The organism is Rhodobacter sp. NSM (assembly GCF_052244495.1).
Lineage (GTDB): Bacteria > Pseudomonadota > Alphaproteobacteria > Rhodobacterales > Rhodobacteraceae > Cereibacter_A.
The window spans coordinates 111,582-212,459 of record NZ_JBQPXH010000006.1 but is presented as its reverse complement, the minus strand read 5'-3'; the positions used below and the strand labels follow the sequence as shown (position 1 = coordinate 212,459).

Genomic DNA, 100,878 nt, shown 5'->3' with positions numbered 1-100,878 from the left:
CAAGCACATGTTCGGGCATATCCCTGAGCCTCCGTGGCTATGCGCAAGTGTCCGGTCGAAATGGTGGCCAGTTCAGCGTAACTGCAGAACCGACTTGTCAGAGGGATAGCACGGCCAAAATCGCTGATGTCAGTGCTACGCCAGTCAGGAGTCCGACGAGCGACGAGAACGAAGGGTGGCGAGGAGCAGGATCGCTTACGCTCGGGTACATGCTGTCCAGCCGAGCCTGCAGCAATTCGAGATGGTAAAGCGCGGACTTGATGAGATCCGAGTTTTCCGCTTGCGTTTGAAGGGCGTCATGACAGCCTGCTGTCTCTTCGAGGATGCGAGCAAGGGCCCGTTGCTCGCTGCTTGTAGGCCCCAAACGACGAATCGGGCGCAGGACCGAATACGCTCCGTCAGAGCCAACCGCCCGTGCAGAGACCGTAAACTCCATTCCCTCTTCAATTGGCGGATCGAGAGGCGCCGAGAAGCCATAGCACCCTGTACCTAAGCCCGAGGCCTGCAAGTCTCGGCGCTTTCGATCTGCACTGACTTTGGCATAGAGCCTGCCTTCAATGCGTATCTCGACAGATGCTTGGGCTTCTGGATCCCGGCGATCAATGACCCATCCCGCTATCCGGTCCGACCGCAGCACATCGACCACGCCATATAGCGGCGGTCCCGATGCTTGCTCTTGCGTCCCGAGACCGATCGACGGCGCCTCGACCAAATGATTCTCGTGTCGAGCCATCACTCAGCTTGCCTTCGCAAGTGGACGCGAAAAGTTCGCCGCAAGACGCGCGGCAAGCAGTTGCGGTTCGGTCAGGTCTGAAGCCGTGATGACCGGAGCGGCATAGGGTTTGATTGCGCCCTCGGCAATACGATCCTCGATCACATCGAGTGCGCGCGCGATGTCGTCGAATGGCGCGGCGAAGAGATCGTAGATCGAATAACGCCACCATTCGGAGGCAAGAAGCCTGTCAATGAGAGCTTCCGGTACCCGTGTGCGAACCACCCGGCCCGGTGCCCCCAGAACCACGGCGTAGGGAGGCACATCCTTCGTCACCAATGCTCGGGCGCCGATGATTGCGCCATGCCCGATTTTCACGCCTGACTTGATGAAGCAGCCCTGACCGATCCAGACATCGTTGCCGATCTCGGTGATCGGACAGCTCTTCGTGAACGCTCTTTTGCCTGCACGGATTTCCGCTGCCCGGTCCGGTGCCACCAGTTCGTCCCAGCCATAAACCTGGGGCCAGTAGGACGTCCGCGAAGTCGTGAGCCAATCGGTAGGATGTTCATGCACACCGATGACGGTGCCTGCCGCAATTGAGGTGTACCGGCCGATCCGAACGTTGTTGAGCGTTCCGCCGGAGAGGCTGCAGAAGGCGCCGACGTGAATCTCCGCCCCTGTCGTGACGGTCGCAATGATCGTCGTGGGTGCTTCAATTCGCGAACTTTGCGTCAGGCTCTTGACCTCGCGCAGCCCGGGCAGGCGAAGGCCTGCCTCGGCAAGTCTCGAAAAGTCCTGGTTCTTCAGGTCGAGTTGGATCTGTCCCATCGATACTCCTCTCACTCGGCCGCGACACGCTTAGTCTAGGGGGCAACTCTGAATGGATGGTGAAGCTCTCACTGGTCGTGCATGGCACCGCGCAGGTGGCGCAGGATGGGCTCCAGCAGATAGTCGCCGGCCCGCCGCTCACCTGTGCTGATGGACACCTCCACGGGCATGCCGGCGCCCAGCCGCACCCACGACGGCTGTTCCTCCAGTGACTCCGGATCGAGCGCTACCTGCGCCTCGAAATAGGTCGTGGCATCTCGTGGATCCTCGATGAGATCGGGGGAGACGAAGATGACTGTGCCAAGGACCACAGGCGCGATGGCGCGGCGGTATGCCGTCAGTCGGACGCGTGCCGGTCCGCCCTGTCGAACGCTGTCAATCGCGTCTGGCGGCAGGCGCATCTGGATCACCAGATGGTCCATGTCCGGGACGATCTCCATCACCGGTGTGCCCGATCCGATCACGGCGCCGGGCGTGACGGTCGGAATCTCGACGACCAGCCCATCTTGCGGTGCGCGCAGCGTTCGGCGTTCCAGGATGTCCTGCGTTGCGCGAATCTGCGCCTCGAGACCGGGCAGGACACGTCCAGCCGCGGCCAGCTTCTCTGCCGCTTCGGCCAAACGGAGCTGGTCGGCCATGGAAATTTCCACACGCGCGCGGTTGGCATCCGCGCGAGCAGCGGTCGCCAGTGCGAGCTGCTGTTCCCGCGTCCCGGTCAGCACGGTGATGTTGCGGTAGAGTTCGACGAGCTTCTGGCGCGGGCTCGCGCCTCGGTCGACAAGTGTCGCGAGATCGGCGCGCTCTTGTCGCCAGCTCTCGATCTGGAGCGCCGCGGCCCGCGCCTGTGCTTGGCTGGCGGCCGCCTGAGCCGTCAGCAGAGTGATCTCCTGCTCGAGCGATCGCAGTCGATCGCGGTGAGCATTAAGGCGACTGTCGAAGAGGCGGATCTGCGCCTCGATCCTGGATGGGTCGGCGGCGGGTGCCTTGGCGGGATCCAGGCGATCGGCGCCGAGCGATTCGGCTTCAAGACGCCAGATGTCGAAGCGCAGTGCCACGCGTTCGGCCTCGAGCTGTGCGAGTCGCTCGCGATCCTGAAGGGTGGCGAGTTGTGCCACAGGTTGACCGGCAACCACGCGATCGCCCGGCAGGACGAGAAGACGTTCCAGAATTCCGCCCTCCAGATTCTCCACGGTCTTCTTCCGGCTCTCTGCCAGTATGGTTCCCTGTGTGATGACGGCGCCATCGAGGCGCGCGTAGATGCCCCAACTGCCGAGCGTGATGGTCAGGGCGAGGATGAGGAGCACCGCCGCCCTGAAGACCGGCCGGTAACTGGCCGCTGCGCTGTCGTTCCATGCCGCATCAGCGCTCATGGCCGCACCTCGCCCGCGAGGGCGTAGACCGGGCCCGGCGGTTGCGACTTGCGTTGCGGTCCGATGGCAGCCAGCACTTCGGAGCGGGGGCCGTAGTGCGCGACCGCGCCGTCGCGAAGAACGAGAAGCCGATCGGCCTTCGACAGGATCGACATCCGCTGTGCGACCATGAGGACCGCTGCGCCTCGCTGGCGCGCCTGCTGGACGGCCGAAACCAGAGCCGCTTCGCCCTCTGCGTCGAGGTTCGAGTTCGGCTCGTCCAGGACCAGAAGCAGAGGATCGCCAAATATGGCGCGAGCGAGGGCGATGCGCTGTCGCTGCCCTCCGCTCAGCCGGGAACCGGCGTCGGAGAGCCTCGTGCCATAGCCCTGCGGGAGCCGGCCGATCAGCTCGTGAACCCCCGCCTGGCGCGCCGCCGCAATCACCTGTTCCATCGGCGCATCCCGGAACCTGGCGATGTTGTCGCAGATGGTGCCGTCGAGCAGCAGCGGTTCCTGCGGAACGTAGCCGACCGCGGCGCCGAAGCTCGTCCTCTCGTGAAGAAAGGTACTCTGGCCGTCGATGTAGAGGCCTCCTGCGGTCGGAGCCCAAAGCCCGACGGCCAGCCGGGCGAGAGTCGACTTTCCCGCGCCGGAGGGACCGACGACTCCCAGCAACTCGCCCGCTTCGATCCGGAACGAGACGTTTCGCAGCAGCGGAACATCCTGGCCGGGTGGCACGTAGGTGATCCTGTCGGCCACCAGGACTGCGTTCGCTATTGGTGCGGGCTGGGTGGCGCGGGCGCTGCCGCCGTCCTGGAGCAGCATCCGCAGCCGCGCATGGGCGGCAATTGCATCCATCCATTGCCGCCAGCCTTCGATCAGATGCTCGAAGGGCAGGAGAAGACGGGACATGATCGCCATGGCGGCGATGATGGTGCCGGCCGTCGCCGCCTGATCGACGACAAGGGTCGTGCCGCCGCAGATCACTGCGATCTGGATGATGGTGCGCAGGAACCGGGCCACGGCGGAAAGGATCTTCGCGCGCCCTTGTCCACGGTCGACGGCGTCGAGAGACCGTGCCTGCAAGCGCCGCCAGCGGTGGGCGATATCCGGAAGCATGCCCATGGCGGCGATGACTTCGGCGCCGCGGAACGCCGTGGCGGTTTCGGCCTGCATGCGTCCGTTGACGGCACCTGCGGTTGCAACCGGACGCCGGGCAAGATGCTCCGTCGCGACGCTGGTCGCGGCCAGAATGGCGGCACCGGAGAGGCCGATCAGGCCGTAGAGCGGGTTCATCAGGAACAGGATCACGATCAGGACGGGCGTGAAGGTGAGGTCCATGGGCAGGCCGATCGCGCCCCCGGACACGAAGCCCCGCAGCTCCGATACATCGCGCATGGCTTCGGCCGCCGATGCAGGACCGCCACGAAGCGAGGATTCGACCGCTGCCTCGAACACCGGATGCCCGAGCCGGCCCGCAAGTCGCGCCGCAAGAATTGCGAAGATCCGCGATCGCATCACGTCGAGGATCGCGCCGAAGACGAGCAGGATCACGACGAGCACGGTGAGTGCGGCCAGCGTGTCGAGGTTGCCGCTGCCGATCACGCGGTCATAGACCTGCGCGTTATAGAGTGGCAGGGCCAGATGCAGCAGGTTCACGAAGAAGCCGACGAATGCCGCTGCGCCTGCACCGAGTGCCATCTCGCGCAGGACAACGCGGTAGATGCCGGGGTCCCGGCCCGTCTCAGCCATGGTTCAGCCGCAAGGCGTCGCGTCGCGCGATGAGCTGCCCGAACAGGTCCGCGTGCTGGCGGGCGGCCGACGCCTGATCCGTGGGCTTCTCGATCCCGCGCCGCAGGCGTTCCCAGAGCAGGGGGTCCGAGAGGGCACGAACCATCGTTTCGGCAAGGCTTTCCGGATTGGAGACGCGGAAGTGAAGCCCGTCGATTCCGTCGCGCACTTTCTCGGCCATGCCGCCGATGTCCGACGCGATGATCGGCCGCCCATGATGGAAGGCCTCCTGAATTACGACGGGCGCATTCTCCCACCAGGTGGAGGGTACGATCGTCCAGTCGACCTCGCGCATCAGATGGGGCAGGTCCGCGCTCTTGTAGGAGCCCATGAAGCGCAGCCTGCGTCCCGCGAGGCGGAAGAGTTCCCTGACCTGTGCCTGGAACTCCTCGGGCTGATGCTCGAGGTTGCCTCCGAAGATGTAGAGGATCGAGTCGCCCCAGACCTTGTCGGGAATCCGCGTCACGGCATCGACGAGAACCCTGATGCCCTTGAACGGGTTCAGCTGACCAAAGTAGGCGAAACGGTTGCGTCGTCCGCCCGCCGCCACAGTTCGCGGCGGGGCAACGGCGCCACCGTCGAGGCCGTTCTCGATCATCACGAGCTTCTGTCGCGGAAGGCCCCAGGCCTCGAACCGCTCGAGGAGGAAGCGGCTTGGGCTCACGAAGGCGTCGACGTCGCGGAAGAAGCTCTTGATGAAGAGCTCGCGGCGCTTCATGGCCGCGGCACCGATTTCAGGGAAGCAGAGGCCGCAATCCGAGGCCGTAGCCCTGAGGCAAAGGCCGTGGCTGCGCGCCTTGATCATCTGCCCGTGGTGGGCGCAGATCGGCAAATATTCGTGCAGCGTGAAGACAATGGGCACGTCGCCAAGCGCGCGGCGCGTGGACCGGATCGCTTGGATGCCGAAGCCCATCATGTGGTGGAAGTTCACGACATCCGGGCGCAGGTCCGACAGGAATCGCTCGAAGTGGCGCATCAACCCGTCGAGGTCGGTCGATCCGAGGTGGAACCAGTCGTAGTCGTCCGTCCAGAACAGCGTCTCGTCCGGCGCCTGCCCCAGAGACATGAGGGGCGTCGCCGCGTGCCGGGCAACGGGCGGACCCACGCCTGCCATGTAATGGGCGTCCCAGCCTGCCATGTTCTTCAACCCGGTGAAGAGGTTGTACGAGGCGACCTGCGCTCCGCCGATCGAAAAGGCGGGGTGGGCGTGGCTGAGGACGAGGGCTTTCAAGGGCTGTGCCTTTCCTTGCTGCGCGCGGCCATCAGCGCGCGGTCCACCTTTGCCATCAGGGAGGTGAAGAAATCGTTCGTGCCCCTCGGCTCCTGCAGCGCCCAGAAGGTGACGGACCCCGAGCACCAGGTGCCCGCGCCTGCCGCATGGAGCCGGTCGGCAAGGTCGCGATGTGCCATACGGTCGTCGAACAGCCGCCCGGAAAACCCGCCTGCCGCCTCGAGGTCGGCCCGACCGATGAAGGCGATCTCCGGAGCGCCCGATGCCGCGCGCGAGGGGCGACCCTGCGACAGCCACTCTGCCGGATAGCCGAGTTGCGGACACATGGCCTCGGCCCCGCTGCCCCGCTCTTCCCCGCCGCTGAAGCAGACGGACCCGTCCTCGTAGACCAGCCGGGGCGAGATCAGGCCCGGGGGCCGCATCCATTGAGCTTCCCGCGCGAGGCGGGCCAGCCAGTTGGACGTCGCCGGAAGCACCGACGGGTCCCACAGCAGGAGGCGCGAGCCGTCGCTTGCGGCGATCCCGCCCTCGATCTGAGCGAGTGAGCCCTCACCGTCCGGGACCAGAAGCAGCCGGCCCGACAGACCGTAGAAGCGGAAGGCCTCGTCCAGCTTGTCGACGAGGCCGCATGCGGCGCTTCGGGTGCTGACCAGCGTGAGGCTGAGGGTCTCGGCCTCAGGCGTGCCGCTGAGGAGCGCGAAGACCGGCTGCAACTGTGCGAGGCTGCGGAAGGGCATGACAGCGGCTATGTCCCGTGACGGTGCCCCGGATCCGAGATCGATGGTGGCCGTGCGCCGGGCAAGCACTGGCGGCGGAGCGGCCGGGAGCCCGGCGAGGAACGGGGCGAGCACCCGTTCCACCAGCGGGCCGAGGGCGGGGTCTTGCGGCGAGACCGGCGAGAGAATGCCGGGCAACCTGTCGCGCGACGCCAGAGGCGTGATGGTCACGGGCCGGAAGAGGCAGGAATTGTCGTCGAGCACCAGTTCCAGATAGACCTCGGCATCTTCCACCTTGGCGCGCGACGCGGGTGCGTAGGCGATGAAGCCATGCATCGTGTCGCGCGGATCCAGCAGCCGCGAAAAGCGCGGATCCTTCGCGAAACCCTCGTGGAGGTCCGGGCGGGGAACGGCGTGCCACCGATCCTGCAGCGGAGCATATAGTCCCGCATCGCTCTTGAGGATGATCCGTTCGACCCGCGCCAGCGGATCGAGCAGCCAGCCGATGGCGAGCAGGCCCCCGTCCGGTGCCTGAAAAACCGCTTCAAAGGCGGTGGCGACCGGAAGGGAGGTTCCGCCGATGGTGTCGTGACCCGGGTAACGCGGCCGGCAGATCCGACGCATCGCGCGTCTTGCCGTCTCCGGCCCCGTCAGGCGCGGAAGCATCTGCGCGACATGGGCAGAGCCCGCCTCGCCGGTCAGGTGCTGGATGGCTCCGCGCACCACTTCGAGCCGCCGCAGCTGGCCGTCCGTATCAAAGACAAGGGCCTGAACGGCGGCCAGATCCTGCCCGCGCCAGTCACGACTGAATATCGCGACCCCCTGCGCCGGTGACAGGATGTCATCACGCGCGAAGCACGTCACTTCAGCCTCGCAGAAGGCGAGGTTTCCGTCGAGCTTGGCAATCCGACACCGGCCGGCAGGCAGGCTCATCGACCACCCCTGCGCGAAGAGCCCGTCGGTCTCGGGCTGAGCGAGGATCTCCAGAAAACCGTCCGGTGTGGCGACGCTGTCGAGGAAACCTGCCGTGAAGGCACGGAGGTCGCAGGCTTCCTGAGCCGGGAGATCGGGCCGGTCGACAAGCATGCGGAGCAGGAAATCCAGGACGGCCCGCGGCGGCAGACCGCTCTCTCGCGCGAAGTTGGCAAGCGCGACGGGTGAGATCTCGATCCTGCCCGGAGCGCCAATCCGGAGGGCAGACCCTTCCGCATCCCGCACCGTCGCCCGCTCGCACAGGGCCGTCTCCACAAGCGCGATGCCCGCCAGGCCCGCGTCGCGCCGCCAGAAATCCGCCTGCCAGCGGGCATGGCCGGCGGACCAGTGCACCGTGCCTTCCCGGGGGAAATCGGTCTGCGCCTTGAGCCCGAACAGGCTTCTGCCGCCCGGCAGGACGATGCAGACCAGGATCTCGATATGTGCCGGAGGCGGTGGCGCGAGGCCGGTCGCCGGGAAGGTCGAACCATCAGCCGGGGTCATGCGGCGCACCTCTTCTCCAACAGCGATCCGTAGGTCTCCAGATGTGCATCGACGAAGCCCTCGTGGCTGGCCTTCGGCTGCGCGACCGCAAGGCGTGACCAGAGCCCGGGGTCGCTTGCCGCCGCCGCCATCGTCTCGGCGAGGGCTGCGGCATCGCCCGGCGGGGCGAGAAGGCCCGTCTGGCCGTCCTTCACCAGTTCCGCCATGCCGCCGATGCCCGAGGCGATGACGGGCCGGCCGGCGGCCTGCGCCTCCAGGATGACGAGCGGTGCATTCTCCCACCAGAGCGATGGCACCACGACCCAGTCCGTATCCGCCATCCGGCTTGCCAGCGCGGTGCGGTCATAGGCGCCGGGATGCTGAACAAGCGGTCGCGCTGCCGCGAGGTGCGCCTCGAAGGCGGCCCGGAAGGCGGGTTCGGGTTGGCGGAGTCCGCCATGCAACGCGATGCGGAGGTCGGCCCCGCCGGATTTCAGCTGCGCCGCCGCCTCGAGCAGGGTCAGCACCCCCTTGTGCGGAGCGATCGACCCGAAGAACGCGAACCGATTGCGCTGCGCTCTTGGCCTTTCCTGGATCAGCGCGAGCGGGGCCACCGCGTTCGGTATGAAGTGCAGCCTCTCGGCGGGCAGGCCCCAGTCGATGAAGCGGTCGCGCAGGAAGCGGCTGGGCACGAGGAAGCGGTCCACTCCGCGCAGGATCGTTGCCAGATAGGTCTTCCTGAGCGCATGGCGATCCGCTCCAAGTTGGGGGAAGCAGGCTCGGCAGGCGTCCGGACGCGCGGCCCGGCAGCGTGTTCCATCCGGCCGGGTCTGAAGAAGGCCCTCGTTCGGACAGATGATCTGGTAGTCGTGCAGCGTGAGGACGATACGCGTCGCAGGCGCAAGGCGGCGGATCGCCGGCACGATCTCCGCTCCGATCCGGTCCAGGCCGTGGAGATGAACGACCTCGGGCCGCACATCGGCGATGAGGCGGCGCAGCGAGTCGAGCCATCCCAGCCCGTCGAGCCGGTTCATCATGAAGCGGTCGTATCTGCCGGTCCGAAGCACCATGTCCCCGCCCTGTCGGCCGAGGCTGCCTGCGGCCGCGTCCGGTCGCTGGAGCGACGTCGCCGCGGCGAGAAAGTGCGAGGCGATCCCGCGCCGGACGAGTGCGCGATGAAGATCATGCGCGACGATCTCGGTCCCGCCGAGCGTCCAGTCCGGGTGATCGTGGACGATCTGGAGGATGCGAAGCGCCGCCATCATGCTGCCTCCGGCTGCGCAAGGTCGGCATCGAGAAGACGTAGACCGTGAACGAGGGCCGCCTCGGCAACGCCTTCCGCCGGCGCTGGTCCACCGAACCGCTGGAAAGGATGCGTGGCGAGGAACGGGCTCGCCCGGCCCGCCGTGCGGTCCACACGCGCGAGCTCTCCCAGTGCAAGCGCGGGTTCGGAGTGCCCAACCGGCGAGGCGAGCATCCGCTCGACGCCGGCGCGGCTGAGGACCGCGCAATCGGCCGAGACGACTTGCGTGCCGGATACAGGCGCCAGGCGCGCGGCCGGCAGACCCTCCATCGGACGAACGATCCGCCCTTCCGCGAGGAAAGCAGGGCCGCCGACGATCGCCCCTTCCCGGTCGAGCAGTGCCAAAGCCGTGACGAGGGCGCCGCTGGTCGACAAATGGCGGAGCATCTCCTCAAGCCACCCTTCCGTCGTCGGCAACACGGACGGTCCGAGCATCAACACCGGTCCCGCTGCCAGCGCTGCTGCGGCGCGCAGCACCTCGACCGTATTGGCCGAGGCGGGGTGGGTCACGATCCGGTGCGGGATGGCATATATCTCGGAAGCGGCAGCCGCGCGTTCGCGCGCCAGGGCGGCCTGCGGCCCCTCTGGAGCGGTCAGGATCACGTCGATGCTCTGCGCCTGTTCTTCCCCTGCGATGACCGCAGCGCGCACGGTGATGAGGTCCGGGCAGGGGCCGACCGGCGATATCAGGCTGATCCGCCCGAGGCGGTCTGGTCCGTAGGAGCGGACCCGGACCGGGATGCGTTGCGGCGGAATTGAACGCCGGGCGAGGGCAATTGCGAGCGCCGGATCCGGCAAGGCCGGATTCTGGGTCAGCCTCCAGTCGTTCCATGCCTCGGCGAAGCCGACAGGCACGTCGCCGCTCCAGCAGGCGGGCGTCAGCGTGGCAACCGTCCGGAGCCGGCCTGATCCCAGGACGATCTGGATGCGGCAGGGCCCCTCATCGTCATCAGCCGGGGGCAGGGCGACATGTCCGGCCATCAGGCTGGTGCCGTCCGGGTCGGGAGAGGGCAGAATGTCGGCGAACCGCCCGCCCCGGTCGATGCGGATTGCGCGAACCAGCCGCTCAGGATCCTCCAGCCGGCAGGCGTGGAGCAGCCCCTCCGACGTGGCGGCAAGGGTCAAGGTGCGCAGGTGAACCGGCAGGTCCGCGGTCCGCATTTCCTGCAGCAGCGCCTGTGCCATCTCGTCCCGGGGCGCGGCAGCCCGCACCCGCCCGAGCGCCCATTGGCGCAAGTCTTCCGAGCGGCCGTCGAGCCAGGTGGCCAGGGGCTGGGCGGCCTCCTCATGCAGGGCCAGCCGGATCGGTTCAGGGCCGAGGATTACCAGCTCGCTGTCGGCAGGGAGACGCCGGGAGAGGTGAAGGTGGAGCTGCTTGCCGTCGCTGAAGGCGGCGGAATCGGTCAGGCGGTGAAGCAGGCCGCCGGCCAGGGCCACCACCGGCGCATCGGGGGCGGAAGGCGCGGGCAGATCGTAGCTCAGGAGCGCATGGCCCGTGCCGAAGGCGGCAGCTCCGATGGGGCTGGCAGGCATCACCGAGCAGAGTTCGAGAATCTGTCGGGCGAGCAGTGTCATGCCGTCGCCAGCCGAGGCAGCGAAGAGCGAGGCACCCGTGGTCAGAAGCGTCTTCAGGACCTGGGCCCTGCCGGCAGGACCGAGGCCGGCCAAGAGGGCGGGCAGCGAGCGAAGCGGTGGCTGCAGCCAGTCCGGCGACGCCTCGGCCTCTGGCCGTCCGTCGAGTGTCATGACGATCCGCGACGCCAGAAGCTGTGGGGTGCCGATCTGCAGCAGCAGCATGTGGCGAAGTCCACCCTGCTCCAGCGGCACCGAAGTCGACATCGACGGCAAGGGCGCCGGCCCTCCGTCGATCGTCGTTGCGAGCCTCGGGCGCTTCGTGACGGGGCGGGGGCGGTCGAAGAACAACGCAGCAAGCGATCCGGTGAGAGGTACGATCCGCACCTCGTCAAGCGTGCTCGGCCGGCTGTCGCAGGCGAGCGCGCCGATATCGCCGAAGGCATCGGGTCTCATGTTCATGGCGGGCGTCCGTTGCGGCAGGGCATGAGCCGGGCGCGGGAAGCGCCCGGCCCGTCAACGTCAGACGATGGAGAAGTAGCGCGACGGATCGGCTGCGATGTCGTCGTAGGAAACGCCTTGGAGCATCACGCTGTCGCCTTGTCCGAAGTCGATCAGCGTTCCCGCATCCCCCATGGACATCGCATATCCGGCCACATCTTCCGCAGAGGAGAGATCCACTCCCTCAAGGCTGCCCGAGATCTGCAGCATGTCGCCCTCGGAGAAGTCCATGATCACGTCGCCGCCCCCGGAAAAGGTGACGAGGTCGCTCCCTTCGCCGGTGTAGATCACGTCGTCGCCCGCGCCGCCGTCGATCTGGTCGTCGCCCGCGCCGCCCATGATGAGGTCGTCGCCGTCGCCGCCCAGCAGCGTGTCGTTCCCCTTGCCGCCGTCGACCCGGTCGTCGCCCGCGCCACCCATGACGAAGTCGTCGCCGTCGTCGCCCGCGATCGTGTCGTCGCCGGTGCCGCCGTCGAGAATGTCGTTTCCGGTGCCGCCGAGGAGGGCGTCGTCGCCTGCCCCCCCTTCGACCGTGTCGTCACCCGAGCCGCCAGCCAGAAGGTCCGACCCCTCTGCGCCGAACAGGCGGTCGTTGCCGGCGCCGCCCGAGACCGTGTCGTCGCCGGTGCCGCCGTCGAGGATGTCGTTTCCGGTGCCGCCGAGAAGCTGGTCGTCGCCCTCTTCGCCGAAGAGCCGATCGTCACCCGTTCCGCCGTTGAGCAGGTCGTCCCCGAGACCCCCGAGGATCAGGTCGTCGCCGCTCGCGCCCGAGACGGTATCGTCCCCGTTGCCCGACTGGATGTAGTCGGCGCCGGACGTGCCGAAGATGAAGTCGCTGAAAGCGCCTCCCGGTATCGTGGCCATTTGGAACCCCTCGCGTTGAACATGCAATTTCTGCGTGTGCAACATGTGCCCGCGGGCCTTTAACGAAGAGTTAAAGCCTCATTTCGGTTGATTAGGATTTGTGAAAAGTCGGCACAGGTCGAACTTGCGACTTAACCGGCTGGAAAGGATTGGACCGCTTGCTGTCGCTGCTGCGCTTCGGCACCGGGCCGAGGCGGCGCTTCCACTTCGGGGAGATTTCATGCAACGCCCGCACCTGACATACGCCGACGATCTCGCCGACCTTGCAGCTCGAACAGGTTTTTCCCTTGCTGACGCGATGCGCTTCACTGGGGCAATCGTCGCCAGTAGCGAAAACTACCTTGTGCAGGGCACCGGCAATCGTGATCTTCTCATCAGCTCGACCGGAGGCAACCACCTGATCGGGAACGCCGGCCGAGACCTGCTTGTCGGCCGGAACGGCAACGACTACCTCGACGGCGGGAACGACGCCGACATCCTGATCGGTGCCGGCGGCAGCGACACGTTGTTCTCCGGATACGATGACGATCTGCTGCTTGGCGGCGACGGCAACGATACGCTGCACGGGGGCTCCGGGGCCAACCTGCTGGTGGGCGGCGCGGGTGATGACCTGCTCGACGTTCGTTATTCCACCGACTTGACGAGTGACGGCCTGTCCTTCGAGGCTTGGCGAGCCTCGAAGCTCGCCCATGGCGATGTCATGTATGGCGGCGACGGCAATGACACGCTCGAGGGCTCGTTCGGCAACGACACGCTGCTGGGCGAAACCGGCGATGATTCGATCCGCGGACAGGATGGCAACGATGTCCTTTCCGGCGGCGAGGGGAACGACAGCCTCTGCGGCGACGCGGGCGCGGACACGCTCGATGGAGGCGCGGGGGACGACACCCTCGACGGCGGCCTCGGTGACGACAGGCTCGTCGGCGGGGAGGGGAGCGACCGTATCCTCGCTGGCAATGGGAATGACGCGATAGATGCCGGTGCCGCCCGCGACATCGTCTACGCGGGGTTCGGTGACGATGTCATCCTCACAGGCGACGGGAATGACTGGGTGGACGGCGGAGGCGGCGACGACCTCATCGATCTCGGGATCGGCAACGACTACGTCGTGGCGGTCGAGGATTTCGGCCGCGGCGATGACGTGATCAGGGGACAGGCCGGCGACGACACCATGCACGGTGGCCGCGGATGCGATCAGATCGACGGCGGCGACGGGTGCGACGTGCTGAACGGCGGTGCGGGTGATGATTTCCTGATTGGCGGATATGGAGCGGACATCTTCCAGATGCGCAGCGCGCACGGGATCGACATGATCTCGGATTTCACCGCCGAGGACACGCTGATGATCACGCGTAACATCAACGGGATCGGCGGATCCGACGGATTTGCTTCCGTCGAAGAGCTTCTCGGGCGCATCGAGGACTGCGGTGATGATTCATTCCTCGACCTCGGCAATGGCCACGGCGCCATGTTCCTCGGCATCTCGTCGGATCAGCTTGGCGAGTTGCTCCAGTCCAACGTCACCTACTTCTGAATGCAGAAGGCCCCGGCAACAGCCGGGGCCTTCCGTTCGTCTGCCGAAGGATCAGGCCTCGCCGGCCTCTTCCTTCTCTTTCTTCTCCGGGGCGATCTCGGCGCCGGTCTCCTGATCGACCATCTTCATGCCGAGGCGGACCTTGCCGCGCTCGTCGAAGCCGAGCAGCTTGACCTTCACTTCCTGGCCTTCCTTCAGCACCTCGTTGGGATGCGTCAGGCGCTTGTTGGCGATCTGCGAGACATGCACCAGACCGTCGCGCTTGCCGAAGAAGTTCACGAAGGCACCGAAATCGACCAGCTTCACCACCTTGCCGGTGTAGATCTGGCCCTCTTCCGGCTCCGCCACGATCGACCAGATCATGTCGTAGGCCTTCTTGATCGCCGCCTGATCGTTCGAGGCAATCTTGATCACGCCGTCGTCGTTGATGTCGACCTTGGCACCCGAGGTTTCCACGATCTCGCGGATCACCTTGCCGCCCGAGCCGATCACTTCGCGGATCTTGTCGGTCGGAATGGTCAGGGTCTCGATCTTCGGCGCATATTCCGAGAAGGAATTGGCCTGCGTCAGAGACTTGGCCATCTCGCCGAGGATGTGCATCCGGCCGTCCTTCGCCTGGGCGAGGGCCTGCTCCATGATCTCGGGCGTGATGCCCGCGACCTTGATGTCCATCTGCAGCGAGGTGATCCCGTTCTCGGTGCCTGCGACCTTGAAGTCCATGTCGCCGAGGTGGTCCTCGTCGCCGAGGATGTCGGTCAGCACCGCCCACTTGCCGTCATCCTCGAGGATAAGGCCCATGGCCACGCCCGCGACCGGCGCCTTCAGCGGCACGCCCGCGTCCATCATCGACAGCGACCCGCCGCAGACCGAGGCCATCGAGGAGGAACCGTTCGATTCGGTGATCTCGGACACCACGCGGATGGTGTAGGGGAAGTCGGTCGCCGCCGGCAGAACCGCCTGCAGCGCGCGCCACGCCAGCTTGCCGTGGCCGATCTCGCGGCGGCCGGGCGGGCCGAAACGGCCCACTTCGCCGACCGAATAGGGCGGGAAGTTGTAGTGCAGCAGGAAGTTCGACCGCGAGTTGCCGTGCAGCGCGTCGATGATCTGTTCGTCCTCGCCGGTGCCGAGCGTGGTCACCACCAGGCCCTGCGTCTCGCCGCGGGTGAACAGCGCCGAGCCGTGGGTGCGCGGCAGGATGCCGGTCTCGCAGACGATCGGGCGCACCGTCTTGGTGTCGCGGCCGTCGATGCGGGCGCCACCGTTGATGATGTCGCCGCGCAGGATCGAGCTTTCCAGCTTCTTGAACGCGGTGCCGAGGTTCTCGTCAGCCAGTTCCTCTTCGGAAAGCTGGGCCTTGATCGCGGCGCGGGCGGCGTCGATCGCGTTCACCCGCTCCTGCTTCTCGCGGATCGCGAAGGCGGCGCGCATCTGCGTCTCGCCGAGCGACTTCACCTTCGCATAGATCGCGGCATAGTCCGGAGGCGCGAAGTCGAAAGGCTCCTTCGCGGCTTCCTCGGCGAAGTCGATGATCATGTCGATCACCGGCTGCATCGCCTCGTGGCCGAACTTCACGGCGCCCAGCATCTCGGCCTCGGACAGTTCGTAGGCTTCCGATTCGACCATCATGACAGCGTTCTTGGTGCCGGCGATGACGAGGTCGAGCCGCTGCTCGGGGTTCTCGCGCAGCTTCTGCATGTCGTCGACCGACGGGTTCAGCACGTAGTCGCCGTTCGAGAAGCCGACGCGCGCCGCGCCGATCGGGCCCATGAAGGGCACGCCCGAGATCGTCAGGGCCGCCGAGGCCGCGATCATCGCGACGATGTCGGGTTCGTTCACGAGGTCATGGCTGAGGACGGTGGCGATCACCAGCACCTCGTTCTTGAACCCGTCCACGAAGAGCGGGCGGATCGGACGGTCGATCAGGCGCGAGGTCAGCGTCTCCTTCTCGGAGGGGCGCGCCTCGCGCTTGAAGAAGCCACCGGGCACCTTGCCCGCGGCATAGTAGCGTTCCTGGTAGTGAACCGTGAGCGGGAAGAAGTCCTGGCCCGGCTTCGCGGTTTTCGCGAAGGTCACGTTGGCCATGACAGAGGTCTCGCCCAGGGTGGCGATGACCGATCCGTCGGCCTGACGGGCAACCTTGCCCGTTTCGAGGGTCAGCGTCTCGCCGCCCCATTCGATCGATTTCTTGGTGATGTTGAACATCTTCTATCCTGTCCTGACCGGGGGACCCTCCGCCCGGCCTGTTGCGTACGGGCCGTATGCCCGTGGCCCCTTTCCTTGCCGAAGCCTGTCCCGCGGAGCCCGTCGGGGAGGCCGTCATTCGCGGAGGGGATCTCCGCGCCGGGAATAGGAAAACGCGCCCCGCAGGGCGCGCTTCAAGGTCAGCGGCGGAGGCCCAGGCGCGCGATCAGCGCGGTGTAGCGGCCTTCGTCCTTCTTCTTGAGATAGTCGAGCAGCTTGCGGCGCTGCGCCACCATCATCAGCAGGCCCCGACGCGAGTGGTTGTCTTTCTTGTGGGCCTTGAAGTGCTCGGTCAGCGTCGCGATGCGCGAGCTGAGGACGGCCACCTGGACTTCCGGCGAGCCGGTGTCGCCTTCCTTGGTGGCATATTCCTTGATGAGGCGGGCTTTTTCTTCGACGGTGATCGACATCGGTTACTCCATGTCTGCAGGTGACGGCGCAAGCCGGGATGTCGTCCAGCAAGGCCCTTGTTCCTCCGCCCGGCTGGGGCGGATGCGCGCCTATACGGGAAAAACGTCTGAAAGGAAAGCGCCTTTTCCTCCCGGCGCCTGCCTCGGGCGGCAACCGGCCCGGTGCCTCGGGCTCCTCTCGTTTCCCTTGGGATCGGTCTCCGGCCTCTGCTCCGCGAGGCGGAGCCCGATACCAAGCCTCGCACCTCGGGCTGGCCTCGGGGGCTATCCCTCCCAGAGGATCGGCTGCTGCTGGTAGCCAATGTAGAGCGGGTGTTTCGGCTGCCCGTCCCGATTCAGGCCGAGGTGATAGAGCGGCAGCCCTGTGGCTCGCAGCAGGTGCTCGACCTGCCGCCCGCGGTCGAGGAAGGCGCCATGCGATCCCCAGGCGCAGACGATCCGGTCCGCCCAGGGCGCGGAATGGGCGATCGCCTCGTCGTTCTCGGGATTTCCCACCGGGTCGGGGGCTGCCCGCATCTTCCTGGGGTCGGTGTCGCGCCAGGCGAAGATGTTGCAGACCCGGAAGGCGCCGAAGCCCAACGTGCGCGCCCGCCGCTCGCACCGTTCCACGGTGGGATCGTTCTGGTATTCGGTGGCGGTCGAGGGATTCAGCATGACGAACAAGGCCTTGGTGCCGTCGGGATCCCAGATGCGGGTGAGCAGGTAGCGGTAGCGTTCGCAGTCCGAATAGACCGCCGTCGAGGGCGCATCGCCCTTCACGAAGCTGCGGGTGATCATCTGGCCTCCGGTTCAAGGTCCTCACCTAAGGCAGCGCCGGCCACAGAGGCAAGATCGCCCGTGCCCCTACACGGTTCAGCATCCGGAGCCTGCCCCGCGGACCGCCCTATTCGTCGCGAGGGTGACGCGGGAACTGGGCGGTGACCCTGCCGGCGCCGTCCGGTCGCCGCCCTCTCCGTCGTCCCCGGCAGGGCCGCGCGAGGGGGGTCGATGCCCCCTCGCGCGGCACCTCCGTCCAGATCATGCGGCCGGACGGGCGCTTTCTGCGGCTAAACCCGGCGGAACCGGATGCCTCTCGGCGTGAAGCGCCCTTGGCCGTCACGCTTGCTTCCCGGTAAAAGCCTCCGCCGCTCGGCTCAGAGCTGGAAGCTCGGCGTCGAGGCGGAGAGCGCCTTCTCTTCCTCGTTCATGTCCTCGCCGATCGCCTGAAAGAGCGGGGTCGACATGTAGCGCTCGCCCGTGTCGGGCAGCATGGCGAGGATCACCGACCCCTTCGGCGCCCGTTCGGCCACCTGCCGCGCCACCGCGAAGGTCGATCCTCCCGAGACACCGGTGAGGATGCCCTCCTTCGCCGCCAGTTCACGCGCCCATTTCATGCCGTCCTCGCCCGAGACGGGGATCAGCTCGTCATAGGCGCCCGCGTCGAGGCCTTCCTGCAGCACCTTCGGAATGAAGTCCGGCGTCCAGCCCTGGATCGGATGCGCCTCGAAGGCGGGATGGCCCGAGGCTGCCGTCCCGTCGGCATTCCGCTCCTGCGGCACGCCCGAGGCCACCAGCTGCGCGTTCGCGGGCTCGGAGAGCACGATCTTCACCTCCGGCCGCTCGCGGCGTAGCACGCGCGCGACACCCGTCACCGTGCCGCCGGTGCCGTAGCCCGTCACGAACCAGTCGAGCTTCTCGCCCGCAAAATCGGCAACGATCTCGCGCGCGGTCGTGGCCTCGTGGATGTCGGCGTTGGCGTCGGTCTCGAACTGGCTCGCGAGGAACCAGCCATTCGCCTCGGCCAGCTCCTGTGCCTTGCGATACATGCCGAAGCCCTTGCCGCCGCGCGGGGTCAGCACGACCTTCGCGCCGAGAAGCCGCATCAGCCGCCGCCTCTCGACCGAGAAGGCCTCTGACATGGTGATGACCAGCGGATAGCCTTTCTGCGCGCAGACCATGGCAAGCCCGATCCCGGTGTTTCCCGAGGTCGCCTCGACCACCGTCATGCCGGGCTTCAGCTTGCCCGACCGTTCTGCCGCCTCGATGATGTTCAGCGCGAGCCGGTCCTTTACCGAGGCGGCCGGGTTGAAGAACTCGGCCTTGACGTAGATCGTGACGCCCTCGGGCGAGAGATTGTTGATGCGGATGACGGGCGTATTGCCCACCGTGTCGAGCACGCTGTCGTAGAGCCTGCCGCGGCCCTCGGTCGTCCGGATCTTCTGGGCATCCATGATGCTTCTCCTGTCGTTCCCTTTGCCGGAGCTTAACCCGTTCCCGCGCGGCGTGTTTCCCCTTTTTCACGCGAGCCGTGGAGTACTGTCCCCCACGATGCGCGGCCCGTGGAACGCTGTCACCCCGCAGCACGGGTCGGGATGCGGCCGGAGCCGTGGCGCGAGGCGGGTCTTCTTGCTGTTCCAGAGGCTTGCGCGGGAAAGGGCCGGGAGGGTGACTGGCACTCTGCGACCCATACGCAGAAGGGGCGTCGCGCTCCGCTCAGCCGCACCCGCGGACGCTCGGCGGACCGGCACCCCCCCTCAGCGACGGGCGGGGGCCGCGGAATGCGGCGATACCGCAGCCTCAGCCGGGTCGGACGCACCTGCGACGCTGGGGATGGCGAATGGCGGGAGGGGTCCAGCGCTGGTGCGAACCTGGGCCGCAGAGCCTCAGAGGTTAAAGACCCGCGTCGGATGCAGTTCGCCCGCCTTGTAGATGCCGACCGCGACCGGCTGGCCCTGAAAGCTCGCCCAGGCCTCCTCGCCGAATTCGACGTTCGAGGCGATCACCATGCCCGGGTTGCCGCATTTCAGCCGTGCCGCCCCCTCGGGCGTGGCGGGGAGTTCGGGCAGATCCGCGAGGCCCTTCGCCAGTGGCAGGACATGGGCGAGGAGCGCATCGCTCTTCGCCAGTTCGTCGATCCTGGCGACCGAGATCCCGTCCTCGGCCTCGAAGGGGCCCGACCAGGTGCGGCGCAGCCAATCGACATGGCCGTGACAGCCGAGCGCCTGCCCCAGGTCGCGTGCGATAGAGCGGACGTAGCCGCCCTTGCCGCAGACCATCTCGAGCTCGACATGGTCCGCGTCCGGCCGGGCGATGATCTCGAGGCTCTCGACCCAGAGCGGCCGCGCAGCCAGCTCCATCACCTCGCCGTCGCGCGCGAGGTCGTAGGCGCGTTCGCCCTCGACCTTCACCGCCGAGAACTGCGGCGGCACCTGCATGATCTCGCCGCGGAAGGCAGTCAGCGCCGCCTCGATCTCCGCATCCGACGGGCGGGCCTCGGAGGTCGCGATCACTTCGCCGCTCGCATCGTCCGTCCGGGTGGCGATGCCGAGCCGCACCATGAAGCGGTAGCACTTCAGCGCGTCGGTGATGTAGGGCACGGTCTTCGTGGCCTCGCCCAGAGCGACCGCGAGGACGCCCGTCGCATCGGGATCGAGAGTGCCGGCATGGCCCGCCTTCTGCGCCTCGAGCGCCCAGCGGACCTTGTTCACGACTGCGGTCGATGTCATGCCCGCCGGCTTGTCCACCACCAGCCAGCCCGAAATCGCCCGGCCTTTGCGCGTCCGCCCCATGGTCGTCCCTCCAGAAAGAAGGCCGCCTGCTAGCCGCTCGCGACCGGCGCGTCAACGGCACCCGTCGTCAGGGCCTCGGCTCCACCAGTCCGACGATGGGACCCATCGGCGTGCCCCAGTCGGACCGGCGCGCGCCGCGGTCATAGAGCCGCGAGATCGATCCGTCGAAGTAGAGCGCCTCGGGCAGGTCCAGCGCATCGCGGAACAGGCGGCCGAACTCGTGGAAGGTGACCGGACGGTTCGAGATCGCGAAGACCGCGCGGCTGCCATCCGCGCTGACTCCCACGCCGTTCCGGATGTAGCGCGAGTCGCTGTCGACGAGGAACCGCGGGTGCAGCTTGCCGCCGATGACCAGCATCGGGCCGGACTGGCTTGCGTGGCGGCACGAGGGTCGCTCGGCCGCGAACGCGCGCGATTCGATCACGCGGAAGCGGTCGCCGACGCAGAAGACGCCGTTGGGGAGCATGCCGAAGTTTCCGGGACCGGCCGAGGTGACGATCGGCGCGCGCTCGATGCCGTCCTCGATCATCAGGCCGACCGGCCGGCGGTCGCCGTGATACATGCCGGCGTTCATCGCGAAGGCAAGCTGCCGTCCCTCTGCCTCGAGCGCGCTGTTGATCCGCTCGAAGCTGCCAAAGGGTTTGCCGTCAGGTGCCGTCTGGAACAGCCGGATGTCGTCGCCGGCCTGCGCTTCGCAGATGCTGTAGCGCGTGCCTTCGAAGGTGAGGTCGCGGCAGGCAGGCTCGGCCGTCGCGCAGGCCGCAGGCCAGAGCGCGAGCAGCAGGGCGGCGAGCCTAGTCCTCATCCCCGTCCTCGCTGCCCCGGATGTCGCGCTGCACCGTCTCGTCCGAGAACAGCCTGCGCGTCTCGTCCAGCCGGTCGAAGGTCTCGTCGGGCCGGAAGCGCAGGTCGGGCGCGTATTTCAGCGTCATCTGCCGGGTGATATGGTGACGGAGTTCGCCCCGGTGCTTCGACAGGAGCGCGATGGCCTCCTCGACGTCCTTGCCGCCCAGCGGCATGACATGGACCGTCGCGACCTTGAGGTCCGGCGAGCAGCGTACCTCGCCGACCGTGATCGACATCCGGTTGAGCTCGGGGTCGTGGATCTCGCCCCGGTTCAGGACGTCCGACAGCGTGCGCCGGATCAGTTCGCCGACGCGAAGCTGGCGTTGCGAGGGGCCGGTGCCGGAGTTGGATCTGTGTGCCATGCGGCCCATGTAGGCCGTTTCGCCCCGGCCCGCAACGTCCGGCATCCGGTGGTCTGGCGCCTCGGTTCGCTGTCCGCCCGGCCCGCGTGTCCGCTCGCCGCCGGCTCGGTGTATCTTCTCCGGTGTGTCCATGGATCGCTATGGGCCGGCAGCCCTTTGCGCCGCGACGTGGAAGCCGCTAGGAAGTTCCAAAAGCGAAGGAGCATGTCATGTCGGATCTGCCGGGTATCGTCGTCACCGGAGCCTCGGGCCGGATGGGGCAGATGCTGATGAAGATCGTCCTCGCCTCCGACAAGGCCCGGCTGGTGGGTGCGGTCGAGCGTCCGGGCAGCGATTGGATCGGGCGCGACGCGGGTGCGGCCATGGGTGGGGCCGCGGTGGGGATCACCGTGACCGACGACCCGCTGGAAGCCTTCGCCCAGGCACAGGCCGTGATCGACTTCACCGCCCCCGAGGCGACCATCCATTTTGCCGAACTCGCCGCCCAGGCCCGCGCTGTGCACGTCATCGGTACGACGGGGCTGGAGCCCGCCCATCTCGAGAAGCTCGAATGGGCGGCGCATCATGCCGTGATCGTGCGCGCGGGCAACATGAGCCTTGGCGTGAACCTGCTCACGCGGCTCACCCAGAAGGTGGCGGAGGCGCTCGACGCGGACTGGGACATCGAGGTGGTCGAGGCCCATCACCGCATGAAGGTCGACGCACCCTCGGGCACGGCGCTGATGCTGGGCGAGGCCGCCGCGCGCGGTCGCGGCATCGACCTCGACCACGAACGCGTGTCGGGCCGTGACGGCATCACCGGACCGCGGGCTCGGGGAAGCATCGGCTTCTCGGCCATCCGTGGCGGCGACATCGTCGGCGAACATGACGTGATCTTCGCAGGCGAGGGCGAGCGCATTGTGCTCCGCCACGTCGCGACGGATCGCGCGATCTTCGCGCGGGGTGCCCTCAAGGCCGCGCTCTGGGGGCAGGACAAGCAGCCCGGACAGTATGACATGGCGGACGTGCTGGGGATCTGACGGTCAACGAGGCGCCACGGCTCCGGCGAGCCGCCCGTGCCAGCCGGACGCGGCACCGACCCGCCTGCTGCGCAGGACCGCAACGCCGCTTCATTCTCGCAAAAATATCCCGGGGTCCGGGGCAGAGCCCCGGCGCGTGGCACCGCGCGCGACCGATGGCCGTTGACGGCCCACAGCCCTGCCCGGCTCAGAAGTCGATCGCGATGCCCTTCTTCTCCCAGTCGCCGAAGCGCACCGGCTCGGGCCCGTTCCGGCCGCCGATCTCCTTCGGCAGGTCCAGCGCCTTCGCCTGACGCCGACGCTCCTCGGCCTCGGCCAGTGCGCGCAATGCCTCGGGCGGAAGGTCCCTGCGGGTCTCGTCGGTCATGTCGCTTTCCTTGTAAGGCCTTTCCGCATGATATACCGCCGGGGAAGCACGGAACAAGGAGGCGGCATGGCGGATGGGGCGCGGGCTTTGGCGGTGGCACTCCTCGATGCCGTGCTGGGCGACCGGAAGCTGTTCGCGCAGGCGCTGGCCGATCTGCCCGCAGCGGCGGCGCCGGCCGAGCGCGCTCGCGCGCAGCGACTGGCGCTCTCGGTGCTGCGCCACCTCGACCCGGCGGACCGGCTCCTCGCGCCGCATCTGCGCAAGGCGCCGCCGCTGACCGTCCGCAACATCCTCCGCCTCGCGGTGGTCGAGATGGCAACAGAGGGCGCAGCCCCGCATGGGGTCGTGAGCTCCGCCGTGGATCTCGCGCGGCGGGGGCGGCGGACGCAACATCTGGCGGGGCTCGTGAACGCCGTGCTGCGCAAGCTCGCCCCGGCCACCTTCGAGGGGCTGCCCGCGCAACTCATGCCGATGTGGCTGCGTCAGCCGCTGGTCCGTCGCTGGGGGCGGGGCGTGGTCGCGGCCATCGAGGCCGTGCACTCCCGGCCGCCACCGCTGGACCTGACGGCCAAACCGGGCCTTGTCGCGCCGGGCGAGCCGCTGCCGACGGGCAGTTTCCGCCTGAAGGATGCGGGGCAGGTCTCGGCCCTGCCGGGCTACGAGGCGGGGGACTGGTGGGTGCAGGATGCGGCGGCGGCGCTTGCCGTGCGGCTGCTCGATCCGCAGCCCGGCGAGGATGTGGCCGATCTCTGTGCCGCCCCGGGCGGCAAGACGCTGCAACTCGCCGCCGCCGGGACGAGGGTGACGGCGCTCGACCTCTCCGAAGCCCGCCTCGGGCGGCTGCGCGAGAATCTCGCGCGAACGGGACTTCAGGCCGATGTGGTGGCGGCCGACCTCCTTGGCTGGGAGGGCGGGCCCTTCGATGCCATCCTGCTCGATGCGCCCTGCTCGGCGACCGGCACGATACGACGCCATCCGGATCTGCCCTTCGTGAAGGACGGCAGCGAGATCCCGGAGCTTGCGGCCCTGCAGGCCACGATGCTCGACCGGGCGCTGGGCATGCTGAAACCCGGCGGGCGACTCGTCTTCTGCACCTGCTCCCTTCTCGAGGAAGAGGGCGAGGCGCAGCTCGCCGCGCTGCTCGACCGCCACCCGGGCCTCTCGGTCGAGACGCCGGAGGTGGCCGGGGTCGAGCACGGGTGGTGGACCGACCGGGGCGGGCTGCGACTGCGCCCGGATTTCTGGGCCGATACGGGCGGCATGGACGGCTTCTTCATCGCCCGGGTGCGCAAGCCATGACCGGAGTTGCCGCAGGTGAAAACCGGTGCCGGCATGACTGAGACGAAGGTCACGCTGCTCGACCGGTTCGCGGCCCGTCGCGCCCTGCTGCGCCGAGGCGCCCGGCGCTTTGCATCCCTGCCCGAACCCGCGTGCCTCGGGCTGCCAGAGCGCGGGCGGTGGCTCGTCGCCGGAAGCCATCTCGTCGAGGGCCAGCTGGTGCAGGCGCCGGGAGTGCCTCCGTGGGACCTTCCCGGAGCGGATCCCGTGCGGCAGGCCGAAGCGCAGGCGTTCGACTGGCTGGACGACCTTGCCGGCCTCGGGAACGGGCCTGCCCGCCGGCTGGCCCGCGACTGGACCTTCCGCTGGATCGCCCTTTTCGGGCGCGGCCGGGGCCCCGGCTGGACACCTGCGCTGGCGGCTCACCGGCTGGGGCGCTGGATGAGCCACGCGGCCCTGCTGACCGAGGGTGGCGAGCGCGAGCAGGCGGTGCTGGCGCGGGCAGCCTCGCAGACCCTCCACTTCCTCGAACGGCGCTGGAGTGGCGCTCGTGGCCCGGCCCGGATCGAGGCGCTTTCGGCGATCCTCCGATCCGCCCTCGCGCTCGAGGGGATGGAACGTCATGTGACGCCTGCCGCCGTGGCGCTGGGCCGCGAAGCCGAGGCGCAGGTCGACGCCCATGGCGCCATCGCCTCGCGCAGTCCCGAGGGCTTGGCGGAGCTCTTCGCCATCCTCGCCGAGAGCGAGGCGGCGCTGACCGCCGCGGGACGGCCGGTGGCCGAGCCACACCGCGCGGCGATCCGCCGGATCGCGCCCGTCCTGCGGGCCCTGCGCCATTGCGACGGCGGTCTCGCCCGCTTTCACGGTGGCGGGCGCACCGTCGCCGAGCGTGTCGAACGCGCCCTCGCCACGGCCGCGGTAAAGGCCGTGCCCGCCGATGGCGCCGCGATGGGCTTCCTGCGCCTCTCGGCCGGGCGGACGAGCGTCATCGCCGACGCGGCGGATCCGCCACTCGGGGCGGAGGCCCATGCCTCGACCCTCGCCTTCGAGATGAGCTCGGGCCGGCGGGCCATTGTCGTCTCCTGCGGATCGGGTCGCGCCTGGGGCGCCGAGTGGCATCGCGCGGGGCGCGCCACCGCCTCGCATTCCACGCTGGCCGTCGAGGGCTTCTCGTCCTCGAGGCTCGGCCGGGCGGGCGAGGAGATGGCCGAACGCGCCCGCGTCGTTTCGGCGCACCGCCAGCGTGGGGCGGCGGGCGTGCAGTTGAGCCTGGTGCACACGGGCTGGGCCGAGACCCACGGGTTGACCCACCGGCGCGACCTGCTGCTCGCCCCGGACGGACGGAGCCTCTCGGGTGCCGAGACGCTCGCCGCGCTGACGCCGGCCGAGAAGAAGCGGCTCGATTCGGTCCTCAGGGCCGCCGGAGGGCAGGGCGTGGCCCATGCATTGCGCTTTCACCTCCATCCGGACGTGCGCGCGAGGATCGGCGCGGGCGGGCTCGGCGTGGACCTTACCCTGCCGAGCGGCGAGGGATGGAGCTTCCGCTTCGAGGGGGCGGCACGGCTGACGCTCGATCCTTCGGTCTATCTTGACCGTGCACATCTGCTGCCGCGGGCCACGCGGCAGATCGTGCTGCATGGCGTGCTTCGCGATGTCGAGTCCCGGATCGGCTGGACCTTGGCGAAGACAGAGGATACTCCGCTGGCCATTCGAGATCTGGACCCGCCCGATCCGCCGGATCGGCCGTGACCGGCCCTGACCTGGCTTTGACCTGGAGGCACTGTGATGACGAACCTTGTTCCCGTTGGCCGCGCCCTTCTGTCGGTTTCCGACAAGTCGGGGCTCCTCGACCTCGCACGCGCCCTGGCAGAGCTGGAGGTGGAGCTGATCTCGACGGGCGGAACCGCCGCCGCGCTGCGGGCGGCGGGGCTGAAGGTGCGGGACGTGGCCGAGGTCACGGGCTTCCCCGAGATGATGGACGGACGGGTCAAGACTCTGCATCCGATGGTGCATGGCGGGCTGCTCGCGCTGCGCGATGATGACGAGCATCTGGTCGCGATGGCCGCGCACGGGATCGAGCCGATCGACCTGCTGGTCGTGAACCTCTATCCGTTCGAGGCGGCGGTCGCGCGCGGGGCCTCCTACGACGACTGCATCGAGAACATCGACATCGGCGGCCCGGCGATGATCCGCGCGGCGGCCAAGAACCATCGCTTCGTGAACGTCGTGACCGACACCGCCGACTACCGGGCACTCCTGGACGAGCTGCGCGCCCATGACGGGGCCACGACGCTCGCCTTCCGGCAGAAGCTGGCGCTGACGGCCTATTCCCGCACGGCGGCCTATGACGCCGCTGTCTCGGCCTGGATGGCGGGCGCGCTGAAAGCCGAGGCGCCGCGCCGCCGCGCCTTTGCGGGCACGCTGGCCCAGACCATGCGCTACGGCGAGAACCCGCACCAGAAGGCCGCCTTCTATACCGATGGATCGGCGCGGCCCGGCGTGGCCACGGCGAAGCAGTGGCAGGGCAAGGAACTCTCCTACAACAACATCAACGACACGGATGCGGCCTTCGAGCTGGTGGCAGAGTTCGACCCCGCCGAGGGCCCGGCCTGCGTGATCGTCAAGCACGCGAACCCCTGCGGCGTGGCCCGCGGCGCGACTCTCGCCGAAGCCTATGCCCGCGCCTTCGACTGCGACCGCGTCTCGGCCTTCGGCGGCATCATCGCCCTGAACCAGCCGCTCGATGCGGCGACGGCCGAGAAGATCACCGAGATCTTCACCGAGGTGGTGATCGCCCCCGGCGCCGACGAGGAGGCCCGCGCGATCTTCGCGGCCAAGAAGAACCTGCGCCTGCTGACCACCGAGGGCCTGCCCGATCCGCTCGCACCGGGCCTCGCGTTCAAGCAGGTGGCGGGCGGCTTCCTCGTGCAGGATCGCGACTCGGGCCATGTCGATGCGCTCGACCTGAAGGTGGTGACGAAGCGCGCGCCGTCCGACACCGAGCTCGCCGACCTGCTCTTCGCCTGGACCGTCGCCAAGCACGTCAAGTCGAACGCCATCGTCTACGTGAAGGACGGCGCGACCGTCGGCGTCGGTGCCGGGCAGATGAGCCGGGTCGACTCGACCCGCATTGCCGCCCGCAAGTCGCAGGACATGGCGCAGGCGCTGGGCCTCGCCCAGCCGCTGACGCAAGGGTCAGTCGTGGCCTCCGATGCGTTCTTCCCCTTCGCGGACGGGCTGCTCGCGGCGGCCGAGGCGGGGGCCACGGCGATCATCCAGCCCGGCGGCTCGATGCGCGACGACGAGGTGATCGCGGCGGCGGACGAGGCCGGCCTCGCGATGGTCTTCACCGGTCAGCGGCATTTCCGGCACTGAGATGCGGCTGACGGCGCTCACCGCCCTGCTGACCTTCGTGATCGATCAGGCGACGAAATGGCTCGTCGTCTGGTGGCTCGGGCTGGCCGAAAGGGGCGCGATCGACCTCGTGGCGCCCTGGTTGACCTTCCGCATGGCCTGGAACCGCGGCATCAACTTCGGCGTCGGTTCGTCCGACGAGGCCATCGTGCGCTGGGGGCTCGTGGTGGTGGCGCTGGCGATCTCGGCCTGGGTCTGGCGCTGGGTGGGACGCAGCGCGCCATCGCGGCTCGCGCGGGTCTCGGGCGGGCTGCTGATCGGTGGTGCGCTGGGCAATGTCGTGGACCGTGTCCTCTACGGCGCCGTGGCGGACTTCCTGAACATGTCCTGCTGCGGCATCGAGAACCCCTACGCCTTCAACGTGGCCGACATCGCGATCTTTGCCGGCGCCATCGGCCTCGTCCTCTTCACGCGCGAGACGAAGCCGGCGCCCGACGCGTCCGGCAACGGGTCCGCGAAGACGGGTCGGCGCGCCGCGCCGAGGCGGAAGGCCGCATCGGGCAAGGACGACGCCGGCGGCAGGCCGGGCGGTGGAAAGACCCCGTGACGGCTCTGAACCTTTGCGCTAAAGACGGGCTCGAGGCAGCAAGGAGACGAGGCATGCGGGCAGCTCGAGGCGCAGGGGCGGGTGCGGCACTGGCGATGCTCCTGCTGGCCGGCTGTGGCGGAGGCGAGCCGGAGCTGATGAACCTGCGCTCCAGCGGACCGGGACCGGACGAATTCGGCATCCTGCCGGTCAAGCCACTCGAGATCCCGGAAACGATGGCGGCCCTTCCCGCGCCCACCCCCGGAGGCGCGAATCTCGCCGACCCGAACCCCCTGGGCGATGCGGTGGCGGCACTGGGCGGCAATCCTGCCCGCTCGGGCGTGATTCCGGCCGCCGATGCGGCCGTGGTGGCCCATGCCGGCCGCTTCGGCCGCGAGGCGGACATCCGTCCGACGCTCGCCGCCGAGGATTACGCCTGGCGTCGCGATCATGACGGCCGGTTGCTGGAGCGCGTGTTCAACGTCAACGTCTATTTCAAGGCCTACGAGCCGATGGCTCTCAACCAGCATGCGGAACTCGCCCGCTGGCGGGCCGCCGGCGCACGCAATCCCTCTGCGCCGCCCGTAGAAGCCGGCGAGTGATCACAAGCCCGTAGGGGGACTTGCGGCGGAGCGGTCCGACAGTAGCTTTCGCGCAGACCCATCTTCTGGAAGGACAAGATGATGCTGCGCCGTCTGGCTGTCTCGGCCGTCACCGGGCTGATGATCTCGCTTCCTGCCCTGGCCGAGACCGTGAGCGACTTCCGCCTGCAGAACGGTCTTGAGGTGGTGGTGATCGAGGATCATCGCGCGCCGGTCGTCACCCACATGGTCTGGTATCGCGTGGGCGCCGCCGATGAACCGCCCGGCCATTCCGGGATCGCGCACTTCCTCGAGCATCTGATGTTCAAGGGCACCGACGAGCTTGCCGCGGGCGAGTTCTCCGCGACGGTCGAGGCACAGGGCGGCGATGACAACGCCTTCACCTCCTGGGACTACACGGCCTATTTCCAGCGGGTTGCCGCCGACCGGCTCGACCTGATGATGAAGATGGAGGCCGACCGGATGCGCGACCTCCAGATGACCGAGGACGACGTGCGCACCGAGCGGCAGGTGGTGCTGGAAGAGCGCAGCCAGCGCATCGACAGCGATCCCGGCTCGGTCTTCGCCGAACAGAGCCGCGCCGCGGCCTATCTCAACCACCCCTACGGCATCCCGATCATCGGCTGGCGGCACGAGGTCGAGCAACTCGACCGCGAGGATGCGTTCAGCTTCTACCGGACCTACTACGCGCCGAACAACGCGATTCTGGTCGTTGCGGGCGACGTGGACCCGGCCGAAGTCCGGCGCATGGCCGAGGCGCACTACGGCGCGCTCGAGCCGACGAAGAACCTGCCCGAACGGATCCGCCCGCAAGAGCCGCCGCAGCTTGCCGAGCGCCGGCTGACCTACGACGACCCGCGGGTGGCGCAGCCTTATGTTTCGCGCAGCTATCTCGCTCCGGCCCGCGAGAGCGGTGCGCAGGAGAAGGCCGCGGCGCTGACCATCCTCGCCGAGCTTCTGGGCGGCAGCCCCACCACCTCGCTCCTCTCGCGGGAATTGCAGTTCGGGCCGTCGCCGAAGGCCGTCTGGGCTCAGGCCTGGTATGACGGCAACGCCATCGATTCGGGCAGCTTCGGTCTCGCCGTCGTGCCGGCCACCGGAGTGAGCCTGCAGGACGCCGAGGATGCGATGGACGCTGTCGTCGCGCGCTTCCTGAAGGAGGGGCCGGATCCTGAGGACTTCGAGCGGATCAAGACCCAGCTCGGCGCGCAGGACATCTACTCGCGCGACAACGTGGATGGTCTTGCCCGCCGCTACGGGGCGGCGCTGACGACGGGCCTGACCGTCGAGGACGTTGCGGCCTGGCCGGACGTGCTGCAGGCGGTGACGCCCGAGGACGTGATGACGGCCGCGCGCGAGGTCTTCGAGCGGCGCCACGCCGTCACCGGCTGGCTGATGCAGGAAGAAGAGGAGACGAGCCAATGATGCTGCGCCTGGCCTTCGCGCTGATCCTCTTCGCCCTCCCTGTCCGGGCCGATGTCGAGATCCAGGACGTGACCTCGCCCGGCGGGATCCACGCCTGGCTGGTCGAGTCGCACGAGCTGCCCTTCACCGCGCTCGAGATCCGCTTCCGCGGCGGCACCTCGCTCGACGCCGAGGGCGCACGCGGCGCGGTCAACCTGATGACGGGGCTGCTCGAGGAAGGCGCCGGCGATCTCGACGCGCAGGAGTTTGCGAAAGCCCGCGACGCGCTTGCGGCAAGCTTCTCCTTCCGCCCCTCGACGGATGCGATTGCCATCTCGGCCAGGTTCCTGACCGAAAATCGGGGCGAAGCGGTGGATCTGCTGCGCCTGGCGCTGGTCGACCCGCGCTTCGATCCCGAGGCGGTCGAGCGCGTGCGCGGGCAGGTGCTGTCGGGTCTTGCCTCGGATGCGAAGGATCCCGGTCACATTGCGGGCCAGACCTTCGACTCGCAGGCCTTCGGCGGCCATCCCTACGGCAGCGACGGATCGGGCACGCCCGAGAGTGTGCGCGGCCTTGCCCGCGATCAGATCGTTGCCGCTCATGACGGCGCGCTCGCCCGCGACCGGGTCTATGTCGCCGCGGCCGGCGACATCACGGCAGAGGACCTCGGCGCACTGCTCGACCGGCTGCTCGGCGATCTGCCGGCCGAAGGGGCGCCGATGCCCCAGCGAGCGGACTGGATGCTGGACGGCGGCGTCACGGTGGTCGAATTCCCGACGCCGCAGGCCTCGGTCCGGTTCGGCCAGCAGGGCATCAAGCGCGACGACCCGGATTTCTTCCCGGCCTATGTCCTCAACGAGGTCCTTGGCGGCGGCGGCTTCGGCTCGCGGCTGATGACCGAGGTGCGCGAGAAGCGCGGCCTCACCTACGGTATCGGCACCTATCTCGCGCCGATGGACCATGCCGAGATGATGATGGGCTACTTCGCCAGTTCCAACGCCACGGTGGGCCAGGCCATCGAGATCGTGCGGGGCGAATGGAGGCAGGCGGCGACGGAAGGGGTCACCGCCGAGGAGCTGGAGGCCACCAAGACCTACCTGACAGGCTCCTATCCGCTGCGCTTCGACGGCAACGGCCCCATCGCCAGCATCCTCGTGGGGATGCAGATGGAGGGCCTGCCCATCGACTATCCGGTGACGCGCAACGCCAGGATCGAGGCTGTGACGCTCGAGGACGTGAAGCGGGTGGCCGAGCGGCTGCTCAGGCCGGAAGCGCTCCATTTCGTCGTGGTGGGCCAGCCCGAGGGCGTGTCCTCGGACGGCTGAGACGGCTGCTGCCCCGGCGGACCGCGCTGGCCTGCCTGAAGGAACGCGGTGGCGAAGCTGCCACGATTCTGCTAAGGCTGGTGGCATGACGCTCCACAGCCCCAAGATAGGCGCTCTGCGCCCGGTGATCCGGCAACTCGATGAGGCTGCCATCAACCGCATCGCGGCGGGCGAGGTGGTGGAGCGACCGGCCTCCGCGGTCAAGGAACTGGTCGAGAATGCGCTTGATGCGGGTGCGCGGCGCATCGCGGTGGACATTGCCGACGGCGGCAAGACGCTCATCCGCGTGACCGATGACGGCTGCGGCATGACCGCCGCGGACCTGCCGCTCGCGCTGTCGCGCCACGCCACCTCGAAGATCGACGGGTCGGACCTGCTCGACATCCGCAGCTTCGGCTTCCGGGGCGAGGCCTTGCCCTCGCTCGCAGCCGTGGGGCGGCTCTCGATCACCTCGCGGGTGGAAGGCGACGAGGGCGCGCAGATCGCCGTCAGCGCGGGGAGGGTCGAGCCTGTGCGTCCGGCAGCGCTCGGGGCGGGCACCGTGGTCGAACTGCGCGACCTTTTCTTCGCCACACCTGCGCGGCTCAAGTTCCTGCGCACCGATCGGGCCGAGACACAGGCCATCGCCGAAGTCGTCCGCCGCCTCGCCCTGGCCGAGCCCGAGGTCGGCTTCACCCTCTCGGACCTCTCGTCGGGCGAGCCGCGCATCCTCTTTCGTGCCGAACCCGAGGGGGGCGATCTCTTCGACGCGCTTCACCGCCGGGTGGCCCGCGTTCTGGGGGCCGACTTCGCCGAGAACGCGCTCAGGATCGACGTCGCGCGCGAGGGGCTTCGCCTGCAGGGCTACGCCGCGCTGCCGACCTATTCGCGCGGCTCGTCGGTGGCGCAGTTCCTGTTCGTGAATGGCCGCCCGGTGCTCGACCGGATGCTGCTGGGTGCATTGCGGGCAGGCTACATGGACGTGCTGAGCCGTGACCGCTACCCGGCGGCGGTTCTGAACCTGATCTGCGATCCCCAGCGCGTCGATGTGAACGTCCATCCTGCCAAGGCAGAGGTGCGCTTTCGCGAAGCGGGCGAAGTGCGCGGGCTGATCGTCTCGTCGCTGCGCCATGCGCTGGCAGGGGCGGGGCACCGCGCCTCGACCACGGTTGCGGGCGAGACGCTCGAGGCCTTCCGGGCGGAGCCCGCCGCATATCCCGGCGCGCGGATCTACCAGATGGACCGCCCCTCGGCCGCCGCGGTGGCGCGCAGCTTCGCCTTCCAGGCTCCGCAGCCCGCGATGCCCGGCCTGGCCGAAGCGCCCGCGGCGCGGGTCGAGGAGCCGCCGGCCGAGACCGCCGAGGACCGTCCGCTTGGCGCTGCCCGTGCGCAGATCCACGGCAACTGGATCGTGGCCCAGACCGCGACGGGCATGGTGATCGTCGATCAGCACGCCGCGCATGAGCGGCTGGTCTACGAGAAGCTGAAGCGTCAGCGCGACGGAGCGGGCATCGCCCGACAGGCGCTGCTGATCCCCGAGATCGTCGAGCTTTCGCCTTCGGATGCCGCGCGGCTGCTGGAGGCGGCCGAGGAACTTTCAGGTCTCGGGCTCGTCATCGAGGCCTTCGGCGGCGGCGCGGTGGCGGTGCGCGAGGTGCCCGCGATCCTCGGACAGGTGCAGGCGGCGCCCCTCCTGCGCGACATCCTGGACGACCTGGCCGATCTCGGCAGTTCCGACCGGCTTCAGGCGCGGATGGATGCGGTGCTCTCGCGGATGGCCTGCCACGGCTCGGTCCGTTCGGGCCGCGCGCTCAGGGCCGAGGAGATGAACGCGCTCCTGCGCGAAATGGAGGCGACGCCGCTTTCGGGCCAGTGCAACCACGGCCGGCCCACCCATGTCGAGCTGAAGCTGGCCGACATCGAGCGGCTGTTCGGCCGGCGATGACGCCCGCGCGATGATCCGGATCGGCGACCAGACCTTCGGCTGGGACGACCCGATGGTGCTGGGCGCGGGCGGGGCGGCCCTCCTGTTCCTCATGCTGGTCCTGATCCTCAGGGCCGCGGGCCGCTCGGCGCGGATGGTCCGGCCGATGCTGCAGGAGCTCGGCTGGCTCGGCCAGCAGGTGCAGATGCTCTCCGACGGACAGGAGCGGCTGGCGGGCGGGCTGCATCACGTCTCCGAGGCGCAGGCCTCGACGCAGGGGGCGATGCTTCAACTGATGGAGCGACGTCTGGCCGAGGTGCAGCGTGGCATGGCCGAAAGCCTGCACGGCACCGCGCTCCGCACGGCGCGCTCGCTGGGCGACCTGCATCAGCGGCTCGAGACCATCGACCGGGCACAGGCCAACATCGAGAAGCTCTCGGGCGACGTGCTGGGGCTGCAGGACATCCTGTCCAACAAGCAGACCCGCGGCGCCTTCGGCGAGATCCAGTTGCACGACATCGTGCAGAAGGCCCTGCCCCCGGACAGCTACACGATGCAGGCCACGCTCTCGAACGGGAAGCGGGCCGACTGCCTGATCCACCTGCCCGAGCCTCCGGGGCCGATCGTCATCGACTCGAAGTTCCCGCTCGAGGCCTATGAGGCGCTGCGCGCGGCGCAGAACCCGGCGGTGCAGATGGAGGCGCAGCGGATGATGCGGGTGGCGCTGCGCGCCCATATCCGCGCCATCTCCGAGAAATACATCCTGGAGGGCGAGACGGCGGACGGGGCGATGATGTTCCTGCCTTCCGAGGCGGTCTATGCGGAACTGCACGCCAACTTCGGCGACCTCGTGCGCGAGGGGTTCGAGGCGCGGGTCTGGATCGTCTCGCCCACCACCTGCATGGCGGTGCTGAACACGATGCGGGCGGTGCTGAAGGATGCCCGGATGCGCGCGCAGGCGGGCGCGATCCGACGCGAGCTGGCCGAACTCGGCCGAGAGATCGATCGGCTGACGGATCGGGTGGGCAATCTCGACCGCCACTTCACCCAGGCGGCAAGGGACGTGGATGAAATCCGCATCTCGGCCGGCAAGGCCGGCAAGAAGGCGCGGCGGCTCGACAACTTCGACTTCGAGGATCTGACGGCGCGCGCCGATGCGGCCGAATGAACCTTGGTCATTCGCGCTTCGTGAAATGCAGGCAGGCGGCCTCGCCGACTTCCCCATCTGCCGTCAAGGTATGGCAACGACCGCGGACAACTTCCCGCGCTGCATGGCCCCGCACCGCGGTGGACCATGTGGCCGAAGTCGGAGGCGTCAGATCCGGAAGAAGGGCTGCACCAGCTTCGGCAGCAGGCTGTTGAAGCGCAGCGGCGCATCCGTCGCCGCGAGGCAGATGCAGTCGACCCCGGTCTCCGCCACCGGCGTATGCTCGAGTTCCTCGTCGGCGATCTCGAGATCGCCGGGGCCAAATCGGTCCGTCTCATCCCGGAAGGCGCCCTGCAGGACGAGTGTCAACTCCATCCCGCGGTGCCCGTGGTCGGGAACCGACTGCCCACCCGGTATCCAGAGCAGCCGTGCAAGCGCCTCTCCTCCGGTCGGCAGAATCGCCTGCCGCACCCCGCCGCCCAGAGACCGCCAGCGCACATCCTCCAGTCGGGCGCCGACATAGCCGGCAAGGGGCGCCGGTGCCCGCGGATCGGCCCGACGCGCGGGGCGTGGCACCTCGATCCGATTGTCGAGCCGGGACAGGACGGAGGCGAGGCTGCCCTCAGACATCGCGACGGGCATCGTGTCCGCCAGCAGATGGCCCCCTATGGCATCGAGCGCACCCGAACGGGCACGACATTCATCGCAGAGCGACAGATGCGTCGCCACCACCAGCGAGAAGGCCTCGGGCAGCGACCCCGCCGAATAGGCGGTGAGAAGGGCGTCGGAGAGGTGGTGCCTGATCGTCATGGTCTCACTCAACTCATGTGTTGGCGCAGCCGGTCCAGCGCGAGCCGGATGCGCGACTTGATGGTGCCCAGCGGAAGTCCCGTCTCGGCCGCAAGTTCCCGATGCGTGAGGTCGCCGAAATAGGCACGCTCGATCAGGGTGCGCTGCGCCTCGGGAAGGCGGGCGATCGCACGGCCGAGGCGTTCGCTCTCCTGCTGCATCTCGTAGACGTCAGCCTGGTCGGGCTCGGCATCGGGTCCCCAGAAGAGATCCTCGGGCTCGGGCTGCCGCGCCTTGCGGAGCCCGTCGATCCGACGGTTCCGGGCGATCGTGAAGATCCATGTCGCGACCGACGCCCGCGAGGGATCGAAGAGATGGGCCTTCTGCCAAATCGTAGCCATCACGTCCTGCACACATTCCTCGGCCTGGACCTCCGCGCTGCCGGATTTCATCAGGAAGCCCTTCAGCCTTGGAGCGAAGTGCTGGAAAATCACCGCGAAGGCGGCTTCGTCCCGATGATCCCGGATCGCACGCATCAGCGCCATCCAGTCCGTTCCTTCACCCTTGTCCGTCACAACAGGCCTTTCCGCTCGTCGCCCACGGGAGAAGATAGGCAACCGATCTCCCGCTTGCATCCGCAATCTTCGGACGAACTCCGGTCAGGACCTTGTGCTCTTTCTACGCCGTGCGCGGCGACACGGATCAGCGTCGGATGAAGAAAATGCGCATCCGCACTGATCCGGCCCGGTTTACCCTGCGTATCCATGCCATTCGAGAACGGGGAAGGTCGATCGCATGCCATTCGAGACGTCTGAGTTCGCGCGCCGGCGCGTTGCGGTAATCGGTGGAGGGGTCTCGGGCATGGCGGCGGCACATCTGCTCGCCCGGGATCACGCGGTGGTGCTGTTCGAGGCCGAGAAACGCCTCGGAGGACATGCGAGGACGGTGATTGCAGGCAAGCGCGGCGATCAGCCCGTGGACACCGGCTTCATCGTCTTCAACAAGGTGAACTATCCGCATCTGACGCGCCTCTTCGACGAACTCGAGGTGCCCGTGGCCAGGAGCGACATGAGCTTTGGCGCCTCTGTGAGGGGCGGGCGGCTGGAATATGGCCTGAAGGACCTGAAGGCGGTCTTTGCCCAGAAGCGGAACATGGTCGATCCGCGGTTCCTGAACATGATGATGGACGTGCTGCGCTTCAACGCCCATGCGATGGACCATGCGGACGATCCGACGATGACGATCCGCGATCTGCTCGAGCGGCTGGATCTCGGCGACTGGTTCCGCGATTACTACCTGCTGCCGATCTCGGGTGCGATCTGGTCCACCCCGTCGCGCGGCATCCTCGATTTTCCGGCGCAGGCGATGATCCGCTTCTTCGAGAACCATGCGCTGCTGTCCCATGCCGGGCAGCACCAATGGTACACGGTCGCCGGCGGCTCGGTCGAATATGTGCGGCGGCTGCAGCTGTCGATGGCCGGGCGCGGGGTGGATCTGCGACTGGGGGCGCAGGTGGCAGCCGTCCGCCGCGAGGGGGGCGGAGTGCGCATCCGGGCAGAAGGCGGCGAGTGGGAGGCCTTCGACGAGGTCATCTTCGCAACCCATTCCGACGACACGCTGCGGCTCCTGTCGGACGCGACGGAGGAGGAGCGGGCGGCGCTCGATGCCATTCGCTACCAGCCGAACCGGGCGGTGCTTCACGCCGATACCTCGGTCATGCCGAAGCGGCGGGCGGCCTGGGCGTCGTGGGTGTATGTCGAGCCGGAGGATCCCCACGCACCGATCGACATCACCTACTGGATGAACTCCCTGCAGCCGATCCCCGAGGATGACCCGCTGTTCGTGACGCTGAACGGCAATCGCGAGATCCGCGAGGAACTGGTGCACGACGTGGTGACCTTCCGGCACCCGGTCTACGATCTGGGCGCGCAGCTCGGGGTGGCCGCTCTGAGGATGATGAACGGCCGGAACCAGACATGGTTCGCCGGCGCCTGGATGCGCAATGGCTTCCACGAGGACGGCTTCGCGAGCGCCGTGGATGTGGTCGAGGCGATGCGCGGCCGTGTTGCCTCGCCGGTCGCGGCCTGAGGACGGACCATGCGTGTCGAGCATGTGCAGGGCGAAACCTTCCACGGCCGCAAGGGCGCTCTGGAAAACACCTTCCGCTACGGGGTGGACTACCTGATCGTCGATCCTGAAGCGGTCGAGGGACCGGCCCTCTTCTCGTGGAACCGGAGTAATCTGGTCGCTCTGCATGACCGCGACTACGGCGGCGCGCCGGGCGAGGGGCGCGGCGTGACCTGGGTGCGCGAGGTTCTGGACGCACAGGGTCTCGATGCCCCCGGCCGGATCCTGCTCCTCACACAGCCGCGGGTGCTGGGCCACGTCTTCAACCCGGTGAGCTTCTGGCTGTGCCATGACGCCGGGGATGCGCTGCGCGTCGTCATTGCCGAGGTCAGCAACACCTTCGGAGACCGGCACTGGTATCTCTGCGCGAAGGAAGACGGCTCTGCCATCGACCGGACGGACACGCTTGCGGCCACGAAGATCATGCATGTGTCACCGTTCCAGCCGATCGAAGGCGGCTACCGGTTCCGGTTCGACATCCGCGACGACCGCGTGGGCGTCTGGATCGACTACAGTTCCGCCGAGGGAGGCCTCTACGCGACACTCACCGGCCGGAGGGTGCCGCTGACCAACGGCGGCATCCTGCGGACCTGTCTGCGACGGCCGTTCGGATCGCGCCGGGTGCTGGCGCTGATCCACTGGCAGGCGCTGAAACTCGCCGTGAAGGGCGCCCGCTACCGCAGCCGTCCCGCGCCGCCGCTGCAAGACGTCACGCGGTGACGGCTGCCCTCCTGCCGTGGTCGCTCTTCGCGGGGCTGATCGCGGCCGCGGGCCTGCCGATCTACATCCACGCGCCGAAGGTCTACGTGGATGAGCATGGCGTGAGCCTTGCCGCGCTCGGAGCGGTTCTCGCGGGGCTGCGGCTTCTCGACGTGGTGCAGGATCCGGCGCTCGGCTGGCTGGCCGAGGTGACGCGCAGATGGCGCAGGGGAATGGTGGCAGGCGCGGTTGCTATCCTCGCAACTGCCATGCTCGGGCTTTTCGCGGTGGCACCGCCCGTGGCGCCGCTGCTGTGGTTCGCGCTGACACTGGCCCTGCTTTTCTCGGCCTTCTCCTTCCTCACCATCGCCTTCTATTCCGAAGGCGTCCGAAAGGCCGCGCGGCTGGGGCCGGGGGGGCACCTCAGGCTGGCCGGCTGGCGCGAGGCCGGGGCCTTGGCGGGCGTCTCGGTCGCGGCCGTCGCGCCCGTAGCGCTCGGCAGCTTCGCCCTCTTCGCCTGGGGATTCGCGGGCTTGGCGCTGCTGGCATGGCTGGGCATGCGCAGGGAATGGACCGGGTCGGCCGAAGCCCCGCAGCCGGACCTTCGGGCAGTGCTGCGCGACCCGATGATCCGAAGGCTCCTCCTGCTCGCCGTGGTCAATGCCGCGCCGGTGGCGGTGACCTCCACGCTCTTCCTGTTCTTCGTTGAAAGTCGCCTGGCTGGGGCAGGATGGGAAGGGCCACTGCTGCTGCTCTTCTTCCTCGCCGCCGCAGCCAGCGCCCCCGGCTGGAGCCGCGCCGCCCGCGCCCGGGGTGCGAAGCCCGTCCTCCTCGCGGGGATGGGGCTCGCCGTGGCTTCCTTCGTCTTCGCCTTCACGCTCGGACCCGGCGATCTCTGGCCTTTCGCCGTCATCTGCGCGGCCTCTGGCGCGGCCCTCGGCGCGGACATGGTCCTTCTGCCGGCGATCTTCGCCCGGCACCTCTCCGGTTCAGGATCGGGCGAGGCCACGGCCTTCGGCCTCTGGTCCTTCGCCTCGAAGCTGGCCCTTGCGCTCGCGGCCGCCACGCTGCTTCCGCTGCTCCAATTCGCGGGCTTCGAGGCCGGCAGCGGCGGATCCGAAGAGGCCATGACCATTCTGTCCGTCCTCTATGCGCTGCTGCCCTGCGGGCTCAAGGGCCTCGCGATACTGCTCCTGCTCGCCACACCCATTCCGGAGACCTGATCCGTGACCGCGTTCCTGTTCCTCGTCCTCGGTGCCCTCGTCCCTCTTGCGCTCGCAAGCCTGCGGAGCCGCAGGCTGTCCTTCGCGGCACAACGACCGTCGGATTATGCCGGCGGGGGGCCGTCCCTCGATCCACGGCGCGACCTTGCCGGGCCGATGCTCTGCGAGGGCGTGATCTACGGACCCACCGGCCGGGTCACCTCGCGCTTCGTGGCCGACATGGAGGGGCGATGGGACGGAACCTCGGGCGTGCTGACCGAGCACTTCCGCTACGAAGGCGGCGCGACCGACCGGCGCGAATGGCGCTTCACGCTGGGCAATGACGGCACACTCAGGGCCGAGGCAGACGACGTGGTGGGCGAGGGGATCGGCCGGGCCGAGGGATCCGCGCTCTGCCTGCGCTACCGGCTGCGGCTTCAAGATGACGCAGGGGGCCATGTCCTGGACGTCATTGACTGGATGTACCGTCTGGAGAATGGCACGATCATCAATCGGAGCCAGTTCCGCAAGTTCGGGATCAAGGTGGCCGAGCTTGTGGCGACACTGAGACGGATCGAGAGATGAGAGACTTTGTAGGTAAGCGGTATTGGCTCATCGGCGGAAGCGAGGGCCTCGGTCTCGCGCTGGCGAAGAAACTGAGCGGCGCGGGGGCGAAGGTGATCCTGTCGGGTCGTGACGAGGCACGGCTGGCCGAGGCCGTCGAGGCGATGCCGGGACCGGCCGAGGCGGTGGCGGTCGACGTGACGTCGGAGGAGTCGATCAAGGCGGCGCTCGGGAAGGTCGGCGCCTTTGACGGTATCGTCTACCTCGCCGGGGCCTACTGGCCGATGAAGGCGCAGGACTGGGAGACGGAGAAGGTCGAGGCGATGATCGACACGAACCTCTCGGGTCTCGTGCGGCTGGTCTCGGCGGTGCTGCCGGGCATGATCGCGGCAAACCGCGGGCATCTCGTGGTGACGGGCAGCATCGGCGGCTATCGCGGCCTGCCGGGCGCCATCGGCTATTCCGCCAGCAAGGCGGGCGTGATGGCGCTGACCGAGTCGCTCTATGCCGACCTGCGCGACACGGGTGTCGAGATCCAGCTGGTGAACCCGGGCTTCATCCGCACCCGGCTGACCGACAAGAACAGCTTCCGCATGCCTGCGATCATGGAGCCGGACAAGGCGGCGCAGCAGATGTTCGAGCACATGTGCTCGGACAACTTCCGCCTCAACTTCCCGGTGCTCTTCGCCTCGTTCTTCCGCTTCTCGCAGCTGCTGCCGGACGGGCTGTTCTATCGGCTGCTCGGGAAGGGCTGAGGGCGATCCGGAGGCCCATGTCGCACGGGGGGCTGTCTGCCCCCCGGCCCGTCCGGAGGACGGGCTCCCCCCGAGGATATTTGCGCGAGAATGAAGGGTCTAGACCGCCGCAACGTGGCGGTCGAACTCCGCCCTTGCGCGACCCCAGACACCCTTCTCCAGCGCGTCGAGGGCGAGGAGCGAGGGCAGGAGCTGCGCCGCATAATCCTCGCTGCTCTCGACCGGCAGGAGCGAGGGCAGGTTGTCGATGGCCATGACGTCGAGCACGGGATCGGCATGCACGCGCAGCGCGGGGGCGGTCCAGCTCGTCGCGCGGTCGTAGACCTTCACGGGCGAGAAGTCCGAGGTCGGATCGCAGGCGATGTCGCCGATCACGCGAAGCGCGCGCGGCGCGTCAAGCGCATCGGTCGGGACGAAGACCGGGCAGCCGGGACGGGCGAGGATGCAGTTGAGGAAGATCTCGTGCTCGAGCACCTCGGGGAAGGGGCCGCCATGCGCGGTCTCCTCCATGTCCCAGCGGGTGACGGCGAGGCCCATGGATTCGCAGAGGTCCGCCGCGCCGGTGCCGACGCGGCCCTTGGCGCCGATGACGAGGGCGCGGGGCTGACGGGCGCCTGCGGCGGCCAGTTCGGCGCCAAGATCGGCCAGAAGCCCCTCGCGCCCGGGCCAGGTCGAGACCGGCTCGCAGATCCCGCCGCGGGCCTGGGCCGCCCAGCAGCGGAGCGAGACGGCCGCGCCCGCATAGCCGGCCCAGTAACCGAAGGCCGCGACGCGACGGCCCGTTTCGTCGACAAGCGACTCGAGATCGTAGAGTGTTCCGCCGCCCGCCTTGAACCGCTGCAGCAGGATGCGGCCGGCGGGTTGGCCCTTGTAGGCGTGACCGAAGAGGATGTGGCGGTGCGGCAGCGGCGTGCCGTCCTCGGGCAGTTCCTTCAGGCCGAAGACGATCGCATCGGCGGGCGCCGCGGGCCAGGAGTTCTCGGGGGCGATGGCGCAGCCGGCAGCGGCATAGCCCTCGATCGAAAGGGCACGCACGCCGCTCGCCTCGACGGTGACGCGGATGCCCTTCGCGATGAGCGCAGCCGCGCCTGCGGGCGTCAGACCGACGCGTTCCTCGTTTGGCCGCTGCTCGGCCCTCACCCACAGATGCGTCATGCGCTGCCTTCGATGGTGGAGCGGTAGCCCCGTCGCCGGGCGCGCTGGTGCCAGCGCTCGGCCGCCAGACAGGCGTCCCGCAGGTTGGAAAACCAGGTGACGAGACTCCGACCCGCCTGCCCCGGGCCGCGTCGGCCCCATTCGCGCAGGACGGTATATTCGCCAAAGAGGTTGTAGGCGAGTTCCACCCGGTAGAAGCGGGCGGGGCCTTCGGTGTCACTCAGACAGATATATGTCAGCATCTGGGGGCTCCGGTGGCAGTCTCACTGCCAGAGATACCAGATCTGCCACGACAGGACAGGGGGAGAATGGCAGATCGGCCCCGATACGGAGGTCAGGCCGGGAAGCTTCGGCCCTGGCGCATGCCCAGCGGGCGCTGGCGGCGCTCGGCGCCGGATTGCGAGAGTTCGGAAGAGAAGAGTTCCTTCAGTTCCTCGCGCGTGAGGATCTTGGGGGTCTTGACGCTCGACGTCGGGCGGCGCGGGCTTCTGAGAAAGAAGGGCCACGCCAAACGGAGGCCCGCACCCATTCCGCCATCGAAATTCATTCTCATCATTATCGTCTCCCCAAACGAAAGCGTCCCGCGCGAACCTGCCGATCTACCCGGAGCGCGTGGCAGCCGCTCCCTCGCCGGTTAATGATTCGTGTCTCACTCAACCCTCATACACGTAGTAGGCGGATTTGTGCCGATTATGCGAAAGAAGGTCAAGCATGCATACATCCGAGAAATTGCCGATAGTCTGGTAAAAAAGTCACAGTTGAAGAAAGCGTTATACTCCAACAGGTTGCGAAAAATATGCCGGCTCAACTAAAAGGTGTGAGGTTCCGGCCGTTTCCCTCCTTGAGCACAAATCCGATTGTTCGAAAGGAGGTAGACCATGTCGCTGACCCTGATCCCTCTGGCGCGCAAGCGCAGGTTGCGCGCGCTGCGGCACCTTCATCGCGAGGGCCTGGAGACCCGCAACGTCTTCGCCATGGACGACGCTTCTGAATCCGATCGAGAACCTGTGACCCGCGACGCTTGGCTCTCGGAGATTGCCATGGATGCAAAACACGCTAAGGTTGTCCGCATGGTCAGGTGACGAACTGCGGAGATGTGGATGGTGCCGTGCGTCCTTGCTCTTGATGACGAGGCGTCGGTTCTGACGATCGTGCAGAGAGCCCTCGAGCAGAGGGGTTTCCGCGTGGTTACCGCAAAGAGCATGGCCCAGTTCCGCAAGATCGATGCGAATGAGCAGGTAGACCTCTACCTCATCGACACGTCGCTTCCCGACGGAAACGGCGTGTCGCTGGTGCGTGAGCTGCGGCAGTTCACCGACCGGGGCATCATCATGCTCGCGCCCCGCCGGGACGAGGGAGAGGGTGTGCTGGGGCTGGAGGTCGGCGCGGACGATTCCCTGCTCAAGCCCTTCCAGGAGCGCGAATTGGCCGCGCGGGTCACCGCCGTCTTCCGCCGGACCGGGCGTGCCCCGACGGCGCCGTCATCCGCGCTCCCCGCGATAGATCACGAGTTCGAGGGCTATGGCGTGAGCCTGCAGGCTCGCAAGGTCTGGGCACCCGGTGGCGGCGAGATCGAGCTGACGACCTCCGAGTTCGAGCTTCTTTCGGCGCTTCTGGCCCGGCGCGGCCAGGTTCTGAGCCGCGACCAGATCATGAATGCGATCAAGGGGCGGCATTGGGAGAGCTACGATCGCGTGGTTGACGGGATCGTGAGCCGCCTGCGCCGGAAGATCCCGTCGACGAAGAACGGAAGTCACTTCATCCGGACGGTGCACGGCGTGGGCTACGCCTTCACGGCCTGAGCCTCAGGCCGCTTCCCCTCGCTGGCACGAACTGAAGTGACGGCCAGCGGCCTCAGCCGGCAGCGATGAGCTGGGCAAGCCGCGCGGCCTCGCGATTGACGTCGTGCCGCTCGAGAACCCGATGCCGGGCGAGGCGGCCCATCTCGGTCAGGCTTTCGATCGGGGTCCCGGCCAGCCTCTCGATTGCTTCCGCCAGGGACCGCGCACAGCCCGCAGGGACGAGATGGCCGGTTTCCTCGGGCAGCACGAGCTCGGGTATGCCCGCGACCATGGTGCCGATCACCGGCCGTCCCGCCGCCATCGCCTCCATCACCACCATCGGCAGCCCCTCGGCGAAGGAGGGAAGGATGAGGGCCTGGGCTGCGGCCAGTTCCTGTCGCACGCGGCTCTCGTCGGTCCAGCCGGTGAGGGTGACGTGCCGCGCCAGCGACCGGCGAAGGATCATCTCCTCGATCTGCCCACGCAACGGACCATCGCCGACCAGCGTCAGGTGGAGGTCGGGCAGGCGTTCCGCCGCAAGCGCGATCGCCTCAATCAGCAGCGCATAGCCTTTCTGCTCGGAGAGACGCCCGACGGCCACGAGGCGAGGGCCACACTCGGGCAGGGGCAGGCATTCGGGAAAGGCTTCGGGTTCGATCCCGCAGTGCACGACATGGATGCGCCGCCAGTCGGCCGGATCGGCCCAGCGGTAGAGCTGGCTCCGCCCGTAGGAACTCACGGCCACGGTGAAGGCGGCACGGCTCATCTTGAGCGGCAGGTTAAGCGCGACCGGCGCGTCGAATTCGTCGGGTCCGTGGACGGTAAAACTGAAACGTGGCCCTCCAAGCACTTCGGACAGCATCGCGACGGTTGCGGCGGCGCCCCCGAAATGCGCGTGGACATGGGTGATGCCGAGCGCCCGTGTCCTGCGCGCGAGATGGGCGGCGAAGAAGAGAAACACGAGGTGACGGAGCCGCCCTCCCTGCGTGCCGCAGCTTGCGGCGAGCTTCATCCCGCGCCACGCCCGGCGGGGCCTGCGGGCCATCCAGCGGAGCGCCGAGATGCCCAGGCGGAGAGGCGATTCCTGCAGAAAATGCTCGGTGGCATCGTCCTCGTCGAAATCCGCGCCGTCCGCCAGCGCCGCCCGCTCGCTGCGGATCGCGAAACGGTGGATGAGGTGGCCCGACCGCTCCAGCGCCCGGATCTCGCGGCGGATGAAGCTGTAGGAGGCGCGCGGGTAGGTATTGATCAAATAGCCGAGGCGCATGCAGGGGAAACCAGCGGTGTCAATGCTTCCTGCATAGGCCGCGATGCGGGCCATTGATAGCCCCGCGCCCCGTTGACGCAGGGGCAACCCCGGCCGCCAAATGCCTTCAGGCGTTCCATTATTTCTGCAGGCCTGCGAGCGCCGGTCTCAAATGCCATGATTGCGCCGCAAACTGTCCGCCATTTTGCGCTTTTCCACCTGCAGCCTCAGGTTCAACGCAGTCAGTGCGCCCCAACAGAGGATCTGCCGATGGCCTTCGGAATTGTCTTCTCCAGCATCATCTCGGGACTGAGCCTGGCGATCTGGGCGCTGGCGCAGGGTTACTCGATCCCCTTCGCGGTCTTCATGCACATGCTCGGCGGGACACTGGGCGCCATGCTGTTCATGGCCTTCGCGCTGCTGCGCCCGAGCCTGCTCGGATCCGACTTCAAGCCGCGTCAGGGCCAATCCGCAAACTGACGCAGGCTCGCGAAGCCTGCCGGCGCATTCGGTTCACCGCGCGCCCCTCGGCCAGCTCCCCGCGAGCAATCAAACCGCTGCGGGCCGCCTGATTTCATTCGCGGCATCCAGCACGAGAGGACGCAGCCCCGGCCGGCCCTCGTCGATCAGTGCCAGAAGCTGCCGGCGCATGCGTGGTTCCCAGAAATCGTTGATATGCGCGGCCGTACCCAAGACGCCCTCGGCATGGGGCTTCGATTCGAAAAAGGTGGCGATCTGGTTCGCCATGTAGATCAGCTTCTCAGGCGACATGCGCGGCCTCGTCGGGAATAATGCGGTGGGGATGGGTGAAGACCTCGCAGCGATTGCCACGGGCGAGGCCGACGAGAGTAAGGCCCGCTGCCTCCGCCATGCGCACCGCATGGGCCGTAGGCGCGGACACGGCAACGAGAAGCGGCGCACCAAGCCGGGCACACTTCTGCACCATGTCGATGGACACGCGCGACGTCAGGATGATCGCTCCAAGGCTGGCGCCTGAGTCGCCCCGCGCGAGCGCACCCCCGAGCTTGTCGAGAGCGTTGTGGCGTCCCACATCCTCTCGCGCAGCGACGAGGCCACGTCCGGGACACCAGAACCCGGCCGCATGGACGGCGCGCGTCGCGTCGTGAAGCGGCTGATGGTCGGTAAGGGCGGCAATGGCCGCGGCGCAATCGCCAGCACTCATGCGGATCGGCCCCGTAACCACCGGCGGTTCGCGCAACGCCTCTTCAAGGCTGTCGATGCCGCAAAGCCCGCAGCCGACCGGCCCCGCCATCCGGCGACGTCGTGCTGCAAGACGCTCCTGGGCGGCCGATACGAGCCAGATCTGCAGGTCGATGCCGTGCGGCGTCTCGACCGGCGTGACGCTTTCGATCTCCTCCGGACGGGCGAACCCCTCGGTCAGGGCGAATCCGAAGGCGAAATCCTCGAGATCCGAGGGGCTCGCCATCATGACCGCCTGCGTCGTGCCGTTGAAGCTGAGCGCCACGGCCACTTCCTCGGGCAGGCACCGCGCGCCGGCCTCGGCCCGCCCCGGTGAAAGGGCAAGCCGCGGAAGAAGGTGGCGCGTCTCCCTCATTCCGCCGCCGGCAGGATGCGTCGGGCGAGCTCGGTCTGCGTGCGGTAGTCCTCCTGCCAGTCGGAAGGGCCGTTCGAGGGCGCGACCTGAACCGCCGTCACCTTGTATTCCGGGCAGTTCGTCGCCCAGTCCGAGTAATCGGTGGTGATGACGTTGGCCTGTGTCGTCGGGTGGTGGAAGGTCGTGTAGACCACGCCGGGCGACACCCGCTTCGTCAGCCTCGCGCGCAGCGTCGTCTCGCCGGATCGCGAGGCAAGGCGCACCCAGTCTCCCTCGGTCACGCCCCGCACTTCCGCGTCGTGCGGATGGATCTCGAGCACGTCCTCGGCATGCCAGACGCTGTTCGCCGTGCGCCGCGTCTGCGCGCCCACGTTATACTGCGACAGGATGCGGCCCGTCGTCAGCAGCAGCGGGAAGCGCGGCCCCGTCTTCTCGTCGGTCGCCACATATTCGGTGCGGATGAACTTGCCGCGTCCGCGCATGAAGCCATCGACATGCATGAGCGGCGTCCCGAGCGGGTGTTCCTCGTTGCAGGGCCACTGGATCGAACCCACGGCCTCCAACTTCTCATAGGAGACACCGGCGAAGGAGGGCGTGGTCGCCGCGATCTCGTCCATGATCTGGGAGGGGTGGGTGTAACTCCAGCCCGCACCGAGGGCATTGGCCAGCAGTTGCGTGACCTCCCAGTCTTCAAAACCGTTTTTCGGAGCCATGACCTTCCGCACGCGGTTGATGCGGCGTTCGGCATTGGTGAAGGTTCCGTCCTTCTCGAGGAAGGACGAGCCCGGCAGGAAGACATGGGCGTAGTTGGCGGTCTCGTTGAGGAAGAGGTCGTGGACGATCACGCAGTCCATCGCCGCGAGGCCCGCCGCGACATGGCGGGTGTCGGGGTCCGACTGCAGGATGTCCTCACCCTGGCAATAGAGGCCCTTGAAGGTGCCCTCGACCGCCGCGTCCAGCATGTTGGGGATGCGGAGGCCCGGTTCGGGGTCGATTTCGACACCCCATAGCGTCTCGAACACCTGCCGCGCATCATCGTTCTTCACATGGCGATATCCCGGCAGTTCATGCGGGAAGGATCCCATGTCGCAGGAGCCCTGCACGTTGTTCTGGCCGCGCAACGGGTTCACGCCGACACCCGGCCGGCCGATGTTGCCGGTCAGCATGGCAAGGTTCGCGATGCCGATGACGGTGGTCGAGCCCTGGCTGTGCTCGGTCACGCCGAGGCCATAGTAGATCGCGCCGTTTCCGCCCGTCGCGAAGAGCCGGGCCGCCGCGCGCAGATCAGCCGCGGGCACGCCGGTCAGCGTCTCGATCGCTTCGGGCGCATGCCGGGGATCCGAGGCGAACTCGGCGAAGTCCTGGAACTCATCCCAGTCGCACCGCTCCCGGATGAATTTTTCATCGACCAGTCCCTCGGTCACGATCACATGCGCCATCGCCGTGACCACGGCCACGTTGGTGCCCGGCTTCAGGGCGAGATGATGGGCTGCCTCAATGTGCGGGCTCTTCACGAGGTCGATGCGCCGCGGGTCCACGACGATCAGCCTCGCGCCCTTGCGCAGCCGCTTCTTCAGCCGGCTGGCGAAGACCGGATGGCCATCGGTCGGGTTCGCGCCGATCACCATGACGACATCCGACTCCTCGACCGAGTCGAAATCCTGCGTGCCGGCCGAGGTGCCGAAGGTCTGGCCGAGCCCGTAGCCGGTGGGCGAGTGGCAGACGCGGGCGCAGGTGTCGGTATTGTTGTTGCGGAAGACGGCGCGGGTCAGCTTCTGGACGAGGTAGGTCTCCTCGTTGGTGCAGCGCGACGAGGTGATGACGCCCACGGACTGGCGGCCGTGCTTCTCCTGGATCGCCTTCAGGCGGCGCGCAGCGAAGCCCAGGGCCTCGTCCCAGGACACTTCCTGCCACGGATCGTGGATCGACTCGCGCACCATCGGCTTCAGGATCCGGTCCTTGTGCGCGGCATAACCGTAGGCGAAGCGACCCTTGACGCAGGAATGGCCGCGGTTCGCCTTGCCCTCCTTGTAGGGCACCATGCGCACCAGCTCGTCGCCGCGCATCTCCGCCTTGAACGAGCAGCCGACCCCGCAATAGGCGCAGGTGGTGACGACCGACCGCTCGGGCGTGCCGATCTCGATCACGGACTTCTCCTGCAGCGTGGCGGTCGGGCAGGCCTGCACGCAGGCGCCGCAGCTCACGCAGTCGGAGGTCAGGAAACTGTCGCTCGCCATGCCGGCGGAAACGCGGCTGTCGAAGCCGCGGCCCTCGATGGTCAGCGCGAAGGTGCCCTGCACTTCCTCGCAGGCCCGCACGCAGCGCGAGCAGACGATGCACTTGGAGGGGTCATAGGTGAAGTAGGGGTTCGACTCGTCCTTGGCCATCCACTGCGGGTTGAGGTCGCCGCCCGCATGGCGCGCCTGGAAATGGTTCTCCACCGCCTCGTAGCGCACGTCGCGCAGGCCCACGGCCCCAGCCATGTCCTGCAGCTCGCAGTCGCCATTCGCGGCACAGGTCAGGCAGTCGAGCGGGTGGTCCGAGATATAGAGCTCCATCACCCCGCGGCGCAGCTGCTTCAGCTTCGGCGTCTGGGTGCGCACCTTCATGCCGGGCGTCACCGGCGTGGTGCAGGAGGCGGGCGTGCCCGCGCGCCCCTCGATCTCGACGAGGCAGAGCCGGCAGGAGCCGAAGGCGTCGAGGTTGTCGCTCGCGCAGAGCTTCGGCACCGAGATCCCCGCCTCGGCCGCCGCGCGCATGACCGACGTCCCGGCCGGAACCGTCACCGGGAAACCATCGACCTCCAGAGACACCATCTCCTTCGCGCGGGAGGCGGGCGTGCCATAGTCGCGATCGTCGGGAATGATGAAGTCTTTCATTCGGCTGCCTCCTTCATCGGGGCGAAGTCGTCCGGGAAGTGGGTGAGGGCGCTCATCACCGGGTAGGGAGTGAAACCGCCAAGGGCGCAAAGCGATCCCGATTTCATCGTGGCGCACAGATCCGTGAGCAGCGGGATCGCTGCCGCGTCTCCGCGCGCGATGCGATCCACCGTCTCCATGCCGCGGACCGCGCCGATGCGGCAGGGCGTGCACTTGCCGCAGCTCTCGATGGCGCAGAACTCCATCGCAAAGCGCGCCTGCTTCAGCATGTCCGCGGTGTCGTCGAAGACGACGATGCCCGCGTGTCCCACGAGGCCTTCGGCGCCGGCGAATTCCTCGTAGCAGAAGGGCGTATCGAACAGGGCGCGCGGGAAGTAGGCGCCGAGCGGCCCGCCCACCTGCACCGCCTTGACCGGCCGCCCCGAGGCCGTGCCGCCCGCGATGTCATCGACGATCTGGCCGAGGCTCATGCCGAAGGCGATCTCGAACAGCCCGCCGCGCTTCACGTTGCCCGCGATCTGCAGGGGGATCGTGCCGCGCGACCGGCCGAGGCCGAAGTCGCGGTAGTAGGCCGCGCCCTTCTGGAAGATCACCGGGATCGACGCCAGCGAGATCACGTTGTTGACGACCGTGGGCTTGCCGAGGAAGCCTTCCAGCGCCGGCAGGGGCGGCTTGGCGCGCACGACGCCGCGCTTGCCCTCGAGCGAGTTCAGAAGCGAGGTCTCCTCGCCGCAGACATAGGCTCCGGCGCCGACGCGGATCTCCATGTCGAAGGCTCGGTCCGAGCCCATGACCGAGGGTCCGAGCAGCCCGTGCCCGCGCGCGGTGCGGACGGCTTCGTTCATCACCGCGACCGCGTCGGGATATTCCGAGCGCATGTAGACGTAGCCTCGCGTGGCCCCCGTCGCGATACCGGCAATGGTCATGCCCTCGATCAGGGTGAAGGGGTCGCCTTCCATGATCATCCGGTCGGCGAAGGTGCCGCTGTCGCCCTCGTCCGCATTGCAGACGATGTATTTCTGGTCGGCCACCGCCTCGGCGACCGTCTTCCACTTGATGCCGGTGGGAAAACCCGCGCCGCCCCGCCCGCGGAGGCCCGAGTCGATCACCTCCTTCAGGATCTCCTCGCGGCTCATGGAAATGGCACGATGGAGGCCCTCGAAGCCGCCATGCGCCTCGTAGTCCTCGAGGCAGAGCGGGTCGGTGATGCCGCAGCGCGCGAAGGTCAGGCGCGTCTGCATCATGAGCCAGGGCAACTCCTCGGTCAGGCCGAGCGCCAGCGGATGGCGCTTCCAGCCCGCCTCGAAGAGGCCGGGCACATCGGCGGCGGTTACCGGACCGAAGGCGAGACGGCCCGCCTCGGTCTGGAGTTCGACCAGCGGTTCGAGCCAGACCATGCCGCGAGAGCCATTGCGGATGATCGTGACCTCGAGACCGCGACGCGCGGCTTCGGCCTCGACGGCTGCGGCCACGTCATCGGAGCCGAGCGCCTTTGCCGCCGCGTCGCGGGGAACGTAGATCTTCATGCCCGCACCTCATCGATCAGACTGTCGAGCCGTGCCTCGTCCACGCGGCCCACCACCCGGCCATCGACCAGCGCGGCCGGTGCACAGGCGCAGAGGCCGAGACAGAACACGGGCTCGAGGGTCACGCCGCCGTCGGCGGTCGTCTGGTGCCAGCCGATGCCGAGCCGGGCCTGTGCATGGTCGGCCATCCGGTCCCCGCCCATGGACTGGCAGGCCTCGGCGCGGCACAGCTTGATGACGTGCCGCCCGTGCGGCCGCGTGCGGAAGTCATGGTAGAAGCTCATCACTCCGTGAACCTCTGCGCGCGAGAGGTTCAACCGCTCGGCGATCTGCGGCAGCGATTCGAGCGGCACATGCCCGAACGCCTCCTGCACGCCGTGCAGGATCGGCAGCAACGGGCCTTCGAAACCCTCGTGTTCATCGAGAATTTCTTGAACGCGCGCGCGAACCTCCGCTTCGTCCAGACGCATGCGGCTCCTCCCCTCCCTGGATGAGCGACATAAATACGCACCCTGATAGGTATATCAATATTAACGATCCGTCGCTCGATAGATGTTTTCTATCGATCCATTCAGCCCGCTGGCTCTTCCAGCCGTCGCGCGGCCTCGATCAGGGCGGTGAGGATGGGCGTGTGCGGCTCTCGATAGGCAGCGATCAGGCCCACCTGATGCGACACCTCCGGCCCCACGATGGGCACGACGCGCAGCCTGCCCTCGCCCGCGAAAAGATCGGCGAGCTTCTTCGGCAGCACACTGGCCCAGCGGCCGGTCATGACATGGGCGAAGAGCGTGAGCGTGGAGTTCGATTCCACGGATGGACTTGTCGGGGCGCCCGTGCCGGCGAGGTGCTGGTTCACGATCCTGCGGTTCTGCATGTCCGCGGTCAGCAGGCAGAGCGGCAGGCGCGCGACGGCATCCCAGCTTGCGCACTCGTCCGTGAAAGGAAACGAGGGCGCAAACACCAACCGGTAGCTCTCGGCATAAAGCGGGATCTGGGTGACGCGCCCGAGCGGCTCGTTGTCGAGGTAGGTGATTCCCGCGTCGAATTCGAGGCTCTCGATCCCGGCGAGGATCTCGGCCGAAGTGCGCGACAGCACGCGGACGCGCACGCCCGGGTGCCGTTCGAGGAACGGGCCGGTCAGATCGGCCACCATCGGAACGGCGGTCGGAATGACCCCGATCCGCAGGTTCCCCGACAGGCCCGACCGCGCCGAGCGCATCTCGTCGCGCAACGCCCTCACGTCGCCCACGATCCGACGCGCCCAATCCAGCACCCGCGCGCCCTCGGGCGTCAGTCCCTGGAAGCGCGAGCCGCGGAAGACGAGCTGCACCCCCAGCTGATCCTCCAGCTGCCGGATGGCGGAAGACAGCGTGGGCTGCGTGACGCTGCAGGCCTCGGCCGCCCGCCCGAAGTGCCGCTCGCGCGCAAGCGCTATGAACATCTCGAGCTTGTCGATCACCCGTATCCCTCCCTGCGCCGCCCGATCCGCCTCGTCATTCCGTCCCGTGTCATCGCCAAGATTTGCCCCGCCTGCGCCCGCTCTCTTCTTGTTCCCCGCCCGGCCTCGGCCTACATCGGGCGCATGAAACAATATATCCCGTTCATCAGGAAGGACCCGGTGGTCCCGGTGATCCGGCTGCAGGGCGTGATCGCCAGCGGCCCGCGTGGTGGCCTGTCCGATCACGGCCTCGCAAACGTTGTCGAGAAGGCCTTCCGGCGCGGGAAACCGGCCGGCGTCGCGCTGGTCATCAACTCGCCCGGCGGCTCGCCCGTGCAGTCGAGCCTGATCGCCGCCCGCATCCGCCGCCTCGCCGAGGAGAAGGAGATCCGCGTCCACGCCTTTGTCGAGGATGTGGCGGCCTCGGGCGGCTACTGGCTCGCCTGTGCCGGAGACGAGATCTGGGTGGACGAGAGCTCGATCGTGGGATCCATCGGCGTCATCTTCTCGGGCTTCGGCTTCAACGAGTTGATGGCCCGCAACGGGATCGAGCGTCGCGTGCACACGGCCGGGCGCTCGAAATCGCTGGCAGACCCGTTCCTGCCCGAGAAGCCCGAGGACGTCGAGCGGCTGAAGGCCCTGCAGGAGCCGATCCACAAGGCCTTCATCGAGCATGTGACGCGCCACCGCGGCGCGCGGTTGGACACCTCGGCGGATCTGTTCAACGCGGACGTCTGGACCGGACAGGAGGCGGTCCGGCTGGGTCTCGCCGATGGTGTCGCGCATCTGGTGCCGAAGCTGCAGGAGATCTACGGCGAAAAGGTGCGGCTCGTGCCCTATGGCCAGCGCCGTCCGCTGCTGCAGAGGCTCGGGATGAGCCTCGTGAGCCATGCGCTGTCCGAAGTCGAGGATCGCGCGCTCTGGGCCAGATACGGTCTCTGATGCTGGTCAAGATCGTCACGCTGTTCCTGCTCGGCATGGCGGCGCTCGCGATGATCGGGCGACTCCGCCTGCCGTCGGTGCGACGGAAGTCGACCAAGGTGCCGCCGCCCACGATCTGCGGCCACTGCGGCCGCTTCCTGCTCGGACAGCAGGAATGTCCCTGCCGGAAGGGCAAGGGCTGATGCGTGCACTGGTGACCGGCGCCGGGCGCAGGCTCGGGCGCGAGATCGCGCTCTGGCTTGCACGGCGCGGATACGACGTGGCGGTTCACTACGCCAGCTCGGAGGAGGCCGCGCAGGACGTCGTGCGCGAGATCCGCGCCCTGGGGCGGCAGGCCGAGGCCCTCAGGGCGGATCTTCTGGTGGAGGCGGAGACCGAAGCTCTGGTGCCGCGCGCGGTGGAGGCCCTGGGCGGGCCGCTCGATCTTCTCGTCAACAACGCCTCGATCTTCGAGCACGATACCATTGCCGGAGCGACCCGCGAGAGCTGGGACCGGCACATGGGGTCGAACCTGCGCGCCCCTTTCGTGCTGATCCAGCGCTTCGCGGCGCAGGCACCGGGGCCGGAAGTGGATGAGCGGGGCGAGCCGCGGGCACGGGCGCTCGCCGTGAACATCATCGACCAGCGCGTGCTGCATCCCGCGCCCGATTTTGCAACCTACACGCTATCGAAGGCGGGTCTCTGGACCCTCACCCGTCTGGCGGCGCAGGAATACGGGCCGCGCCTGCGGGTGAACGGAATTGGTCCGGGCCCGACCCTTCAGGGGGCGCACCAGTCGGTCGAGGACTTTGCGGAGGAGCGCGCGGGAACGGTCCTCGGCCGGGGCGCGAGCCCTGCGGATATCACCGCCGCGCTTGGATTTCTCCTCGACGCCCCTGCCGTGACGGGCCAGATGATCTGCGTCGACGGCGGTCAGCACCTCGGTCAGCCGAGGACGTTCAGCCCCGGGTGCTAGGTGCTCCCCTTGGAGTTGTCCACTTTCCGCAAGGTGAGGCTTGAGCCCCGTGAAAATCCTTGCGCTTTCATGACTTTGCGATGACAGGATAAAAATTATCGCTATTATTCAGCGCCTTGCGAAGTAGCTTAATTTTTGCGCAAAAGGGTGAAGGTGCCAAGGAACAAGGGAAAATCCATGCTGTCGAAGGCTTCTCCTCAGACTTGTCCACAGAAACGGTGGACAGCTTTGCTCTTGTGGCGAGACCTCTATCGTTGCAGCGCACCGGCGGAATCATGAGCTTGTGAGAAGGATGGGCGCGGAAGTGCAGGATGACGATACGGAAGGCCGGACAGTGCCGACCGGACATGCGGTGATCCAGGGCTACCTGAAGACGCTGGACGGCTCGCCGGGCGTCTACAGGATGCTCGATGCCCAGAGCCAGGTTCTCTACGTAGGCAAGGCGCGCAACCTGAGGGCGAGGGTTTCCAACTACGCACGGCCCTCGGGACATTCGGGACGCATCGCGCGGATGATCCGCGAAACGGCCTCGATGATGTTCCTCACGACGCGCACCGAGACCGAGGCGCTCCTGCTCGAGCAGAATCTGATCAAGCAGCTCAAGCCGCGCTACAACGTGCTCCTGCGCGACGACAAGAGCTTTCCCAACATCCTGATCGCCAAGGACCATGCCTTCCCCATGCTGAAGAAGCACCGGGGCAAGAAGTCCGAGAAGGGCAGTTACTTCGGACCCTTCGCCAGCGCGGGTGCCGTGAACCGGACGCTGAACCAGCTGCAGCGTGTGTTCCTGCTGCGTACCTGTTCGGACGCGACCTTCGAGAGCCGGACACGGCCCTGCCTCCTGTTCCAGATCAAGCGCTGTTCGGCGCCCTGCGTGGGCCGGATCGCGCCCGAGGACTACGGCGGGCTCATCGGCGATGCCGAGCGCTTCCTGCAGGGGCGGACGACGAAGGTGCAGGCAAACCTCGCCGAGCAGATGCAGGCCGCCTCGGAGGCAATGGAATTCGAGCGCGCCGCCGCGCTGCGCGACCGCATCAAGGCCCTGACGCAGGTGCAATCCTCGCAGGGAATCAACCCCAAGGGCGTGGCCGAGGCCGACGTGATTGCCGTCCATCTGGAAGGGGGCCAAGCCTGTGTGCAGGTCTTCTTCATCCGCGCGAATCAGAGCTGGGGCAACCGCGACTTCTATCCGCGCACAGGCGCGGGCGCGGAGGAGCCAGAGATCCTCGAGGCTTTCCTTGCGCAGTTCTACGACGACAAGGAACCGCCCCGGATGATCCTGCTCTCGCATCCGGTGGATAACCCCGACCTCGTGGCGCAGCTCCTGTCCGGGCGGGCAGGCCGCAAGGTGACGCTGGGCGTGCCGCAGCGGGGCGAGAAGGCCGAACTCGTCGAAAACGCGCTCCGCAATGCCCGTGAGAGCCTTGCCCGGCGCATGGCCGAGAGCGCGACGCAGAACAAGCTGCTCGCAGGGCTCGCCGAGGCCTTCGAACTCGATGCGGCTCCGAAGCGGATCGAGGTCTACGACAACTCGCACATCCAGGGCACGAATGCGGTTGGCGGGATGATCGTCGCCGGGCCGGAAGGCTTCCTCAAGAGCCAGTATCGCAAGTTCAACATCCGCACGGCGGCCGGCGCGCAGGGCGACGACTTCGGCATGATGAAGGAGGTGCTGACGCGCCGCTTCGAGCGCCTTCTGAAGGAGGATCCCGAGCGAAAGTCCGATGCCTGGCCGGACCTCCTGCTGATCGACGGCGGGGCCGGGCAGGTCTCGGCCGTGCAGGAGATCCTGCAGGAGCTGGGCGTGGACGATGTGCCCTTCATCGGCGTGGCCAAGGGCATCGACCGCGACGCGGGCAAGGAGGAGTTCCACCGCCCCGGCGAGCCGCCCTTTGCCCTGCGCATGAACGACCCGGTGCTCTACTTCGTCCAGCGCCTCCGCGACGAGGCCCATCGCTGGGCCATCGGCGCCCACAGGGCGAAGCGGGCCAAGGCCGTGAGCGCCACGCCGCTGGACGAGATCCCGGGCGTGGGGGCTGCGCGAAAGCGGGCGCTGCTGGCGCATTTCGGCTCGGCCAAGGCGGTGTCGCGGGCGGGAGTGCCGGACCTCTGCGCGGTGGATGGAATTTCCGAGACGCTGGCCCAGGCCATACACGATCATTTCCATGGCTCCTGAGGGGGCGGCCGCACCTGAGGCGGGGCGCCGCTGCCCAAGCCTCTTCCCCCCGCGGCGGCGAATGGCTAGACCTTCGGCATGAACTGGTCGATCCCCAATATTCTCACCGTTCTGCGCCTGCTGGCCGCGCCCGGCGTGGCGGTGATGTTCCTGTATTTCCATCGGCCCTGGGCCGACTGGTTCGCGCTCACGCTCTTCATCCTCGCCGCGGTGACCGACTTCTTCGACGGCTATCTCGCGCGGCTCTGGAAGCAGGAATCGAAGTTCGGCGCCATGCTCGATCCCATCGCCGACAAGGCGATGGTGGTGATCGCTCTGGTCATCATCACCGGCTATTCCGGCATGAACCCCTGGCTTATCCTGCCGGTGACGCTGATCCTCTTCCGCGAGGTCTTCGTCTCTGGCCTGCGCGAGTTCCTCGGTGCGAAGGCGAGCCTCCTCAAGGTCACGAAGCTCGCCAAGTGGAAGACCACGGCGCAGATGATCGCCATCGCGATCCTGTTCCTCGGTACCGGGCTCGAGCATCTCGAGGGGATCGCGCGGCAGGGCATGACCTGGGAGCAGTATGCCCAGGCCGTCAGCGCCGGCGAGGCCGACCCGATCCGCAGTTGCGGGATGCGCGGCTGTTCGTCCTATGCAACCTGGCTCGGGCTGGCGCTGATCTGGATCGCGGCGGCCCTTACCTTCATCACTGGCTGGGACTATTTCAGGAAGGCGCTGCCCTACCTGAAGGACGAGAAATGATCGACCTGCTCTATTTCGCCTGGGTCCGCGAGCGGATCGGCCTGCCGCGCGAGCGGCTGGCGACCGAGGCCCGCACGGTGGCGGACCTCGTCGAGGAGCTGCGTGCGCGTGAAGAGCGCTATGCGCTGGCCTTCGCGGATCTCTCGAGCCTGCGGGTTGCACTCGACCAGGAGCTTGCCGAGTTCGATGCCCCGCTGGAGGGCGTGCGCGAGGTCGCCTTCTTCCCGCCGATGACGGGGGGCTGACATGCACATCCGCGTGCAGGCCGAAGCCTTCGACCTCGGCGCCGAGGCGCAGGCGTTCTCCGCCGCGGCCGAGGGGGCCGGGGCGATCGTGACCTTCACCGGCCTCGTGCGCGACCTCTCGGGCGCGCTGACGGCGATGGAGATCGAGCACTACCCGGGCATGACCGAGCGGGCCATTGCGGCCATCACGGACGAGGCAGTGGCGCGCTGGCAGCTCGTCGATGCGCTGGTGATCCACCGGCATGGCCGCCTGGGACCGGGTGAGCAGATCATGATGGTGGCGACCGCGGCCGCGCACCGGGCCGAAGCCTTCGCCGCGGCGGAATTCCTGATGGACTACCTGAAGTCGCGCGCGCCCTTCTGGAAGAAGGAAGTCACCGCCGAGGGCGCCGACTGGGTGGCGGCCAAGGATGCGGACGAGGCGGCGCTCAGGCGCTGGTAGAGCCCCGGCCGCCAAGAAGGGCGGCTCCCCCGATGGACTTTACCGGAGTGAACAAGCGCTGGCCGGTCAGGCGTCAGGCCACCAGTTCGCGTGGCACGATGAAATCGGCGGGTTCCGCCATGCCATATCCCGCGTCTGCCCAGGCGATGTCACCGAAATCTGCCACGAGCGTGGCACCCGTCGGGTATTTCTGGAAGTCCGCGCTGAGCGGCGGGTGCTTCACCAGCCGGTGCGCGAATTCGGCGATGCCGGGATTGTGGCCGAGGATGCAGACCGTATCGGCACTCGCATGACGCAGAACGGCGAGCATGACGTCCGCGCCCGCGTGGTAGAGCGCGGGCTTGAGCACCGGTGCGGGTGCATCGGGCAGGAAGGAGGCGATGCCCTCCCAGGTCGCGCGGGTGCGCACCGCATCCGAGCAGAGGACCTCGCCCGGCACATGGCCGCGAGAGGCGAGCCACTGGCCGAGGTCGCGGGCCGCTCCCTCGCCGCGGGGATTGAGCGGACGGTCGTGGTCCGGGATCAGCGGATCGTCCCAGGCCGATTTCGCGTGGCGGATCAGGATCAGGCGCTTGGTCATCGGTGGAACTGCCTCATGTGATAGGCGGATTGTGCCTCCATCCTTGCATGGCCCTGCGAGCGGGGGCAAGCGCGGCGAACCGCGCAGCCGCGGTCGAGGCAGGCGGTGCCCTCGGGGCGGTCGAGGAAGGCATGACAGGCCGGCACGTCGTAGCCCTCGGCGCCAAGTGCGCTTGTGGGACAGGCCGTGAGGCAGGGCTGGCTTGGGCATTCCGCGCAGGGCGAGACCCCTGCGGGAGGCTCCAGCCGTTCGCGAAGCGCGAGCGCCCCGCGGCAGGAGAAGAAGAGCCCGGCCGTGTCATGGACGATCAGCCGCACCGGCGATGCGAAGGCGCGGCCGGTGCGCAGCGCCCAGCTGTAGAAAGGCCACCAGGGCGGGCCGCCGAAGGGAAAGACGGGAACGGCGTCGAACTCTTCCGCAAGGGCGGCGATCACCCGCCCGGACCAGCGATCCACCGGGTCAGGCCGCTCGTCCTGCCATTCGGGCTGCGCCGTCAGGTGCGGCCAGAAACCCGGCTCGCGCGGGCCGAGAAGGAGGAGGCTCCGCGTGCCTTCGGGAAGTCCGTCGCCGGGTTCGGCCGCGAAGCCGCCGAGGATCGTGAGCGCCTCGGCCGCGGCCCGCGCCTCGATCCGCTCGAGCATCAGCGGCGGACGCGCGGCTTAACCCGCGGCTCGGTCGAGCGGATGATCGTGCCTGCACCCTCGTCGGTGAAGATCTCGATCAGGCAGGCATTGGGGATGCGGCCGTCGAGGATCACCACCGCCCGCACGCCTGCATCGAGGGCGGCGAGCGCGGTTTCGGTCTTGGGAATCATGCCGCCCGAGATCGTGCCGGCGGCCACCATCTCGCGCACCTGGCTGGGGGTGAGCTGACTCAGCACCTCGCCACTGGCATCCTTCACGCCCGCCACATCCGTCAGCAGAAGCAGGCGGTCCGCCTGAAGCGCGCCCGCGATGGCGCCCGCGGCGGTGTCTCCGTTCACGTTGAAGGTCTCGTTGTCGGCCATGCCGGTCGCGACCGGGGCCACCACCGGAATGATCCCGGCGTTGTAGAGGTCGCGCAGCACCTGCACGTTCATCTCGACAGGCTTGCCCACGAAGCCCAGCTCCGGATCATCGGCCACGCAGACCATGAGGTCGTCGTCCTTCCCCGAAACGCCGACGGCTCGTCCGCCCTGGTCGTTGATCGCCTGCACGATGCGCTTGTTGACGAGGCCGGAGAGCACCATCTCGACCACCTCGACCGTTGCCTTGTCGGTCACACGCTTGCCGCGCACGAACTCCGACTTGATGCCGAGCTTGCCCAGAAGCTCGTTGATCATCGGCCCGCCGCCGTGGACGACGACGGGGTTCACCCCCACCTGCCGCATGAGCACGATGTCACGCGCGAATTCGGCCATTGCGGCCTCGTCGCCCATGGCGTTGCCGCCGAACTTCACCACCACCACGGCGCCGGCGTAGCGCTGGAGATAGGGCAGGGCCTCGGACAGGGTGCGGGCGGTAGCGATCGGATCTCGCGTCATGGCGGCTGCCTCATCCTCGGGCGGTTCGCGGGGGTCGGGCCTCTGGTAGCGCCTTTGCGCGGGGCTGCCAAGCGGTGCGCCTTGCAAATGCGCCCCGCTCGCGTAGCTTCGCCGAAAAGGGGAAATGGCGATCATGGGCGAACAGAAGACGATGGTGCTGACCGGCGCCAGCCGGGGGATCGGCCACGCGACGGTCAAGAGGTTCTCGCGCGAGGGCTGGAGGGTGCTGACCTGCTCGCGCCAGCCCTTCGACCCGCGCTGCCCCTGGCCCGGCGGCGAGGAGAACCACATCCAGGTCGATCTGGCCAACCCCGAGAGGACGATCGCGGCCATCGAGGCGATCAAGGGCAAGATCGACGGACGGCTCCACGCGCTCGTCAACAACGCAGGCGTCTCGCCGAAGGGACCGGCGGGCGAACGGCTGAGCACGATCACCACCGACCTGCGCACCTGGGGGCAGGTCTTTCACGTCAACTTCTTCTCCTGCGTCGTGCTTGCGCGCGGCCTTCAGGCGGAGCTGACGGCCGGGCAGGGCTCGATCGTCAATGTGACCTCGATCGCGGGCAGCCGGGTGCACCCCTTCGCGGGTGCGGCCTACGCAACCTCCAAGGCCGCTCTCGCCGCGCTGACGCGCGAGATGGCACATGACTTCGGCCCCCTCGGCGTGCGTGTGAATGCGATCGCACCGGGTGAGGTCGAGACTTCGATCCTCTCCCCTGGCACCGACAAGATCGTCGAGAAGCTGCCGCTTCAGCGGCTCGGCCAGCCGAGCGAGGTTGCGGACGTGATCTGGTTCCTCTGCTCGGAGCAGTCGAGCTACATCTCGGGCGCCGAGATCGAGGTCAACGGCGCCCAGCACGTCTGAGGAGGGTATCAGGCCAGCGTGGCGATGATGGTCCGCAGGGTCTCGATCCCGAGGCCCTTTTCGGAACTGGTCATCACCAGCTCGGGGAAGGCGGCTGGGTGCTTCTTCAATGCCCCCCGCACCTGCTCCAGCACCGCCTCGCGCTCGGCCTGGCTCACCTTGTCGGCCTTGGTCATCACGACCTGGAAGGTCACGGCCGAGCGGTCGAGGAGGGTCAGGATGTCCTCGTCGACGGATTTCACGCCATGGCGCGTGTCGATCAGCACGAAGGCGCGCCGGAGCGTCTGCCGGCCTGCCAGATAGCCCTTGAGCAGCCGCTGCCAGCGCTCGACGATGGGCTTCGGAGCCTCGGCATAGCCGTAGCCGGGCAGGTCCACGAGATAGCGGCTGGGGCCGAGCGCGAAATAGTTGATCTCCTGCGTCCGACCCGGCGTGTTCGAGGCGCGCGCCAGCGCCTTGCGGCCGGTCAGCGCGTTGATGAGGCTCGACTTGCCGACGTTCGAGCGGCCGGCGAAACAGACCTCCACCCGATCGGCAGGTGGCAGGGCCTCCATCGCGGTGACGCCCTTCACGAAGTCGCAGGGGCCCGCGAAGAGGAGCCGCCCGGCCTCGCGCGAGGCGTCGTCGGGTTCGGCGCTGAGTGGAAAGGGAAGGGTCGTCACGGTCTCACCTCGTCGCCGATTGTCAGCAAGCCACCTTCGACGACGGTCGCATAGACCCCGAAGTCCCGGTGGCCGTAATGGGTTTCGAGGGCGCCGAGCGTGTCGGCGTCGATGGTGCCGGTCTCGGGATCGGCCATCGTCGCGCGGCAGCGGGTGATCCGCTCCTCGATGCGGAGCAGCGCCGATCCCATGCGGATCTCCTGCCCGAGCAGGTCGAATTCCGCCCAGGGCTCCCAGCCCTCGACCCAGAGATTTCCGCGCCAGCGATGGATCGAGAGGGGATGCCCCATCCGGTCCGACAGGTCGCGCAGGCTTGAGAGCGAGAGCACCGCGACCGAGGGGAAGGCGCTGTCGGTCATGCCACGGTCAGCCGAGACGATACGGACGGGCCGCGCGCGGCCCTCGGGCATCAGCGGAGCGACCCAGTCGAGGAAAGGCTGCGTGTCTTCTTCCGCTCCAGGTCGGAAGGTGAAGGGGCCGAGGTCGGGATGCGAAAGGCGGACCTCGGCCGTGGTCTCGTCCAGTTCGGCCGTGATCGCCATCAGCCCGGGCGCCTTGGCGCCGCGGGTGAAGTTCTGGCAGGGGACCCAGCCGCCCGTGAGCCGCGCCGCCTCATGCGCGACGGCCCAGTGGCGGTCCCATGGCAGGCAGGCTCCCGGCGAAAGCAGAACGGACGCGAGTTCCTCGCGTCCGTGGGCCTTGATCGGGTGACGGCAGATGTGGCGGAGCCGCGCCGTCATGGCTTCCGCTTCTTGGCCGGCGGATGGCTCTCGTTTGCGGCCTTCCCGGCGGCGTGGGCCGCAGGCTTGCGGGCGAAGCTGGCCCTGATGTTGCCGAAGATGTCCGGGTGATGGCCGTGGCTGCGCATGATCACATACTGCTGGGTGAAGGTGATCAGGTTGTTCACGATCCAGTAGAGCACCAGGCCCGAAGCGAAGTGGCCGAGCATGAACATGAACACCCAGGGCATCCAGGCGAAGATCATCGCCTGCGCCTTGTCGGCGGGTGCCGGGTTCAGCTTCTGCTGCAGCCACATCGAGACGCCGAGCAGGATCGGCAGTGCGCCGATGAAGATCAGCGCCATGGTCGTGCCGGGCGTCGGTGCGGCCCAGGGGGCGAGGCCGAAGAAGTTGAAGATCGAGGACGGATCGGGCGCCGAGAGGTCCGTCAGCCAGCCAAAGAACGGCGCGTGGCGCAGCTCGATCGTGACGAAGATCACCTTGTAGAGCGAGAAGAAGATCGGGATCTGGATCAGGATCGGCAGGCAGCCCGCGGCCGGGTTCACCTGTTTCTCCTTGTAGAGCCGCATCATCTCGCGCTGCATGAGCATCTTGTCCTCGCCCGCGCGCTCGCGCAGCGCCTCGAGCTCGGGTTGAAGCTCCTTCATGCGGGCCATCGAGACATAGGACTTGTAGGCCAGCGGCAGGACGAGCGCCTTCAGAAGGAAGGTGAGGGCGATGATGGCGAGGCCCATGTTGCCGATCAGCTGGTTGAGCCAGTGGAGAACGGCGAAGATCGGCTTGGTCAGGAAGAAGAACCAGCCCCAGTCGATCGAATCGATGAAGCCGGGGATCGGCTCGGCACCCTCGGTGGGCTGAAGCGCGCCTTCATTCTGATAGGCGCGGATCGTCTCCCACTCCTTGGCACCGGCGAAGAGGCGCGAGCTGACCTCGGCCGTGGCGCCCGGCGCGACAGTGAGCACCTCGTCGCGGGTCTCGGCCTGATAGATGTCGGCGCCCGGAACGTATTTCGTAACGCTGGTGAAGGGCTGGCCCTGCTGCGGGATCAGCGTCGTCATCCAGTACTTGTCGGTGAAGCCGATCCAGCCGTCTGCCTGGGCCTCGATCACCTCGGCCTGCGCCCCTTCGCGCGCGACCTGCGGAAGCTCGGCGACATCGTCGTATTTCGTCTCGGTCAGTTCGCCATCCGCACGGCCGACGACCCCCTCGTGCAGGACGAAGAAGTTCTGCAGGTTGAGCGGCTTGCCATGGCGCGCCACGATCCCGTAGGGCGCGAGGCGCACGGCCTCGGCCGTGCCGTTCTCGACCGTCTGCTCGACCGTGAACATGTAATGGTCATCGACCGAGATCGTCCGCGTGAAGACGAGGCCCTGCCCGTTGTCCCATTCAAGGGTGACCGGCTGGCCAACGCCCAGCGTCGAGCCGCCGACCTGCCTCCAGGTCGTGTTCGCACCGGGAACGTCCTCGTAGTCGAGAGAGCCGGCGGGCGTCCAGCCATAGAGCGCATAATAGGCGTTCGGCTGACCGACCGGCGAGAGCAGGCGGACGATCTCGGAGGCCGGATCAAGCGTCTCGTGATACGACTTGAGGGACAGGTCGTCGAGCCGGCCACCAAGCATTGAGATCGACCCCTGCAGGCGCGGCGTCTCGATGGCGACGCGCTGCGTCTCGGGCAGGTCCGCATCCGGCGGCACGGCCGTCATCGGCGCGTCCGGCGTGGCCGAAGGCGCAACGGCCGTCTCCTGCGTCGCGACCGCGGGCTCTTCTTCCGTCACCGCCTCCGGGGGCGGGAAGAGGAAGAACCAGACCATGATCACGAGGAAGCTGAGTCCGGTCGCCAGGATGAGGTTCTTGTTCTGATCGTCCATGAAAGACACGCGGTTCCTGTTCAGGGGTGCGGTCGTTCAACAGAAGGGGGCTGCAAAGGTCAAGCGGTTTTACCCGCGGGGCGGCGGTGGGTCGCTTTCGCCCCGGATCGGTGGAGAAGCGGCATCCCGATCACGCGCCAGCCGATCCGCGCCGGGCGGAGGGTACGCTTGCAGCGCGGCGATCCTGCAGCCAGGCGGTCGCGTCGGCAAGGGGCATGGGGCGGGCGATCTCGTAGCCCTGGAGGTATCCGCAGCCGAGCTTCGTCAGCATGGTCAGTTCTCCGGGCGTTTCCACGCCTTCGGCCACCGTTTCGAGGCCCAGCTGCCTGGCCATCGAGATGATCGCGGCGAGCATCGTCTGCTGGTCGCTGTCCGAATCCGCCCTTGTCACGAAGCTTCGGTCGATCTTCAGCCGGCGCAGGGCGAAGCGGCGGATCGTGGTGATCGAGGTATGGCCGGTTCCGAAGTCGTCGAGGTCGATGCCGCAGCCGAGAGAGGCCAGGCCCGCGATGTTGTGAACGACGACGTCGCTGGCGCCCTCGGCCACCACCGTCTCCAGGATCTCGACGGAAAGTCGCGAAGGGCTGAGCTCGAATCGGTCGAGCTCCCACTTCAACCGATCCACGAGGCGGGGGTTGCGAAGCTCGGAGTCCGAGAAGTTCACCGCGACGCTCGGGACGCGAATGCCGGCCCTGTCCCAGAGGCGCAGCGCCGTAAGCGCCTGGTACAGCATGACTTCGCCCAACCGCTCGGACAGGCCGGCATCCTCGATTGCGGGGAGGAACTTCGCCGGCATCACCAGGCCACGCTCGGGGTGCTGCCATCGGGCGAGCACCTCGAATCCGCCGATGCCGCCGTCGGGCGTCCGGATCTGCGGCTGGAACCAGGCGACGAACTGGCCGGCGTCGAGCGCGGTTTCCAGGACCTCGCGGAAGGCATCGCGATCCGCACGCTTCCGCGCCATTTCCGGGGCATAGCCGCGCACGGCGCCGGGGCCGTTGCGCGCCGCCTCGTCGGCCGCCACCTGTGCCGCATCGAGAAGCGCTGCGCCCGTCGGTGCGGGCGTGCGCTCGGCCAGGCAGAAGCCGATCGAGCAGGTCACGTAGAGCTTCGTGCCTTCAAGGCTGATCGGTGGCGCCACGGCCGCCTGCAGCCGGGCGGCAAGCTGCGCCATCGACTCCAGGTCCAGCCGACGCACCGGATGCAGCGCGACCGCCAGCCCGCCACCCTCCAGACGAGCGACGGTATCCCCCTCGCGCAGTGCGCTGCACAGACGCTCGCCACTGCGGGCGAGCACCTCGGACTGCGCGGCGCGGCCATGGCGGTCGAGCAGCTTGTCCATTGCGTCGAACTGCAGCACCAGGCATCCCGTCGTCCGCCCGGTCGCCTCGTGTGCGCGGAGCACGTGGTCGAGCGCCGCGATCACCTGTGGACGCAACGCCAGCCCCTCGCGCACTGCGGGTGGCCGCGCATCGCGGAAAGCGCCCCCGGCCGCGTAGAGAAGCGGCAGGCCGAGAGCCACGAGGACGAGCGGACGCTCACCCCCGAGCCAGTAGGCCAGCAGCGTCGCCGTGGGCAGGAAGGCCAGGATCTCGGGCCGGCGCAGCAGGTTTCCCATGCGGAGCAGTGCCGCGGTCGATCCGCCCATCAGTTGCATAGAAGAACCCCTTTTCGTGCCGCCGGGCCGACAGGCCACGGCCGCACACCTTAGGCAGGGAGTCTCAGCGGGAGGTTAATCCTCGCCCCTCAGTTGCGGCGGATTTTCCCTCATCGCGTCCGCGGAAGGTGTCGCGGTGGCAAGGCCTGTGAAGTCGAAGAGGCCGGGATCGAGGAGATGCGAGGGCCGCGCATTCATCAGGGCGCGGAACATCACCTGCCGGCGGCCGGGGCTGCGCGCCTCCCAGCCATCGAGGATCTGCTTCACCTGCTGGCGCTGCAGCCCCTCCTGCGAGCCGCAGAGGTCGCAGGGGATGATCGGATAATCCATCGCGCGGGCGAACTTCTCGCAGTCGGCCTCGGCCACGAAGGCGAGCGGGCGGTAGACGAAGAGGTCTCCGTCCTCGTTCACCAGCTTGGGCGGCATGGTGGCCAAGCGCCCGCCATGGAAGAGGTTCATGAAGAAGGTCTCGAGGATGTCGTCGCGGTGGTGGCCAAGCACCACGGCCGAACAGCCCTCCTCGCGCGCGATGCGGTAGAGGTTGCCGCGCCGGAGCCGCGAGCAGAGCGAGCAGTAGGTCCGACCCTGCGGGATCTTGTCCATGACGATGGAATAGGTGTCCTGATACTCGATCCGGTGCTCGACCCCCATCCGGCTCAGGAACTCGGGCAGGACCGTGGCGGGAAAGCCCGGCTGGCCCTGGTCGAGGTTGCAGGCGAGCAGATCCACAGGCAGGAGACCGCGCCATTTCAGCTCGTGGAGCACCGCGAGCAGCGTGTAGCTGTCCTTGCCGCCCGAGAGACAGACGAGCCAGCGCGCGCCGCGCTCGACCATGCCGTAGGTCTCGATCGCCTCGCGGACCTCGCGCACGATGCGCTTGCGCAGCTTGCGGAACTCGGTCGTCTGCGGGGCGCCGGCGAGCAGCGGATGGATCTCGTCCTGATCGTCGAACATGCGGGTCTCCGGCGGGGTGGAGGCGCTCAGCCGCGGGAGCGCCGGTCGTGCTCGGGGTCGGCGCCCGGTACGGGATCGTAGCCCGATCCGCCCCAGGGATGACAGCTCAGAATGCGTCTTGCAGCGAGCCAGCCGCCGCGGACTGCGCCATGCCGCTCCAGCGCCTCGAGCGCATAGACCGAGCAGGTGGGCTGGTAGCGGCAACCATGGCCAACCCAGGGGCTGAGGAGCAGACGGTAAGCGTGCACCGGCAGCGCGAGGATCTGCGCGAACGGCGTCATGACCGTTCGCCGTGGATCTGGCGCAGGGCACGTTCGAGGTCGGCGAGCAGCGCGGCATAGGGCCGCTCGACCGTGGCGCCGGGGCGCCCGACGAGGACGTAGTCCCAGCCCGGATAGCCCTTCGCCGCCAGCACCTCGCGCGCGAGCGCACGCAGGCGCCGCTTGGCACGGTTGCGCGTCACCGCATTGCCGACCTTCTTCGAGCAGGTGAAGCCGACCCGGATGCCGCCTTCCGCGTCGCGGCGGCGGGCCTGCAGCAGGAAGCCGGGGGTGCCCTGCCGGCGCGCCTGTGCGGCGCGCAGGAAGTCGGCGCGCTTGCGCAGAACTTCGGGACCCGAAAGTGCCGACGCCGCCGGAGAGCCGGCGGACGCGGCATTGCTGCCTGTCCCTCCGGCCTCCGGCGGCGTCATGTCACTGGGCCCTTGCGGTCGCTCAGGCCGAGAGCTTCTTGCGGCCCTTGGCGCGGCGGGCGTTCAGCACGAGGCGGCCGCCCTTGGTGGCCATGCGCGCGCGGAAGCCGTGGCGACGCGCGCGGACCAGGTTCGACGGTTGAAAAGTGCGCTTCATCGCGGATCTCCATCAGGTGTGCAGCCGGAACCCCCGCGGATTCGCAGGCCACGTTCCTTTGAAGCCCGCCTCATAGTTGCGGCGACGGTGCAAGTCAATTCGTCCGCATCACAAAAATCGGGGCCTGCGCGCCAAGGCACTGGCCCCCGCGCCTGCGTCGCCCCATCTTGAGGGCGACCCGCATGGAGCCGCCCTTGCACCCGAACCGATCCGCCAAGCTTTCCCGACGCCTGCCGATCCTCGCCATCCTCCTCGTGGCGGTCGCCGGGGCGGTTCTCTTGCGGGACCAGCTGTCCTTCGAAACGCTCGCCCGTCACCGCGAGGCGCTGCTCGATTTCCGCGACGCCCATCATGCCGCGGCCGTGCTGGCCTTCCTGGCGGCCTACGTGGCGGTCGTGACCTTCAGCCTGCCGGGCGCGCTGATCTGCACGCTGACGGGGGGATTCCTCTTCGGGCTCTTTCCGGGCGTCCTCTACAATGTGGGGGCCGCCTCGGCGGGTGCGGTGCTCCTCTTCCTCGCGGCAAGGGCGGGTCTCGGAGCCCGGTTCGCCGAGCGGATCTCGGCGCAGGGCGGAGCGGTCGCGCGACTGCAGGCGGGGCTGAAGGAAAGCGAGTGGTCGGTGCTGTTCCTCATGCGGCTGGTGCCCGTCGTGCCCTTCTTCGTGGCAAACCTCCTGCCCGCCTTCCTCAACGTGCCGCTCCATCGCTTCGCGATCAGCACCGTTCTCGGCATCCTGCCGGGCGCACTGGTCTACACGTCGGTCGGTACCGGCCTCGGCGCCGTGCTCGCGCGCGGAGAAGCGCCGGATCTGGGCGTGATCTTCACGCCTCCGGTGCTCGGGCCGCTCCTGGGACTTGCCGCGCTCTCGGCGCTGCCTATCGTCCTGAAATTCGCAAGGAAGGGGCGGTGATGGAGCGGATCAGGGCGGATCTCTGCGTCATCGGCGCAGGCTCGGGCGGGCTGTCGGTCGCGGCGGGGGCGGCGCAGATGGGGGCGCGGGTCGTGCTGGTCGAGGCGGGCGAGATGGGCGGCGACTGCCTCAACGTGGGCTGCGTTCCCTCGAAGGCGCTGCTCGCGGCGGGCAAGGCGGCCCAGGCGATGCGCACGGCCGGAGCCTTCGGCATCCGCCCGGTCGAGCCCGAGATCGACTTCGCCGCCGTCAAGGATCACGTCGCCCGCACCATCGCCGCCATTGCGCCGCACGACAGCCAGGAGCGATTCGAGGGGCTGGGAGTGCGCGTCCTGCGCGACTGGGGCCGCTTCGTCTCGCCGACCGAGCTGCGCGTGGGCGCGCGGACGGTCACCGCGCGGCGCTTCGTGATCGCGACGGGCTCGCGCCCCGTGGTGCCGCCCATTCCGGGCATCGACCAGGTGGAGACGCTGACAAACGAGACGATCTTCGCGCTTCGTGAAAGGCCCGAGCACCTGATCGTCATCGGTGGCGGCCCGGTCGGGATCGAGATGGCGCAGGCCCACTGCCGGCTGGGCGTGAAGGTCACGGTCATCGCGGGCGGCAAGGCGCTGGCGAAGGATGATCCCGAACTTGCGAAGTTCGTGCTCGACAGGCTGCGGGCCGAAGGGGTGGACCTCGTCGAGGGCGCTTCGGCCGAAGCGGTGGAAGGCCGCGCCGAGGGGGTCGCGGTCAAGGCGGGGGATCGCTGGATCGTCGGGTCGCATCTTCTGGTGGCTGCCGGCAGGAAGCCGGCGCTCGAAGCGCTCGACCCGGCCGCTGCGGGCGTCGAGGTGACGGAGAAGGGCGTGAAGGTGGGGGCGGACCTGCGATCGTCGAACCGGCGCATCTATGCGGTGGGCGATGCGGCGGGCGGGCTTCAGTTCACCCATCTTGCGGGCTACCACGCCTCTGTGGTGATCCGCTCGATCCTGTTCGGGCTGCCCTCGAAGGCCACCGCGCTCATTCCGCACGTCACCTATACCGAACCCGAACTCGCCCAGGTCGGGCCAACCGAGGCGGAGGCGCGGAAGCTGCATGACGACAGGCTCGAGGTGCTGCGTGTGCCCTTCTCGGGCAGCGACCGCGCGCAGGCCGAGGCCGAGACCGAGGGCCTCGTGAAGCTGATGGTGGCGCGCGGTCGGCCGGTGGGCGTCTCGATCGTGGGCCCGCAGGCCGGCGAGATGATCGGCCTCTGGGCCGTGGCGCTGGCCTCGGGCACGAAGCTCTCGACGCTGGCCGGGGTCGTGCTGCCCTATCCCACGATCGGCGAACTGTCGAAACGTGCGGCGGGAGCCTATTTTTCCCCCAAGCTCTTTGATAGTCGGGTGGTCAGGACGGCGGTGCGCAGCCTGCAGCGCCTCCTGCCGTGACGGACCCATGGGGCCGACGGGCAAGTTTGTAGCGGGTAGAGTCGGAAGGACGAGATCTTGCGGCGGTTCCTGAACACGCTCTCCGGGCGGTTCCTGCTGCTGACCGCCGCCTTCGTCATGCTGGCGGAGGTGCTGATCCTCGTGCCCTCGGTGGCGAGGTTCCGCCAGGATTACCTGCTGCTCAGGCTCGAGAAGGCTCAGATCGCCTCTCTGGCGCTTCTGGCCACGGACGAGATGATCACGCCCGAGCTTGAAGCGGAGCTTCTCGCGAATGCCGGCGTCTACAACGTCGTTCTGCGGCGCGACGAGGTGCGCCAGCTCATCCTCTCGTCTCCGATCCCCGTTCCGGTCGAGGTGACCTACGATCTGCGTTATGCGGGGCCGCTGGGTCTGGTCCGGGACGCCTTCATGGACGTGCTCGACCGGGAGGGCGTGATCCGGATCATCGGCGAGCCGGTCGAGAGTGGCGGCCAGCAGATCGAGGTGGCGCTCGAGCGCGGCCCGATGCGGACGGCGATGCTCGAGCATGGCGCGCGCGTGCTCGTCTTCTCGGCCCTGATCTCGATGGTGACGGCGCTCTTGCTGTTCCTTGCGGTCCGCCGGCTCATGGTCTTGCCGATCCGGCGGGTGGTTGCGCACATGACCTCCTATGCCGAGGCGCCCGAGGACGCGCGGCGGGTGATCATGCCCACCGCCGGCATCCGAGAACTGCGGGAAGCCGAGGAGGCGATGCAGATGATGCAGACGCAGCTCATCGGCGCCCTGCGGCAGAAGGAGCGACTCGCGCAGCTCGGCGGGGCGGTGGCCAAGATCAGCCACGACCTGCGCAACATCCTGACGACAGCGCAGCTCTTCGCGGACAGGCTTTCTGCCTCGGACGATCCCGCCGTGGCGCGGGCAGCCCCGAAGCTTGTCGGCTCCATCCGGCGGGCGGTCTCGCTCTGCGAATCCACCCTGACCTTCGGCCGGGCCGAGGAGCCGCCGCCGCAGATCGCGCGCGTGCCCCTCCGCCGGTTGATGGAGGAGGTGGCCGAGGCCGAGTCGCTCGTGACCGACGGCAGCGTCGGATGCCTGATCGACGTGCCGGGGAACATGGTGATCCGGGCAGATGGCGAGCAGCTCTATCGTGTTCTTGGCAACCTCGTGCGCAACGCGCGGCAGGCCATCGAGATGACGGGCCGGTCGGGCACGGTCGAGCTGTCCGCTGGAGAGGGCGAGGAGGAGTGGTGGATCAAGGTGGGCGACACCGGTCCCGGACTGCCCGCCAAGGCGCGCGAGCATCTCTTCACCGCCTTCCAGGGCGGCGCGCGCAAGGGCGGATCCGGCCTCGGTCTCGCCATCTCGGCCGAACTGGTGCGGGGGCACGGAGGGCGGCTCGACCTCCTGCGCAGCGACGGAGAGGGAACCGAATTCATCATCCGACTGCCGAAGGGGGCGGGTCTCGGCGCCGTTGCCTGAGCTATCGCCTGCAGGATCGCCAGCTTGCGCACTGCCCTCGCGAGCCGGACATCCTGTTTCGAAGATCCTCTGACCGCGGCGGCAAGATTCTTCGGATCGGCCCTTGCATTGTCCGGCAGCCCCGGCTACATCGCCGTCACCGCGCACCCGTAGCTCAGCTGGATAGAGCATCAGACTACGAATCTGAGGGTCGGGCGTTCGAATCGCTCCGGGTGCGCCACTTTCCTGTCATCGTCAGACACTGACCGGCCTGCTTCCACTGGTGGAGTAGCCTTGCGCTGCCTCCGCTGCCGCGGGATCTTTCGTCGGTATGGAGGTGGCGCTGGTGGAACCGCATGCAGCGCCCGGATTCCTGCCGCAGGGTGAACCAGTGCATCGCCTTCGAGGGCGATGCCATCGTGTTCCGGAGCACCTTTCCCTTCTGGCTGCGCCTGTTCCTGCTGGCGTGGACACCGATGGCCGCGCCCTTCGTATTCCCGTTCCTGGACCTTCAGCGGGAGGTGGACGGGGCCTGCCCGCTGGTCGCGGGGGTGCAGGTCGGAGTCACCTGCTTCCTTCTGCTTCCCCTCGTGTTCTCGGGACTGCTTCTCGGCATGGCGCTCTTCAGCGCAACGATCAGCCTCCGCCTCGACCACGGCCGGGGCGGGGCCGTGCTCGAGTCGACGAACCCTGCTTTGGCGGCGGGTGACGACATATGCGCTTCCGGATCTCGAAATCGTTCGTGTGGAACTCGAGTCGGAGGACCCGACCTGCGATGCGGCGCGAGTGGTCCTGCGCATGCCCGATGGTCGGAGAGTCTCCATGGGTTGCTTCTGAGGGGACCAGGAGGCGAGGGACGGGGTCCGGCGCGTGGAGCGGGTCATCGGGATGCGCGGCGGGCGGGGGCGGCCGACTGATCCTGGGCGCGAGACCTGCGCGAGGTCACGCGCGGACCTCGCACGGCTGTCTGGCTGCCCTGCCCGGATGGAGCAAGGTGCGATCCGGCGCAACCCGCAGGCCCATCCAGCGCCACGACACGCGGTGCGATCCGGCTCTACGAACGCGTTCAGACGTCGGTCCAGTCCTTGGCGGCCTCCTTCAGGTGAGCGAGGAAGTTCTGCACCTTGAGGGTCCGGTGCAGATCGACATGCGTCACGAGCCATATCGGGGATTCCCAATCCGGCCTCGCCGGGAGGATCTCGATCAGATCGGATCCCTTCGCCTGCATGACCGGCAGGAAGCCGATGCCCGCGCCCTCGCGCACCGCATCCTCGAGGGCGGCCATCTCGGTGCCGCGGAACGTGATTCTGTCGGGCGCCACCTGGTCGCGCAGCCAGCGATGGAATGGCGCGCGAGGAACGTCCGCCCCGACGAAGCGGTGACGGCCGAATTCCTCCGGGCCGGAAGGAACGCCATGGGCTGCGGCATAGGCCGGCGACGCATAGAGTGCCGTCCGGATGCGCGACAGCGGCTGGACCACGTTGTCGGGCTCCTCCGGTGTCGCTCCGGCGCGGATCGCCACATGAGCCTCGCCATATTCGAGCCTGAAGAGGCGCATGTCCGTCAGGTAGCGCACCACGACTGCCGGATGCCGTTCCTGGAACGAGGCGAGCACCGGAGTGATGAGATGCGAGAAGCCCGGCACCGAGGTCACGACCAGCTCTCCCGCAACCGACTCGCCGTTTCCCTTGATGCGGCTCGCAAGCTGCGAGAACTGCTCCTCGGTTGTCTGGGCCACGAGCAGCAGGTCGCGCCCGGCCTCGGTCGGCGTGTAGCCGCGGGCGTGCCGCTGGAAGAGCCGCGCGCCGAGCCGCTTCTCGAGCGCATCTATCTGACGAATCACGGTGGCGTGGTGCACGCCCAGCACCTCCGCCGCCCCGGACACCGTGCCCAGCCGCGCCACTTGGAAGGCGGTCCGCACTTCGTCCCAATTGTCGAATCCCATGGCCGCCCCCTTGCCCGGTCGCGTCGAATGCTGTGCACTTGCGCACAACATAGCGGCGACATCGAGAACTTACAGGGAAGACGCTCAGGACTCGGATCCTCTCAGAGGGCCGCGGTGAAGGCCGGGTCGCCCGGAGCCCTGCCGCAAGATGATGGTTGAATACGAACCACTGCGCAGTATCCGAGGCCGGCAATGTGGCGGCCCGCACCTTCATTCTGCGCGGCGAGGATCGCGCGACGGTCCGGGTTACGATGCGCCCTGGGCGCAGAGTGCGGTCTTGCCGGGCATCGACCCGTCGGGCCATGGCCTGTCCGAACTGGTGACCTGCAGGCTCTGGCCCGCAGCGACGACGGACCTCCGGCCGCTCCCTGCCGGGAACGAGGCGCGCGCCGGAAGGGAAGCCTTTCTCGTTTCCTGAATGGCGCTCCGTGACGGGTCGGCGCCTGCGCAGGCACGATGCCGCCGCCCGGGCCTTGCCTCGAAAGCTTGACTCGCGGCGCAGAGAGGCGTATCGCCGCCCTGATTTCCGGAGTTCCGTTGGAGCCTCCGGTCCCGGCGCTTGCCCGGGATCGCCACCCATCAGCGCGATGCGCCCATGGGTGCCGTTGTGATTTTCGCCGTCCCGTCCTAGGTCGGGGCAGAGTTCAACAGGTCGGGGGAGACCGCGATGTTCGAAAGTCTGTCCGAACGCCTTGGCGGCGTGTTCGAGCGGCTCACCAAGCAGGGTGCGCTGACCGAGGACGACGTGGCGACCGCGCTGCGCGAGGTGCGCGTCGCGTTGCTCGAGGCCGACGTCTCGCTTCCCGTCGCTCGCGACTTCGTCAAGCGGGTGCAGGAGAAGGCCACCGGTCAGGGTGTCACCAAGTCGGTGACGCCGGGCCAGCAGGTGGTCAAGATCGTTCACGACGAGCTGGTCACGGTTCTGCGGGGCGAAGGCCCTGCCGATGCGCTGAAGATCGACAACCCGCCCGCCACGATCCTGATGGTGGGCCTGCAGGGGTCCGGCAAGACGACGACCACCGCCAAGCTTGCCAAGCGACTGAAGGAGAAGCAGGGCAAGCGGGTGCTGATGGCCTCGCTCGACACCAACCGCCCGGCCGCGATGGAGCAGCTGCAGATCCTCGGCGGGCAGGTCGGCGTGGACACGCTGCCGATCGTCAAGGGCGAGAGCGCGGTCCAGATCGCCAAGCGCGCCAAGACGCAAGGGGCGATGGGCGGCTACGACGTCGTCATGCTCGATACCGCGGGCCGTCTGCACATCGACGAAGTGCTGATGGACGAGGTTCAGGCGGTGCGTGACCTCGCGCAGCCGCGCGAGACGCTGCTCGTCGTCGACGGCCTCACGGGTCAGGACGCGGTGAATGTCGCGGCTGAATTCGACGGCAAGGTGGGCATCTCGGGCGTGGTGCTGACCCGGATGGACGGCGACGGCCGCGGTGGTGCGGCGCTTTCCATGCGTGCCGTGACCGGCAAGCCGATCCGCTTCGTGGGCCTCGGCGAGAAGATGGACGCCATCGAGACCTTCGAGCCCGAGCGGATCGCCGGCCGCATCCTCGGGATGGGCGACATCGTGGCCCTCGTCGAGAAGGCTCAGGAGACCTTCGAGGCCGAGCAGGCCGCCAAGATGATGAAGCGGTTCCAGAAGGGCCTCTTCAACATGAACGACCTGAAGATGCAGCTGGAGCAGATGCTCAAGATGGGCGGCATCCAGGGCATGATGGGCATGCTGCCCGGCATGGGCAAGATGTCGAAGGCGGCCGAGGAGGCTGGGTTCGACGACAAGTTCATCCGCCGTCAGGTCGCGCTGATCAACTCGATGACCAAGAAGGAGCGGGCGAACCCCGACCTTCTGCAGGCCAGCCGCAAGAAGCGGATCGCGGCGGGTGCAGGACTCGAGGTGCAGGAACTGAACCGGCTTCTGAAGCAGCACCGCCAGATGGCGGACATGATGAAGAAGATGGGCAAGGGCGGCATGATGAAACAGGCCCTGAAGCAGATGATGGGCAAGGGCGGCGGCATGCCCGACATGTCCGGCGTCGGCCCCGACGAGATGCAGGCCGCTGCGGCTGCCATGAAGGGCCGGATGCCGCCGGGCATGGGCGGCTTTCCCGGCATGCCGGGCGGCATGAAGCTGCCGCCGGGTCTCTCCGGCCTCGGCACGGGCAAGAAGAAGTGATGTCCTCTGCGTCCTCCCCTTCCGCGACGGGTCCCGCCTTACGGCGGGCGTCGGCGCATGGGCCGGAGGTGCGCGCATGACCCTTCCCTTCACCGTTCCCGTCCTCGAGACCGAGCGGCTCGTGCTGCGCGGACCGTCCGAGGGTGACCTGCCCGCGATGATCGCCTTCGGCGAGAGCGACCGGACACGCTTCATTGGCGGGCGGCAGGACCGCTTCGGCACCTGGCGGATCTTCCTTGCCGGCATCGGCCACTGGGCCCTGCGCGGCTACGGCATGTGGTCCGTGGATACACGCGACGGCGCCTTCGTCGGCCGCGTTGGCGTCATCAACCACATCGGCTGGCCCGAGCCGGAACTCGGCTGGCATCTCTACGAGGGTTTCGAGGGCAAGGGTTATGCGTTCGAGGCTGCCCTCGCCGTGCGAACCTACATGCAGGGCAAGCTCGGGATGGGTCCGCTGATCACCATGATCGATTCCGAGAACACCCGCAGCCTCTCGCTCGTCCGTAGGCTCGGCGCGACGCTCGAGCGCGCCTTCGCCGAAGGCGGGCGGCTGATCCACATCTACCGCCACCCCGCGGAAGAGGATGGCGGGATGGAGGCCTACGCATGATTGCGGTCACGGGCAGCCCGGCTCTCACGACGGAACGGCTCACGCTGCGGATGCCGGCGGCGCGGGACTGGGAGTCCGTCGCGGGCTTCCTGACCGGCGATCGCGCGCGCTTCACCGGCGGCACGCTCACGCGTGACAAGGCGTGGCGCGCCTTCGGCCACATGGTCGGCCATTGGGTGCTGCGCGGCTACGGCATGTTCTTCTTCACGCTCCGCGGCAGCGACGAGGTGCTGGGCATGGCCGGCCCGTGGTTCCCGGAAGGCTGGCCCGAGCCCGAACTGGGCTGGACGATCTTCCGGGACGAGGGCGAGGGGCGGGGCTACGCACGCGAGGCGACCGAGGCCGCCCGCCGCCATGCCTTCCAGAACCTCGGCTGGAAGACCGCGGTCAGCTACATCCACCCGCACAACCTCCGCTCGATCGCTCTGGCCGAGCGGCTGGGCGCGGTGCGGGACGAGGCGGCGGCCTTCCCCGGCGACGGACCGGCCCTCGTCTACCGCCATCCCGGCCCGGAGGCGCGCGGATGACCCAGCCCTGGACGCATCCGCTTACCTGCGGCGCGGCGATGCAGGCGGCAGGCGTGGCGTCGGCCGTGCCCGAACTTCTGACCGAGCGGCTGAGGCTGCGCGCGCCGCGGCTTGAGGATTTTCCGACCTACGCCCGCATCGTGTGTTCGGATCGCGGGATCCACGTCGACGGCCCGATGACGCCCGAACAGGCCTGGGACGACTTCTGCCGGATGGTGGCGACCTGGCTTCTGCGCGGCCATGGCGTCTGGTCGGTCGAGGCAAGTGCCGAGCTGCTCGGCTTCGTCCTCATTGGCATGGAGCCGGGAGACCCGGAGCCGGAACTGGGGTTCCTCTTTACCGCCGAGGCCGAAGGCCAGGGGCATGCCCAGGAAGCGGCCGAGGCTGCCCGCGCCCATGCCTTCGGCGCGCTTGGCCTGCCGAGCCTCGTCTCCTGCATCGCGCCCGAGAATTTCCGCTCGCGCCGGCTGGCCGAAAGGCTCGGCGCCCGCCCCGATCCCGGCACGCTCGACGGCGTGCTCGTGTACCGTCACCCCGTGCCGGAGATGTCCGTATGAGTGCCCCGCGTTCCGACAATCCGGAGGTTCCCGTCCCCATGACCGAAGCCGCCACCCGCGCCCAGGCGCTGCTGCGCGAACATCGCGACAGCATCGACCGGCTGGACGCCATCCTGGTCTACACGCTCGCCGAACGGTTCAAGCAGACGCAGGCCGTCGGTCGGCTGAAGGCCGAGCACAACCTGCCCCCCTCGGATCCGCTCCGGGAGGCGCGCCAGATCGAGCGGCTTGAGTGGCTTTCCAAAGAGGCGGACCTGGATCCCGAATTCGCCAAGAAATTCCTGAACTTCATCATATCGGAAGTCATCAGGCACCACGAGAAACTGCAGAAATGACCGGGCAGCGCCCGGTGACAGCCAAGACAGGAGAAAACCCATGGCTATGAAAATCCGTCTCGCCCGTGGCGGTTCGAAGAAGCGTCCGCACTATTCGATCGTCGCGTCCGACAGCCGCATGCCGCGCGACGGCCGCTTCCTCGAGAAGCTGGGCACCTACAACCCGCTGCTCGCCAAGGACAGCGAGGACCGCATCAAGATGAACGTCGAGCGCGTGCAATACTGGCTGGGCCAGGGCGCGCAGCCGACCGACCGCGTGGCGCGTTTCCTCGAAGCCGCCGGCCTGAAGGAAAAGGCGGTTCGCAACAACCCGAAGGCCGCCGTGCCGGGCAAGCGCATGGCCGAGCTGGCCAAGAAGAAGGCCGAGCGCGCCGCCGCGGCCGAGTGATCGTGCCGGCGGCCCGGTGACGGGCCGCCGCCCTTCCTGCAAGACAAGGCCGGCCTCGGGGCCGGGATCCTGTCCATGGGCTGCGTCCGGGGCCGAACATGACGAAATCCGACCGCGTCTGCGTGGGTGCCATCGCCGGAGCCTTCGGCGTGAAGGGTGAGGTGCGGCTGAAGTCCTTCTGCGCCGAGCCTGCCGACGTGGCCTCCTATGGCCCTCTCTTCACCGAGGACGGAAGCCGCAGCTTCCGTGTGACGCTGACCCGCCCGGTAGCGGGAGGGCTCGGCGCGCGTCTGTCGGACGTCACCACCAAGGAAGAGGCCGACGCGCTGCGCGGCGTCGGCCTCTATGTCGACCGGGCGCGGCTCCCGTCGCTCGGAGATGACGAATTCTATCATGCCGACCTGATCGGTCTCGAGGTCCGCGATACCGGCGGTGCGCTGCTCGGGCATGTCCATGCCGTTCACAATCACGGAGCCGGCGATATCCTGGAGGTGACCGGCGGCGGAGGGCGCGAGGCGCTGCTCCTGCCCTTCACCCGCAAGGTCGTGCCGACCGTTGATCTCGGCGCGCGCCGGATCGTCGCCGATCCGCCCGAGGAACTCGGCTAGATCCGGCAGACCTCGTCCGGCTTGCCGAAGCTTCGCCGCAGGGGCGGAGGCGCGGTACGGGATGGATTGCCGTCTCGGAATTTGTCCGGGCTTGCCCAACCTTTACCACTTTTGCGGAGAAACCTGAGGGCAGGACCGCAAAAGGTGATCCCATGCCGCTCGGACTTCAACTCCGTCTCTCCCTGCTGTTCACGGCGCTCCTTTACCTCGGGCCGCTCTTTGCCGGCATCGGCCGACATCCCTGGCCAGTCGTGCCCGGCTTCGTGGCCCTCTTCGTCATGTGGACGATGGTCATGCGGCCGGCCCAGTGGCCAAGGGATCTCGCCGGCTGGAAGAAGCCCGAGGCGCTGCTGCGGGTCGCCGCCACTGTCGCGATGCAGATCCTGCTCGTGGTCGTGCTCCATGCGATCGGGCGCGGCATCGGTGCCCTGCTTCCGGAGGCCGCGTCGATCCCCGTGTCGATGCCCCTGACGGTCGCGCTGCTCTCCATCCCGTTCTCCCGCCTGACGCTCGAGCCCGAGAAGCTCGCCTTTCTCCGCGGTCACCTCGACGAAGTGCCCGATGATCTCGCCGTCGAACTCGAGAGCCAGCGCGCGGATCGGCTGGTGGCGCCCTTTCTCCGGCTGCCGGATGACACGGACGAGGTCGAACTGATGAAGCGCCTTGTCGCGCTCGCGCCGTCGCTGACGAGTGCGGCGCTGCTCGATGCACTCGACCGCGCCCTCCGGAACACCGGCGGTCCCTGCCTGGCCGCAAGACGGGCGCTTATCCTCCAGGCAACATCGGTGGCCGCGGCGGACACCTGCGCCGGTCGGGCGGAACCTGTGCGCGCCCTGAGGGTGGCGGAAGGTCATCGCAACCTCCTCCACCTCCTGACGATGCGCCTTCAGGATCTGCTCCGGCAGCGGCCGCAGGTCGAGGACGACTGCCCGACGATCACGGCACTGCGCGCCGCAGCCACGCAGGCCACCGCGATGGACCGGATGCGCCCGGCCAGCGCCGAGGCCCGTGCCGCCTGAGCGCGAAGCTCCCCGCCGACGCGAGGAACGGCCCCTTTGCGCAGGCGGTTCGCTCGTGCCGGTGCCCCGTCCTCGTGCGCCGGTGCACCGCCCGCAGGGTGACGTGGGCCGCGCCGACCGGCGACCCTTGCCCGGCTGACCGGTTTCGCCCATACCGCGCGCCATGAGCGACACACCCGATGCCCCGCGATCCCACGGCCGGATTTCCATCCGCCCCTCGCTGCAACCGCGCGAGTTGGGCGGCCCCCGGACAGTGAAGGGCGCCTGGCAGGCGCGGATCGTCACCCTCTTTCCCGAGGCCTTCCCCGGCACTCTCGGCCTCTCGCTGACCGGCAAGGCGCTGGAGATGGGGCTCTGGTCGCTCGAGACGATCGACCTGCGCCCCTTCGGCGAGGGCCGGCACCGCAACGTGGACGACAACCCCGCGGGCGGCGGGGCAGGCATGGTCCTGCGCGCCGATGTCGTGGCGCGCGCGCTCGATGCGGCAGCGGTCGGCACGCCGCCCGAACGCGCGCGCTGGCCGGTCGTCTATCTCTCGCCGCGGGGCAAGCCCTTCTCGCAGGCGATGGCCCGCAGCTGGTCCGAGGCCGAGGGGCTGACGCTTCTTTGCGGCCGGTTCGAAGGCGTGGACCAGCGCGTTCTGGATGCCTATGCCGTCGAGGAGGTCAGCCTTGGCGATTTCGTCCTGACGGGCGGCGAGATCGCGGCTCAGGCCTTGATCGACGCCACCGTGCGCCTTATACCGCGCGTGCTCGGGAATCATGCGTCCACCGAAGAGGAATCCTTTTCGGAGGGACTTCTTGAATTTCCGCAGTATACACGGCCGACCGTCTGGCAGGATCGCGCGATTCCGGAGGTTCTTCTCTCCGGCCATCACGCGAGGATCTCCGGCTGGCGGAAGACCGAGGCCGAGAGGCTGACGAAGAAACGCAGGCCTGATCTCTGGCGGGCTTACTGTGCGGCGCATGGTAGGGACCCGGATGAAGACCGAGAGCTCTGAGGCGGCATCACTTCGCGGGCAAACCGCGAGCAAAGGAAAGGACCTGCGATGAACCTGATCGCGCAAATCGAGGCGGAGCAGATCGCCGCCCTCGGCAAGACCATCCCGGATTTCAAGGCCGGCGACACTGTCCGCGTCGGCTACAAGGTGACCGAAGGCACCCGCTCGCGCGTGCAGAACTACGAAGGCGTCGTGATCGGCCGCAAGGGCGGCGCCACGATCTCGGCCTCGTTCACCGTGCGCAAGATCTCCTTCGGCGAAGGCGTGGAACGCGTCTTCCCGCTCTATTCGACGAACATCGACTCGATCGAGGTCGTGCGCCGTGGCCGCGTCCGCCGCGCGAAGCTCTACTACCTCCGCTCGCGCCGCGGCAAGTCGGCCCGCATCGCGGAAGACACGACCTACAAAGCGAAATCCGAGTAAGGAGCGGCGGAAATGAAAAAGGGCATCCACCCCGACTATCACTTCATCGACGTCAAGATGACCGATGGCACCGTGTTCCAGGTCCGCTCGACCTGGGGCAAGGAAGGCGAACAGATGGCGCTCGAGATCGACCCGCTCGCCCATCCCGCCTGGACCGGCGGCACCGCCAAGCTGATGGACACCGGAGGCCGCGTGTCGAAGTTCAAGAACAAGTACGCCGGCCTCGGCTTCTGAGACCGGCCCGACTTCCGCAAAGGGCGCACCACGGGTGCGCCCTTTGTCGTTTCACGGCCCGCCCTGCCTGCGAGGTTCCCGGACTGCCGAGCCAGAGGCGCGTGTCGGACGCCCGATGATGCGGGGCGGCAGATGGCCGATGCGCTGCGGGGACCCAGTATCCACAGGGGAATTGCCGCATCCCCGCACGCGCCCTTGCGCCGGTGGCGGACAGCCGCTAGTCGCGAACCGGGGGCAAGCGAGAGGACGTCCGTGGCGCATATCATCGTGGTGGGCAACGAGAAGGGCGGCTCGGGCAAATCCACGACCTGCATGCATGTGGCGACCGCGCTGGTGCGGCTCGGGTTCCGGGTCGGCGCGCTCGACCTCGATCTCCGGCAGCGCAGCTTCGGCCGCTACGTCGAGAACCGGCAGGCCTTCGCGCAGAGTTCGGGCCTCACGCTGCCGATGCCGGACTATCGCCTTCTGCCCGAAGTCGCCGAAGGCGAGGTGCCCGAGGGGGAGAATCCGCTCGACGTGCGGCTGGCGAAGGCCGTGTCGGAGCTCGAGCCGGTTTCGGACTTCATCCTGATCGACTGTCCGGGCTCTCACACGCGGCTGAGCCAGGTGGCGCATTCGCTGGCCGATACGCTGGTCACGCCGCTGAACGACAGTTTCGTCGATTTCGACCTGCTGGCCCGGATCGATCCCGAGACCGGCAAGGTCAAGGGTCCGTCCATCTATGCCGAGATGGTCTGGAGCGCGCGGCAGTTCCGGGCACAGGCCGGGCTCAAGCCCATCGACTGGATCGTGCTCCGCAACCGCCTCGGTGCGCAGCAGATGCACAACAAGAAGAAGGTGGGCGCGGCGCTCGAGGATCTGTCACGCCGGATCGGCTTCCGGGTGGCCGCGGGCTTCTCGGAGCGGGTGATCTTCCGCGAGCTGTTTCCGCGCGGGCTCACGCTTCTCGACCTGCGCGACACGGGGGTGGAGCAGCTGAGCCTGTCCAACATCGCGGCGCGGCAGGAGGTGCGTGACCTGCTGATCGAGCTCAACCTGCCGGGGGTGAAGCCCAACTTCTGAATCCGCCACCGAAAGGGAGGGAGGACCCGATGGCCAATCCGCTGTATGACGCGCTCTTTTTGCCGCTCGCGGGGCGGCAGAGCGACCTGCTGATCCTGCCGGACGGCCGGCGCATCCGGGGCGACTCGTTCCTGCGGATGATTGCACGCCAGGCCCATGCACTGCGGGCGGCCGGGCTCGGCGCGGGCGACCGCGTTGCCGTGCAGGTGGCAAAGAGCCCCGAGGCGCTGGCCGTCTACGGGGCCGCAGTGGCGCTGGGCGCGATCTTCCTGCCCCTCAATAGCGCCTACACGCCCGACGAGGTTGACTATTTCCTTGGGGACGCCGCTCCGCGCGTCTTCCTTTGCGACCCCGCGCGCGCCGAGACGCTGGCGCCGCTGGCCGCGCGGCACGGATCGCGGCTCCTCACGCTTGGCGCGGATGGCGCGGGGACGCTGCGCGACCTCTCGGAGGGCCAGCCTGAAGAGATCCTGCCGGTGGATCGGGGCCTCGAGGATCTGGCGGCGCTGCTCTACACCTCCGGCACCACGGGGCGGTCGAAGGGCGCGATGCTGAGCCAGCGCAACCTGCTGTCGAATGCCGAGGCTCTGGCCGAGCTCTGGCGCTTCACGGAGCGCGACGTGCTGATCCACGCGCTGCCGATCTTCCACACCCACGGTCTCTTCGTGGCCTCGAACGTGTCACTCCTCACCGGCGGATCCATGGTCTTCCTGCCGGGTTTCGATCTCGACGCGATCCTTGGCTCGATGCCCGAGGCCACGGCGATGATGGGGGTGCCCACGTTCTACACGCGACTACTGGGCGATCCGCGCCTCACGCGAGAGAGGGCTTCGGGCATGAGGCTCTTCGTCTCCGGCTCGGCGCCGCTGCTGGCCGAAACCCATGCCGAGTTCGAGGCCCGCACCGGCCACCGCATCCTCGAGCGCTACGGCATGACCGAAACCAACATGTCCACCTCGAACCCCTATGAGGGCGAGCGGCGCGCGGGGACGGTGGGCTTCCCGCTGCCGGGTGTCGAGCTGCGGATCCTGCACGAGGGCCGCGAGGTGGCGCCGGGCGAGGTCGGCGTGATCGAGGTGCGCGGCCCGAACGTCTTCCAGGGCTACTGGCAGATGCCCGAGAAGACCGCCGAGGAACTGCGCCCGGTCGGCTTCTTCATCACCGGCGACCTCGGGCGCGTGGACGAGGACGGCTATGTCCAGATCATCGGCCGACAGAAGGACCTGATCATCTCGGGCGGCTACAACATCTATCCGAAGGAGGTCGAGCTTCTGCTCGACGAGGTTCCGGGCATTCTCGAGAGCGCGGTGGTGGGCGTGCCACACCCGGACCTGGGCGAGGCGGTGCTGGCGGTGCTCGTGCCGCGGCCCGGCGTGACCCTGGACCCGCAGGAGGTGGTGGCGACGCTCAACGACCGGATCGCGCGCTTCAAGCAGCCCCGGGCCGCGGTCGTCGTCGAGGAACTGCCGCGCAACACCATGGGCAAGGTTCAGAAGAACCTGCTGCGCGACCGATACGCCCGCCGCTTCGCCTGAGAGCGGACGCACGGACGTCCTCTGCTCCGCCTGATCCGCGCTCGCCACGCACCCGGTCCCTTGCGTTCACGAGAGCGACGGCCGTTCCGGCGTCTCGCCGGGATCGTCGAGCTCGCGCGCGAGGAACCGCTCGAAGGCGTCGAGGTTCACGGGCTCGAAGTGGCCGAAGCCCTGCATCCAGACCGAGGCGGCCTTCAGCGCGTCCGGCTCGAGCTTGCACCACTTCACGCGTCCGCGCTTCTCCTGCGTGATGAGCCCCGCCTCCGCCAGCACCTGCAGGTGCTTGGACACGGCCGCAAGAGACATCCGGAACGGCTCCGCGACATCGGTGACGGCCATGTCGTCCTCAAGAAGCATCGACAGGATTTCGCGCCGGGTGGGATCGGCAAGGGCGGAAAAGATGATGTCGAGGCGCTCGGGCATGGCGGCGATGCTACGCTGCCCCGCGGCATCGTCAACCGGTAGGTTGAATGTGCCCGGAGCCTCCGTTAGCGCCCGAACCGGCTCGCCGGAGTATCGGGCGCAGGTGGATGCCATTGATTAAGTGACTGATAAGATGTGATTTGTTTGAGGAAATTGCTTCCTTGACTCGGTTCACCCCGCTGCGTAGGTATCTCCCCGACTGCCGAAGGGACATCCCGATGACGCATGACCCGGACTCCGAGAAGATCAGGGCTCTTGAGGCCCGTCTTGCGAAGCTGAAGGGGAAGGCGCCGACGGAGGCCTCGACGACGGGCAAGGCATTGTCTCAGGGTGAACTGGCCTGGCGGATGGTGATCGAGCTGGTGACCGGGGTCCTGATAGGGCTGGCCATCGGCTACGGACTCGACGAGTTGTTCGGGACCCGACCCATCATGCTCGTGATCTTCGCCCTGTTCGGCTTCGCCGCGGGGGTGCGGACCATGATGGGAACTGCCCGGAAGATGGGCGCGGCCGCCGCGGCACAGATGAGTACGGGGAAACCCGAAGACGAGACCAGAGGAAGTTGACATGGCGACGGAAGCAGAGAGCGGCGGCCTTCAGATCCACCCGATGGACCAGTTCATCGTCCGTCCGTTCTTCGGCGGCACCGATGTCCACTGGTACACGATCACCAACGTGACCGTCTGGATGGCGCTCGCCGTCCTCTGCGTGATCGCGCTGATGGTGCTGGGAACACGGCGCCGGGCGATCGTGCCCTCGCGCACGCAGTCGGTGGCCGAACTCTCCTACGGCTTCGTCTACAAGATGATCGAGGATGTGACCGGCCATGACGGGGTGAAGTACTTCCCCTACATCATGACGCTGTTCATGTTCATCCTCTTCGCAAACTTCCTCGGCCTGATCCCGATGTCCTTCACCACCACCTCGCATGTCGCGGTGACCGTGGTGCTGGCGCTCGCAGTGTTCATCACCGTGACGGCGATCGGCTTCCTGAAGCACGGAAAGCACTTCCTCGAACTGTTCTGGGTCTCGTCCGCGCCGCTCGCGCTGCGCCCGGTGCTGGCGGTGATCGAGGTGATCTCGTATCTGGTGCGTCCCGTCAGCCATTCCATTCGTCTTGTCGGCAACATCATGGCCGGCCACGCGGTGATCAAGGTGTTCGCGGGCTTCGCCGCTGTCGCGCTGATCTCGCCGCTGTCGGTGGTCGCCATCACTGCGATGTATGCCATGGAGGTGCTGGTCGCCTTCATCCAGGCCTACGTTTTCACCATCCTGACCTGCGTCTACCTGCGGGATGCCCTGCATCCGCACCACTGAGACAGCGGTCCTGAAGCAACCAATTCAGCCAATTCCAGCATCAAGGAGTGACGGACATGGAAGGCGATATCGTTCAAATGGGTGCCTACATCGGCGCGGGTCTGGCTTGCGCTGGCATGGGTGGCGCTGCCATCGGCGTGGGCAACGTGGCCGGCAACTTCCTCTCGGGCGCGCTGCGTAACCCGTCGGCCGCCCCCGGCCAGACCGCGTTCCTCTTCATCGGCATCGCCTTCGCGGAAGCCTTCGGGATCTTCTCGTTCCTCGTTGCGCTCCTGCTGATGTTCGCCCTCTGATCCTTACAGGACCGACACTTGCGGCCGGAGGGGATCAACCCGTCCGGCCTGGTTCTTGAGGGACACGAGGATACGACATGGAGACTGAAGCAGCGCACGATGCGGCGGCCGGTGCGGCCGGCCATGCGGCGGCTCCGGCCACCGGCATGCCGCAGCTTGACTTCTCGACCTGGGGCAACCAGATCTTCTGGCTGGTCATCACCCTGGCCGCGATCTACTTCGTGCTCTCGCGCGTGGCGCTGCCCCGGATCGGGGCGGTTCTGGCCGAGCGGAGCGGCACGATCACCAACGACCTTGCGGCGGCGGAAGAGCTGAAGCAGAAGGCCGTTCTGGCCGAGAAGGCCTATAACGAGGCGCTGGCCAAGGCCCGGACGGAAGCCCAGGCCATCGTTGCCGAGACCCGTGCGCAGATCAACGCGCAGCTGGCCGAAGCGACGGCGAAAGCCGATGCCGAGATTTCGGCCAAGGCCGCCGAATCCGAAGCCCGGATCGCCGAGATCCGCTCCGGCGCGCTGCAGAGCGTGTCCGAAGTGGCGCGCGACACGGCCTCGGCTCTGGTTGCGGCGCTTGGCGGCCGTGCCGACGGGGCGGCTGTCGAGACGGCGGTTGCCAACCGGATGAAGGGGTGAGCGCGATGAAGAAGATCTCGATCATCGCGGCGCTTTCAGCGACCCCCGCCATGGCGGCAACGGGGCCGTTCTTCTCGCTCCACAACACCAACTTCATCGTTGCGATCTCGTTCCTTCTCTTCCTGGGCGTGCTGATCTACTTCAAGGTCCCCGGGATCCTGATGGGGATGCTGGACAAGCGCGCCCTGCAGATCCGCTCGGATCTGGAAGAGGCCCGCGCCCTGCGCGAAGAGGCGCGGACCATCCTTGCGTCCTATGACCGCAAGCAGAAGGAAGTGCAGGAGCAGGCGGCCCGCATCGTCGCTTCGGCACGCGAGGAGGCACAGGCGGCGGCCGAACAGGCCAAGATCGACCTCAAGGCCTCGATCGCCCGCCGTCTCGCCGCGGCAGACGACCAGATCGCCTCGGCCGAGGCCGGCGCCGTGCGCGCCATCCGCGAGCAGGCGATTGCCGTGGCCGTCGCGGCTGCAGCCGATGTGCTCTCGCGCCAGAAGACGCCGGCTTCGGCCTCGGCTTCGATCGATGAATCCATCAAGGTGGTGGAAGCCCGCTTTCACTGAGCACCGCGCGACATCCTGACGAGGCCCGGTCCGCAAGGCCGGGCCTTTGTCATGCACGGCGGCCGCAGTGGCCTCTAGCGGCTCCGCTCGTGTTCCAACCTTTGCCGGGCCACGGCCTCGTGCCGATCTGCCCTCAGGCCCTCCGTCACCGCCTTCTCGACATAGGAGAGGTGGGACTCGACCGCTGCCCGCGCCTCCTGCGGATCCCGGGTCTGAAGCGCCAGATTGATCCGACGGTGCTGATCGAGCAACGACTCGCGCGTGGTCCGCTGCCGGAACATCATCTGCCGATTGTAGAAGACGCCGTTGCGCAACAGGTCGAACATCGACCGCATCATGTGCAGCATGACCACGTTATGGCTGGCCTCGATGATCGCCATGTGGAACTGCGCGTCGAGCGCCGCCTCGTCGGAGGGGTCGCGTTTCAGATGCGCCGCCTCCATCTTGCGGAAGATCGTGTCGATCACCTTCAGGTCGGTATCCGAGGCGCGGGTGGCGGCACGCTCGGCCGAGAGACTCTCGAGGTCGCGCCGGAAGTCGATGTAGTCGAAGACCGCTTCCTCGTGACTTGCGAAGAGTTCGACCAGCGAAGGCGAGAAAGCCGAGCCGAGGACCTCGGCCACGAAGATGCCCGATCCGGGACGGCTTGCGAGAAGCCCGCGCTGCTGCAGCTCTGCAATCGCGTCGCGCAGCGAGGGGCGCGAGACGCCGAGACGGTCGGAAAGGTCGCGTTCGGAGGGCAGCCGCTCGCCCGGCCGAAGGATGCCGCGCAGGATCAGAAGCTCGATCTGCCGCATCACGCTCTGCGACAGCTTTTCGGACTGGATCTTCTGGAACGGCATCGGAGCTCCCCTCGAACTGGTCAGAATCTATGACCGGCCGGGCGCAAGCTCAACGGGAAAGGCGAGACTGACCGCCGATCCCCTTCCGTCAGCGGGCGGCAGGTCCGAGGGGTGGGGCGGGCCCGAGGGCCCGCCAGCCGGTTCAGTTCGTCGGCCGGATGATGATGTCCACGCGCCGGTTCTGGGCGCGGCCCTCCGGCGTGAGGTTCGAGGCGACGGGCTGGTCCTCGCCGCGGCCGATGGCCGAGACACGGTAGGAAGGCACGCCGTTGCCGATCAGCACACCGGCCACCGACTGGGCGCGGCGCATCGAGAGGTCCTGGTTGTAGGCGGCCGCGCCCGTGCTGTCGGTGTGGCCGACGACCGCGATGGTCGAGTTCGGATAGCGCAGCAGGTTCTGCGCCACGGCGCCCAGATCGCGCTGCAGGTCCGGGCGCAGGTTGGCGCTGTCGGTGGCGAAGAGGATGTCCTGCGGCATGGTCACGACCAGTTCCGAGCCGGTGTTGGTGACACTGACCTGGCTGTTGCCGATCGAGTTGCGCAGGTCCGCCGCCTGACGATCCAGTGCGGAGCCGACGGCACCGCCGAGAATGCCGCCCACGACCGCGCCGCCGATCGCCTTCTCGAGCTTGTTGTCGCTCGCCGAGGCGCCGACGAGGCCGCCGAGGATCGCGCCGGTGGCGATGCCCGTCGATGCGCGCGGATTTTCACGAGTGTAGCTTCCGGGGCCTCCCATGCCGGGATTGCCACCGGTCGCATAGGGGTCGCAGCCTGCCAGAAGCACGACGCCGGCCGACATCAGCAGAAAGGGGGATTTCACGATCTTCATTGCCGCCTCACGATTTGTCCTTGGCTCCCGATATCGGGTGCGTCCCTGCATATCGCACAAGCTTGGAACCGAGGAGAGGCTCCGCCGCCCGAAGCGGCGAAAAGCTGCCGAGATCACGCGATTGCGTCTGTCCGTGCCGCTTCCCAGGCCAGCATGGCGCGCTTGACAGGAAGACCCCAGTGATAGCCGCCGAGGCCGCCGGACTTGCGCAGCGCGCGGTGGCAGGGGATCAGGAACGAGATCGGATTGCGGCCGACGGCGGTGCCCACCGCGCGCACGGCGGCGGGATGGCCGATGGCCTGCGCGATCTGCGAGTAGGTCGTGACATGGCCGGACGGGACGCGAAGCAGCGCCTCCCAGACCTTGATCTGGAACGGAGCACCAATCAGGTGGAGCGCCGCGCCGCCCCCACCGAAGGCTGCCTCGGACATCGGTGCCACCGCGCCGGGATCCTCGATGAACCGGGCGGCGGGCCAGCGGCCCATGAGGTCGGCGAGGGCCGCTTCCCGGCCGGTCTCGGCGCAGAAGGCGAGGCCGCAGATGCCGCGCGACGTGGCCATCACCAGCGCTTCGCCGAAGGGAGAGGGAAAGCAGCCCCAGCGGATCTCGAGCCCCTCGCCCGCGCGGGCGAAGTCGCCGGGGCTCATCGCCTCCCACCGCAGGAAGAGGTCGTGGAGTCGTCCCGGCCCCGAGAGCCCCGTGGCGAGGGCAGTGTCGAGCACGGTGAAGCGTTCGGCCAGCAGGCGGCGCGCGTGGTCGAGCGCGAGATACTGCTGGTAGCGCTTGGGCGAGACACCCACCCACTGCGAGAAGATGCGCTGGAAATGTGCCGGGCTGAGGCCGATCCGCGCCGCCAGATCCTCGAGCGGGAGGGCGGGGCCGCCCGCGTCGATCTCGGCCAGGGCGCGGGCGATGACGGAATAGTGGTAGGCGGGGCGCTCGGCGGCGAGGCTGTCGGTCATTGCGGCTCCTCCGGAACTGTCCTGTGGACCCTAGCCGCCGCGACCGGCCGCCGCGACCCGATTCCTGCGGCTTCGCTTGCCCTGCGCCCGGCCCTCGGGCATAGCTTCCGCCGATGGCGCGCCAACTCGACTACCGCACGATCCACGAGATCTTCACCCGCCTCCATGCGCTGGAGGCGGAGCCGAAGGGCGAGCTCGAGCATGTGAATGCCTATACTCTGCTCGTCGCGGTGGCGCTTTCGGCGCAGGCGACGGATGCCGGGGTGAACAAGGCCACGCGGGCGCTCTTTGCGCGGGTGACCACGCCGCAGCAGATGCTGGACCTGGGTGAGGAGGGGCTGACCGAGCATATCCGCACGATCGGCCTCTACCGCAACAAGGCAAGAAACGTCATCGCATTGAGCAAGCTGCTGGTCGACCACTACGGCGGCGAGGTGCCCTCGTCGCGCGCGGCGCTGCAATCCCTGCCCGGAGTGGGGCGGAAGACGGCGAATGTGGTGCTGAACATGTGGTTCCACCAGCCAGCGATGGCGGTCGACACCCATATCTTCCGCGTGGCCAACCGCACCGGCATCGCCCCCGGCCGCGATGTCGAGGCGGTGGAGCGCGCGCTCGAGGATCATGTGCCCGCGCCCTTCGCGCTACACGCGCATCACTGGCTCATCCTGCACGGCCGCTATATCTGCGTCGCGCGCAAACCCAGATGCGGCATCTGCCCGATCCGCGATCTCTGCCCTTACGAGGAAAAGACGGCATGAAACAGTTCCAGATCGTCGGCATCGGCAATGCGCTGGTCGACGTGCTCGCCCATTGCGATGAAGCCTTCCTCGACGGGAACGGCATCGGCAAGGGGATCATGCAGCTCATCGACATGGGCCGCGCCGTCGATCTCTATGGCCGGATCGGGCCGGCGCAGGAGATCTCGGGCGGTTCGGCTGCCAATACCATTGCCGGCATCGCCCAGCTGGGCGGGCGCACCGCCTATGTCGGAAAGGTCTGCGACGACCAACTCGGTGCGATCTTCGCTCACGACCTGAGGGCGCAGGGCGCGGTCTACGAGACGCCGCTCGCGCCGACGGCATCCGAGCAGGAGACCGGCCGCTGCATCGTGCTGGTGACGCCCGACGGCGAGCGGTCGATGAACACCTATCTCGGCTGGTCCGAGTTCCTGACGCCCGACGACATCGATGAGGCGCAGATGGCTTCCACCGAGTGGATCTATCTGGAAGGCTACCGCTTCGACGGGCCGGAGAGCCATGCGGCCTTCGCCAAGGCCATTGCGGCCTGCCGAGGCGCGGGCGGCCGCGTGTCGCTGACCCTGTCGGACCCGTTCTGCGTCGAGCGGCACCGCGACGCCTTCCGCCGGATGATCCGCGAGGACGTGGATCTGCTCTTCGCGAACCGGGCCGAGATCCTGTCGATGTATCAGACCGAGGATTTCGCGGAGGCGCTGAAGGCTGCGGCGGCCGAGGTGGCGATCGTCGCCTGCACGGAGAGCGAGAAGGGCGCCCATGTCCTCGCCGAGGGGCAGCACTGGCACGTGCCCGCGATCCCGACGCAGATCGTTGACGCAACCGGAGCGGGAGACCTCTTCGCCGGCGCCTTCCTCTGGGGGCTGACGAATGGCCACGGCTACGAGACCGCCGGCCGGATGGGCTGCATCGCTGCCTCGGAGGTGATCTCGCATATCGGGGCACGGCCCGAGGCGGACCTGCGCGCCCTGTTCCGGACGCATGGCGTTCTCTGATCGGCGGACAGGGCGGGCGGTGGCGCGCGGCTCAAAGCCCCTCCGGGGCCGTCGCCGCGCGCCGCTGCCGCGGACGAGGCCGGCTCAGTCGCCCAGTTTGGCGTGCACCTCGGCCAGGTCGACCTCGCCCTTGGGCATCCTGTTGGCCGGATTGTCGAAGTCGTAGCGGAAAAGCTGGAAGTCCTTCCGGTAGACCTCCCACATCAGGTGCATCGAGAGGTCGTCGAAATAGGCCTCGACCGGATGGGCGCGGGCGGGACCGTGCCCCTCGCTCTCGTTGAAGCGGGGGATGGCCGCGAGATCGACCGGATGGGTCAGCTGCGCGCGGTCGAGCACCGACTGCATCCCCTCGTTGAACCGTTCCGTGAAGAAGATCGAGTCGTAGCGCCCGCCGTTCACGATGAAGGTGGAGATGTGGCCCGACATGGCCGACCAGTGGATGTCTGCCTCCATCGGCTTCTTCCAGCGGATCGTGTCGCGCACGAAGAGAAGGAAGCGGCGGAAGCTGGCGATCTGGTCGAACTCCTGCTTGCCGTCGTCCCCCCCGACCTCGATCCCGTACTTCTGGATGATCAGCGGCACCAGATTGCCGCGGTAGCGTCGGCCGTTCCTCTGGATGCCGCAGATCTTGTCGAAGAAGGACGACAGGATGCGGCTGTAGGGATTGCGAACGCAGGTGAAGGACGGCGAACGGTGCGCCTTCACGTTCGCGGTGATGAGCGGCTGGCTGGCTTCCTGTGCCCACTTGTGCAGCCCGGCCGTGGCATCGTGGATGTCGCCGTCGAAGAAGCGTCCATGATCGGAATAGAACATGATCTGCCCGATGGTCGAGCAGGCGCATTTCGGGACGACTCGATAGACGAGGCTCTCGCTCTCGGTCATCCAGGTGCCGGGGAAACCCATGGTCGCTCCTCTGCGGGGTGTGCCCACAGAAAGCAGGTTATTTATTGCTTTTCAATGACCGGGCGGCGGTTCTAGAAGGTCGGGGAGCAGATGGCGGACAGGCTGCAACGATGGCGAGGATCGCCTACATCCTCTTGTGTCACAAGGATCCCGAGGGCGTCATTGCCCAGGCCCGGCGGCTCACCTCGGCAGGGGATTACGTCTCGATCCACTTCGATGCCCGCGCCCCTCGTGCCGCACATGACCGGATCCGCGAAGCGCTCTCAGACGATGCCTCGGTCACCTTCGCCAAGCGGCGTGTGAAATGCGGTTGGGGCGAGTGGAGTCTCGTTGCGGCCACGCTGGAGGCGGTGAGGGCGGCGCTCTCGGCCTTTCCGCGCGCGACGCATCTCTACATGCTGTCGGGCGACTGCATGCCCATCAAGCCGGCGGAGCATGTCCACCACTGGCTCGACCGCGATGATGCCGACCATATCGAGAGCTTCGACTTCTTCCGCTCGGACTGGATCCGGACCGGCATCAAGGAAGAGCGTCTGATCTACCGCCATTTCACCAACGAGCGCGCGCGGCCTGACCTGTTCTACGCGATCCTCGGGCTGCAGAAGCGCCTGGGCCTGCGGCGCGCGATCCCGGCGGATCTCCGGATCCAGATCGGCAGCCAGTGGTGGTGCCTGCGCCGCCGGACGGTAGAAGCTGTGCTTGCCTTCTGCGGCAGGCGGCCGGACGTGGTCCGCTTCTTCCGCACCACCTGGATCCCCGACGAGACCTTCTTCCAGACCCTCGTGCGCCACCTCGTTCCGGAAACCGAGATCCGGTGCCGGACGCTGACCTTCCTGATGTTCACCGACTACGGAATGCCGGTGACCTTCTACAACGACCACTACGACCTGCTGCTCGGCCAGGATTACCTTTTCGCCCGCAAGATCTCGCCCGAGGCGACGGAGCTGAAGGAACGGCTGGGCCGGCTGTATCTGGAACAGGGGCTGCGACTGACCGCCTCGAACGAGGGACGCAGGCTGCATGCCTTCCTGACCGGACGAGGGCGCGTGGGACGCCGCTTCGCCCCGCGGTTCTGGGAGACGGAATCGAGCCTTGGTCGCGAGCGCGTGCTGATGATGGTCACCTGCAAGAAGTGGCATGTAGCGAAACGGCTCGTCGATCGCGTGCAGGCAGTGACCGGAATGCCCGGCGTGCATTACCTCTTCGACGAGGCGGGCACGCCGCTGCCCGACCTCGGCGGGATCCAGAAGACGCTTGCCAAGCGGACGAGGCACCGCCGCGCCCTGCTGCGGATGCTGTTCGACACCTGGCAGAGCGACCGGCTGGTGATCTGCATCGATCCGGCGAGCCTCGATCTGATGCAGGATCTCGACGCCGACCGCTGCGATACGCGGTTGCTCGAGATCGAATGCGACTTCTCGGACGACTACCTGACCGGCCATGCGCGGCGGATAGGTCTTGCGGGAGAGGCCACGTCCGCAGAGGTGATCGGGAGGCTGCTGCCCACCATCCGCCACGACATCCGCTTCGAGAGCGACCGGATCCGCGACACGGGCTTCCGCCGGATGTACCGGATCCGCGAGCGCGCGGGCGCTGCGGAAAACACGCGCCCCCTTGCGGAGTTCCTCGGTATCCCCGAGGCTCAGGCGGAAGAGATCGCCACCACCGACTATCTATTCGTGGATTGACCCATGGCCCATGACTACGACCCGCAGAACATCTTCGCCCGCATCCTGCGCGGAGAGATCCCGAACGACACGGTTCTCGAAACCGAACATACGCTTGCGTTCCGGGACATCCGGCCGCAGACGCCGCATCATGTGCTCGTGATCCCCAAGGGCGCCTATGTCTGCTTCGACCATTTCGCCGCCGAAGCCAGCGCCGAGGAGATCGTCGATTTCCACCGCACCGCCGCCCGCGTCTGCGCGGATCTCGGCATCAGTCCCGGTGCGGAGGGCGCGGGATATCGCACCATCTCGAATGCGGGTCTGGATGCGGTGCAGGAGGTGCCGCACTACCACATGCACATCCTTGCGGGCCGGCCGCTCGGCCCGATGCTGTCGCATCGCGACTGACCGGCCGACGCCGGCGCGGGTGTCCTGCGCCGCGCCTTGTCCGGATGGCCGGCCATTCCTGATTGCACGGGACGAACGCGGGCCGTCCCGCGGATGGGCAATGTCGCGCGGTTTGCTGACCGAATGTCAGGATGAGCCAGCCCGCTCAGTGGGCTGCGGCCCAGTTCGGTCCTTGGCCCGCATCGACGATCAGCGGAACGGTCAGCTTCACCGCGGGCTCGGCCGCCCCCTCCATGACCTCGCGCACACGCTCGATCAGCGGATCCACGGCATCCTCGGCCACTTCGAACAACAGTTCGTCGTGAACCTGCAGGAGCATGGTCGCGGGCATCCCTTGTATCGCCTTCGGCATCCGGATCATGGCGCGACGGATGACGTCCGCCGCAGTTCCCTGAATCGGCGCATTGATCGCGGCCCGCCGGGCAAAGCCCGCGCCCGGGCCCTTCGCGTTGATCTCCGGCGTGTTGATCTTTCGACCGAACAGGGTTTCCACATGACCGTTCGCCTTCGCGAAGGCGATTGTCTCGTCCATGTAGCTGCGGATGCCGGGGAAGCGCTCGAAATAGCGGTCGATGAACCCCTGCGCATCGGCGCGCGGGATGCGGAGGTTCCGCGCGAGGCCGAAGCCAGAGATCCCGTAGATCACGCCGAAATTGATGGCCTTCGCCTGCCGCCGCACCATCGGGTCCATGCCTTCCAGCGGCACGTTGAACATCTCGGAGGCCGTCATGGCGTGGATGTCGTGCCCTTCGCGGAAGGCCTGCTTCAGCGCCGGGATGTCGGCGATATGGGCGAGGATTCGCAGCTCGATCTGTGAATAGTCGAGACTGACCAGCACCTTGCCCGGCGGTGCCACGAAGGCCTCGCGGATGCGGCGGCCTTCCTCGGTGCGAACCGGGATGTTCTGGAGGTTCGGGTCGGTCGAGGCGAGACGCCCGGTATTCGCCCCGGCGATGGAATAAGAGGTGTGAACCCGCCCCGTCTCGGGGTGGATGTGTTCCTGCAGTGCGTCGGTATAGGTGGATTTAAGCTTCGAGAGCTGCCGCCAGTCGAGCACCCGCGCCGGCAGGTCGTGTCCCTCGGCCGCGAGGTCCTCGAGGATGTCCGCCCCGGTGCCCCAGGCGCCGTTCTTGCCCTTGACCCCGCCCGGCAGGCTCATCCGCTCGAACAGGATCTCGCCCAGCTGCTTCGGCGATCCGACGTTGAACGGCCCGCCCGCAAGCTCGTGGATCTCGGCCTCTAGCCCCGCCATCTTCTGCGCGAAGGCATTCGACATGCGCGAGAGCGTGTCGCGGTCGACCTGCACCCCCGCCATCTCCATGTCGGCGAGAACGGGCACCAGCGGGCGTTCCAGTGTCTCGTACACGGTCGTCACCCGTGCGCGGTGAAGCTGGGGCTTGAACAGCTTCCACAGCCGCAGGGTGACGTCCGCATCCTCGGCGGCGTAGCAGACGGCCTGATCGACCGGCACGCGGTCGAAGGTGATCTGCGCCTTGCCCGAACCCAGCAGCGTCTTGATCGCGATGGGCTTGTGCCCGAGATACGTGTCGCAGAGTTCGTCCATCCCGTGGCCGTGCCGGCCTGCGTGCATGGCGTAGGACATGAGCATCGTGTCGTCGATCGGAGCGACGCGGATGCCGTGGCGCGCGAAGATCTTCGCATCGTACTTCATGTTCTGGCCGATCTTGAGGATCGCGTCATCCTCGAGCACCGGCTTCAGCATGGAGAGCGCGAGATCGAGCGGGATCTGGTCGGCTGCGAGGTCGGATCCGCCGAAGAGATCGCCGCCGCCCTGCCGATGCCCCAGCGGGATGTAGCAGGCCTTGCCCGCCTCGACGCAGAGCGAGATCCCCACGAGGTCCGCGCGCATCTCGTCGAGGTCGGTGGTCTCGGTATCGACGGCGACGTGACCCACCTCGCGGATGCGGGCGATCCAGGCCGCCAGTGCCTCGGCGTCGCGGACGCACTGGTAGCTCGCCGTGTCGAAGGGCAGGGCCGCGTCGATCTGCTCGACGATCTCGTCCACGCTCTCGTTCTGGACGACGAAGGCCGTGGGCGCAGGCGGCGGCTCGACCTTCAGGCTCTCTGCCACCCGCTTCGTCAGGGTGCGGAATTCCATCCGGTTGAGGAAGCCCAGAAGGTCGTCGGCCACCGGCAGGCGCACCTCGAGATCCTCGAGGGTGAAGTCGAGCGGCGTGCTGCAGTCGAGTTCGACCAGCCGCCTGGAGACGCGGATCTGCTCGGCGTTGTCCTCGATGGCGGCCCGGCGCTTGGGCTGCTTGATCTCTCCCGCCCGCGAAAGCAGGGTCTCGAGGTCGCCATATTCCTGGATCAGGAGCGCCGCGGTCTTGATCCCGATGCCCGGGGCGCCCGGCACGTTGTCAATGGAATCGCCCGCCAGCGCCTGAACGTCCACCACGCGCTCGGGGTAGACGCCGAACTTCTCGAACACCTCGTCGCGGCCGATGCGCTTGTTCTTCATCGGGTCGAGCATCTCGACGCCGTCGCCCACGAGCTGCATCAGGTCCTTGTCCGAGGACAGGATCGTGACCGATCCGCCCGCGTCGCGCGCCTTGCAGGACAGGGCGGCGATGATGTCGTCGGCCTCGAACCCCTCGGTCTCGATGCAGGCGATGTTGAAGGCCCGCGTCGCCTCGCGCGTGAGCGGGAACTGCGGGCGAAGATCCTCGGGCGGCTCGGGGCGCTGCGCCTTGTAGAGCGGGTAGATCTCGTTGCGGAAGGTCTTGGCCGAATGGTCGAAGATCACCGCGACATGGGTGGGCGCGTCGGGGCCCTTGTTGTTCTCGACATAGCGGAACAGCATGTTGCAGAAACCTGCGACCGCACCGACCGGCAGGCCGTCGGATTTCCGCGTGAGGGGCGGCAGCGCGTGATAGGCCCGGAAGATGAAGGCCGATCCGTCGATCAGGTGCAGATGGTGGCCCTTGCCGAAGGTCATGGTCCCTCCCCGGAATGGTTCAGCCGCCCCGAGAAGGGCTTCGCGGTCACTTCGCTTCGGCGAAGCTCTCGTGGATGAAGCGGCGATCGCAGTAACCGCATTCGACGAACCCGGTTTCGTGCGGGATCGAGAGCCAGACGCGCGGATGGCCGAGCGCGCCCTCGCCTCCGTCGCAGGCGACCTTCCAGGTCGAGACGACAACGGTTTCCGGGGCATCGGTGGTCATTCGGGCACTCTCCTGGCGCGTCTCTGGCTGGCGGCGCATGATAGCGGCAGCGGATGCGGGGGCAAGGCCCCTCGGCTTCGCACGCCGCGCCGTGCCGAGGCGCCGGTATCATCCGCGAGCCGCTTTTCCGCCTGCCGCGCCGGTCCGGTCAGCGGCGAACCAGCCGCTCCACCAGCCGGCGGGTGAGCGGGGCGAGGACGAGGACGGAGGGGAAGGCGATGCTCCACGACGCGAGCCAGGCTCCGAGCCAGATCTGCGGGAAGGCCGGTGGCAACCCCGTCGCGCGCAGCGTGGCCACGCCCGAGACGATGGCCGACATGAGGCCCGAGAGGATCAGGCCGAAGAGAACCGGCGCGAAGCGGGGCGGGATCATCCGGGCAGTTCGTCGGACGGGATCACGGGGAAGAACGCGCCCTCCGACCAGAGGCCGAACCACCCTTCGTGGTGTTCGCAGATCTCGACGAGCCGGTAGAAGGACTTGCGGTCGATCAGCGCCTCGAGCCCGGCGCGCACCATGACATAGGGCGACGGCTCTCCATCCTCGGCCCGCTCGACGCGGATCGGATGGTCGCATCCGGCGGTCACCTCGTCGCCCACCTGCGTGGTGAAGGTGACGTGCCGCTCGCGGCCTTTCCCCCTGCTCTCGAAGTCCACTGCGACGAAGGGGGCGTCGTCGACGCGGATCCCCACCTTCTCGACGGGTGTGACGAGGTAGTATTTCCCGTCCTCGAGCTTCAGGATCGACGAGAAGAGGCGCACCATCTCGGGCCGTCCGATCGGCGTGCCGAGGTAGAACCACGTCCCGTCGCGCGCGATGCGAATGTCGAGGTCTCCGCAGAAGGGCGGGTTCCACAGGTGCACGGGTGGCGGACCCTTCTTCGCGGCCGCCGTGGCCGAGGCCATCACGCCTTCGGCCGAGGGTTTCACGATCATTTGTGTCTCCCCGCTTTTTGCCATTTGTGCCGCAGGTCATAGTTTGATCTGATGTTCATATAACGCCCCGAGGAGACTTGTCATGGCCGATGCCGCTGCCCTGGTTGCCGAGATCGAAGCCCTCGAGGAGAAGCTTGCCCTGGCGAAGTCGAGCATCTCCCGCCGTTTCATCGGCCAGGAGCGGGTGGTGGAACTGGTCCTCGGCGCGATGCTCTGCGGCGGTCACGCGCTGCTCGTGGGCCTGCCGGGGCTGGGCAAGACCCGGCTCGTGGACACGCTCTCGACGGTGATGGGGCTGAAGGGCAACCGCATCCAGTTCACGCCCGACCTGATGCCGGCCGACATCCTCGGCTCGGAGGTTCTGGACATGGGGGCCGATGGCGCGCGGGCCTTCCGCTTCATCGAGGGGCCGATCTTCTGCCAGCTCCTCCTCGCCGACGAGATCAACCGTGCCTCGCCGCGGACGCAGTCGGCCCTTCTGCAGGCGATGCAGGAGCGGGAAGTGACCATCGCCGGCAAGCATCGCCCCCTCGGGCGGCCGTTCCATGTCCTCGCGACGCAGAACCCGATCGAGCAGGAGGGCACCTATCCGCTGCCCGAGGCCCAGCTCGACCGGTTCCTCGTGCAGGTGGACGTGGATTATCCCGACCGCGAGACCGAGCGCGAGATCCTGATCGCGACGACCGGCGCCGAGGATGCCGAGGTGCACCAGGTCTTCACCGGAGAGGATCTGATCGCGGCGCAGGGCCTTCTGCGGCGGATGCCCGTGGGCGATGCCGTGGTCGAGGCGATCCTCGATCTGGTGCGCGCCTGCCGCCCCGGCGAGCCCGAGGGCGCGGGCCTCGCCGACGTGCTCTCCTGGGGGCCGGGGCCGCGGGCGGCGCAGGCGCTGATGCTGACGGTCCGGGCGCGGGCGCTGCTCTCCGGCAGGCTTGCCCCGTCTGTCGAGGACGTGGCGTCGCTCGCCCGGCCGGTGCTGAGCCACAGGATGCAGCTCAACTTCGCGGCCCGGGCGCGGGGTGAATCGCTCGCCGGCGTGATCGAGCGGGTGGTCATGCGGCAGATGGGCAGCGACTCGAACGACTGGGCCGCTCAGTGAGCGACATCCTCGCCCTGCGGCCTCGGGCCGAGGCGCTCGGGCAGTCCCTGCCGCCGCTTCTGGCCTCGGCCGAGCATCTGGCCTCGACGGTGATCCTCGGCGAGCACGGGCGGCGCCGCGCCGGAATGGGCGACGAGTTCTGGCAGTATCGCCCCGCCCATGGTGGCGACAGCGCCCGCATGATCGACTGGCGCCGCTCGGCGCGCTCGGACACCCATTTCGTGCGCGAGCGCGAGTGGCAGGCGGCGCAGACCGTGGTTTTCTGGGTCGATGGCTCGCGGTCCATGTCGTTCACCGGCGACAGCGCACGCGAGCCGAAGGCGGATCGCGCAAGGCTCGTGGCGCTGGCGCTCGCGGTGCTCCTGCTGCGCGGGGGCGAGCGGGTGGGTCTGGCCGGCGAGGCCGCAAGGCCGCGGTCGGGCCGCGCACAGATCCTTCGGCTCGCGGATGCGCTGGCCGACGAGGCCGCCGCCGACTACGGCCGGCCCGACATGTCGGGTCTCGTGTCGCACGGGCGGATGGTATTCATCTCGGACTTCCTTGGCGACATGGAGGGCGTCGAGCGCGCCATGGAGCGCGCGGCCGAGCGCGACGTGCGCGGGGCGCTGCTTCAGGTGCTGGATCCGGCCGAGGAAGCCTTTCCCTTCGATGGACGCACCATCTTCGAGTCGATGGGCGGCAGCATCCGGCATGAGACTTTGCGCGCCGGAGACCTTCGCGCGCGCTACCTCGAACGGCTGGCGCAGCGGAAGGACCGGCTGGCGATGCTGGCCCGTGCGTCGGGCTGGCACTACGACTGCCATCACACCGGGCAGGGGGCGCTGCCCGCGCTGCTCTGGCTCTACCGCGCGCTGGAGCGCAGTTCCTGATGTGGATCGTCGGGCCCGTAGGCTTCACCGCGCCATGGCTTCTCCTGGGGCTCGTGCTGCTGCCGGTCCTGTGGCTTCTGCTGCGCGCCGTGCCGCCTGCGCCGATCCGTCGGCGGTTTCCGGGCGTGGCCCTGCTTCTCGGGCTGACGGATGACGAGACCGAGACCGACAAGACGCCCTGGTGGCTCCTGCTGCTGCGGATGCTGGCCGTCGCCGCTGCCATCCTGGCCTTTGCCGGTCCGGTGCTCAATCCGCAGGTGCGCGAGCCGGGAAGCGGGCCGCTCCTGATCCTCGTCGACGGGACATGGGCCGACGCCCGCGACTGGCCGCGACGGATGGACCGCGCCAAGGCGCTGGTCGAGGAGGCGGGACGGGACGGCCGTCCCGTCGCCGTCGTCCGCCTCACCGACCGTCCCGAGACCCCCGCCTTCCAGAGCGCCGGCGCCTGGGAGGGGCGGCTGACGGGCCTTGCGCCGCACCCGTGGATGCCGGACCTCGGACCCTGGGCGGGTGCCCTCCCCGAGGGCCGGTTCCAGAGCTTCTGGCTTTCGGACGGGCTCGACCATCCGGGCCGCGATGCGTTGCTCTCGGCGCTGGAATCCCGGGGCGCCGTCACCCTGTTCCAGAGCCCGCGTCCGGTTCTCGCCCTGCGCCCGGCGGGCTTCGCCGATGGCGCGGTGCAGCTCTCGGCCCTGCGCACGCCGGCGGGCGATCCGGTCTCGGTCGACGTTTCGGCGCGCGGCCTCGATCCCGCGGGGATCGAGCGCGAGCTGGCCCGCGCCACGCTCGAGTTCGGGATGGGATCCGGCGAGGCGGCGGCCGCGCTCTCGCTGCCGCCCG

General features: G+C 68.0%; 105 protein-coding genes, 1 tRNA gene and 1 pseudogene (1 of these 107 cut by a window edge). 57 read left to right on the top strand and 50 right to left on the bottom strand.

Translation table 11 applies throughout. The features are described from left to right. Positions 1-97: 97 nt before the first annotated feature. The 9 genes from ACTVZP_RS14210 to ACTVZP_RS14170 form a co-directional block, all read right to left on the bottom strand. Entirely contained in the window at positions 98-733 is a 636-nt protein-coding gene (locus tag ACTVZP_RS14210) for a hypothetical protein (protein WP_443212804.1), read from the bottom strand. A gap of 3 nt (positions 734-736) precedes the next feature. Further along, on the bottom strand, positions 737-1,543 hold the full coding sequence (locus ACTVZP_RS14205; protein ID WP_443212803.1) for a CatB-related O-acetyltransferase: 807 nt from the start codon (positions 1,541-1,543) through the stop codon (positions 737-739). A 68-nt stretch (positions 1,544-1,611) separates the two neighbouring features. Then, positions 1,612-2,913: an HlyD family type I secretion periplasmic adaptor subunit gene (locus tag ACTVZP_RS14200; protein ID WP_443212802.1), complete on the bottom strand. Its 1,302-nt coding sequence runs from the start codon at positions 2,911-2,913 to the stop codon at positions 1,612-1,614. Further along, on the bottom strand, positions 2,910-4,646 hold the full coding sequence (locus ACTVZP_RS14195) for a type I secretion system permease/ATPase (RefSeq protein ID WP_443212801.1): 1,737 nt from the start codon (positions 4,644-4,646) through the stop codon (positions 2,910-2,912). Before ACTVZP_RS14195 ends, ACTVZP_RS14200 begins: the two co-directional genes overlap by 4 nt. After that, positions 4,639-5,916, bottom strand: a complete 1,278-nt coding sequence (locus tag ACTVZP_RS14190) for a glycosyltransferase family 4 protein (protein ID WP_443212800.1) — start codon at positions 5,914-5,916, stop codon at positions 4,639-4,641. The genes ACTVZP_RS14195 and ACTVZP_RS14190 overlap by 8 nt, the downstream gene beginning before the upstream one ends. After that, positions 5,913-8,108 carry a hypothetical protein gene (locus ACTVZP_RS14185; RefSeq protein ID WP_443212799.1) on the bottom strand — a complete coding sequence of 732 codons (2,196 nt, stop codon included), beginning with the start codon at positions 8,106-8,108 and terminating at the stop codon, positions 5,913-5,915. Before ACTVZP_RS14185 ends, ACTVZP_RS14190 begins: the two co-directional genes overlap by 4 nt. Beyond that, the gene (locus ACTVZP_RS14180) at positions 8,105-9,349 is read right to left on the bottom strand and encodes a glycosyltransferase family 4 protein (protein ID WP_443212798.1); all 1,245 of its coding nucleotides are present in this window, start codon (positions 9,347-9,349) and stop codon (positions 8,105-8,107) included. The genes ACTVZP_RS14185 and ACTVZP_RS14180 overlap by 4 nt, the downstream gene beginning before the upstream one ends. After that, on the bottom strand, positions 9,349-11,424 hold the full coding sequence (locus ACTVZP_RS14175; protein ID WP_443212797.1) for a hypothetical protein: 2,076 nt from the start codon (positions 11,422-11,424) through the stop codon (positions 9,349-9,351). The genes ACTVZP_RS14180 and ACTVZP_RS14175 overlap by 1 nt, the downstream gene beginning before the upstream one ends. Before the next feature lie 60 nt (positions 11,425-11,484). Then, positions 11,485-12,327 (bottom strand): calcium-binding protein, encoded by an 843-nt coding sequence (locus ACTVZP_RS14170; RefSeq protein ID WP_443212796.1) that lies wholly within the window; start codon positions 12,325-12,327, stop codon positions 11,485-11,487. A gap of 220 nt (positions 12,328-12,547) precedes the next feature. Here ACTVZP_RS14170 and ACTVZP_RS14165 point away from each other — a divergent pair. Together ACTVZP_RS14165 and ACTVZP_RS14160 are read left to right on the top strand one after the other, a co-directional pair. After that, a pseudogene (locus ACTVZP_RS14165) lies at positions 12,548-12,784 on the top strand (hypothetical protein); the annotation flags it as partial. A gap of 48 nt (positions 12,785-12,832) precedes the next feature. Beyond that, positions 12,833-13,861 carry a calcium-binding protein gene (locus ACTVZP_RS14160; protein ID WP_443212811.1) on the top strand — a complete coding sequence of 343 codons (1,029 nt, stop codon included), beginning with the start codon at positions 12,833-12,835 and terminating at the stop codon, positions 13,859-13,861. Between the two features lie 51 nt (positions 13,862-13,912). Here the strand turns inward: ACTVZP_RS14160 and pnp are convergent, their stop codons facing one another. The 7 genes from pnp to rbfA form a co-directional block, all read right to left on the bottom strand. Then, the gene (pnp, locus tag ACTVZP_RS14155) at positions 13,913-16,063 is read right to left on the bottom strand and encodes a polyribonucleotide nucleotidyltransferase (RefSeq protein WP_443212795.1); all 2,151 of its coding nucleotides are present in this window, start codon (positions 16,061-16,063) and stop codon (positions 13,913-13,915) included. Positions 16,064-16,242: 179 nt separating this feature from the next. After that, a complete protein-coding gene (gene rpsO, locus ACTVZP_RS14150) occupies positions 16,243-16,512 on the bottom strand; it encodes a 30S ribosomal protein S15 (protein WP_002721510.1) in 270 nt (89 codons plus the stop codon). Positions 16,513-16,776: 264 nt separating this feature from the next. Then, the gene (locus ACTVZP_RS14145; RefSeq protein ID WP_443212794.1) at positions 16,777-17,289 is read right to left on the bottom strand and encodes a DUF1643 domain-containing protein; all 513 of its coding nucleotides are present in this window, start codon (positions 17,287-17,289) and stop codon (positions 16,777-16,779) included. 356 nt (positions 17,290-17,645) lie between these two features. Continuing rightward, a complete protein-coding gene (gene cysK, locus ACTVZP_RS14140) occupies positions 17,646-18,722 on the bottom strand; it encodes a cysteine synthase A (protein ID WP_443212793.1) in 1,077 nt (358 codons plus the stop codon). Positions 18,723-19,154: 432 nt separating this feature from the next. Then, positions 19,155-20,060 carry a tRNA pseudouridine(55) synthase TruB gene (gene truB, locus ACTVZP_RS14135; protein ID WP_443212792.1) on the bottom strand — a complete coding sequence of 302 codons (906 nt, stop codon included), beginning with the start codon at positions 20,058-20,060 and terminating at the stop codon, positions 19,155-19,157. Between the two features lie 67 nt (positions 20,061-20,127). Then, complete coding sequence (locus ACTVZP_RS14130; RefSeq protein ID WP_443212791.1) at positions 20,128-20,865, bottom strand: phosphodiester glycosidase family protein; 738 nt, start codon at positions 20,863-20,865, stop codon at positions 20,128-20,130. Then, positions 20,855-21,268, bottom strand: coding sequence for a 30S ribosome-binding factor RbfA (rbfA, locus tag ACTVZP_RS14125; protein ID WP_443212790.1), 414 nt, complete (start codon positions 21,266-21,268; stop codon positions 20,855-20,857). Before rbfA ends, ACTVZP_RS14130 begins: the two co-directional genes overlap by 11 nt. A gap of 209 nt (positions 21,269-21,477) precedes the next feature. Between rbfA and dapB the strand changes: the two genes are divergently transcribed. Continuing rightward, entirely contained in the window at positions 21,478-22,287 is an 810-nt protein-coding gene (dapB, locus tag ACTVZP_RS14120; protein ID WP_443212789.1) for a 4-hydroxy-tetrahydrodipicolinate reductase, read from the top strand. A gap of 187 nt (positions 22,288-22,474) precedes the next feature. Here the strand turns inward: dapB and ACTVZP_RS14115 are convergent, their stop codons facing one another. After that, positions 22,475-22,654 (bottom strand): DUF1674 domain-containing protein, encoded by a 180-nt coding sequence (locus ACTVZP_RS14115; RefSeq protein ID WP_443212788.1) that lies wholly within the window; start codon positions 22,652-22,654, stop codon positions 22,475-22,477. A gap of 66 nt (positions 22,655-22,720) precedes the next feature. Between ACTVZP_RS14115 and ACTVZP_RS14110 the strand changes: the two genes are divergently transcribed. The 9 genes from ACTVZP_RS14110 to ACTVZP_RS14070 all read left to right on the top strand — a co-directional run bounded on the left by ACTVZP_RS14110 (position 22,721) and on the right by ACTVZP_RS14070 (position 34,274). Then, positions 22,721-23,953 carry an RsmB/NOP family class I SAM-dependent RNA methyltransferase gene (locus ACTVZP_RS14110; RefSeq protein ID WP_443212787.1) on the top strand — a complete coding sequence of 411 codons (1,233 nt, stop codon included), beginning with the start codon at positions 22,721-22,723 and terminating at the stop codon, positions 23,951-23,953. Positions 23,954-23,986: 33 nt separating this feature from the next. Then, entirely contained in the window at positions 23,987-25,681 is a 1,695-nt protein-coding gene (locus tag ACTVZP_RS14105) for a heparinase II/III family protein (protein WP_443212786.1), read from the top strand. A 36-nt stretch (positions 25,682-25,717) separates the two neighbouring features. Beyond that, entirely contained in the window at positions 25,718-27,307 is a 1,590-nt protein-coding gene (gene purH, locus ACTVZP_RS14100) for a bifunctional phosphoribosylaminoimidazolecarboxamide formyltransferase/IMP cyclohydrolase (protein ID WP_443212785.1), read from the top strand. A gap of 1 nt (position 27,308) precedes the next feature. After that, a complete protein-coding gene (lspA, locus tag ACTVZP_RS14095; RefSeq protein ID WP_443212784.1) occupies positions 27,309-27,893 on the top strand; it encodes a signal peptidase II in 585 nt (194 codons plus the stop codon). 53 nt (positions 27,894-27,946) lie between these two features. Beyond that, positions 27,947-28,474: a DUF3035 domain-containing protein gene (locus ACTVZP_RS14090; RefSeq protein WP_443212783.1), complete on the top strand. Its 528-nt coding sequence runs from the start codon at positions 27,947-27,949 to the stop codon at positions 28,472-28,474. A 78-nt stretch (positions 28,475-28,552) separates the two neighbouring features. After that, on the top strand, positions 28,553-29,899 hold the full coding sequence (locus ACTVZP_RS14085) for a M16 family metallopeptidase (protein ID WP_443212782.1): 1,347 nt from the start codon (positions 28,553-28,555) through the stop codon (positions 29,897-29,899). Continuing rightward, positions 29,896-31,203, top strand: coding sequence for a M16 family metallopeptidase (locus ACTVZP_RS14080; RefSeq protein ID WP_443212781.1), 1,308 nt, complete (start codon positions 29,896-29,898; stop codon positions 31,201-31,203). The genes ACTVZP_RS14085 and ACTVZP_RS14080 overlap by 4 nt, the downstream gene beginning before the upstream one ends. 85 nt (positions 31,204-31,288) lie before the next feature. Further along, positions 31,289-33,127, top strand: coding sequence for a DNA mismatch repair endonuclease MutL (gene mutL / locus ACTVZP_RS14075; RefSeq protein WP_443212780.1), 1,839 nt, complete (start codon positions 31,289-31,291; stop codon positions 33,125-33,127). A gap of 10 nt (positions 33,128-33,137) precedes the next feature. Then, complete coding sequence (locus ACTVZP_RS14070; RefSeq protein WP_443212779.1) at positions 33,138-34,274, top strand: DNA recombination protein RmuC; 1,137 nt, start codon at positions 33,138-33,140, stop codon at positions 34,272-34,274. A 147-nt stretch (positions 34,275-34,421) separates the two neighbouring features. Here ACTVZP_RS14070 and ACTVZP_RS14065 read toward each other — a convergent pair whose 3' ends face one another. After that, the gene (locus tag ACTVZP_RS14065; protein WP_443212778.1) at positions 34,422-35,063 is read right to left on the bottom strand and encodes a ChrR family anti-sigma-E factor; all 642 of its coding nucleotides are present in this window, start codon (positions 35,061-35,063) and stop codon (positions 34,422-34,424) included. Positions 35,064-35,071: 8 nt separating this feature from the next. Then, positions 35,072-35,617 (bottom strand): RNA polymerase sigma factor RpoE, encoded by a 546-nt coding sequence (rpoE, locus tag ACTVZP_RS14060; RefSeq protein WP_443212777.1) that lies wholly within the window; start codon positions 35,615-35,617, stop codon positions 35,072-35,074. A 220-nt stretch (positions 35,618-35,837) separates the two neighbouring features. On the opposite strand from rpoE, the gene ACTVZP_RS14055 reads away from it, so the two are divergent. From ACTVZP_RS14055 to ACTVZP_RS14035, 5 genes are read left to right on the top strand one after another with little or no spacing between them, the layout of a single operon-like run. Next, positions 35,838-37,130: an NAD(P)/FAD-dependent oxidoreductase gene (locus ACTVZP_RS14055; protein ID WP_443212776.1), complete on the top strand. Its 1,293-nt coding sequence runs from the start codon at positions 35,838-35,840 to the stop codon at positions 37,128-37,130. A gap of 9 nt (positions 37,131-37,139) precedes the next feature. Continuing rightward, positions 37,140-37,889 (top strand): DUF1365 domain-containing protein, encoded by a 750-nt coding sequence (locus tag ACTVZP_RS14050; protein ID WP_443212775.1) that lies wholly within the window; start codon positions 37,140-37,142, stop codon positions 37,887-37,889. Continuing rightward, the gene (locus ACTVZP_RS14045) at positions 37,886-39,091 is read left to right on the top strand and encodes an MFS transporter (RefSeq protein WP_443212774.1); all 1,206 of its coding nucleotides are present in this window, start codon (positions 37,886-37,888) and stop codon (positions 39,089-39,091) included. Before ACTVZP_RS14050 ends, ACTVZP_RS14045 begins: the two co-directional genes overlap by 4 nt. A 3-nt stretch (positions 39,092-39,094) precedes the next feature. After that, positions 39,095-39,655 (top strand): DUF3833 domain-containing protein, encoded by a 561-nt coding sequence (locus tag ACTVZP_RS14040; RefSeq protein ID WP_443212773.1) that lies wholly within the window; start codon positions 39,095-39,097, stop codon positions 39,653-39,655. Next, on the top strand, positions 39,652-40,389 hold the full coding sequence (locus tag ACTVZP_RS14035; protein WP_443212772.1) for an SDR family NAD(P)-dependent oxidoreductase: 738 nt from the start codon (positions 39,652-39,654) through the stop codon (positions 40,387-40,389). Before ACTVZP_RS14040 ends, ACTVZP_RS14035 begins: the two co-directional genes overlap by 4 nt. A 99-nt stretch (positions 40,390-40,488) precedes the next feature. Here ACTVZP_RS14035 and ACTVZP_RS14030 read toward each other — a convergent pair whose 3' ends face one another. The 3 genes from ACTVZP_RS14030 to ACTVZP_RS14020 form a co-directional block, all read right to left on the bottom strand. Further along, positions 40,489-41,544, bottom strand: coding sequence for a saccharopine dehydrogenase (locus ACTVZP_RS14030; protein ID WP_443212771.1), 1,056 nt, complete (start codon positions 41,542-41,544; stop codon positions 40,489-40,491). After that, positions 41,541-41,786, bottom strand: coding sequence for a WGR domain-containing protein (locus tag ACTVZP_RS14025; protein ID WP_443212770.1), 246 nt, complete (start codon positions 41,784-41,786; stop codon positions 41,541-41,543). The genes ACTVZP_RS14030 and ACTVZP_RS14025 overlap by 4 nt, the downstream gene beginning before the upstream one ends. 92 nt (positions 41,787-41,878) lie before the next feature. Continuing rightward, complete coding sequence (locus ACTVZP_RS14020; RefSeq protein WP_443212769.1) at positions 41,879-42,100, bottom strand: hypothetical protein; 222 nt, start codon at positions 42,098-42,100, stop codon at positions 41,879-41,881. A 322-nt stretch (positions 42,101-42,422) separates the two neighbouring features. On the opposite strand from ACTVZP_RS14020, the gene ACTVZP_RS14015 reads away from it, so the two are divergent. Next, positions 42,423-42,626 (top strand): hypothetical protein, encoded by a 204-nt coding sequence (locus ACTVZP_RS14015; RefSeq protein ID WP_443212768.1) that lies wholly within the window; start codon positions 42,423-42,425, stop codon positions 42,624-42,626. Between the two features lie 18 nt (positions 42,627-42,644). Continuing rightward, complete coding sequence (locus tag ACTVZP_RS14010) at positions 42,645-43,346, top strand: winged helix-turn-helix domain-containing protein (RefSeq protein WP_443212767.1); 702 nt, start codon at positions 42,645-42,647, stop codon at positions 43,344-43,346. 52 nt (positions 43,347-43,398) lie between these two features. Here ACTVZP_RS14010 and ACTVZP_RS14005 read toward each other — a convergent pair whose 3' ends face one another. Beyond that, complete coding sequence (locus tag ACTVZP_RS14005; RefSeq protein ID WP_443212810.1) at positions 43,399-44,592, bottom strand: glycosyltransferase; 1,194 nt, start codon at positions 44,590-44,592, stop codon at positions 43,399-43,401. 249 nt (positions 44,593-44,841) lie between these two features. Here ACTVZP_RS14005 and ACTVZP_RS14000 point away from each other — a divergent pair, with 249 nt between their 5' ends. After that, positions 44,842-45,051: a hypothetical protein gene (locus tag ACTVZP_RS14000; RefSeq protein ID WP_443212766.1), complete on the top strand. Its 210-nt coding sequence runs from the start codon at positions 44,842-44,844 to the stop codon at positions 45,049-45,051. 69 nt (positions 45,052-45,120) lie between these two features. Here ACTVZP_RS14000 and ACTVZP_RS13995 read toward each other — a convergent pair whose 3' ends face one another. The 6 genes from ACTVZP_RS13995 to ACTVZP_RS13970 form a co-directional block, all read right to left on the bottom strand. Next, positions 45,121-45,342 (bottom strand): formate dehydrogenase subunit delta, encoded by a 222-nt coding sequence (locus ACTVZP_RS13995; protein WP_443212765.1) that lies wholly within the window; start codon positions 45,340-45,342, stop codon positions 45,121-45,123. Further along, a complete protein-coding gene (gene fdhD, locus ACTVZP_RS13990; protein ID WP_443212764.1) occupies positions 45,332-46,147 on the bottom strand; it encodes a formate dehydrogenase accessory sulfurtransferase FdhD in 816 nt (271 codons plus the stop codon). The genes ACTVZP_RS13995 and fdhD overlap by 11 nt, the downstream gene beginning before the upstream one ends. Further along, complete coding sequence (fdhF, locus tag ACTVZP_RS13985; protein ID WP_443212763.1) at positions 46,144-49,026, bottom strand: formate dehydrogenase subunit alpha; 2,883 nt, start codon at positions 49,024-49,026, stop codon at positions 46,144-46,146. The genes fdhD and fdhF overlap by 4 nt, the downstream gene beginning before the upstream one ends. Then, positions 49,023-50,552, bottom strand: coding sequence for a formate dehydrogenase beta subunit (locus ACTVZP_RS13980; RefSeq protein ID WP_443212761.1), 1,530 nt, complete (start codon positions 50,550-50,552; stop codon positions 49,023-49,025). Before ACTVZP_RS13980 ends, fdhF begins: the two co-directional genes overlap by 4 nt. Then, the gene (locus tag ACTVZP_RS13975) at positions 50,549-51,022 is read right to left on the bottom strand and encodes a formate dehydrogenase subunit gamma (protein WP_443212760.1); all 474 of its coding nucleotides are present in this window, start codon (positions 51,020-51,022) and stop codon (positions 50,549-50,551) included. The genes ACTVZP_RS13980 and ACTVZP_RS13975 overlap by 4 nt, the downstream gene beginning before the upstream one ends. Positions 51,023-51,123: 101 nt before the next feature. Further along, positions 51,124-52,011, bottom strand: a complete 888-nt coding sequence (locus tag ACTVZP_RS13970) for a LysR family transcriptional regulator (RefSeq protein WP_443212759.1) — start codon at positions 52,009-52,011, stop codon at positions 51,124-51,126. A gap of 123 nt (positions 52,012-52,134) precedes the next feature. Here ACTVZP_RS13970 and ACTVZP_RS13965 point away from each other — a divergent pair, with 123 nt between their 5' ends. The 7 genes from ACTVZP_RS13965 to ACTVZP_RS13935 all read left to right on the top strand — a co-directional run bounded on the left by ACTVZP_RS13965 (position 52,135) and on the right by ACTVZP_RS13935 (position 57,494). Beyond that, positions 52,135-52,932 carry a S49 family peptidase gene (locus ACTVZP_RS13965; RefSeq protein WP_443212758.1) on the top strand — a complete coding sequence of 266 codons (798 nt, stop codon included), beginning with the start codon at positions 52,135-52,137 and terminating at the stop codon, positions 52,930-52,932. Continuing rightward, entirely contained in the window at positions 52,932-53,114 is a 183-nt protein-coding gene (locus tag ACTVZP_RS13960; RefSeq protein ID WP_443212757.1) for a hypothetical protein, read from the top strand. Before ACTVZP_RS13965 ends, ACTVZP_RS13960 begins: the two co-directional genes overlap by 1 nt. Continuing rightward, positions 53,087-53,887 (top strand): SDR family oxidoreductase, encoded by an 801-nt coding sequence (locus ACTVZP_RS13955; RefSeq protein WP_443212756.1) that lies wholly within the window; start codon positions 53,087-53,089, stop codon positions 53,885-53,887. Before ACTVZP_RS13960 ends, ACTVZP_RS13955 begins: the two co-directional genes overlap by 28 nt. Positions 53,888-54,191: 304 nt before the next feature. Beyond that, positions 54,192-56,063, top strand: a complete 1,872-nt coding sequence (gene uvrC, locus ACTVZP_RS13950; protein ID WP_443212755.1) for an excinuclease ABC subunit UvrC — start codon at positions 54,192-54,194, stop codon at positions 56,061-56,063. A gap of 78 nt (positions 56,064-56,141) precedes the next feature. Then, complete coding sequence (pgsA, locus tag ACTVZP_RS13945) at positions 56,142-56,807, top strand: CDP-diacylglycerol--glycerol-3-phosphate 3-phosphatidyltransferase (RefSeq protein ID WP_443212754.1); 666 nt, start codon at positions 56,142-56,144, stop codon at positions 56,805-56,807. Beyond that, on the top strand, positions 56,804-57,052 hold the full coding sequence (gene moaD, locus ACTVZP_RS13940; RefSeq protein WP_443212753.1) for a molybdopterin converting factor subunit 1: 249 nt from the start codon (positions 56,804-56,806) through the stop codon (positions 57,050-57,052). The genes pgsA and moaD overlap by 4 nt, the downstream gene beginning before the upstream one ends. A 1-nt stretch (position 57,053) precedes the next feature. Then, positions 57,054-57,494: a molybdenum cofactor biosynthesis protein MoaE gene (locus tag ACTVZP_RS13935; protein WP_443212752.1), complete on the top strand. Its 441-nt coding sequence runs from the start codon at positions 57,054-57,056 to the stop codon at positions 57,492-57,494. 73 nt (positions 57,495-57,567) lie between these two features. On the opposite strand, the gene ACTVZP_RS13930 is transcribed toward ACTVZP_RS13935, so the two are convergent. The 3 genes from ACTVZP_RS13930 to argB are packed head-to-tail and all read right to left on the bottom strand — an operon-like array spanning position 57,568 to position 59,596. Continuing rightward, complete coding sequence (locus ACTVZP_RS13930) at positions 57,568-58,074, bottom strand: SixA phosphatase family protein (protein WP_443212751.1); 507 nt, start codon at positions 58,072-58,074, stop codon at positions 57,568-57,570. After that, a complete protein-coding gene (locus ACTVZP_RS13925; RefSeq protein WP_443212750.1) occupies positions 58,071-58,715 on the bottom strand; it encodes a ferredoxin in 645 nt (214 codons plus the stop codon). The genes ACTVZP_RS13930 and ACTVZP_RS13925 overlap by 4 nt, the downstream gene beginning before the upstream one ends. Continuing rightward, entirely contained in the window at positions 58,715-59,596 is an 882-nt protein-coding gene (gene argB / locus ACTVZP_RS13920; RefSeq protein WP_443212749.1) for an acetylglutamate kinase, read from the bottom strand. Before argB ends, ACTVZP_RS13925 begins: the two co-directional genes overlap by 1 nt. A 124-nt stretch (positions 59,597-59,720) precedes the next feature. Here argB and ACTVZP_RS13915 point away from each other — a divergent pair, with 124 nt between their 5' ends. Then, positions 59,721-60,461 carry an SDR family NAD(P)-dependent oxidoreductase gene (locus ACTVZP_RS13915; protein ID WP_443212748.1) on the top strand — a complete coding sequence of 247 codons (741 nt, stop codon included), beginning with the start codon at positions 59,721-59,723 and terminating at the stop codon, positions 60,459-60,461. Between the two features lie 8 nt (positions 60,462-60,469). On the opposite strand, the gene yihA is transcribed toward ACTVZP_RS13915, so the two are convergent. The 8 genes from yihA to rpmH all read right to left on the bottom strand — a co-directional run bounded on the left by yihA (position 60,470) and on the right by rpmH (position 67,190). Next, the gene (gene yihA, locus ACTVZP_RS13910; RefSeq protein ID WP_443212747.1) at positions 60,470-61,123 is read right to left on the bottom strand and encodes a ribosome biogenesis GTP-binding protein YihA/YsxC; all 654 of its coding nucleotides are present in this window, start codon (positions 61,121-61,123) and stop codon (positions 60,470-60,472) included. Next, a complete protein-coding gene (locus ACTVZP_RS13905; RefSeq protein WP_443212746.1) occupies positions 61,120-61,863 on the bottom strand; it encodes an MOSC domain-containing protein in 744 nt (247 codons plus the stop codon). Before ACTVZP_RS13905 ends, yihA begins: the two co-directional genes overlap by 4 nt. After that, positions 61,860-63,731 (bottom strand): membrane protein insertase YidC, encoded by a 1,872-nt coding sequence (gene yidC, locus ACTVZP_RS13900; protein WP_443212745.1) that lies wholly within the window; start codon positions 63,729-63,731, stop codon positions 61,860-61,862. The genes ACTVZP_RS13905 and yidC overlap by 4 nt, the downstream gene beginning before the upstream one ends. Before the next feature lie 130 nt (positions 63,732-63,861). Next, positions 63,862-65,388, bottom strand: coding sequence for a putative bifunctional diguanylate cyclase/phosphodiesterase (locus ACTVZP_RS13895; RefSeq protein WP_443212744.1), 1,527 nt, complete (start codon positions 65,386-65,388; stop codon positions 63,862-63,864). Positions 65,389-65,463: 75 nt separating this feature from the next. Continuing rightward, entirely contained in the window at positions 65,464-66,342 is an 879-nt protein-coding gene (gene ttcA, locus ACTVZP_RS13890) for a tRNA 2-thiocytidine(32) synthetase TtcA (protein ID WP_443212743.1), read from the bottom strand. A gap of 26 nt (positions 66,343-66,368) precedes the next feature. After that, on the bottom strand, positions 66,369-66,623 hold the full coding sequence (gene yidD / locus ACTVZP_RS13885; protein ID WP_443212742.1) for a membrane protein insertion efficiency factor YidD: 255 nt from the start codon (positions 66,621-66,623) through the stop codon (positions 66,369-66,371). Then, a complete protein-coding gene (gene rnpA, locus ACTVZP_RS13880) occupies positions 66,620-67,033 on the bottom strand; it encodes a ribonuclease P protein component (RefSeq protein ID WP_443212741.1) in 414 nt (137 codons plus the stop codon). The genes yidD and rnpA overlap by 4 nt, the downstream gene beginning before the upstream one ends. A 22-nt stretch (positions 67,034-67,055) precedes the next feature. Continuing rightward, on the bottom strand, positions 67,056-67,190 hold the full coding sequence (gene rpmH, locus ACTVZP_RS13875) for a 50S ribosomal protein L34 (protein WP_002721419.1): 135 nt from the start codon (positions 67,188-67,190) through the stop codon (positions 67,056-67,058). A 182-nt stretch (positions 67,191-67,372) separates the two neighbouring features. Between rpmH and ACTVZP_RS13870 the strand changes: the two genes are divergently transcribed. The 4 genes from ACTVZP_RS13870 to ACTVZP_RS13855 all read left to right on the top strand — a co-directional run bounded on the left by ACTVZP_RS13870 (position 67,373) and on the right by ACTVZP_RS13855 (position 71,191). Further along, positions 67,373-68,101: a TVP38/TMEM64 family protein gene (locus ACTVZP_RS13870; RefSeq protein ID WP_443212740.1), complete on the top strand. Its 729-nt coding sequence runs from the start codon at positions 67,373-67,375 to the stop codon at positions 68,099-68,101. Beyond that, positions 68,101-69,513, top strand: a complete 1,413-nt coding sequence (locus tag ACTVZP_RS13865; protein WP_443212739.1) for a dihydrolipoyl dehydrogenase family protein — start codon at positions 68,101-68,103, stop codon at positions 69,511-69,513. Before ACTVZP_RS13870 ends, ACTVZP_RS13865 begins: the two co-directional genes overlap by 1 nt. Positions 69,514-69,570: 57 nt before the next feature. Continuing rightward, complete coding sequence (locus tag ACTVZP_RS13860; protein ID WP_443212738.1) at positions 69,571-70,971, top strand: sensor histidine kinase; 1,401 nt, start codon at positions 69,571-69,573, stop codon at positions 70,969-70,971. 143 nt (positions 70,972-71,114) lie between these two features. Continuing rightward, positions 71,115-71,191: transfer RNA gene (locus ACTVZP_RS13855), tRNA-Arg, on the top strand. Positions 71,192-72,016: 825 nt separating this feature from the next. Here the strand turns inward: ACTVZP_RS13855 and ACTVZP_RS13850 are convergent. Beyond that, positions 72,017-72,895, bottom strand: a complete 879-nt coding sequence (locus ACTVZP_RS13850) for a LysR family transcriptional regulator (RefSeq protein ID WP_443212737.1) — start codon at positions 72,893-72,895, stop codon at positions 72,017-72,019. A 667-nt stretch (positions 72,896-73,562) separates the two neighbouring features. On the opposite strand from ACTVZP_RS13850, the gene ffh reads away from it, so the two are divergent. The 13 genes from ffh to ACTVZP_RS13785 all read left to right on the top strand — a co-directional run bounded on the left by ffh (position 73,563) and on the right by ACTVZP_RS13785 (position 83,372). Next, positions 73,563-75,071, top strand: a complete 1,509-nt coding sequence (ffh, locus tag ACTVZP_RS13845) for a signal recognition particle protein (protein WP_443212736.1) — start codon at positions 73,563-73,565, stop codon at positions 75,069-75,071. Between the two features lie 76 nt (positions 75,072-75,147). After that, entirely contained in the window at positions 75,148-75,684 is a 537-nt protein-coding gene (locus ACTVZP_RS13840; protein ID WP_443212735.1) for a GNAT family N-acetyltransferase, read from the top strand. Further along, positions 75,681-76,211, top strand: coding sequence for a GNAT family N-acetyltransferase (locus ACTVZP_RS13835; RefSeq protein WP_443212734.1), 531 nt, complete (start codon positions 75,681-75,683; stop codon positions 76,209-76,211). The genes ACTVZP_RS13840 and ACTVZP_RS13835 overlap by 4 nt, the downstream gene beginning before the upstream one ends. Further along, entirely contained in the window at positions 76,208-76,768 is a 561-nt protein-coding gene (locus tag ACTVZP_RS13830) for a GNAT family N-acetyltransferase (RefSeq protein ID WP_443212733.1), read from the top strand. The genes ACTVZP_RS13835 and ACTVZP_RS13830 overlap by 4 nt, the downstream gene beginning before the upstream one ends. A gap of 38 nt (positions 76,769-76,806) precedes the next feature. Further along, on the top strand, positions 76,807-77,103 hold the full coding sequence (locus ACTVZP_RS13825; protein ID WP_443212732.1) for a chorismate mutase: 297 nt from the start codon (positions 76,807-76,809) through the stop codon (positions 77,101-77,103). Positions 77,104-77,143: 40 nt separating this feature from the next. After that, positions 77,144-77,491, top strand: coding sequence for a 30S ribosomal protein S16 (gene rpsP / locus ACTVZP_RS13820; protein WP_443212731.1), 348 nt, complete (start codon positions 77,144-77,146; stop codon positions 77,489-77,491). Between the two features lie 98 nt (positions 77,492-77,589). Then, a complete protein-coding gene (gene rimM / locus ACTVZP_RS13815; protein ID WP_443212730.1) occupies positions 77,590-78,099 on the top strand; it encodes a ribosome maturation factor RimM in 510 nt (169 codons plus the stop codon). Between the two features lie 152 nt (positions 78,100-78,251). After that, positions 78,252-79,118, top strand: coding sequence for a hypothetical protein (locus ACTVZP_RS13810; protein WP_443212729.1), 867 nt, complete (start codon positions 78,252-78,254; stop codon positions 79,116-79,118). 163 nt (positions 79,119-79,281) lie between these two features. Next, positions 79,282-80,118 carry a tRNA (guanosine(37)-N1)-methyltransferase TrmD gene (trmD, locus tag ACTVZP_RS13805; RefSeq protein WP_443212728.1) on the top strand — a complete coding sequence of 279 codons (837 nt, stop codon included), beginning with the start codon at positions 79,282-79,284 and terminating at the stop codon, positions 80,116-80,118. A 48-nt stretch (positions 80,119-80,166) separates the two neighbouring features. Then, positions 80,167-80,541 carry a 50S ribosomal protein L19 gene (gene rplS, locus ACTVZP_RS13800; protein WP_443212727.1) on the top strand — a complete coding sequence of 125 codons (375 nt, stop codon included), beginning with the start codon at positions 80,167-80,169 and terminating at the stop codon, positions 80,539-80,541. Between the two features lie 12 nt (positions 80,542-80,553). Then, positions 80,554-80,775 (top strand): 50S ribosomal protein L31, encoded by a 222-nt coding sequence (gene rpmE, locus ACTVZP_RS13795; protein WP_443212726.1) that lies wholly within the window; start codon positions 80,554-80,556, stop codon positions 80,773-80,775. 252 nt (positions 80,776-81,027) lie between these two features. Then, entirely contained in the window at positions 81,028-81,837 is an 810-nt protein-coding gene (locus ACTVZP_RS13790; RefSeq protein WP_443212725.1) for a division plane positioning ATPase MipZ, read from the top strand. Positions 81,838-81,866: 29 nt separating this feature from the next. Continuing rightward, positions 81,867-83,372 carry a malonate--CoA ligase gene (locus ACTVZP_RS13785; RefSeq protein WP_443212724.1) on the top strand — a complete coding sequence of 502 codons (1,506 nt, stop codon included), beginning with the start codon at positions 81,867-81,869 and terminating at the stop codon, positions 83,370-83,372. A gap of 66 nt (positions 83,373-83,438) precedes the next feature. Here the strand turns inward: ACTVZP_RS13785 and ACTVZP_RS13780 are convergent, their stop codons facing one another. Then, entirely contained in the window at positions 83,439-83,795 is a 357-nt protein-coding gene (locus tag ACTVZP_RS13780; RefSeq protein ID WP_443212723.1) for an ArsR/SmtB family transcription factor, read from the bottom strand. Positions 83,796-84,013: 218 nt separating this feature from the next. Here ACTVZP_RS13780 and ACTVZP_RS13775 point away from each other — a divergent pair, with 218 nt between their 5' ends. From ACTVZP_RS13775 to ACTVZP_RS13755, 5 genes are all read left to right on the top strand, one after another. After that, on the top strand, positions 84,014-84,361 hold the full coding sequence (locus tag ACTVZP_RS13775; protein ID WP_443212722.1) for an AtpZ/AtpI family protein: 348 nt from the start codon (positions 84,014-84,016) through the stop codon (positions 84,359-84,361). A gap of 1 nt (position 84,362) precedes the next feature. After that, positions 84,363-85,112 (top strand): F0F1 ATP synthase subunit A, encoded by a 750-nt coding sequence (locus ACTVZP_RS13770; RefSeq protein WP_443212721.1) that lies wholly within the window; start codon positions 84,363-84,365, stop codon positions 85,110-85,112. A gap of 56 nt (positions 85,113-85,168) precedes the next feature. Continuing rightward, complete coding sequence (locus ACTVZP_RS13765; protein ID WP_096784502.1) at positions 85,169-85,405, top strand: F0F1 ATP synthase subunit C; 237 nt, start codon at positions 85,169-85,171, stop codon at positions 85,403-85,405. Between the two features lie 77 nt (positions 85,406-85,482). Then, positions 85,483-86,034, top strand: a complete 552-nt coding sequence (locus ACTVZP_RS13760) for a F0F1 ATP synthase subunit B' (RefSeq protein WP_443212720.1) — start codon at positions 85,483-85,485, stop codon at positions 86,032-86,034. 5 nt (positions 86,035-86,039) lie between these two features. After that, complete coding sequence (locus ACTVZP_RS13755) at positions 86,040-86,594, top strand: F0F1 ATP synthase subunit B (protein WP_443212809.1); 555 nt, start codon at positions 86,040-86,042, stop codon at positions 86,592-86,594. 74 nt (positions 86,595-86,668) lie between these two features. Here the strand turns inward: ACTVZP_RS13755 and ACTVZP_RS13750 are convergent, their stop codons facing one another. The 3 genes from ACTVZP_RS13750 to ACTVZP_RS13740 all read right to left on the bottom strand — a co-directional run bounded on the left by ACTVZP_RS13750 (position 86,669) and on the right by ACTVZP_RS13740 (position 89,227). After that, positions 86,669-87,436 carry a FadR/GntR family transcriptional regulator gene (locus ACTVZP_RS13750; RefSeq protein WP_443212719.1) on the bottom strand — a complete coding sequence of 256 codons (768 nt, stop codon included), beginning with the start codon at positions 87,434-87,436 and terminating at the stop codon, positions 86,669-86,671. 142 nt (positions 87,437-87,578) lie between these two features. Further along, positions 87,579-88,265: an OmpA family protein gene (locus tag ACTVZP_RS13745; RefSeq protein WP_443212718.1), complete on the bottom strand. Its 687-nt coding sequence runs from the start codon at positions 88,263-88,265 to the stop codon at positions 87,579-87,581. A 113-nt stretch (positions 88,266-88,378) separates the two neighbouring features. Then, positions 88,379-89,227 (bottom strand): methylated-DNA--[protein]-cysteine S-methyltransferase, encoded by an 849-nt coding sequence (locus tag ACTVZP_RS13740; protein ID WP_443212717.1) that lies wholly within the window; start codon positions 89,225-89,227, stop codon positions 88,379-88,381. Between the two features lie 113 nt (positions 89,228-89,340). On the opposite strand from ACTVZP_RS13740, the gene nth reads away from it, so the two are divergent. Both nth and ACTVZP_RS13730 read left to right on the top strand, forming a co-directional pair. Then, positions 89,341-89,985 (top strand): endonuclease III, encoded by a 645-nt coding sequence (gene nth, locus ACTVZP_RS13735; protein ID WP_443212716.1) that lies wholly within the window; start codon positions 89,341-89,343, stop codon positions 89,983-89,985. Beyond that, positions 89,982-90,974, top strand: a complete 993-nt coding sequence (locus tag ACTVZP_RS13730; protein ID WP_443212715.1) for an adenosine kinase — start codon at positions 89,982-89,984, stop codon at positions 90,972-90,974. The genes nth and ACTVZP_RS13730 overlap by 4 nt, the downstream gene beginning before the upstream one ends. Positions 90,975-91,058: 84 nt before the next feature. On the opposite strand, the gene ACTVZP_RS13725 is transcribed toward ACTVZP_RS13730, so the two are convergent. Further along, a complete protein-coding gene (locus tag ACTVZP_RS13725; protein WP_443212714.1) occupies positions 91,059-91,877 on the bottom strand; it encodes a sulfotransferase family protein in 819 nt (272 codons plus the stop codon). Positions 91,878-91,987: 110 nt separating this feature from the next. Between ACTVZP_RS13725 and ACTVZP_RS13720 the strand changes: the two genes are divergently transcribed. Beyond that, entirely contained in the window at positions 91,988-93,565 is a 1,578-nt protein-coding gene (locus ACTVZP_RS13720) for a DUF5928 domain-containing protein (protein WP_443212713.1), read from the top strand. Between the two features lie 3 nt (positions 93,566-93,568). Continuing rightward, positions 93,569-93,952, top strand: a complete 384-nt coding sequence (locus tag ACTVZP_RS13715; protein WP_443212712.1) for a histidine triad nucleotide-binding protein — start codon at positions 93,569-93,571, stop codon at positions 93,950-93,952. A gap of 145 nt (positions 93,953-94,097) precedes the next feature. Here the strand turns inward: ACTVZP_RS13715 and polA are convergent, their stop codons facing one another. The 4 genes from polA to ACTVZP_RS13695 all read right to left on the bottom strand — a co-directional run bounded on the left by polA (position 94,098) and on the right by ACTVZP_RS13695 (position 98,070). Continuing rightward, positions 94,098-96,911, bottom strand: a complete 2,814-nt coding sequence (gene polA, locus ACTVZP_RS13710; RefSeq protein WP_443212711.1) for a DNA polymerase I — start codon at positions 96,909-96,911, stop codon at positions 94,098-94,100. A gap of 46 nt (positions 96,912-96,957) precedes the next feature. Then, positions 96,958-97,137 (bottom strand): zinc-finger domain-containing protein, encoded by a 180-nt coding sequence (locus tag ACTVZP_RS13705; RefSeq protein ID WP_443212710.1) that lies wholly within the window; start codon positions 97,135-97,137, stop codon positions 96,958-96,960. A 148-nt stretch (positions 97,138-97,285) separates the two neighbouring features. Beyond that, entirely contained in the window at positions 97,286-97,510 is a 225-nt protein-coding gene (locus ACTVZP_RS13700; RefSeq protein WP_443212709.1) for a DUF2798 domain-containing protein, read from the bottom strand. Continuing rightward, complete coding sequence (locus tag ACTVZP_RS13695) at positions 97,507-98,070, bottom strand: DUF1285 domain-containing protein (RefSeq protein WP_443212708.1); 564 nt, start codon at positions 98,068-98,070, stop codon at positions 97,507-97,509. Before ACTVZP_RS13695 ends, ACTVZP_RS13700 begins: the two co-directional genes overlap by 4 nt. 82 nt (positions 98,071-98,152) lie before the next feature. Here ACTVZP_RS13695 and ACTVZP_RS13690 point away from each other — a divergent pair, with 82 nt between their 5' ends. The 3 genes in view from ACTVZP_RS13690 to ACTVZP_RS13680 are tightly spaced (each overlapping or abutting the next) and all read left to right on the top strand, a layout consistent with a single transcriptional unit that may run on beyond the window. Beyond that, positions 98,153-99,169 (top strand): AAA family ATPase, encoded by a 1,017-nt coding sequence (locus tag ACTVZP_RS13690; RefSeq protein ID WP_443212707.1) that lies wholly within the window; start codon positions 98,153-98,155, stop codon positions 99,167-99,169. Continuing rightward, positions 99,166-100,038, top strand: coding sequence for a DUF58 domain-containing protein (locus ACTVZP_RS13685; RefSeq protein ID WP_443212706.1), 873 nt, complete (start codon positions 99,166-99,168; stop codon positions 100,036-100,038). Before ACTVZP_RS13690 ends, ACTVZP_RS13685 begins: the two co-directional genes overlap by 4 nt. Continuing rightward, positions 100,038-100,878: the 5' end (the start) of a DUF4159 domain-containing protein gene (locus ACTVZP_RS13680; RefSeq protein ID WP_443212705.1), read on the top strand. It continues 1,931 nt past the right edge of the window; only the first 841 of its 2,772 coding nucleotides appear in the window; its start codon is at positions 100,038-100,040; its stop codon lies beyond the right edge, outside the window. The genes ACTVZP_RS13685 and ACTVZP_RS13680 overlap by 1 nt, the downstream gene beginning before the upstream one ends.

Excerpts from the sequence above, each read along its gene's own strand:
- ACTVZP_RS14035 (WP_443212772.1), top strand. The coding sequence starts at position 39,652 with ATGAGAGACTTTGTAGGTAAGCGGTATTGGCTCATCGGCGGAAGCGAG.
- ACTVZP_RS14000 (WP_443212766.1), top strand. The coding sequence starts at position 44,842 with ATGGCCTTCGGAATTGTCTTCTCCAGCATCATCTCGGGACTGAGCCTG.
- ACTVZP_RS13930 (WP_443212751.1), bottom strand. The coding sequence starts at position 58,074 with ATGACCAAGCGCCTGATCCTGATCCGCCACGCGAAATCGGCCTGGGAC.
- ACTVZP_RS14180 (WP_443212798.1), bottom strand. The coding sequence starts at position 9,349 with ATGGCGGCGCTTCGCATCCTCCAGATCGTCCACGATCACCCGGACTGG.
- ACTVZP_RS13775 (WP_443212722.1), top strand. The coding sequence starts at position 84,014 with ATGACGCATGACCCGGACTCCGAGAAGATCAGGGCTCTTGAGGCCCGT.
- ACTVZP_RS13765 (WP_096784502.1), top strand. The coding sequence starts at position 85,169 with ATGGAAGGCGATATCGTTCAAATGGGTGCCTACATCGGCGCGGGTCTG.
- ACTVZP_RS14055 (WP_443212776.1), top strand. The coding sequence starts at position 35,838 with ATGCCATTCGAGACGTCTGAGTTCGCGCGCCGGCGCGTTGCGGTAATC.
- ACTVZP_RS13925 (WP_443212750.1), bottom strand. The coding sequence starts at position 58,715 with ATGCTCGAGCGGATCGAGGCGCGGGCCGCGGCCGAGGCGCTCACGATC.
- ACTVZP_RS13965 (WP_443212758.1), top strand. The coding sequence starts at position 52,135 with ATGAAACAATATATCCCGTTCATCAGGAAGGACCCGGTGGTCCCGGTG.
- ACTVZP_RS13695 (WP_443212708.1), bottom strand. The coding sequence starts at position 98,070 with ATGATCGTGAAACCCTCGGCCGAAGGCGTGATGGCCTCGGCCACGGCG.
- ACTVZP_RS14010 (WP_443212767.1), top strand. The coding sequence starts at position 42,645 with ATGGTGCCGTGCGTCCTTGCTCTTGATGACGAGGCGTCGGTTCTGACG.
- rpsO (WP_002721510.1), bottom strand. The coding sequence starts at position 16,512 with ATGTCGATCACCGTCGAAGAAAAAGCCCGCCTCATCAAGGAATATGCC.
- ACTVZP_RS13705 (WP_443212710.1), bottom strand. The coding sequence starts at position 97,137 with ATGACCACCGATGCCCCGGAAACCGTTGTCGTCTCGACCTGGAAGGTC.
- rpmE (WP_443212726.1), top strand. The coding sequence starts at position 80,554 with ATGAAAAAGGGCATCCACCCCGACTATCACTTCATCGACGTCAAGATG.
- ACTVZP_RS13960 (WP_443212757.1), top strand. The coding sequence starts at position 52,932 with ATGCTGGTCAAGATCGTCACGCTGTTCCTGCTCGGCATGGCGGCGCTC.
- ACTVZP_RS13830 (WP_443212733.1), top strand. The coding sequence starts at position 76,208 with ATGACCCAGCCCTGGACGCATCCGCTTACCTGCGGCGCGGCGATGCAG.
- yidC (WP_443212745.1), bottom strand. The coding sequence starts at position 63,731 with ATGGACGATCAGAACAAGAACCTCATCCTGGCGACCGGACTCAGCTTC.
- ACTVZP_RS13840 (WP_443212735.1), top strand. The coding sequence starts at position 75,148 with ATGACCCTTCCCTTCACCGTTCCCGTCCTCGAGACCGAGCGGCTCGTG.
- ACTVZP_RS14050 (WP_443212775.1), top strand. The coding sequence starts at position 37,140 with ATGCGTGTCGAGCATGTGCAGGGCGAAACCTTCCACGGCCGCAAGGGC.
- lspA (WP_443212784.1), top strand. The coding sequence starts at position 27,309 with ATGCGGCTGACGGCGCTCACCGCCCTGCTGACCTTCGTGATCGATCAG.
- ACTVZP_RS13835 (WP_443212734.1), top strand. The coding sequence starts at position 75,681 with ATGATTGCGGTCACGGGCAGCCCGGCTCTCACGACGGAACGGCTCACG.
- ACTVZP_RS14170 (WP_443212796.1), bottom strand. The coding sequence starts at position 12,327 with ATGGCCACGATACCGGGAGGCGCTTTCAGCGACTTCATCTTCGGCACG.
- pgsA (WP_443212754.1), top strand. The coding sequence starts at position 56,142 with ATGAACTGGTCGATCCCCAATATTCTCACCGTTCTGCGCCTGCTGGCC.
- ACTVZP_RS13850 (WP_443212737.1), bottom strand. The coding sequence starts at position 72,895 with ATGGGATTCGACAATTGGGACGAAGTGCGGACCGCCTTCCAAGTGGCG.
- ACTVZP_RS14115 (WP_443212788.1), bottom strand. The coding sequence starts at position 22,654 with ATGACCGACGAGACCCGCAGGGACCTTCCGCCCGAGGCATTGCGCGCA.
- ACTVZP_RS14025 (WP_443212770.1), bottom strand. The coding sequence starts at position 41,786 with ATGCTGACATATATCTGTCTGAGTGACACCGAAGGCCCCGCCCGCTTC.
- ACTVZP_RS13865 (WP_443212739.1), top strand. The coding sequence starts at position 68,101 with ATGGAGCGGATCAGGGCGGATCTCTGCGTCATCGGCGCAGGCTCGGGC.
- ACTVZP_RS14005 (WP_443212810.1), bottom strand. The coding sequence starts at position 44,592 with ATGCGCCTCGGCTATTTGATCAATACCTACCCGCGCGCCTCCTACAGC.
- ACTVZP_RS13995 (WP_443212765.1), bottom strand. The coding sequence starts at position 45,342 with ATGTCGCCTGAGAAGCTGATCTACATGGCGAACCAGATCGCCACCTTT.
- rpsP (WP_443212731.1), top strand. The coding sequence starts at position 77,144 with ATGGCTATGAAAATCCGTCTCGCCCGTGGCGGTTCGAAGAAGCGTCCG.
- ACTVZP_RS14070 (WP_443212779.1), top strand. The coding sequence starts at position 33,138 with ATGATCCGGATCGGCGACCAGACCTTCGGCTGGGACGACCCGATGGTG.
- ACTVZP_RS13715 (WP_443212712.1), top strand. The coding sequence starts at position 93,569 with ATGGCCCATGACTACGACCCGCAGAACATCTTCGCCCGCATCCTGCGC.
- ACTVZP_RS13690 (WP_443212707.1), top strand. The coding sequence starts at position 98,153 with ATGGCCGATGCCGCTGCCCTGGTTGCCGAGATCGAAGCCCTCGAGGAG.
- trmD (WP_443212728.1), top strand. The coding sequence starts at position 79,282 with ATGAGCGACACACCCGATGCCCCGCGATCCCACGGCCGGATTTCCATC.
- dapB (WP_443212789.1), top strand. The coding sequence starts at position 21,478 with ATGTCGGATCTGCCGGGTATCGTCGTCACCGGAGCCTCGGGCCGGATG.
- ACTVZP_RS13825 (WP_443212732.1), top strand. The coding sequence starts at position 76,807 with ATGACCGAAGCCGCCACCCGCGCCCAGGCGCTGCTGCGCGAACATCGC.
- ACTVZP_RS14195 (WP_443212801.1), bottom strand. The coding sequence starts at position 4,646 with ATGGCTGAGACGGGCCGGGACCCCGGCATCTACCGCGTTGTCCTGCGC.
- rbfA (WP_443212790.1), bottom strand. The coding sequence starts at position 21,268 with ATGGCACACAGATCCAACTCCGGCACCGGCCCCTCGCAACGCCAGCTT.
- ACTVZP_RS13870 (WP_443212740.1), top strand. The coding sequence starts at position 67,373 with ATGGAGCCGCCCTTGCACCCGAACCGATCCGCCAAGCTTTCCCGACGC.
- rplS (WP_443212727.1), top strand. The coding sequence starts at position 80,167 with ATGAACCTGATCGCGCAAATCGAGGCGGAGCAGATCGCCGCCCTCGGC.
- ACTVZP_RS13700 (WP_443212709.1), bottom strand. The coding sequence starts at position 97,510 with ATGATCCCGCCCCGCTTCGCGCCGGTTCTCTTCGGCCTGATCCTCTCG.
- ACTVZP_RS13785 (WP_443212724.1), top strand. The coding sequence starts at position 81,867 with ATGGCCAATCCGCTGTATGACGCGCTCTTTTTGCCGCTCGCGGGGCGG.
- ACTVZP_RS13740 (WP_443212717.1), bottom strand. The coding sequence starts at position 89,227 with ATGACCGACAGCCTCGCCGCCGAGCGCCCCGCCTACCACTATTCCGTC.
- ACTVZP_RS13730 (WP_443212715.1), top strand. The coding sequence starts at position 89,982 with ATGAAACAGTTCCAGATCGTCGGCATCGGCAATGCGCTGGTCGACGTG.
- purH (WP_443212785.1), top strand. The coding sequence starts at position 25,718 with ATGACGAACCTTGTTCCCGTTGGCCGCGCCCTTCTGTCGGTTTCCGAC.
- argB (WP_443212749.1), bottom strand. The coding sequence starts at position 59,596 with ATGACGCGAGATCCGATCGCTACCGCCCGCACCCTGTCCGAGGCCCTG.
- mutL (WP_443212780.1), top strand. The coding sequence starts at position 31,289 with ATGACGCTCCACAGCCCCAAGATAGGCGCTCTGCGCCCGGTGATCCGG.
- rpmH (WP_002721419.1), bottom strand. The coding sequence starts at position 67,190 with ATGAAGCGCACTTTTCAACCGTCGAACCTGGTCCGCGCGCGTCGCCAC.
- ACTVZP_RS13980 (WP_443212761.1), bottom strand. The coding sequence starts at position 50,552 with ATGAAGATCTACGTTCCCCGCGACGCGGCGGCAAAGGCGCTCGGCTCC.
- ACTVZP_RS13745 (WP_443212718.1), bottom strand. The coding sequence starts at position 88,265 with ATGAAGATCGTGAAATCCCCCTTTCTGCTGATGTCGGCCGGCGTCGTG.
- ACTVZP_RS13780 (WP_443212723.1), bottom strand. The coding sequence starts at position 83,795 with ATGCCCGAGCGCCTCGACATCATCTTTTCCGCCCTTGCCGATCCCACC.
- ACTVZP_RS14020 (WP_443212769.1), bottom strand. The coding sequence starts at position 42,100 with ATGATGAGAATGAATTTCGATGGCGGAATGGGTGCGGGCCTCCGTTTG.
- ACTVZP_RS14080 (WP_443212781.1), top strand. The coding sequence starts at position 29,896 with ATGATGCTGCGCCTGGCCTTCGCGCTGATCCTCTTCGCCCTCCCTGTC.
- fdhF (WP_443212763.1), bottom strand. The coding sequence starts at position 49,026 with ATGAAAGACTTCATCATTCCCGACGATCGCGACTATGGCACGCCCGCC.
- polA (WP_443212711.1), bottom strand. The coding sequence starts at position 96,911 with ATGACCTTCGGCAAGGGCCACCATCTGCACCTGATCGACGGATCGGCC.
- ACTVZP_RS14145 (WP_443212794.1), bottom strand. The coding sequence starts at position 17,289 with ATGATCACCCGCAGCTTCGTGAAGGGCGATGCGCCCTCGACGGCGGTC.
- ACTVZP_RS14030 (WP_443212771.1), bottom strand. The coding sequence starts at position 41,544 with ATGACGCATCTGTGGGTGAGGGCCGAGCAGCGGCCAAACGAGGAACGC.
- ACTVZP_RS14205 (WP_443212803.1), bottom strand. The coding sequence starts at position 1,543 with ATGGGACAGATCCAACTCGACCTGAAGAACCAGGACTTTTCGAGACTT.
- ACTVZP_RS13895 (WP_443212744.1), bottom strand. The coding sequence starts at position 65,388 with ATGCAACTGATGGGCGGATCGACCGCGGCACTGCTCCGCATGGGAAAC.
- cysK (WP_443212793.1), bottom strand. The coding sequence starts at position 18,722 with ATGGATGCCCAGAAGATCCGGACGACCGAGGGCCGCGGCAGGCTCTAC.
- ACTVZP_RS13720 (WP_443212713.1), top strand. The coding sequence starts at position 91,988 with ATGGCGAGGATCGCCTACATCCTCTTGTGTCACAAGGATCCCGAGGGC.
- ACTVZP_RS13955 (WP_443212756.1), top strand. The coding sequence starts at position 53,087 with ATGTCCCTGCCGGAAGGGCAAGGGCTGATGCGTGCACTGGTGACCGGC.
- nth (WP_443212716.1), top strand. The coding sequence starts at position 89,341 with ATGGCGCGCCAACTCGACTACCGCACGATCCACGAGATCTTCACCCGC.
- ACTVZP_RS13725 (WP_443212714.1), bottom strand. The coding sequence starts at position 91,877 with ATGGGTTTCCCCGGCACCTGGATGACCGAGAGCGAGAGCCTCGTCTAT.
- ACTVZP_RS13975 (WP_443212760.1), bottom strand. The coding sequence starts at position 51,022 with ATGCGTCTGGACGAAGCGGAGGTTCGCGCGCGCGTTCAAGAAATTCTC.
- ACTVZP_RS14110 (WP_443212787.1), top strand. The coding sequence starts at position 22,721 with ATGGCGGATGGGGCGCGGGCTTTGGCGGTGGCACTCCTCGATGCCGTG.
- fdhD (WP_443212764.1), bottom strand. The coding sequence starts at position 46,147 with ATGAGGGAGACGCGCCACCTTCTTCCGCGGCTTGCCCTTTCACCGGGG.
- ACTVZP_RS14015 (WP_443212768.1), top strand. The coding sequence starts at position 42,423 with ATGTCGCTGACCCTGATCCCTCTGGCGCGCAAGCGCAGGTTGCGCGCG.
- ACTVZP_RS14185 (WP_443212799.1), bottom strand. The coding sequence starts at position 8,108 with ATGACCCCGGCTGATGGTTCGACCTTCCCGGCGACCGGCCTCGCGCCA.
- moaD (WP_443212753.1), top strand. The coding sequence starts at position 56,804 with ATGATCGACCTGCTCTATTTCGCCTGGGTCCGCGAGCGGATCGGCCTG.
- ACTVZP_RS13810 (WP_443212729.1), top strand. The coding sequence starts at position 78,252 with ATGCCGCTCGGACTTCAACTCCGTCTCTCCCTGCTGTTCACGGCGCTC.
- ffh (WP_443212736.1), top strand. The coding sequence starts at position 73,563 with ATGTTCGAAAGTCTGTCCGAACGCCTTGGCGGCGTGTTCGAGCGGCTC.
- ACTVZP_RS14105 (WP_443212786.1), top strand. The coding sequence starts at position 23,987 with ATGACTGAGACGAAGGTCACGCTGCTCGACCGGTTCGCGGCCCGTCGC.
- ACTVZP_RS14210 (WP_443212804.1), bottom strand. The coding sequence starts at position 733 with ATGGCTCGACACGAGAATCATTTGGTCGAGGCGCCGTCGATCGGTCTC.
- ACTVZP_RS13915 (WP_443212748.1), top strand. The coding sequence starts at position 59,721 with ATGGCGATCATGGGCGAACAGAAGACGATGGTGCTGACCGGCGCCAGC.
- ACTVZP_RS13755 (WP_443212809.1), top strand. The coding sequence starts at position 86,040 with ATGAAGAAGATCTCGATCATCGCGGCGCTTTCAGCGACCCCCGCCATG.
- ACTVZP_RS14175 (WP_443212797.1), bottom strand. The coding sequence starts at position 11,424 with ATGAACATGAGACCCGATGCCTTCGGCGATATCGGCGCGCTCGCCTGC.
- ACTVZP_RS14085 (WP_443212782.1), top strand. The coding sequence starts at position 28,553 with ATGATGCTGCGCCGTCTGGCTGTCTCGGCCGTCACCGGGCTGATGATC.
- rnpA (WP_443212741.1), bottom strand. The coding sequence starts at position 67,033 with ATGACGCCGCCGGAGGCCGGAGGGACAGGCAGCAATGCCGCGTCCGCC.
- ACTVZP_RS14065 (WP_443212778.1), bottom strand. The coding sequence starts at position 35,063 with ATGACGATCAGGCACCACCTCTCCGACGCCCTTCTCACCGCCTATTCG.
- ACTVZP_RS14200 (WP_443212802.1), bottom strand. The coding sequence starts at position 2,913 with ATGAGCGCTGATGCGGCATGGAACGACAGCGCAGCGGCCAGTTACCGG.
- ACTVZP_RS13905 (WP_443212746.1), bottom strand. The coding sequence starts at position 61,863 with ATGACGGCGCGGCTCCGCCACATCTGCCGTCACCCGATCAAGGCCCAC.
- ACTVZP_RS13750 (WP_443212719.1), bottom strand. The coding sequence starts at position 87,436 with ATGCCGTTCCAGAAGATCCAGTCCGAAAAGCTGTCGCAGAGCGTGATG.
- pnp (WP_443212795.1), bottom strand. The coding sequence starts at position 16,063 with ATGTTCAACATCACCAAGAAATCGATCGAATGGGGCGGCGAGACGCTG.
- ACTVZP_RS13760 (WP_443212720.1), top strand. The coding sequence starts at position 85,483 with ATGGAGACTGAAGCAGCGCACGATGCGGCGGCCGGTGCGGCCGGCCAT.
- yidD (WP_443212742.1), bottom strand. The coding sequence starts at position 66,623 with ATGACGCCGTTCGCGCAGATCCTCGCGCTGCCGGTGCACGCTTACCGT.
- ACTVZP_RS13770 (WP_443212721.1), top strand. The coding sequence starts at position 84,363 with ATGGCGACGGAAGCAGAGAGCGGCGGCCTTCAGATCCACCCGATGGAC.
- ACTVZP_RS13935 (WP_443212752.1), top strand. The coding sequence starts at position 57,054 with ATGCACATCCGCGTGCAGGCCGAAGCCTTCGACCTCGGCGCCGAGGCG.
- ACTVZP_RS14130 (WP_443212791.1), bottom strand. The coding sequence starts at position 20,865 with ATGAGGACTAGGCTCGCCGCCCTGCTGCTCGCGCTCTGGCCTGCGGCC.
- ttcA (WP_443212743.1), bottom strand. The coding sequence starts at position 66,342 with ATGTTCGACGATCAGGACGAGATCCATCCGCTGCTCGCCGGCGCCCCG.
- rimM (WP_443212730.1), top strand. The coding sequence starts at position 77,590 with ATGACGAAATCCGACCGCGTCTGCGTGGGTGCCATCGCCGGAGCCTTC.
- truB (WP_443212792.1), bottom strand. The coding sequence starts at position 20,060 with ATGGGGCGGACGCGCAAAGGCCGGGCGATTTCGGGCTGGCTGGTGGTG.
- ACTVZP_RS14090 (WP_443212783.1), top strand. The coding sequence starts at position 27,947 with ATGCGGGCAGCTCGAGGCGCAGGGGCGGGTGCGGCACTGGCGATGCTC.